At 66.6% G+C, this 115343-nt stretch carries 109 protein-coding genes (2 of these 109 cut by a window edge); 67 read left to right on the top strand and 42 right to left on the bottom strand.

Annotated elements, in window-relative coordinates; translation table 11 throughout:
• A protein-coding gene (locus OHB26_RS02035; protein ID WP_330182530.1) for a PucR family transcriptional regulator crosses the window boundary here: on the bottom strand, positions 1-505 show its beginning. Its footprint begins 1013 nt before the window's first position; the window shows 505 of its 1518 coding nt (coding positions 1-505); its start codon is at positions 503-505; its stop codon lies off the left edge, out of view.
• Positions 506-616: 111 nt separating this feature from the next.
• Here OHB26_RS02035 and OHB26_RS02030 point away from each other — a divergent pair, with 111 nt between their 5' ends.
• Positions 617-1717 (top strand): CobW family GTP-binding protein, encoded by a 1101-nt coding sequence (locus tag OHB26_RS02030; RefSeq protein ID WP_330182529.1) that lies wholly within the window; start codon positions 617-619, stop codon positions 1715-1717.
• Positions 1718-1723: 6 nt separating this feature from the next.
• Here OHB26_RS02030 and OHB26_RS02025 read toward each other — a convergent pair whose 3' ends face one another.
• The 3 genes from OHB26_RS02025 to OHB26_RS02015 form a co-directional block, all read right to left on the bottom strand.
• Positions 1724-2152, bottom strand: a complete 429-nt coding sequence (locus tag OHB26_RS02025) for a molybdenum cofactor biosynthesis protein MoaE (protein WP_330182528.1) — start codon at positions 2150-2152, stop codon at positions 1724-1726.
• On the bottom strand, positions 2145-3182 hold the full coding sequence (moaCB, locus tag OHB26_RS02020; protein WP_330182527.1) for a bifunctional molybdenum cofactor biosynthesis protein MoaC/MoaB: 1038 nt from the start codon (positions 3180-3182) through the stop codon (positions 2145-2147). Before moaCB ends, OHB26_RS02025 begins: the two co-directional genes overlap by 8 nt.
• Positions 3183-3269: 87 nt before the next feature.
• Positions 3270-4475, bottom strand: coding sequence for a molybdopterin molybdotransferase MoeA (locus OHB26_RS02015; protein ID WP_330182526.1), 1206 nt, complete (start codon positions 4473-4475; stop codon positions 3270-3272).
• An 85-nt stretch (positions 4476-4560) separates the two neighbouring features.
• On the opposite strand from OHB26_RS02015, the gene moaA reads away from it, so the two are divergent.
• Complete coding sequence (gene moaA / locus OHB26_RS02010; protein ID WP_330182525.1) at positions 4561-5619, top strand: GTP 3',8-cyclase MoaA; 1059 nt, start codon at positions 4561-4563, stop codon at positions 5617-5619.
• A complete protein-coding gene (locus OHB26_RS02005; RefSeq protein WP_330182524.1) occupies positions 5612-5854 on the top strand; it encodes a MoaD/ThiS family protein in 243 nt (80 codons plus the stop codon). Before moaA ends, OHB26_RS02005 begins: the two co-directional genes overlap by 8 nt.
• A gap of 404 nt (positions 5855-6258) precedes the next feature.
• Here OHB26_RS02005 and nadE read toward each other — a convergent pair whose 3' ends face one another.
• Both nadE and OHB26_RS01995 read right to left on the bottom strand, forming a co-directional pair.
• Positions 6259-7098, bottom strand: coding sequence for an ammonia-dependent NAD(+) synthetase (nadE, locus tag OHB26_RS02000; protein ID WP_330182523.1), 840 nt, complete (start codon positions 7096-7098; stop codon positions 6259-6261).
• A 4-nt stretch (positions 7099-7102) separates the two neighbouring features.
• Complete coding sequence (locus OHB26_RS01995; RefSeq protein ID WP_330185464.1) at positions 7103-7750, bottom strand: TetR/AcrR family transcriptional regulator; 648 nt, start codon at positions 7748-7750, stop codon at positions 7103-7105.
• A gap of 155 nt (positions 7751-7905) precedes the next feature.
• On the opposite strand from OHB26_RS01995, the gene OHB26_RS01990 reads away from it, so the two are divergent.
• From OHB26_RS01990 to nrdE, 5 genes are all read left to right on the top strand, one after another.
• On the top strand, positions 7906-8478 hold the full coding sequence (locus OHB26_RS01990; protein ID WP_330182522.1) for an NADPH-dependent FMN reductase: 573 nt from the start codon (positions 7906-7908) through the stop codon (positions 8476-8478).
• A gap of 289 nt (positions 8479-8767) precedes the next feature.
• The gene (locus OHB26_RS01985; RefSeq protein ID WP_330182521.1) at positions 8768-9658 is read left to right on the top strand and encodes a G1 family glutamic endopeptidase; all 891 of its coding nucleotides are present in this window, start codon (positions 8768-8770) and stop codon (positions 9656-9658) included.
• A 449-nt stretch (positions 9659-10107) separates the two neighbouring features.
• Positions 10108-10347 (top strand): redoxin NrdH, encoded by a 240-nt coding sequence (locus OHB26_RS01980; protein WP_330182520.1) that lies wholly within the window; start codon positions 10108-10110, stop codon positions 10345-10347.
• Positions 10348-10419: 72 nt separating this feature from the next.
• The gene (gene nrdI / locus OHB26_RS01975) at positions 10420-10890 is read left to right on the top strand and encodes a class Ib ribonucleoside-diphosphate reductase assembly flavoprotein NrdI (RefSeq protein WP_330182519.1); all 471 of its coding nucleotides are present in this window, start codon (positions 10420-10422) and stop codon (positions 10888-10890) included.
• Between the two features lie 56 nt (positions 10891-10946).
• The gene (gene nrdE / locus OHB26_RS01970; protein WP_330185463.1) at positions 10947-13028 is read left to right on the top strand and encodes a class 1b ribonucleoside-diphosphate reductase subunit alpha; all 2082 of its coding nucleotides are present in this window, start codon (positions 10947-10949) and stop codon (positions 13026-13028) included.
• Positions 13029-13423: 395 nt separating this feature from the next.
• Here the strand turns inward: nrdE and OHB26_RS01965 are convergent, their stop codons facing one another.
• Positions 13424-13906 (bottom strand): hypothetical protein, encoded by a 483-nt coding sequence (locus tag OHB26_RS01965; protein WP_330182518.1) that lies wholly within the window; start codon positions 13904-13906, stop codon positions 13424-13426.
• A 535-nt stretch (positions 13907-14441) separates the two neighbouring features.
• On the opposite strand from OHB26_RS01965, the gene OHB26_RS01960 reads away from it, so the two are divergent.
• On the top strand, positions 14442-15506 hold the full coding sequence (locus tag OHB26_RS01960) for an alpha/beta hydrolase (protein ID WP_330182517.1): 1065 nt from the start codon (positions 14442-14444) through the stop codon (positions 15504-15506).
• Here the strand turns inward: OHB26_RS01960 and OHB26_RS01955 are convergent.
• On the bottom strand, positions 15480-15707 hold the full coding sequence (locus tag OHB26_RS01955; RefSeq protein WP_330182516.1) for a hypothetical protein: 228 nt from the start codon (positions 15705-15707) through the stop codon (positions 15480-15482). The two genes, OHB26_RS01960 and OHB26_RS01955, sit on opposite strands and share 27 nt — an antisense overlap.
• A gap of 301 nt (positions 15708-16008) precedes the next feature.
• Between OHB26_RS01955 and OHB26_RS01950 the strand changes: the two genes are divergently transcribed.
• Positions 16009-17235, top strand: a complete 1227-nt coding sequence (locus tag OHB26_RS01950; RefSeq protein ID WP_330182515.1) for a lipase family protein — start codon at positions 16009-16011, stop codon at positions 17233-17235.
• Position 17236: 1 nt separating this feature from the next.
• Here OHB26_RS01950 and OHB26_RS01945 read toward each other — a convergent pair whose 3' ends face one another.
• Both OHB26_RS01945 and OHB26_RS01940 read right to left on the bottom strand, forming a co-directional pair.
• The gene (locus OHB26_RS01945; protein WP_330182514.1) at positions 17237-18511 is read right to left on the bottom strand and encodes a PucR family transcriptional regulator; all 1275 of its coding nucleotides are present in this window, start codon (positions 18509-18511) and stop codon (positions 17237-17239) included.
• A gap of 167 nt (positions 18512-18678) precedes the next feature.
• Entirely contained in the window at positions 18679-19332 is a 654-nt protein-coding gene (locus OHB26_RS01940; RefSeq protein ID WP_330182513.1) for a histidine phosphatase family protein, read from the bottom strand.
• A gap of 569 nt (positions 19333-19901) precedes the next feature.
• Between OHB26_RS01940 and mgtE the strand changes: the two genes are divergently transcribed.
• Together mgtE and nrdF are read left to right on the top strand one after the other, a co-directional pair.
• Positions 19902-21335, top strand: a complete 1434-nt coding sequence (gene mgtE / locus OHB26_RS01935) for a magnesium transporter (RefSeq protein WP_330182512.1) — start codon at positions 19902-19904, stop codon at positions 21333-21335.
• Between the two features lie 116 nt (positions 21336-21451).
• Positions 21452-22423, top strand: coding sequence for a class 1b ribonucleoside-diphosphate reductase subunit beta (gene nrdF, locus OHB26_RS01930; protein WP_330182511.1), 972 nt, complete (start codon positions 21452-21454; stop codon positions 22421-22423).
• 211 nt (positions 22424-22634) lie between these two features.
• Here the strand turns inward: nrdF and OHB26_RS01925 are convergent, their stop codons facing one another.
• Complete coding sequence (locus OHB26_RS01925) at positions 22635-23741, bottom strand: ABC transporter substrate-binding protein (RefSeq protein WP_330182510.1); 1107 nt, start codon at positions 23739-23741, stop codon at positions 22635-22637.
• A 187-nt stretch (positions 23742-23928) separates the two neighbouring features.
• On the opposite strand from OHB26_RS01925, the gene ctaD reads away from it, so the two are divergent.
• The 8 genes from ctaD (at position 23929) to OHB26_RS01885 (ending at position 31395) form a co-directional block, all read left to right on the top strand.
• Positions 23929-25668 (top strand): aa3-type cytochrome oxidase subunit I, encoded by a 1740-nt coding sequence (gene ctaD, locus OHB26_RS01920; protein WP_330182509.1) that lies wholly within the window; start codon positions 23929-23931, stop codon positions 25666-25668.
• Between the two features lie 92 nt (positions 25669-25760).
• Positions 25761-26708, top strand: coding sequence for an NAD(P)H-dependent flavin oxidoreductase (locus OHB26_RS01915; protein ID WP_330185462.1), 948 nt, complete (start codon positions 25761-25763; stop codon positions 26706-26708).
• Positions 26709-26816: 108 nt separating this feature from the next.
• Positions 26817-28139, top strand: coding sequence for a phosphoserine phosphatase SerB (gene serB / locus OHB26_RS01910; protein WP_330182508.1), 1323 nt, complete (start codon positions 26817-26819; stop codon positions 28137-28139).
• Positions 28140-28234: 95 nt separating this feature from the next.
• Positions 28235-28687, top strand: coding sequence for a protease inhibitor I42 family protein (locus OHB26_RS01905; protein ID WP_330182507.1), 453 nt, complete (start codon positions 28235-28237; stop codon positions 28685-28687).
• Between the two features lie 77 nt (positions 28688-28764).
• The gene (locus OHB26_RS01900; protein WP_330182506.1) at positions 28765-29514 is read left to right on the top strand and encodes a peptidyl-tRNA hydrolase; all 750 of its coding nucleotides are present in this window, start codon (positions 28765-28767) and stop codon (positions 29512-29514) included.
• 150 nt (positions 29515-29664) lie between these two features.
• Positions 29665-29928, top strand: a complete 264-nt coding sequence (locus OHB26_RS01895; protein WP_330182505.1) for a hypothetical protein — start codon at positions 29665-29667, stop codon at positions 29926-29928.
• Positions 29929-29953: 25 nt separating this feature from the next.
• Positions 29954-30787: an ABC transporter ATP-binding protein gene (locus tag OHB26_RS01890; protein ID WP_330182504.1), complete on the top strand. Its 834-nt coding sequence runs from the start codon at positions 29954-29956 to the stop codon at positions 30785-30787.
• A 155-nt stretch (positions 30788-30942) separates the two neighbouring features.
• Positions 30943-31395 carry a MoaF-related domain-containing protein gene (locus tag OHB26_RS01885; RefSeq protein WP_330182503.1) on the top strand — a complete coding sequence of 151 codons (453 nt, stop codon included), beginning with the start codon at positions 30943-30945 and terminating at the stop codon, positions 31393-31395.
• A 1-nt stretch (position 31396) separates the two neighbouring features.
• Here OHB26_RS01885 and OHB26_RS01880 read toward each other — a convergent pair whose 3' ends face one another.
• A complete protein-coding gene (locus OHB26_RS01880; protein WP_330182502.1) occupies positions 31397-32269 on the bottom strand; it encodes a LysR family transcriptional regulator in 873 nt (290 codons plus the stop codon).
• Positions 32270-32559: 290 nt separating this feature from the next.
• On the opposite strand from OHB26_RS01880, the gene OHB26_RS01875 reads away from it, so the two are divergent.
• From OHB26_RS01875 to OHB26_RS01855, 5 genes are all read left to right on the top strand, one after another.
• Complete coding sequence (locus OHB26_RS01875; RefSeq protein ID WP_330182501.1) at positions 32560-33804, top strand: MFS transporter; 1245 nt, start codon at positions 32560-32562, stop codon at positions 33802-33804.
• A gap of 79 nt (positions 33805-33883) precedes the next feature.
• Positions 33884-34654 carry an NUDIX hydrolase gene (locus OHB26_RS01870; RefSeq protein ID WP_330185461.1) on the top strand — a complete coding sequence of 257 codons (771 nt, stop codon included), beginning with the start codon at positions 33884-33886 and terminating at the stop codon, positions 34652-34654.
• 45 nt (positions 34655-34699) lie between these two features.
• On the top strand, positions 34700-35467 hold the full coding sequence (locus OHB26_RS01865; RefSeq protein WP_330182500.1) for an enoyl-CoA hydratase-related protein: 768 nt from the start codon (positions 34700-34702) through the stop codon (positions 35465-35467).
• A gap of 48 nt (positions 35468-35515) precedes the next feature.
• On the top strand, positions 35516-36493 hold the full coding sequence (locus OHB26_RS01860; RefSeq protein WP_330182499.1) for a class I SAM-dependent methyltransferase: 978 nt from the start codon (positions 35516-35518) through the stop codon (positions 36491-36493).
• Between the two features lie 23 nt (positions 36494-36516).
• Positions 36517-37767 carry a class I SAM-dependent methyltransferase gene (locus tag OHB26_RS01855; RefSeq protein ID WP_330182498.1) on the top strand — a complete coding sequence of 417 codons (1251 nt, stop codon included), beginning with the start codon at positions 36517-36519 and terminating at the stop codon, positions 37765-37767.
• Here the strand turns inward: OHB26_RS01855 and OHB26_RS01850 are convergent, their stop codons facing one another.
• Positions 37768-38754 (bottom strand): SMP-30/gluconolactonase/LRE family protein, encoded by a 987-nt coding sequence (locus OHB26_RS01850; RefSeq protein ID WP_330182497.1) that lies wholly within the window; start codon positions 38752-38754, stop codon positions 37768-37770. It lies immediately after the preceding gene.
• Between the two features lie 120 nt (positions 38755-38874).
• Between OHB26_RS01850 and OHB26_RS01845 the strand changes: the two genes are divergently transcribed.
• A complete protein-coding gene (locus OHB26_RS01845; RefSeq protein ID WP_442942836.1) occupies positions 38875-39327 on the top strand; it encodes a MarR family winged helix-turn-helix transcriptional regulator in 453 nt (150 codons plus the stop codon).
• Between the two features lie 106 nt (positions 39328-39433).
• Here the strand turns inward: OHB26_RS01845 and OHB26_RS01840 are convergent, their stop codons facing one another.
• From OHB26_RS01840 to OHB26_RS01830, 3 genes are all read right to left on the bottom strand, one after another.
• Complete coding sequence (locus OHB26_RS01840; protein WP_442942835.1) at positions 39434-40804, bottom strand: outer membrane protein assembly factor BamB family protein; 1371 nt, start codon at positions 40802-40804, stop codon at positions 39434-39436.
• Positions 40805-40941: 137 nt separating this feature from the next.
• Positions 40942-41583, bottom strand: a complete 642-nt coding sequence (locus tag OHB26_RS01835; RefSeq protein ID WP_330182496.1) for a response regulator transcription factor — start codon at positions 41581-41583, stop codon at positions 40942-40944.
• Complete coding sequence (locus OHB26_RS01830; RefSeq protein ID WP_330182495.1) at positions 41580-43082, bottom strand: sensor histidine kinase; 1503 nt, start codon at positions 43080-43082, stop codon at positions 41580-41582. Before OHB26_RS01830 ends, OHB26_RS01835 begins: the two co-directional genes overlap by 4 nt.
• A 144-nt stretch (positions 43083-43226) precedes the next feature.
• Here OHB26_RS01830 and OHB26_RS01825 point away from each other — a divergent pair, with 144 nt between their 5' ends.
• The 4 genes from OHB26_RS01825 (at position 43227) to OHB26_RS01810 (ending at position 46616) form a co-directional block, all read left to right on the top strand.
• Positions 43227-44753, top strand: coding sequence for a multicopper oxidase family protein (locus OHB26_RS01825; protein WP_330182494.1), 1527 nt, complete (start codon positions 43227-43229; stop codon positions 44751-44753).
• Between the two features lie 128 nt (positions 44754-44881).
• A complete protein-coding gene (locus OHB26_RS01820; protein WP_067569758.1) occupies positions 44882-45628 on the top strand; it encodes an acyltransferase in 747 nt (248 codons plus the stop codon).
• Complete coding sequence (locus OHB26_RS01815) at positions 45625-46167, top strand: DUF1697 domain-containing protein (protein WP_330182493.1); 543 nt, start codon at positions 45625-45627, stop codon at positions 46165-46167. Before OHB26_RS01820 ends, OHB26_RS01815 begins: the two co-directional genes overlap by 4 nt.
• A gap of 122 nt (positions 46168-46289) precedes the next feature.
• On the top strand, positions 46290-46616 hold the full coding sequence (locus OHB26_RS01810; RefSeq protein ID WP_330182492.1) for a cupin domain-containing protein: 327 nt from the start codon (positions 46290-46292) through the stop codon (positions 46614-46616).
• Between the two features lie 4 nt (positions 46617-46620).
• On the opposite strand, the gene OHB26_RS01805 is transcribed toward OHB26_RS01810, so the two are convergent.
• A complete protein-coding gene (locus OHB26_RS01805; RefSeq protein ID WP_330182491.1) occupies positions 46621-46938 on the bottom strand; it encodes a hypothetical protein in 318 nt (105 codons plus the stop codon).
• A gap of 42 nt (positions 46939-46980) precedes the next feature.
• Between OHB26_RS01805 and OHB26_RS01800 the strand changes: the two genes are divergently transcribed.
• Together OHB26_RS01800 and OHB26_RS01795 are read left to right on the top strand one after the other, a co-directional pair.
• Positions 46981-47220, top strand: coding sequence for an AbrB/MazE/SpoVT family DNA-binding domain-containing protein (locus tag OHB26_RS01800; RefSeq protein ID WP_330182490.1), 240 nt, complete (start codon positions 46981-46983; stop codon positions 47218-47220).
• On the top strand, positions 47213-47644 hold the full coding sequence (locus OHB26_RS01795) for a type II toxin-antitoxin system VapC family toxin (protein ID WP_330182489.1): 432 nt from the start codon (positions 47213-47215) through the stop codon (positions 47642-47644). The genes OHB26_RS01800 and OHB26_RS01795 overlap by 8 nt, the downstream gene beginning before the upstream one ends.
• A gap of 35 nt (positions 47645-47679) precedes the next feature.
• Here OHB26_RS01795 and OHB26_RS01790 read toward each other — a convergent pair whose 3' ends face one another.
• From OHB26_RS01790 to OHB26_RS01780, 3 genes are read right to left on the bottom strand one after another with little or no spacing between them, the layout of a single operon-like run.
• Positions 47680-48942, bottom strand: coding sequence for a glycosyltransferase family 4 protein (locus tag OHB26_RS01790; RefSeq protein WP_330182488.1), 1263 nt, complete (start codon positions 48940-48942; stop codon positions 47680-47682).
• Positions 48939-50570 (bottom strand): glycoside hydrolase family 57 protein, encoded by a 1632-nt coding sequence (locus OHB26_RS01785; protein ID WP_330182487.1) that lies wholly within the window; start codon positions 50568-50570, stop codon positions 48939-48941. Before OHB26_RS01785 ends, OHB26_RS01790 begins: the two co-directional genes overlap by 4 nt.
• Entirely contained in the window at positions 50567-51349 is a 783-nt protein-coding gene (locus OHB26_RS01780) for a class I SAM-dependent methyltransferase (protein WP_330182486.1), read from the bottom strand. The genes OHB26_RS01785 and OHB26_RS01780 overlap by 4 nt, the downstream gene beginning before the upstream one ends.
• Before the next feature lie 191 nt (positions 51350-51540).
• Here OHB26_RS01780 and OHB26_RS01775 point away from each other — a divergent pair, with 191 nt between their 5' ends.
• The 3 genes from OHB26_RS01775 (at position 51541) to OHB26_RS01765 (ending at position 53921) form a co-directional block, all read left to right on the top strand.
• Positions 51541-52326 carry an electron transfer flavoprotein subunit beta/FixA family protein gene (locus tag OHB26_RS01775; protein ID WP_330182485.1) on the top strand — a complete coding sequence of 262 codons (786 nt, stop codon included), beginning with the start codon at positions 51541-51543 and terminating at the stop codon, positions 52324-52326.
• Positions 52327-52363: 37 nt separating this feature from the next.
• A complete protein-coding gene (locus OHB26_RS01770) occupies positions 52364-53323 on the top strand; it encodes an electron transfer flavoprotein subunit alpha/FixB family protein (RefSeq protein WP_330182484.1) in 960 nt (319 codons plus the stop codon).
• Positions 53324-53468: 145 nt separating this feature from the next.
• Positions 53469-53921, top strand: a complete 453-nt coding sequence (locus tag OHB26_RS01765; RefSeq protein ID WP_330182483.1) for a hypothetical protein — start codon at positions 53469-53471, stop codon at positions 53919-53921.
• Positions 53922-53931: 10 nt separating this feature from the next.
• Here the strand turns inward: OHB26_RS01765 and OHB26_RS01760 are convergent, their stop codons facing one another.
• Positions 53932-54489, bottom strand: a complete 558-nt coding sequence (locus tag OHB26_RS01760; RefSeq protein ID WP_330182482.1) for a GyrI-like domain-containing protein — start codon at positions 54487-54489, stop codon at positions 53932-53934.
• 67 nt (positions 54490-54556) lie between these two features.
• Here OHB26_RS01760 and OHB26_RS01755 point away from each other — a divergent pair, with 67 nt between their 5' ends.
• The gene (locus tag OHB26_RS01755; RefSeq protein ID WP_330182481.1) at positions 54557-55498 is read left to right on the top strand and encodes an aminoglycoside phosphotransferase family protein; all 942 of its coding nucleotides are present in this window, start codon (positions 54557-54559) and stop codon (positions 55496-55498) included.
• On the opposite strand, the gene OHB26_RS01750 is transcribed toward OHB26_RS01755, so the two are convergent.
• The 3 genes from OHB26_RS01750 to OHB26_RS01740 all read right to left on the bottom strand — a co-directional run bounded on the left by OHB26_RS01750 (position 55495) and on the right by OHB26_RS01740 (position 57505).
• Positions 55495-55905, bottom strand: coding sequence for a DUF1707 domain-containing protein (locus tag OHB26_RS01750; RefSeq protein WP_330182480.1), 411 nt, complete (start codon positions 55903-55905; stop codon positions 55495-55497). The genes OHB26_RS01755 and OHB26_RS01750 overlap by 4 nt on opposite strands.
• A gap of 37 nt (positions 55906-55942) precedes the next feature.
• Positions 55943-56569 carry a hypothetical protein gene (locus tag OHB26_RS01745; protein ID WP_330182479.1) on the bottom strand — a complete coding sequence of 209 codons (627 nt, stop codon included), beginning with the start codon at positions 56567-56569 and terminating at the stop codon, positions 55943-55945.
• A gap of 78 nt (positions 56570-56647) precedes the next feature.
• Complete coding sequence (locus tag OHB26_RS01740; RefSeq protein WP_330185458.1) at positions 56648-57505, bottom strand: LysR family transcriptional regulator; 858 nt, start codon at positions 57503-57505, stop codon at positions 56648-56650.
• 113 nt (positions 57506-57618) lie between these two features.
• On the opposite strand from OHB26_RS01740, the gene OHB26_RS01735 reads away from it, so the two are divergent.
• The 8 genes from OHB26_RS01735 to OHB26_RS01700 all read left to right on the top strand — a co-directional run bounded on the left by OHB26_RS01735 (position 57619) and on the right by OHB26_RS01700 (position 66108).
• On the top strand, positions 57619-58911 hold the full coding sequence (locus OHB26_RS01735; RefSeq protein WP_330182478.1) for an NAD(P)/FAD-dependent oxidoreductase: 1293 nt from the start codon (positions 57619-57621) through the stop codon (positions 58909-58911).
• Between the two features lie 113 nt (positions 58912-59024).
• Positions 59025-60593 carry a TY-Chap domain-containing protein gene (locus OHB26_RS01730; protein WP_330182477.1) on the top strand — a complete coding sequence of 523 codons (1569 nt, stop codon included), beginning with the start codon at positions 59025-59027 and terminating at the stop codon, positions 60591-60593.
• A 9-nt stretch (positions 60594-60602) separates the two neighbouring features.
• On the top strand, positions 60603-60743 hold the full coding sequence (locus OHB26_RS01725) for a hypothetical protein (protein ID WP_330182476.1): 141 nt from the start codon (positions 60603-60605) through the stop codon (positions 60741-60743).
• Positions 60744-60854: 111 nt separating this feature from the next.
• Complete coding sequence (locus OHB26_RS01720) at positions 60855-61541, top strand: SDR family NAD(P)-dependent oxidoreductase (protein ID WP_330182475.1); 687 nt, start codon at positions 60855-60857, stop codon at positions 61539-61541.
• Entirely contained in the window at positions 61538-62581 is a 1044-nt protein-coding gene (locus tag OHB26_RS01715; protein ID WP_330182474.1) for an S-adenosylmethionine:tRNA ribosyltransferase-isomerase, read from the top strand. Before OHB26_RS01720 ends, OHB26_RS01715 begins: the two co-directional genes overlap by 4 nt.
• A 300-nt stretch (positions 62582-62881) precedes the next feature.
• Positions 62882-63727, top strand: a complete 846-nt coding sequence (locus tag OHB26_RS01710) for a GNAT family N-acetyltransferase (protein WP_330182473.1) — start codon at positions 62882-62884, stop codon at positions 63725-63727.
• Between the two features lie 6 nt (positions 63728-63733).
• Positions 63734-64726, top strand: coding sequence for a lysophospholipid acyltransferase family protein (locus tag OHB26_RS01705; RefSeq protein WP_330182472.1), 993 nt, complete (start codon positions 63734-63736; stop codon positions 64724-64726).
• 341 nt (positions 64727-65067) lie between these two features.
• Positions 65068-66108, top strand: coding sequence for an AraC family transcriptional regulator (locus tag OHB26_RS01700; RefSeq protein WP_330182471.1), 1041 nt, complete (start codon positions 65068-65070; stop codon positions 66106-66108).
• Positions 66109-66183: 75 nt separating this feature from the next.
• Here OHB26_RS01700 and OHB26_RS01695 read toward each other — a convergent pair whose 3' ends face one another.
• Positions 66184-66687, bottom strand: coding sequence for a MarR family winged helix-turn-helix transcriptional regulator (locus OHB26_RS01695; RefSeq protein WP_330182470.1), 504 nt, complete (start codon positions 66685-66687; stop codon positions 66184-66186).
• A 174-nt stretch (positions 66688-66861) separates the two neighbouring features.
• Here OHB26_RS01695 and OHB26_RS01690 point away from each other — a divergent pair, with 174 nt between their 5' ends.
• Positions 66862-72330: an ATP-binding protein gene (locus OHB26_RS01690; RefSeq protein WP_330182469.1), complete on the top strand. Its 5469-nt coding sequence runs from the start codon at positions 66862-66864 to the stop codon at positions 72328-72330.
• On the top strand, positions 72330-72662 hold the full coding sequence (locus OHB26_RS01685) for a hypothetical protein (RefSeq protein ID WP_330182468.1): 333 nt from the start codon (positions 72330-72332) through the stop codon (positions 72660-72662). Before OHB26_RS01690 ends, OHB26_RS01685 begins: the two co-directional genes overlap by 1 nt.
• 266 nt (positions 72663-72928) lie before the next feature.
• Here OHB26_RS01685 and OHB26_RS01680 read toward each other — a convergent pair whose 3' ends face one another.
• Entirely contained in the window at positions 72929-76465 is a 3537-nt protein-coding gene (locus OHB26_RS01680; protein WP_330182467.1) for a BTAD domain-containing putative transcriptional regulator, read from the bottom strand.
• A 327-nt stretch (positions 76466-76792) separates the two neighbouring features.
• On the opposite strand from OHB26_RS01680, the gene OHB26_RS01675 reads away from it, so the two are divergent.
• The 4 genes from OHB26_RS01675 to OHB26_RS01660 all read left to right on the top strand — a co-directional run bounded on the left by OHB26_RS01675 (position 76793) and on the right by OHB26_RS01660 (position 81511).
• The gene (locus tag OHB26_RS01675; protein WP_330182466.1) at positions 76793-78013 is read left to right on the top strand and encodes a cysteine desulfurase family protein; all 1221 of its coding nucleotides are present in this window, start codon (positions 76793-76795) and stop codon (positions 78011-78013) included.
• A complete protein-coding gene (mnmA, locus tag OHB26_RS01670) occupies positions 78014-79138 on the top strand; it encodes a tRNA 2-thiouridine(34) synthase MnmA (RefSeq protein ID WP_330182465.1) in 1125 nt (374 codons plus the stop codon).
• A 316-nt stretch (positions 79139-79454) separates the two neighbouring features.
• Positions 79455-80501 (top strand): methionine synthase, encoded by a 1047-nt coding sequence (locus tag OHB26_RS01665; protein WP_330182464.1) that lies wholly within the window; start codon positions 79455-79457, stop codon positions 80499-80501.
• 170 nt (positions 80502-80671) lie between these two features.
• Positions 80672-81511 (top strand): SAM-dependent methyltransferase, encoded by an 840-nt coding sequence (locus tag OHB26_RS01660; RefSeq protein WP_330182463.1) that lies wholly within the window; start codon positions 80672-80674, stop codon positions 81509-81511.
• Positions 81512-81515: 4 nt separating this feature from the next.
• Here OHB26_RS01660 and OHB26_RS01655 read toward each other — a convergent pair whose 3' ends face one another.
• Both OHB26_RS01655 and OHB26_RS01650 read right to left on the bottom strand, forming a co-directional pair.
• A complete protein-coding gene (locus tag OHB26_RS01655; RefSeq protein ID WP_442942832.1) occupies positions 81516-81887 on the bottom strand; it encodes a hypothetical protein in 372 nt (123 codons plus the stop codon).
• Positions 81888-81953: 66 nt separating this feature from the next.
• On the bottom strand, positions 81954-83207 hold the full coding sequence (locus OHB26_RS01650; protein WP_330182462.1) for an AAA family ATPase: 1254 nt from the start codon (positions 83205-83207) through the stop codon (positions 81954-81956).
• Between the two features lie 582 nt (positions 83208-83789).
• Between OHB26_RS01650 and ligA the strand changes: the two genes are divergently transcribed.
• Both ligA and OHB26_RS01640 read left to right on the top strand, forming a co-directional pair.
• Positions 83790-85877 (top strand): NAD-dependent DNA ligase LigA, encoded by a 2088-nt coding sequence (ligA, locus tag OHB26_RS01645; RefSeq protein ID WP_330185456.1) that lies wholly within the window; start codon positions 83790-83792, stop codon positions 85875-85877.
• A 105-nt stretch (positions 85878-85982) separates the two neighbouring features.
• Positions 85983-86480 carry a GNAT family N-acetyltransferase gene (locus OHB26_RS01640; RefSeq protein WP_330182461.1) on the top strand — a complete coding sequence of 166 codons (498 nt, stop codon included), beginning with the start codon at positions 85983-85985 and terminating at the stop codon, positions 86478-86480.
• A 277-nt stretch (positions 86481-86757) separates the two neighbouring features.
• On the opposite strand, the gene OHB26_RS01635 is transcribed toward OHB26_RS01640, so the two are convergent.
• Complete coding sequence (locus tag OHB26_RS01635) at positions 86758-87162, bottom strand: hypothetical protein (RefSeq protein WP_330182460.1); 405 nt, start codon at positions 87160-87162, stop codon at positions 86758-86760.
• A gap of 94 nt (positions 87163-87256) precedes the next feature.
• Positions 87257-87907, bottom strand: coding sequence for an amino acid-binding protein (locus OHB26_RS01630; RefSeq protein WP_330182459.1), 651 nt, complete (start codon positions 87905-87907; stop codon positions 87257-87259).
• Between the two features lie 280 nt (positions 87908-88187).
• On the opposite strand from OHB26_RS01630, the gene gatC reads away from it, so the two are divergent.
• Both gatC and gatA read left to right on the top strand, forming a co-directional pair.
• Positions 88188-88487, top strand: coding sequence for an Asp-tRNA(Asn)/Glu-tRNA(Gln) amidotransferase subunit GatC (gatC, locus tag OHB26_RS01625; RefSeq protein WP_067569734.1), 300 nt, complete (start codon positions 88188-88190; stop codon positions 88485-88487).
• On the top strand, positions 88484-89953 hold the full coding sequence (gene gatA / locus OHB26_RS01620) for an Asp-tRNA(Asn)/Glu-tRNA(Gln) amidotransferase subunit GatA (protein WP_330182458.1): 1470 nt from the start codon (positions 88484-88486) through the stop codon (positions 89951-89953). Before gatC ends, gatA begins: the two co-directional genes overlap by 4 nt.
• Positions 89954-90038: 85 nt before the next feature.
• Here gatA and OHB26_RS01615 read toward each other — a convergent pair whose 3' ends face one another.
• Complete coding sequence (locus tag OHB26_RS01615; protein ID WP_330182457.1) at positions 90039-91466, bottom strand: alpha/beta-hydrolase family protein; 1428 nt, start codon at positions 91464-91466, stop codon at positions 90039-90041.
• The gene (locus OHB26_RS01610) at positions 91463-92263 is read right to left on the bottom strand and encodes a hypothetical protein (protein ID WP_330182456.1); all 801 of its coding nucleotides are present in this window, start codon (positions 92261-92263) and stop codon (positions 91463-91465) included. The genes OHB26_RS01615 and OHB26_RS01610 overlap by 4 nt, the downstream gene beginning before the upstream one ends.
• Before the next feature lie 166 nt (positions 92264-92429).
• On the opposite strand from OHB26_RS01610, the gene OHB26_RS01605 reads away from it, so the two are divergent.
• From OHB26_RS01605 to OHB26_RS01585, 5 genes are all read left to right on the top strand, one after another.
• Positions 92430-93641 (top strand): sensor histidine kinase, encoded by a 1212-nt coding sequence (locus OHB26_RS01605; protein ID WP_330182455.1) that lies wholly within the window; start codon positions 92430-92432, stop codon positions 93639-93641.
• 130 nt (positions 93642-93771) lie between these two features.
• A complete protein-coding gene (locus tag OHB26_RS01600; RefSeq protein WP_067569741.1) occupies positions 93772-94431 on the top strand; it encodes a response regulator in 660 nt (219 codons plus the stop codon).
• A gap of 73 nt (positions 94432-94504) precedes the next feature.
• Entirely contained in the window at positions 94505-96856 is a 2352-nt protein-coding gene (locus tag OHB26_RS01595) for a serine/threonine-protein kinase (protein ID WP_330182454.1), read from the top strand.
• Positions 96857-97079: 223 nt separating this feature from the next.
• Complete coding sequence (locus OHB26_RS01590; RefSeq protein WP_330182453.1) at positions 97080-97961, top strand: helix-turn-helix domain-containing protein; 882 nt, start codon at positions 97080-97082, stop codon at positions 97959-97961.
• Positions 97958-98170 carry a DUF397 domain-containing protein gene (locus OHB26_RS01585; protein ID WP_330182452.1) on the top strand — a complete coding sequence of 71 codons (213 nt, stop codon included), beginning with the start codon at positions 97958-97960 and terminating at the stop codon, positions 98168-98170. Before OHB26_RS01590 ends, OHB26_RS01585 begins: the two co-directional genes overlap by 4 nt.
• A 132-nt stretch (positions 98171-98302) precedes the next feature.
• Here the strand turns inward: OHB26_RS01585 and OHB26_RS01580 are convergent, their stop codons facing one another.
• The 6 genes from OHB26_RS01580 to OHB26_RS01555 form a co-directional block, all read right to left on the bottom strand.
• Complete coding sequence (locus tag OHB26_RS01580; RefSeq protein WP_330182451.1) at positions 98303-99334, bottom strand: ATP-dependent 6-phosphofructokinase; 1032 nt, start codon at positions 99332-99334, stop codon at positions 98303-98305.
• Between the two features lie 69 nt (positions 99335-99403).
• Positions 99404-100282 carry a hypothetical protein gene (locus OHB26_RS01575; RefSeq protein ID WP_330182450.1) on the bottom strand — a complete coding sequence of 293 codons (879 nt, stop codon included), beginning with the start codon at positions 100280-100282 and terminating at the stop codon, positions 99404-99406.
• A 111-nt stretch (positions 100283-100393) separates the two neighbouring features.
• On the bottom strand, positions 100394-101218 hold the full coding sequence (locus OHB26_RS01570) for a hypothetical protein (protein ID WP_330182449.1): 825 nt from the start codon (positions 101216-101218) through the stop codon (positions 100394-100396).
• 121 nt (positions 101219-101339) lie between these two features.
• The gene (locus OHB26_RS01565) at positions 101340-103190 is read right to left on the bottom strand and encodes a serine/threonine-protein kinase (protein ID WP_330182448.1); all 1851 of its coding nucleotides are present in this window, start codon (positions 103188-103190) and stop codon (positions 101340-101342) included.
• Positions 103191-103240: 50 nt separating this feature from the next.
• Positions 103241-103933 (bottom strand): response regulator transcription factor, encoded by a 693-nt coding sequence (locus OHB26_RS01560; protein ID WP_330182447.1) that lies wholly within the window; start codon positions 103931-103933, stop codon positions 103241-103243.
• Positions 103914-105296: a sensor histidine kinase gene (locus tag OHB26_RS01555; protein WP_330182446.1), complete on the bottom strand. Its 1383-nt coding sequence runs from the start codon at positions 105294-105296 to the stop codon at positions 103914-103916. The genes OHB26_RS01560 and OHB26_RS01555 overlap by 20 nt, the downstream gene beginning before the upstream one ends.
• Positions 105297-105493: 197 nt before the next feature.
• On the opposite strand from OHB26_RS01555, the gene OHB26_RS01550 reads away from it, so the two are divergent.
• The 3 genes from OHB26_RS01550 to OHB26_RS01540 are packed head-to-tail and all read left to right on the top strand — an operon-like array spanning position 105494 to position 109142.
• Entirely contained in the window at positions 105494-105823 is a 330-nt protein-coding gene (locus tag OHB26_RS01550) for a hypothetical protein (protein ID WP_330182445.1), read from the top strand.
• Positions 105824-105879: 56 nt separating this feature from the next.
• Positions 105880-106650 (top strand): ABC transporter ATP-binding protein, encoded by a 771-nt coding sequence (locus OHB26_RS01545; RefSeq protein WP_330182444.1) that lies wholly within the window; start codon positions 105880-105882, stop codon positions 106648-106650.
• Positions 106647-109142 (top strand): ABC transporter permease, encoded by a 2496-nt coding sequence (locus OHB26_RS01540; protein WP_330182443.1) that lies wholly within the window; start codon positions 106647-106649, stop codon positions 109140-109142. Before OHB26_RS01545 ends, OHB26_RS01540 begins: the two co-directional genes overlap by 4 nt.
• Before the next feature lie 51 nt (positions 109143-109193).
• Here OHB26_RS01540 and OHB26_RS01535 read toward each other — a convergent pair whose 3' ends face one another.
• Positions 109194-109745 carry a Uma2 family endonuclease gene (locus OHB26_RS01535; protein WP_330182442.1) on the bottom strand — a complete coding sequence of 184 codons (552 nt, stop codon included), beginning with the start codon at positions 109743-109745 and terminating at the stop codon, positions 109194-109196.
• 130 nt (positions 109746-109875) lie between these two features.
• Between OHB26_RS01535 and gatB the strand changes: the two genes are divergently transcribed.
• Both gatB and OHB26_RS01525 read left to right on the top strand, forming a co-directional pair.
• Positions 109876-111390, top strand: a complete 1515-nt coding sequence (gene gatB / locus OHB26_RS01530) for an Asp-tRNA(Asn)/Glu-tRNA(Gln) amidotransferase subunit GatB (RefSeq protein ID WP_330182441.1) — start codon at positions 109876-109878, stop codon at positions 111388-111390.
• Positions 111391-111503: 113 nt separating this feature from the next.
• The gene (locus OHB26_RS01525) at positions 111504-111944 is read left to right on the top strand and encodes an SUKH-3 domain-containing protein (RefSeq protein WP_330182440.1); all 441 of its coding nucleotides are present in this window, start codon (positions 111504-111506) and stop codon (positions 111942-111944) included.
• 38 nt (positions 111945-111982) lie between these two features.
• Here OHB26_RS01525 and OHB26_RS01520 read toward each other — a convergent pair whose 3' ends face one another.
• Both OHB26_RS01520 and OHB26_RS01515 read right to left on the bottom strand, forming a co-directional pair.
• Entirely contained in the window at positions 111983-112243 is a 261-nt protein-coding gene (locus tag OHB26_RS01520; RefSeq protein ID WP_330182439.1) for a hypothetical protein, read from the bottom strand.
• A 44-nt stretch (positions 112244-112287) separates the two neighbouring features.
• Entirely contained in the window at positions 112288-112488 is a 201-nt protein-coding gene (locus tag OHB26_RS01515) for a hypothetical protein (RefSeq protein ID WP_330182438.1), read from the bottom strand.
• Positions 112489-112670: 182 nt separating this feature from the next.
• Between OHB26_RS01515 and OHB26_RS01510 the strand changes: the two genes are divergently transcribed.
• The 3 genes from OHB26_RS01510 to OHB26_RS01500 all read left to right on the top strand — a co-directional run bounded on the left by OHB26_RS01510 (position 112671) and on the right by OHB26_RS01500 (position 114740).
• On the top strand, positions 112671-113585 hold the full coding sequence (locus OHB26_RS01510) for a helix-turn-helix domain-containing protein (protein WP_330182437.1): 915 nt from the start codon (positions 112671-112673) through the stop codon (positions 113583-113585).
• Between the two features lie 17 nt (positions 113586-113602).
• Positions 113603-113764: a DUF397 domain-containing protein gene (locus tag OHB26_RS01505; RefSeq protein WP_330185455.1), complete on the top strand. Its 162-nt coding sequence runs from the start codon at positions 113603-113605 to the stop codon at positions 113762-113764.
• A gap of 619 nt (positions 113765-114383) precedes the next feature.
• On the top strand, positions 114384-114740 hold the full coding sequence (locus OHB26_RS01500; RefSeq protein WP_330182436.1) for a hypothetical protein: 357 nt from the start codon (positions 114384-114386) through the stop codon (positions 114738-114740).
• Positions 114741-114940: 200 nt separating this feature from the next.
• On the opposite strand, the gene OHB26_RS01495 is transcribed toward OHB26_RS01500, so the two are convergent.
• Positions 114941-115343, bottom strand: partial view of a PQQ-dependent sugar dehydrogenase gene (locus OHB26_RS01495; protein ID WP_330182435.1) — the 3' portion only. 746 nt of this gene lie beyond the right edge of the window; the window shows 403 of its 1149 coding nt (coding positions 747-1149); its start codon lies beyond the right edge, outside the window; its stop codon occupies positions 114941-114943.

Here is a 115343-nt window from a genome sequence, read left to right as displayed (position 1 = left end):
ACACCAGCCAGGCCGAAATCTCCTGCTCCAGCGCTATCTCCGCGATCAGGTCGCCGACACTGCTGCCGTCCGCCACGGCCGCTAACAACCGGCGCTGCCGATCCACTCGGGATTGCACACGCCGCCACCGCAATTCGGCCGCCTGATCGGCCAGGTATTCGATGATCCGGCTGAAGGGCACGCTCTGCGGCGCGGAGAGCAGTGGTAGTCCGTGTCGCTCGCACGCGGCCACGACATCCTCGGGCACATGCCCGTGCAACGCCTGTCCCGCGACCACCCCGGCGATTCCGGCCTCGGCCAGCATCCCGACATAGCGGTCCGAATCCTCGGCGTGTTGCCGCCACACCAATCCGGTGCAGACCAGCGCGCCCGCCGTCACAAAGGGCCGCGGGTCCGGCATATCGGTCGCGCATACCCGCGCCACCGGTCGCTTCAGCTCCGCCGTATCCCCGTGCAGCAGTCGCATCCGCAGTTGCGGCGCGTCCAGTATGTCCCGCACCAGCACGGCGCACCTCCCGTGATCGGCCCCGAATGTCGTCACGCTAGAACGCCGGTATTTCCGCCCCGTTTCATCCATGCTGCGTCCGACTCACACCCCTGTCGTAGGGTGGACCGAATGAGTCGGCGCATCCCAGTACTGATCGTGGCCGGATTCCTGGGTGCCGGGAAAACCACCCTGCTCAACCGGCTGCTGCGCAATCGCGACCTCCGGATCGGCGTGGTGGTCAATGACTTCGGCGCGGTGAATATCGATGCCATGCTGGTGGCCGGTCAGGTCGATGCCATGGTCTCGCTCGGCAACGGCTGTGTCTGCTGTGCCGTGGACGTCACCGAACTCGATGATCTCTTCGACCGTCTGGCGCATCCCAAACAGCGCATCGACGTGATCGTCGTCGAGGCCAGCGGCCTGGCCGAACCGCGCAATCTGATCCGCATGGTCACCGGTAGCGACAATCCCCGTATTCGCTACGGCGGGCTCATCGAACTCGTCGATGCCGAACACTTCACCGAATCCCGTGCCCAGCACCCCGAACTCGCCACGCATCTGCGCATGGCCGACATGATCGTGCTGAACAAGGCCGACCGGGTCACCCCGCAGGCACTGGAGGGGCTCCGTACCGAAATCACCGATCTGGTCGGCCAGGTCCCCGTCTACGCCACCAGCCGGGGCCGGATAGACCCCGCGCTGCTGTTCGACCTGCCCGCCCGCGATCCGGCCGAACTCCGTGTCGGTCGACAACTCAGCTTCGACGAACTGCTGCTCGAAGCCTCCGCCGAGGATGAGCAGCACGATTGCTCAGGCGGCCATGCGGGTCATACCTGCGGGGATCACCACGATCACCGGCATCTGCACGACGCCTACGAAAGCGTCTCCTTCACCAGCCCCACCGACCTGAACCCGCGCGAGGTCATCGCCGTTCTGGAGGACCCGCCGCCCGGCCTCTTCCGAGCCAAGGGGTTTCTGGCCTTCGCGGTACCGGAGGACTCCCGAAAGTTCGTCCTGCACATGGTCGGCAGGCACATAACGATCGAACCCACCACGTGGTCCCGCAATGAACCCCGCACCAGCACCCTGGTCCTCATCGGCCCGGGCCTGGATCCCGACCACATCACCAAGCGTCTCGAATCCACCATCCATACCGATCCCGCACCGCTGGACTCGAATTCGCTGCTCCCCGTCTGGCGCTACGTGACCCCCACCGAGTCCACCGCCTAGGGCGGCTCAGCCGCAGGCGTTCACCCATTCGGAGAGACCGTCGGTGAAGAGCTGCCGCTTCCAGATGGGGACTTCGTGTTTGATGCGGTCCACCAGGGTGGCGCAGGTGCTGAAGGCCTCGGCGCGGTGCGGTGCGGCCACCGCCACCGCGATGGCCAACTCGCCGATGGCCAGCGGGCCGATACGGTGGATGGCGGCCACGGGCAGGCCGGAGGATTCGGTGATCTCGGTGCAGATCTGGCGCAGGAAGCGTCCGGCCTCGGGATGGGCGGAGTACTCCAGGGCCGAGACCGGTTGCCCGCCATCGTGATTGCGGACGGTGCCGGTGAAGACGACCACCGCGCCGTGTTCGGGACCGGTGACCGCCTTCTCGACCTCGGTGGGGTCCAAGGGCTGATCGCTGATGTAGGCGAGGAGTTCGACGGCGTCACTCATGGCTGCCTCCTCCGGCCACCTGGGCCAGCAGATGTTCGAGAAGTTCGTCCAGGACCGCGATTCCGTCCTTCACACCACCGGGGGAGCCGGGCAGGTTGACGATCACCGTGCGCCCGGAGAGTCCGGCCACACCGCGGCTGAGGGCGGCGAGCGGGAATTTGGCGGTACCGCGCTGGCGAATGGATTCGGCCACACCGGGCAGTTCCCGATCCAGGACGGCGAGCGTCGCCTCCGGGGTGGCGTCGGTGGGGGAGGCCCCGGTGCCGCCGGTGCTGATCACCAGCGCCGGTTCGGCCGCCAGCGCCTCGGACAATCCGAAGGCGATATCGGCATCCGCGTACACCAGTGGGCCGCGCACCGAGAAACCCTGTTCACCAAGCCATTTCGCGAGGACCGGGCCGGTGGTGTCCACCCGGGTGCCCGCGGCGGCGCCGGTGGAGGCGACCAGCACCACGGCAGTGCGGCCGGTGCCGAAGGGGGGTGCCGGGGTGCGATCGGATGTGGCGGCGTCCGGCTGCCGCGAATGCTGCCGATGCGCGTCACGATCCGCGTCGACTTCGTCCTCGCGGACCCAATGCCCGTGCTTGCCACCGTCTTTGGTCAGCAGTCGCACCACGTGCAGCGCGGCTCCGGGGTCGACGGCCTTGATCATGTCGTGCAGCGTGAGCCCGGCGACGGCCACCGCGGTGAGCGCCTCCATCTCGACACCGGTGGGCCCCTTGGTCTTGGCCACGGCCTCGATGGTGATGGTGGTATCGGTGAACCCGAAGCTGACATTCACCGAGGACAGCGCCAGCTGATGACAGAGCGGAATGAGCTCGGAGGTCTTCTTCGCGCCATTGATGCCGGCGAGCCGGGCGGTGGTCAGCACATCGGCCTTGGGCATATCGTCGGCGCGCACCAGGCGGATCACCTCGGCGGTGGTGTGCAGTTCGCCCGCGGCGACCGCGACCCGCGCCGTATCGGCCTTGGCGCTCACATCGACCATGCGCGCCCGGCCCTCCCGGTCGACATGGGACAACTCACTCATACCCCAAGCCTCGCACAGCCACCTGCCTCGCGACACCGGCGGGCAGCACAGTTCCCGCCGCGCCGAAGCGAGTTCGTTCGGGTGGATCTACAGGGGCCAGGTGCGGACCACGGTTCCGGCGGGCACCTCGGTGTCGGCGGGCGGGATATCGATGAGCACATCGGCCTGGGCCATGGTGGCGATCAGATGCGACCCCTGACCCGCGAGCGGTTCGACCCCCTCGGGGGTGAGCTTGCCGCGCAGCAGTTGCCGCTTGCCCGCGGGGGAGTGCAGCGCCGCCAGCAGCGGCAGCTCCGTGCTCGCGATCGCGGGCAGAGCGGAGAGTTCACGCAGTATCGGCCGCGCGAACATATCGAACGACACCATGGTGCTGACCGGGTTACCCGGAAAGTTCAGGATGGGCGTCCCATCGACCACGGTGATGCCCTGCGGCCCACCGGGTTGCATTGCGACATGGCCGAATTCACCGCCGAGGGTGGAGAGCGTCTCCTTCACCACCTCGAAATCGCCCATCGAGACCCCGCCGGAGGTGAAGACCACATCGGCCGCGGTGACGGCCTCGTCGAGGCGGCTGCGGAACTCCCGGTGATCATCGGTCGAGTGCGCGATCGAGACCACCTCGGCCCCGTTCTCGGTGAGCGCGGCGGCCAGCGCCAACCCATTGGAGTTGTAGATCTGTCCGGGCAGCAACCGCGATCCGGCCGGTACCAGCTCGTCCCCGGTGGTGATGACCGCTGCCCGCACCCGCCGGTACACCGGCAGCTCCGGCAGTCCGACCGCCGCCAGCGCCGCGATATGGCGAGGCTTGAGCAATGTCCCCGCGGCCGCCAGCAACTGTCCGGTGCGCACATCGGTTCCGGCCTCGCGCACGAAATCGCCTGCGGTCCGGCTCTTTTCGATGGTGACGGACTCCCCGTCCGAATGTGTGTGCTCGACCGGAACCACGCAGTCCGCGCCCGCCGGAATCGGCGCTCCCGTCATGACTTTCACCGCGCCGCCCGCGGGCAATGTCGCGGCCCCGGTATTTCCGGCCGCGACCACCCCGCTCAACGGCAGTGTCACCGGCACGATCGCCACCGACTCCGCGCGCACCGCGTACCCGTCCATGGAGGAGTTCCGGAAGACCGGCAGATCCAGGGGGGAGTACACATCGGCGCTCAGCCGCCGCCCCAGCGCCCGGTCCATCGGCACCGCCTCGGTCTCGCGTGCGGCCAGCGGTCGCAGCAGATCCTCGATGCGTTGCCGGTGGTCGTCGACGGAACGGGCCGGGGCCAGTGCGTGCCGGGAACTCATGTCGGTGAGCATATCCGCGAGCCTGTCCGGGGCAACCCCGCTCGCCACTCCGCCGGGGGGTTGCGCGGCCGGACATAATGGTCGCATGACCGTGGTCGCTATGGGGATGCCCGCAGTACGAACCGGGCAGCCTTCCCTCGATGGCCGCCCGGACACTCCATTGCTGGTGGATCGCTTCGGCCGCACCGCGCGTGACCTGCGGGTATCCATTACCGAGAAGTGTTCGCTGCGCTGCACATACTGCATGCCGGAGGAGGGCCTACCGGCCATTCCGGCCGATGAACTGCTCACCGCCGCCGAGATAGTCCGGCTGGTCACGCTGGCCGTTCAGGAGCTCGGCGTGCACGAGGTGCGCTTCACCGGCGGTGAACCGCTCATGCGCCGTGACCTGGAGAAAATCATCGCGGGCTGCCGGGCCGAGCTACCCGATGTGCCACTGGCCATGACGACCAACGGTGTGGGCCTCGAGCATCGCGCGAGCAAGCTCGCGGCAGCCGGGCTGAATCGCATCAATGTCTCCCTGGACACCGTCGATCGGGAGGGCTTCGCCAAGCTCACCCGGCGCGATCGCCTCGACTCGGTCTTCGCCGGAATCCGCGCGGCCCGCGCGGCCGGGCTGACCCCGATCAAGGTCAATGCCGTACTCATGCGCGAAACCCTGGCGGGCGCGGCCGATCTGCTGCGCTGGTGTATCGACGAGGGCTGTGAACTCCGCTTCATCGAGGAGATGCCGCTCGATGCCGATCACGAGTGGGCGCGCGCGAATATGATCACCGCCGCCGAGCTGCTCGAGGTGCTGGGCACGCGGTTCACCCTCACCGAGTTCGGTCGCGACGATCCCTCGGCCCCGGCCGAACGCTGGCAGGTGGACGGCGGTCCGGCCACGGTCGGCATCATCGCCTCGGTGACCCGCAGCTTCTGTTCGGACTGCGATCGCACCCGGCTCACCGCGGATGGTCGCCTGCGCTCCTGCCTGTTCAGCGATCAGGAGTACGACATTCGCGCGGCCCTGCGGTCGCACGCCTCGGACACCGAGATCGCTACGCTGTGGCGCGGCGCCATGTGGAACAAATCCCCCGGGCACGGCATCGATGCCGCCGGGTTCGTCCCGCCCGCACGAACGATGGGAGCGATCGGTGGTTGAGGTTCGCTATTTCGCCGCGATAGCCGATGCGGTCGGCAAGCCGAGCGAACGGCTGGATCTGCCGTCCGGTGCGACCATCGGCGATCTGCGCAGCACGCTCGAGCGGACCTACGGCCCGAAGCTGGAGCCGATGCTCAAGGTCTGCGCGTACCTCATCGGCGATGAGCTCACCCGCGACGCCACCACGGTGCTGACTCCCCGCGTCGACGTGCTCCCCCCGTTTGCCGGGGGCTGAGTTCCACGCCCGCTGATCATAAACAGGTCACTTGATCAGCAAAAAGAGCAGAATTTTTGGTAACGACTTATTCGCTATCCCGATATTCGGACTGTCCAGTCCCTCTGATCGGGAGGTGTCGCCATGACGCGACTGTTGCCCGCTCTACTGCTCGGCGCTTTTCTGCTCGCCGCAGCCGCCCTGGCCAGTGGCAGCACAGTCACATCTCTGCACTGCTCGTCCCGCCTCTCCGAAACTTCAGCGCACGGCTCAGCGCCGTTCGGACTTCTCCACGCGTAGACGCGTCAGGCGCGACACCTACTTCGGTCGTACCCGACGAGTTACCCCGATCTCGCGAAATCAGTTGTCACGGCTCCTGAAAGCGCCCGCCGCACTCGCGTGCGGCGGGCGCGAGATTAGGCGTCTTATTTCCACCAGGTGTCGAGTGGGGTCACCGGAACCGTGCGCTTGTGGCGGGTGTTCCGGAAGATCGTCTCCACTCGTTCGGCCACCTCGGGTGTGACGTTCTTGCCCTCGAGGTAGTCGTCGATCTCGGCGTACCTGAGCCCCAGCGCCTCCTCGTCCGGCAGGGAGGGGCGGTCATCCTCCAGGTCGGCGGTCGGGACCTTCTGCCAGGTGCTCGGCGGTGCGCCGAGTTCCTGGAGCAGGGCCGCGCCTTGACGTTTGGTGAGACCGGTCAGTGGTGTGAGGTCCACCGCGCCGTCACCGAACTTGGTGAAGAAGCCCGTGACGGCCTCCGCGGCATGGTCGGTGCCGACGACCAGCAGATTGAGCTGTCCGGCGATCGCGTACTGCAACACCATGCGCTCGCGCGCCTTGATATTGCCGCGCACGAAATCGCGCAGCCGGGTGGCGCCGCCGAGCAATTCGTCTATGCCGTAGGCGGACTCCTCCGCGGCCGCGTCGGCACTGGGCTTGACGTTCACCGTGACGGATCGGTCGGGCTTGATGAAGCGCAATGCGATCTGCGCGTCCGCCTCATCGAACTGCTTGCCGTACGGCAGTCGCACCGCGACGAAGTCGGCATCGCGGCCCTCCTCCCGCAACTCCTCCGCGGCGAGCTGGCACAGGCGTCCGGTCAGGGTCGAATCCTGGCCGCCACTGATGCCGAGTACGAAGCCCTTCGCGGGGGTTGAGCGTAGATAGTCCTTGAGGAAGTCGATGCGCCGCCGCACTTCGGTTTTCGGTTCGATGTCCGGCAGTACGCCGAGTTCGGCGATGATCGCTTCGCGCAGGTCTCCCATGCGCTCACTGTACTGCGCGGTCGCCGTCCGAGTGCCGTGTGGCGGGGGCCGGAACGATTCGGCGCACCAGGGCTTCCCAGTTGTCGCCGATCTGGTCGACGGTGAAGCCGAGCCGTCGAATCTGATGCAGCACCAGCGCCGCTTCCAGCGGGGCCAGCAGGGTGTCGGCGAGCAGGGCTGTCTCGCCCTGAATTCCGGAGTCGCGCAACAGGATCGACACATGCGCCTTGGACACGTTATAGGGCGCGCCGTCATAGCGCCGGGAGTTGTCGGTGGCCGCGCGCATCACATCACCCATGATTTCGGTGTACGACAGGCGGGCTCGGCCGTAGGCCACCAGTCGCTCCAGCGCGGGTGCGCCCGGCCCCAGTGGTGGCGGCCCGAACATGTACGCCGCCTGTAGGTTTCGATCCGATTCGTCCAGCAGCGCGTACATGAGTCCGGCGCGATTGCCGAAGCGACGGAAGACCGTGCCCTTGCCGACGCCGGCCTGTTTGGCGAGCGCGTCCATGGTGAGCGCGTCCGCGCCGCCGATGCGCACCAGTTCGGCTGCCGCGTCCAGCAACAGCTTTCGATTGCGGGCGGCGTCGGCGCGTTCGGCGGGTTCACTGTCGATGACCGGTAGTGCGGGTCCGACGCCGGGGGTGCCGATGGATACCGCGCCGATGGGTATTGCAGCGCCCGTTTCGGGTGCTTTGCCCGCTGTCACAGTGGACCCCTTCTCAGCCGGGATGAAAGTGGACCGTGGTCCGGTTGAATGCTACCGTAAGCGCCGCCAAGCGCCAGAGAGCATCAGGAGTTAACGCCATGACGATCAAGATTCTCGCCATTTCCGGTGGACTGCGGGCCGCGTCCACCAATAGCGCGCTGCTGCGGGCCGCTCGGCAACTCGCCCCCGAGGGCGTCGAGATCGAGATCTACGAAGGTATTCGGGACCTGCCGTTCTTCGATGAGGATCTGGAGGGTGATGTGCCCGCCGCCGTCACCGAGCTGCGCGAGAGGATTCGCGACGCCGACGGCGTGCTGATCGCCAGCCCCGAGTACAACTACAGCATCCCGGGTGCGCTGAAGAACCTGCTGGACTGGGCTTCTCGCCCCTACGGCCAGTCCTTCCTGACCGATAAGCCGGTCGCCATCATGGGTGCCTCGGGCTCGCAGTTCGGTACCGTCCGCGCCCAGAACCATCTGCGCGATGTCTTCCACTGGCTCGACTCCAAGGTCGTCACCAAGCCCGAGGTGCACGTCGGCGCGAACTACACCCGCTTCGACGAGCAGGGCAATCTGACCGATGAGACCAGCCGCGGTCTGGTCGCCGGTCTGATCGCCGCGCTCGTGGTGCAGGTTCGGAAGAGCCGCGAGACGGTCGGCGCCTCCGCCTGATTCACGGTCCCGCGCAAGGCCCCGGCAGACCGCCGGGGCTTTCCGCCTTCCCTGATCGGAAGTCGGTGCCGCAGGTCACAGCCCTGTCGAGATCACCAGCTACGAGGGCCTCGCCGATATCCCTTCTACAACGAGGATCTCGATGTAGCGGGTGAGGTCAGGCCGATGCCTGAACCTTCTGGGAAACGGATAGCAACCTCCAGCGGTAGCCGCTGAATCCAGTGCGAGGACACCACTTTTCAGTCGTGGCCTCGCGCAGTTCGGTCCGCTTCTGGACTAGCTTCAGCGTATGAAGCTAATGAGCGGCAACTCGGTCTGGGGTCGATGCTTCCTGACCGCCGCACTGGCCGTCTCCGCCACCGCGGCCGTGGTCACCGCGACCGATGCCACCGCCGAAGCCAATGTCCGCCTGTATCTGGGCAATTGGGCCGGATACGTGGTCAAGGGTGATTTTCGGGAGGTCAGCGCCACCTGGACGCAGCCCGAGATCTCCTGCCTCAATGAGGGCACACTGCAGCGGATCGTGCCGTGGGTCGGATTGAACGGCGCGACCGACTTCAATGGTCAGGTGGCGCTGCCGCTCATGCAGACCGGTGTCGAATCCCTGTGCGCGAGTGATGCCGCCTTCTACGCGGCGCTGCCGGGACTGCAATTCGAGAATCTCGCGGCGGGCCTGTCCTATGCGGATCCGCGGCTCGCGGGGCTGATCATGCACGCCGGTGATCGCGTGGGCAATGCCGTCAGCGGTGCCATGGACGGTGTCTGTGCCGCGGGCATTCTCGGCGGAATGTGTACTCCCGAAAAGGATGTCGGCGCGTGGTGGGAGGGCTACCCGGAGCCTCCGGTCAGTTATGACGATGTCGAGGTGCGTCCGGGCGACACCATGCACTCGACGGTCGGCTGGGATGGTCACCGGTACGTCATGACGCTGGAGAACCGCACCCGCGATTGGACGCGCACCACGACGCAGCCCTCCGACGCGCCCGCGCGCACCGCCGAGATCGTGGTGGAGGGTCACCTCGATGCCGCGCTGCCGGGTTTCGCGCCGCTGACCTTCACCGAGATCCGGATCGACGGCAAACCGCTGTCGGCCTATGACGCACAGAGTTACGGCATCGCCGCTACCAACCGGTTGCTGGCGCCGGGTCCGGTCGAGGGCTCCGGCTTCACCATCGGCTGAGTGCGCGACACGCCGGGGCGCTCGAGTTTTTCGGGAGCGTTCGAGGTTCGCGGGCCCCGCGATCGAACCGTGAAACCGCACTTCGCTCGAGGCCCGTGTGACTCGCGGGAAGCCTGTTGATCAGCGTGAACAGCAGGTTTGCCAGAAGTGTGCTGAATGCCGAAATTGTGATCTGTGCCTCAGTCGTGTCGAGTTGCGAATCGAGCGTCCTGGCACTTCGTTCATCCTAATTTCATCTTTGTGGTTCGCAACATGTCGTGTTGGATGAATCTGTCGGCCACTAGGTGTAGTGTCTTGGGAGCTGGAAGGGCGTGTGGCGAGACCCTCGAAGGGAGCCACGCGACCAGGGATTTCGGTCCCGCGTCCAGGGGTTTGCGCACTTACTACATGGTTCTTGTTTTCAGCCGTGCACTGCATCGGATCTAAGGCAAGGAGAAGGGGAGATACCAATGACCATCACCGTTTACACCAAGCCCGCTTGTGTGCAGTGCAACGCCACGTACCGTGCCCTCGACAAGGCCGGCGTCGCGTACGACGTCATCGATATCTCCGAGAATCCGGAGGCCCGCGACTACGTGATGGCGCTGGGTTACCTCCAGGCTCCCGTCGTCGTCGCCGGTGACGATCACTGGTCCGGCTTCCGTCCGGATCGCATCAAGGCGCTCGCCGAGTCCGTCGCCGTCGCCTAACGGCCACGGCCGGCGGGCCCGGATCGCCGATTGATCGGCAGCTCCCGCGGGCTTCGGACGAGAGGAGTCGATATGACCGAGTTGTCCACGCGGACAGCGAATCTGGTCTACTTCTCCAGCGCATCGGAGAACACGCACCGCTTCGTGGAACGGCTGGGAATTCCCGCCGTTCGCATTCCGCTTCACACCGCCGACTCACTGCGCGTCGACGAACCCTATGTGCTGATCGTCCCCACCTACGGTGGCGGTCGGCATGTGCTGGGCGGTGAGCGATCCGACAAGGAGTTCGTCCCCCGTCAGGTGGCCAAATTCCTCAACGATCCGCATAACCGCGCCCTGCTGCGTGGCGTCATCGCAGCGGGCAATACGAACTTCGGCGATACGTACTGCTTTGCGGGCGAAGTGATTTCGCGCAAAACCGGAGTGCCGTACCTGTATCGCTTCGAACTCATGGGAACTGCTGAGGACGTCGAGCGCGTCCGAGAGGGATTGGAATCGTTTTGGCAACGACAACCGCACCGGTCGGAAAGACAGCCCGCGTAGAACGCACCGTGAGCGGTGAGTCCACCGCGGGACTGGACTACCACGCGTTGAACGCGATGTTGAACCTGTACGGCCCCAACGGCGAGATCCAGTTCGACAAGGACCGCGAGGCGGCGCACCAGTACTTCCTCCAGCACGTCAACCAGAACACCGTCTTCTTCCACAACCTGCGGGAGAAGCTCGACTACCTCGTCAAGGAAAACTATTACGAGACAGAGGTTCTCGACCAGTACAGCTTCGACTTCACCAAGAAGCTGTTCAAGCAGGCGTACGGCAAGAAGTTCCGTTTCCCGACCTTCCTCGGCGCGTTCAAGTACTACACCTCGTACACCCTCAAGACCTTCGACGGTCAGCGCTATCTGGAGCGCTTCGAGGATCGTGTCTGCATGGTGGCGCTGACTCTGGCCGCCGGTAACGAGACCCTGGCGCAGGAGCTGGTCGAGGAGATCATGGACGGGCGTTTCCAGCCCGCCACCCCGACCTTCCTGAACTCGGGCAAGAAGCAGCGCGGTGAGCCGGTCTCCTGCTTCCTGCTGCGCATCGAGGACAATATGGAGTCCATCGGGCGCTCCATCAACTCCGCGCTGCAGCTGTCCAAGCGCGGCGGCGGTGTCGCCCTGCTGCTCAGCAATATTCGTGAGACCGGTGCGCCGATCAAGAAGATCGAGAACCAGTCCTCGGGTGTCATTCCGATCATGAAGTTGCTGGAGGACTCGTTCTCCTACGCGAACCAGCTGGGTGCGCGCCAGGGTGCGGGCGCGGTCTACCTGCAGGCGCATCACCCGGATATCTACCGCTTCCTGGACACCAAGCGCGAGAACGCGGATGAGAAGATCCGCATCAAGACGCTGTCCCTGGGCGTGGTCATCCCGGACATCACGTTCGAGCTGGCGAAGAAGAACGAGGACATGTACCTGTTCTCGCCGTACGACGTGGAGCGCATCTACGGCGTGCCGTTCGCCGATATCAATATCACCGAGAAGTACTACGAGATGGTCGACGACAAGCGAATTCGCAAGTCCAAGATCAAGGCTCGCGAGTTCTTCCAGACCATCGCCGAGCTGCAGTTCGAGTCGGGCTATCCGTACATCATGTACGAGGACACCGTGAACCGGGCGAACCCGATCAAGGGCAAGATCACCCATTCGAACCTGTGCTCGGAGATCCTGCAGGTCTCCACGCCGTCGCTGTACAACGACGATCTGTCCTACTCCAAGGTGGGCAAGGACATTTCGTGCAACCTGGGTTCGCTGAACATCGCCAAGACGATGGATTCGCCGGATCTGGCCAAGACGGTGGAGACCTCGATTCGCGCGCTCACCGCGGTGTCGGATCAGACGCATATCACCTCGGTGCCCTCGATCGAGCAGGGCAACAACGAGTCGCACGCCATCGGCCTGGGCCAGATGAACCTGCACGGTTACCTGGCTCGTGAGCGCGTGCACTACGGCTCCGAAGAGGGCGTCGATTTCACCAACATCTACTTCTATACGATCGCCTACCACGCGGTCCGGGCCTCGAATCTGATCGCCAAGGAGCGCGGCCGGGCGTTCGGCGGTTTCGCCGAGTCCAAGTACGCCAGCGGTGAGTACTTCGACAAGTACACCGAGCAGGCGTGGGAGCCCGCGACCCAGCGGGTGCGCGAGATCTTCGCCGAGGCGGGCGTGCACATCCCCACCCAGGAGGATTGGCGCGAGCTGAAGGCGTCGGTCATGGAGCACGGTATCTACAACCAGAACCTGCAGGCCGTCCCCCCGACCGGTTCCATCTCCTACATCAACCACTCCACCAGCTCGATTCACCCGATCGCCTCGAAGATCGAGATCCGTAAGGAAGGCAAGATCGGCCGCGTCTACTACCCGGCCCCCTACCTGACCAACGACAATCTCGACTACTTCCAGGATGCCTACGACATCGGCTACGAGAAGGTCATCGACACCTACGCCGCCGCCACCCAGCATGTGGACCAGGGCCTGTCGCTGACGCTGTTCTTCAAGGACAGCGCCACCACCCGCGATGTCAACCGCGCCCAGATCTACGCCTGGCGCAAGGGCATCAAAACCCTCTACTACATCCGCATCCGCCAAATGGCCTTGGAGGGAACCGAAGTCGAGGGCTGCGTAAGCTGCATGCTCTGACCCGTTGAACCACGAAGGGCGCTCCCGGTGAAAACCGCGAGCGCCCTTCGCTTTTCAACCATCTACTCGGTCTGTTTCGGATGACCGCTACTGGCGCGAACGATCCAGACGATTCGTTTGTCGGGATCTGGGCAATACCAGATCCGCCCCCCGAGGTGACCTCGTACTGCCATTGTTCGAGCGTATTCCCGCCCAAGACTCGGTGGGCGAGCACACTGTTGAGTCTGTGCTGTCGGTGCGGGTTCTCGGGAGCTATGGGGCGCTCGGTCAGCACTATCCACGCTTCCCAGGTATTCGATCGGGCGCTCCGACACAGATCCTCCCACCCCCTGGCGGCCTCCGAGGTCGCGAAACGGGCTTCCCAAGCGCCAGGGCGGCCCGGTGGCGCGACGCGGTCACCTCTCTTCGCAGCCATCGGCACCTTCCCCCACGGGTTCTGGCACCGGACCGAAGTCGCCGTCCAGAGGTCGGGTGAGTTCTTCGGTGAGCGCGGGATCCGCGAGAATGGCTGCGGTGCTGCGCCATTCGACTATGGTCTGTGCGAGTACGGACCACTCACCAAGCTCCGCCGATGCCTGGAATGCCCTGGCGAAGTCCCTGACGAATTCGGCCTGCGCACGCGGAGGCATCACATCGACCCACGGGAATTCGTCCAGCAGAGCGCTGACCGCGATCTCATGCGGCAGATGCGAAAGTACATTCCGCAGCGCGCGGGCGGCGGTGATCGAACCCTCGGACTGGGCATTCGCGCTGTCCTCGCGAATCAGCAGCAAGGGTGCGCCATCGCGCCGCCGAACTCGCACGGTTCCCTGGTCGGCTAGTTGTGCGACCTGCTTGGGATCACGCTGTAGCTCGCTCCACTGCACTTCGGTAACCACGGTGCACCCCTGTTGGTTCTCGGGCGTCGGCCCGCTGCCGGCCCGTGCGCATCGATCATACAGCTGACTTCTGAATTTTTTCAGAAGTCTGTGAGCTTGATGATCGGCTGGGCGAAAAGCCTGGTGGGCGACTGCCTTCGCGCCGTCGCCCACGGTGACGACGGGATGGCATGGAATGCACTGTGGCTCGCACCGGTGTGGATTCGATCGCATTGTGAGGTCTCCAGAACCTGGCTCGCACCGATGCGCTCGGGCTCTCGCGGTGGATACGCTCGCCTCGGTCACGGCATCGGACATAAGGTGCTGCGCGGCCGGTTCCGTGATCGAAAACCACATCGGGACAAGAGTTTTGGAGGTGAGTCGGGTCCTTTCCTGCCCCCGTGAAAAGGACCAACTGCGCAAATCCAATCGGAGTACCGGCGCGGCGCGTGCCGCGTTCGCCGGATATCCACCCGTCGAGTGGCACACCTCGCAGCCGCTCGGCGGGTTTCCGCGATCAGCTTTCGGGCATGCGGGGGCAGTGAGGAGAGCCGCGATGCCGGAAGGATCGATCGGAATGCGCAAGAGCTGTACGGGCGTGGCGCTGCGGCGCATGGGGGCCGGGGTGGCCGTCGCGCTGACCCTGGCGGTCGGGCTGCCGGGCGTCGCGGACGACCGGACCCCGGCACCGGCACCGGCACCGATTGCGCTGCAGTCCAGCGTGATTCGGGTGGAGCCGATCGGTCCGCGCTGGGACCGTGTCTATGTCGACTCCGCGGCCATGGGCCGCCCGGTCGCGGTGGATGTGTTGCACGGCACCGGCGCGGGTCCGCGCCCCACCCTCTATCTACTGGATGGCGTTGACGCCGAACAGGTTTCGGATTGGCTCAACAAGGGCAATGCCGCCGAGTTCTTCGCCGACAAACCGGTCGACGTGGTGCTGCCGTCCGGTGGCACCGGCAGTATGTACAGCGATTGGCAACGCCCCGATGCCGTACTGGGCTGGAATCGCTGGGAAACCTTCCTGACCTCGGAGTTGCCCGGTGCTATCGAGCCCTATCTGAATTCGAACGGCCGTCGCGCCGTCGCGGGCGTCTCCATGGGCGCGCAGGGCGCGATGATGCTGGCGCATCGGCATCCGGGCTTCTACAAGGCGGTCGCGGGTATGAGTGGCTGCTACTCCACGGTCGACGACACCGGCGCGGCGGTCACCACGCTCACCGTGGCCTCGCGCGGTGGGAATGTGGTCAATCTGTGGGGTCCGCCGGGTACCCGGGATTGGCGCACACACGACAGCACGCTGGGTGCGGAAGCGTTGCGCGGTACGGTGATTCACCTCTCGGCCGCCTCCGGTATCCCGAATGTGCCGGATCTGACGCAGGTGGCCCGGGCCGCCGATCCGGTGACCGCGCTGCGCGAGGCGGGCGGCGGTATCGCCCTGGAGGCGGGTGCTCGCCTGTGCACCGAGCAGTTCGCGAAACACCTGAGCGACTTGGGCATTCCCGCCACCGTCAGCTACGAGGACACCGGTATCCACGGTTGGGCGGATTTCACCGCCCAACTCGCACCGGCCTGGCAGACCCTGGCGACCGCGCTAGTGCCGCAGTCCGTTCCGAGGTAGTCGCCGCAGCCCCGCGCGAATGCGACCGTCCACGGTGACAATGAGTCCGGCCCGAACCGCGGCGGCCGTGAATCGGGTGGCTTCGGCCCAGGTGGCGGCGTATTCCATGGCGAGTTCGGCGCCGTCGTCGGGCCCGCCGAGGTAGACGGTGACCCGGTGGGTGAGCGCCTCGCCGGAGCTGTCGTAGACCGGCTTGCTCACGGGGCTGAATGTGCTCTCGGTACTGGTCATCTGCGGTACTTCCCATCCGATGGTTCCTGCTACCGACCGTAAGTGGAACCTGTTGTATGGGAGAACGCTTCGATCGAGCACTTGGAAGGTTCACAAGTGCGCCACGACTCCGCTTGTCATATGTCGGAACTGGAATGCCCGGTGCTCACAATAGGTTTCGAGTGGCTTTGTGACCTGTCGGAAGGTTTTCCCGGCACTCGCTTTTCGGCCCGATTCCGCTCTACGCTGCCCGGGAGATCCTGGGGTACAGCCGGAGAGAGGAAGACACCGGATGAGGATTCGACTACACACCCGCGCGCATCGAATACGCCTGCGCGCAACGGTATTGACGGCGGCCGCATTGGCCGTCGCCCCGGCGGTATCCGCCGCCGGACCCGTCTACCCGATCGCGGACCCGGACCCGTTCTACGCCGCCCCCGCAGATGTGGGCGATCATCAACCCGGTGACGTGCTGGCCGTGCGGCCCATGCCCGCGCTGGCCGCGTTTCCGGATACCGACATCACCCTGGTGGAGTTCCGGTCCACCAACTCGACCGGTCAGCCGATCGCGGCCACCACCACGGTGCTGTCACCGCGCAATCGGCGCGCCGACGCGCCGCTGCTGTCACTGCAGCAGATCATCAACGGTCTGGGCGCGCAGTGCGCGGTCTCGCGTGTGCTCTACACCGACGACCCGAATCTGATGGTGCGCGAGGCCCCCGCCTGGAATGTGGTCCTGAAACGCGGCTGGAGTCTGGCGCTCCCCGATCACCTCGGCCCCCACTTCGCCTATGGCGCAGCCAAACTCGGCGGTCAGATCACCCTCGACGGTATTCGCGCGGCCCAGCGCGTATCCGAGTTGAAGGTGCAGCACAGTCCCGTCGCCATGGCCGGCTACTCCGGCGGTGGTATGGCGACCGCGTGGGCGGCGGCCCTGGCGCCGACCTACGCCCCCGAACTGCATCTGGCGGGCGCGGCCATGGGTGGAGTGCCGATGAACCTGGTATCGATGCTGGAGGGGATGGGTTTGGGCAGCCATCCGGCCTTCGGCCTGGCCATGGCGGCGGGTCTGGGGTTGGAGCGTGAGTACCCGGACCGCTTCCCGCTCAGCTCGCAACTCAATGACCGCGGCCTGGCCATTCGCGACAAGCTCGCCAACAGCTGCACCAACGATATTCTCGCCGCCGGCGCCGGTGTGGGCGCGATGGATGTCGCCAAGACCACCGTGATGACGCAGGATCCGCAGGCCCGCGCGGTGCTGGAGGAGAACAGTCTGCAGATGTACCGGGGTGTGCCGAATATTCCTGTGTTCGAATGGCATTCGCCGATAGACGGGCTCATACCGATCGATGCGGTGGTGGACACCATGCACCGCTACTGCGCGGCCGGTGTGCCGGTGTGGTCGGAGCAGGAGCCGGTGCCCGATCATCTGACCGCGGCGGTGCTCGGCCTGCCGGCCGCGCTGTCCTGGCTGGACGCGCGGCTCAATGGCGCACCGGTGGTGAGCAATTGCGGGTAGTTCAGCCCGCCTGATAGGTGCGGGCGACCAATGCGGACCGCAGGTACCACAGACCTGCGGCCTGCGTCGGATCGAAGCCCGTCAACTGTCCGATCCGCTTGAGCCGGTAGTCCACGGTATTGGTGTGTACGTGCAGGATTCGTGCCGTGCGCTGCCGATTCAGGTTGTTGCTGATGTGCGTGCGCAGCGTCTCGAGCAATTCGGGATGCAGGTCCAGGGGATCGAGCAGTGAGCCGAGGTGATCGCGTCCCGGTCCCGGCCGGGTGAGCTGATACTCGAGCGCGAGTTCGTCGAAGCGGAAGAGTCCGCGGGTCAGACGCAGTCGGTGCACGATGTCCAAGAGTTCATGCGCCTGATCGGCCGCATCCGGAATCCCCTGTGCCGGAGCGTAGATCATGGTCGCGGCGATCGGCACCCGCGCCGCCCGGGACAGCCGTTCGATCAGTTCGTCGAGTTGATCGTCGGCGAGCGCGTTGCCCGGGACCAGGATGGTCCCGCCGTCCACGCTCAGCAGTGACAGCACCTTGGCGGTGTATCCGGTGGCGAGTTCGGCCTGTAGTCGGCGTAGTTTGCGCCGGGCCACCACCGCACCCTCCACCATGGGGGAGTGCTCCTCCGGATGCTCCGGAATCGACACCGCGAGAACGTAATACGATTCGGCGATCTCGATACCGCATTCACGCGCCATGGTGGAGGTGCTGTGTCCACCGAGCAGTGCGGAGGTGAGGGTGTGCACCGCGGTGTGATGTTCGCTCACCACCGATCGCAGCTCGCGCACGTATGCCAGCGAGACCGCGCAGGTCATCCGGTCCAGCAGCTCCACCACCATGGCGGCGCCGCCCACGATGTTGTCCATATCCGCGGCCGCGATCACCAGTTCGGCGGCCCCGTCCGGACTGTCCTGTCGCAGATGCCGGGACATGGCATTGGCCATCACCAGATCGGATCCGATCTTGAATCCCTCGTGGATGGCGTGGTGGATGGTGTCGATGGGGATGCCCTCGCGCGCCCATTGCGCGGCGGCCTCCTCGAGTCGTTTGGTCTTCTCCGGCAGATCCTTTCCATCCAGCATGCCCACGGCCAATTCCAGGCACATGCGGGTGATGGCGGTGACATCGCCGTGAATGGCGTCGCCCGGCAATGTTCCGCACGGTGCCACGGTCTCCACGAAGTGTCCGACCATATGTCGGGCCAGCGGTCCGATGTCCTGTAGTGGTGAGGACATCGGGGTGCCGGAGATGATCAATCCGGCGCGGGCCGGAATATCGACGGCCATCGGCGCTCCTTCCACCCACCGGGGGCAGGCCCTCCGGTAACGAAACGCTAACGCACGATGGGCCGGAGAGGGGAAAGTTGGCCACTAGCTGTGATCCGACGCAATCGTGCCCCCGAGATTCGGTGACATCTCACAAATTGTGTCCGTGGCACCCGCACACCGATGCGCTAGCCCAGATGCGCCGTCTCGTTGTACCCGGCGGGTATCAGCCCCGTATCCGAGCGTTCCCAGCGACTGATCGACCCATTGCGAATCTTCCCCCGTTCGATCTCCAGAATGGCCGCCTCATCCAGCCCCTCCAGCACATACCGCGTCATCACCACGACAATGTCATGCGCGAACGCCAGCACGTGCCCGTCCAATTCGTCCAGCAGCGCGCGCAACCGCAACGCCACATCGACCCACGACTCACCCCCCGGTGGCCGATAGTAGAACCGCCCCAACCTCTCCCGCAGCGCGAACTCCTCCGGGTACCGCCGCCGCCACCCCAAGTCCGTGAGCCCGTGCAGATTCCCGATCTCCCGATCCCGCAACCGCTCATCGATCCGCACCCGAGGCGACCCCACCGCCCCCAATGCGATTGCGGCGGTTTCGCGCGCCCGCGAGTACGGCGAACACCACACCGTCCACGCCCGCTCCGGTTGCCCGGCCAGCCAGGTACCGACCGCCGCGGCCTGTGCTCGCCCCAGATCGGTCAGCGGCACATCGGGATCCCTTGTCCCGCTGCCGAATAACTCCGAGCCGTCGAGTTCCGCCCGTGCCGAAGCCGCATTGGTCGCGCTCTCCCCGTGCCGGATCATGGTCAGTGATTCCAGTGCCACGGTCGTAGCGTACGAGCTGTCGGTATATGCCGACGGGTGTCCCGGCGGTTCACTTCACGACTGAGTTGCTGATCATCCTCGATGCCGAACCACGCACGGAGCCGGAGAGTCAGGCCAACTCGGAAGGGCGCCCAACGCGTCCGGAACCCGATTAACTCGAAGTGATCGGAGAATTATCCGGTTCGTTTCCGGTCCCCCGTCTCTCGCACGGAATAGCAGACGGGGTCGAGGGCGTTCCACCGCTGCGTTGAGTACGGTGTGTTGCTACACCGCCCGGGCGGGTCCGGCCCCCTGCCTGTATCCTGCACGGGGACGCTTTTGTGTCGTAGGCGGGGGAAATTCCTCGCTGCGGCAGGTAGAGCCCGCGAGCCGCGGGTGAATTTATCGGTGCACGACGGCTTCGAGGAGGTGGGTCGCATGCGTAGCGAGCCCCCTAGTCGAAGGCCGCGCGGCGCCACCCCCTCGTACTGCCGGTAGTTCGCTGCGGCGACGGGGTCGGTGCCTCGCGGTGTGACCTGGTGTTTCCATCCGTTCACCCCTGACTCGCCACTCGGCTGAGGTGTTCCGCCATGACGCAGACCGATCTGCCCGTCGTTCCGACGCTGCCCACTGTTCTCACGCTGCCCGCCGCGGGCGATGCCGCACTCGCCACCGATCGCGATTCTGTTCGCGCACAGGGTGGTTCGCTGCGCGATATCGTCGACTGCCATCATCTGGCCGCGACCCTGGAGTGGCTGGACAATCATCCGCCGCATGTCATCGCCGATGAACTCGCGCGGATGGACGCCGTCGAGGCGGGTATGGCTTTCCGTCTGCTGGACAAGGATCGCGCCCTGGATGTGTTCGAGGAGCTCGAGCCCGTCGATCAGCAGCAGATCCTGACCGGTCTGCGTGATCAGAGCTTCCGCGATCTGGTCGAGGAGATGGATCCCGACGATCGCGCCCGTATGCTGCGCGAGGCCCCGGCCAAGGTCGCCAAGAAGGTGCTGGCGGGTCTGAGTCAGGAGGAGCGTCGTATGACGGCGCTGCTGCTGGGCTATCCGGAGGGTTCGGTCGGCTTCTATATGACGCCGGAAGTTGTCGCGCTGCCGCGTAATCTACCGGTCTCGGCCGCCCTGCAGACGGTGCGCGCCAAGGGCGCGAACGCCGAAACCGTCTACACCCTGCCCGTGGTGGACGCGGGCCGCCGCCTCATCGGTGTGGTCGAACTGCGCGAGCTCGTACTCAGTTCGCCGGACTCCATGATCGCGGATCTCGTTGTCTCCGAACCGGTTTTCGCCCGTGCCACCGATTCGGCGGAGAAGGCGGCCCGGCTCATGCAGGGCGCGAACCTGATCAACCTGCCGGTGGTGGACAGCGAGAACCGCTTGGTCGGTCTGCTGACCATCGATGACGCCATCGAGGTCATCGAGGCCGCCGACTCCGAGGATGTGGCGCGCCAGGCCGGTACCACGCCGTGGGCCGGTCACTATATGGCCGCCGGGGTCTTCCAGTTGGCCCGCTACCGCGCCCTGTGGCTGATGCTGCTGCTGGTCGCGGCAACGCTCACGGTCACCGTGACCGATCTGTTCGAGGGCACCCTCGAGCAGGCCGCCCATCTGGCGCTGTTCATTCCGCTGCTCATCGGCGCGGGTGGCAACGCGGGTGCGCAGGCGGCGACAACCTGCGTGCGCGCGCTGGCCGTGGGCGAGGTGCGAGTCTCGGATCTGTTCAAGGTCATCTGGCGAGAATGCCGAGTGGGTTTGGTGCTCGGCTGCATGCTCGCGGTGGCCGGTATGATCATCGCCGGATTCTTCGTGGGCGCGAAGATCGGTCTGGTGGTTGGTATTACGCTGATCATCATCTGCGGTTGGGCGGCCACCATCGGCGGCACCATGCCGCTGCTGGCCAAGAAGCTGCGCATCGATCCCGCGGTGATCTCGGCCCCAATGGTGACGACGCTGGTCGACGCGACCGGACTCGTGATCTATTTCATGACAGCGAAATTGGTTCTCGGCATCTGATCAGCAGACGGTTGAAGACACAAGGTCTTGTGCTGCGCGATGGGACCTTCCCCCAGTAGTAGTGTTCAAGCCACGAGGATGGGTGAGCTGAGAGGATGACCGTGGACCACACGACCATGCGTGTAACTAAGGTGATTGATCGGGTATCGGCGATCAACTGGAACCGCGTAATCGATGACAAGGACGCGGAGGTCTGGGATCGGCTCACCGGCAACTTCTGGTTGCCTGAGAAGGTACCCGTTTCCAATGACATTCCGTCGTGGGCCACGCTGACTCCCAGCGAAAAGCAGCTGACCATGCGGGTCTTCACCGGTCTCACTCTGCTGGACACCATCCAGGGCACGGTCGGCGCGGTCAGCCTGATTCCGGATGCGCTGACCCCGCACGAAGAAGCGGTGTACACCAATATCGCGTTCATGGAGTCGGTGCACGCCAAGAGCTACAGCCAGATCTTCTCCACGTTGTGCTCCTCCAAGGAGATCGACGAAGCCTTCCGCTGGTCCGAGGAGAATCGGAACCTGCAGCGCAAGGCCGAGATCGTGCTCGAGTACTACAACGGCGAGAATCCGCTCAAGCGCAAGGTGGCCTCCACCCTGCTGGAGTCCTTCCTGTTCTACTCCGGCTTCTATCTGCCGATGCACTGGTCCTCGCGGGCCAAGCTCACCAATACCGCCGACATGATCCGCCTGATCATTCGCGATGAGGCCGTGCACGGCTACTACATCGGCTACAAGTTCCAGAAGGGTCTGGAGCTGGTCTCGCAGGCCGAGCGCGATGAGCTCAAGTCGTACACCTTCGAGCTGCTGTTCGAGCTGTACGAGAACGAGGTCGAGTACACCCAGGATCTGTACGACGAGGTCGGTCTCACCGAGGACGTCAAGAAGTTCCTGCGCTACAACGCCAACAAGGCGCTGATGAACCTCGGCTACGAGGGCCTGTTCCCCAAGGACGAGTGCGATGTGAACCCGGCGATCCTGTCGGCCCTGTCACCCAACGCCGATGAGAATCACGACTTCTTCTCCGGCTCGGGTTCTAGCTACGTCATCGGCAAGGCCGTCAATACCGAAGACGAAGACTGGGAGTTCTAGCCGTCCCGCCTCTCCGCGACTTCGGCGCCCGGCTGAGAGCCGTATTACGTTGACGACGCGGGGTGGCGTTCTGGTGCGGCACCGATTTCGGGCGTACCCCGGGAGTTACCCCGAACTCGCGAAATCAGTTGTCGCGTACCATATTTAAGAGCGAAGCCCGGCGATCCTATCCAGGATGCCGGGCTCTCGTATGTTGTGGTTGCGCCGAAACTCAATCCGTCACATAGGCATTGAGGGACTTGCGCAGATCGTCCAGGAGGGCGCGGGCGGCGGTGACGCCCGATCCATGCCAGATGCTGTCCTCCACAACGAATTCCCGGCGATCGCTGACCGCGCTGAGCGACTTCCAGTCATCGCCGTGCATCACCGATTCGGCGTACTTCTGACCGTCCTTGCCGTCGAACATCAGATAGATGATGTCGCCCTCGACCTTGTCGCGATCGGCCTCGGCGCCCAGGCTCGCGATATCGAAGGAGTCACCGCGCTGGGACTGCGGCCGCTGCACCCCGGCATCGGCGAGTACGAGCCCCGCGAAGCTGTTGTTGCCCTGCACCTGGACCGCCTTGGGATCGAAGCGCAGCACCGACGCCTGAGACAGGCTGGCGGCCACGGATTTTCCGGTATCGCGGGCCGCGGTGCGGTAATCGTCCAGGGCCTTGGCGGCGGCGGTCTTGCGATCCAGCGCCGCGCCGTAACCGGTGAACTCGGCCTGCCAGCCGTTATCCGAACCGGTCAGCACGGTCGGGGCGATCCCCTTCAGCGCGTCGTACATCGCGCGGTCACTCGCGGCCCCGAGAATCAGATCCGGTTTCAGCTCCGCCACCTTCGCCGGATCCGGACTGCCGACCATACCGACGCCCGGCACCTCGGAGATGCCCGTGCCCAGGTAGGCGGGTTGCGCGGTGGGTCCGGAAACCGTTGCCGCACCGACCACCCGCTCCCACAGCCCCAGCGCGCAGACCGCGTCCAGTGCGGCGGTGGACAGCACCACAACGCGTTTGGGATCGGCGGGCACCTCACTGGTTCCCGCGGCATGGGTGACGGTGATCGTCCCCGAGCTCGCGTCCGGCGCACTGGGCAGCGGGCACGCGGTCCGGGTATCGCGCTCCAGACCCACCACACCGGCCCCGGCGATATTGGTGGTGGTGCGGACGATCGAGCTCATGGCATCGTCCGTGCCCTTGCTACACCCCGCGAGTAGACCCGCCGGTAGCACCGCGGCAGCGGCCAGAACAGCGCCCCAGGTGCGCAAACGGCGCACGGGGGCGGTGGTGGAGGCGAACGTGATTCGGGTGGAAGCGGACTCGCGCACCGGCATGGCTGGCAGCGTACATCCGGCGACCGCGAGGCCCAATTACGACACAGAGTAGGACCAGCCCGCGAGCCCTGTGGGAGCACGGTTTACGATCCTTGAAGCGCTAGGCCCCCGTCGTTCGTCATGCGCCGAACCGGACGCCGGAACCACCGCGTGCGAACGACAAGAAGGCACCTGTTCAGGAGGATTTGTGACTGCCGTAGAGCCACAGCCAGTCCGTCAAGTGGAGGCGGCTCGGCCATACCCGCAACGAGTGGGTCCGAAGGGTTCGTTCATCTACAAGATGGTCACCACGACGGACCCGAAGGTTCTCGGCGTCATGTACTTGGTGACCGCCATGTCCTTCTTCCTCGTCGGCGGCCTGATGGCCCTGCTGATGCGTGCCGAGCTCGCGCGACCGGGCATGCAGTTCCTGTCGCCGGAACAGTTCAACCAGCTGTTCACCATGCACGGCACCATCATGCTGCTGTTCTACGCGACCGCGATCGTGTTCGGCTTCGCCAACATCATCCTGCCGCTGCAGATCGGCGCGCCCGACGTGGCGTTCCCGCGTCTGAACGCGTTCAGCTACTGGCTGTACCTGTTCGGCGGCACCATGGCGACCGCCGGTTTCATCACCCCGGGTGGTGCGGCCGACTTCGGCTGGACCGCCTACACCCCGCTGTCGGATATCGTCCACTCCCCGGGCGTCGGCGCCGACCTGTGGATCCTGGGCCTGGCCGTCTCCGGTCTGGGCACCATCCTCGGTGGCGTCAACATGCTCACCACCGTGGTCTGCCTGCGCTGCCCCGGTATGACCATGTTCCGCATGCCGATCTTCACCTGGAATATCGCCGTCACCAGTGTGCTTGTGCTGCTTGCCTTCCCGCTGCTGACCGCGGCGCTGTTCGGCCTGGCGTACGACCGGCACCTGGGTGGGCACATCTATGACCCGGCCAATGGCGGCGCACTGCTCTACCAGCACTTGTTCTGGTACTTCGGTCACCCCGAGGTGTACATCATCGCGCTGCCGTTCTTCGGCATCGTCTCGGAGATCTTCCCGGTCTTCAGCCGGAAGCCGATCTTCGGTTACACCACCCTGGTGTACGCGACGCTCGGTATCGCCGCGCTGTCCATCGCCGTGTGGGCGCACCACATGTACGCCACCGGCGCCGTGCTGCTGCCGTACTTCTCGTTCATGACCTTCCTCATCGCGGTTCCGACCGGTGTGAAGTTCTTCAACTGGATCGGCACCATGTGGCGGGGTCAGCTGACCTTCGAAACGCCCATGCTGTGGTCCATCGGCTTCCTGGTGACCTTCCTCTTCGGTGGTCTGTCGGGTGTCATCCTGGCCGCCCCGCCGATCGACTTCCACGTCTCCGATACCTACTTCGTGGTGGCGCACTTCCACTACGTGCTGTTCGGCACCATCGTGTTCGCGACCTTCGCGGGTATCTACTTCTGGTTCCCGAAGATGACCGGTCGCATGATGGACGAGCGCCTGGGCAAGTGGCACTTCTGGGCGACGTTCGTCGGCTTCCACACCACGTTCCTGGTGCAGCACTGGCTGGGTAACGAGGGTATGCCGCGTCGCTACGCCGACTACCTGCCGACCGACGGCTTCACCACCCTGAACACCATCTCCACGATCGGCGCCTTCATCCTGGGTTCGTCGATGCTGCCGTTCGTGTGGAACGTCTTCAAGTCCTACCGCTACGGCGAGGTCGTCACGGTCGATGATCCGTGGGGCTACGGCAATTCGCTGGAGTGGGCCACCTCCTGCCCGCCGCCGCGGCACAACTTCTACGAGCTGCCGCGTATCCGCTCCGAGCGCCCCGCGTTCGAGCTGCACTACCCGCACATGGTCGAGCGCATGCGCGCCGAGGCCCATGTCGGCTGGGGCACCAAGTCCCACCAGGTGCACGAGCTGACGGACAGCGTGTCCAAGTAGTTTCACAACGCAGTACCCACCGCGGCGGTCGTCCTCAGGACGACCGCCGCGGTCGTTTTCGGTAGAAATATGGAGTGACCGAAAGGAATCCGATGCCGGAGCCCGAACTGTCCACTGCCTGGTCGCGAGCATTCGGGTTGTCGCTGCCGGTGGTCAACGCGCCCATGGGTGGGGTCGCGGGCGGTCGGCTCGCGGCGGCGGTGACGCGTGCGGGTGGGCTCGGAATGATCGGTATGGGCAGTGCCGGATCGGTCGCCGCGCTCGAGCGTGAGCTGCCACACCTGGACGGGGTGCCGGGGCCGTTCGGAATCGGCTTGGTGGACTGGGTGATTCGCGCCGAACCGGGGCTGCTGCCCGCCGCCATCGCGGCGCGGCCCGCCCTGATCTCGGTGAGTTTCGGGACGGATATGTCCTGGGTGCCCGAGTTGCACGAGGCCGGGATTCTCGCGGCGACACAGGTTTTCACCCTCGACGACGCACATCGCGCGCAGGACGCCGGAGTCGATGTGCTGGTCGCGCGGGGTTCGGAGGGCGGGGGCCACGGTGCGGTGGAGGTGCCGACGCTGCCTTTGCTGGAGTCGATCGTGGCCGATGTCCCGGTTCCGGTGCTCGCCGCGGGCGGTATCGCGACCGCCCAGGATCTCGCCGTGGCCCTGGCGGCCGGGGCGAGCGGGGTGTGGCTGGGCACGTGCCTGGCCGCCTGCGCGGAGTCGATGCTCTCGGATCGGGATCGCGGGGCAATGCTGGCCGCGACCGCCGAGGACACCCTCGCCACCAGGGTCTTCGATGTGGCCATGGAATTGCCGTGGCCCGCCCGGTTCCCCGCCCGGGTGCTGCGCAATGCCTTCACCGACCGCTGGTCCGATCGCATCGAGGACCTCCCCGAGGAGGCTCGTACGGCCCTGCGCGCAGGCCGCGCCGCCCACGATCCGGACATCGTCCCGATCGATGCCGGTATCTGCGTCGGCGCGGTGACCGAGGTCCGCCCGGTCGCCCAAGTGCTCGACGACCTCTGCTCGGGTGCGGCGAACTTGCTGTGACGCCGATGACGGCGGGCGGCGCGACCATCACGGCCCCCGCCTGACAGAATGATGTGCGCCGCCGCGCGCTGGGGCGGGGAGATTGTTCGCGAGATATAGGAGTTTCGATTGAGCACAAGCGCGGGGAGGCGGAGCGCTGAGACGACGGTTCTGGTCACTGTTACCGGACCTGACAAGCCGGGCGTGACATCGGTGCTACTCGCGGCGCTCTCCAATAACGCCGTCAGTCTGCTCGATGTCGAGCAGGTCGTGATCCGCGGCCGCCTCACCCTGGGCGTGCTGGTCTCCTGTCCCTGTGATCCCGAGGCGCTGCAGGATCAGCTCGAGGACGCCATGGCCAGCGTCGGCATGAATGTCGATGTGGAGATCGGCGCGAACTCCGTCGCCGGTGCTCGCCTGTCCACCCACGCGGTCGTGGTGCTGGGCTCCCCGGTCACCGCGCGCGCCTTCAGCGCCATTTCGCGCAAGCTCGCCGAGCAGCGCGTCAATATCGACTCCATTCGCGGAATCGCCGATTACCCGGTGACCGGTCTGGAGCTCATGGTCACCGTGCCCTCCTCGGACGCGGACACCGTGTCCAACGGCGTCACCCGCGAGCCCTCCGTGGTTACGCAGGCTTCCGCCTCCGGGCTTGACGCGGGTGACGCGGAGACCACCCTGCGCACCATGCTGGCCGTGGTGGCCGCCAAGGAGAGCGTGGATATCGCCGTCGAGCGCGCGGGTCTGGCCCGGCGCTCCAAGCGGCTCATCGTGTTCGATGTGGACTCGACCCTGATCCAGGGCGAGGTCATCGAGATGCTGGCCGCGCACGCCGGTGTCGAGGACGAGGTCCGCGCCGTCACCGAGGCCGCCATGCGCGGTGAGATCGATTTCGCCGAATCGCTGCGCCAGCGCGTGGCCACCCTCGAGGGCTTGGACGCCACTGTCATCGACGAGGTGGCCGATAAGATCGAACTGACCCCGGGCGCGCGCACCACTATTCGCACCTTGCGCCGCATGGGTTTCCGCTGCGGTGTGGTCTCCGGCGGTTTCCGTCAGGTGATCGAACCGCTCGCGCACGAGCTGGAATTGGATTTCGTACAGGCCAATACGCTCGAGATCGTCGACGGTAAGCTCACCGGCCGCGTGGTCGGCGAGATCGTGGACCGCGCCGCCAAGGCCGTCATGCTGCGCCGTTTCGCCGCGGAGTCCGGGGTGGCCATGGAGCAGACCGTCGCGGTCGGCGACGGCGCGAATGACATCGACATGCTCAATGCCGCCGGGCTCGGTATCGCCTTCAATGCCAAGCCCGCTCTGCGCGAGGTGGCCGATGCCGCACTCTCGCACCCCTTCCTGGATGCTGTGCTGTTCATTCTCGGCGTCACCCGGGATGAGGTCGAGGCCGCCGATGCCCGCGACGGCGGCGTGCGCCGGGTACCGCTGCCGCGCTGAGGAAACCGGGAAACGCGTTGGGCCGCCTGCACGATCGGCGGCCCTCCCGTCGGTAGCGTGATCGAATAATTCGGCCACGACGATGGGAGCTGTCCGTGCGGGTGCGCACATCACTGGCGGTAGTAATGCTCGGGCTGGCCTTGACCGCCTGCGGCGATAACGACAACCCGAATGAAGTGCGGCCCACCACGACCTCCTCCGCCGCCCATCAGGCGCCCGAACCGGTGGTCGCGGGCCGGGATCAGAACGGCACCGATATCGCGCTTACCGTCGGCCAGGGTCTGACGGTTCGCCTGGCCGCCAACCCCAGCACCGGATATATGTGGCAGCTGGCGCAATTGGATCAGAACATGCTCGGGCAGGACGGCGGCACGGAGTACGAGCAGGACCCCAGTCCGGACGGCATGGTCGGTGTCGGTGGCGTCTCCATCTGGAAGTTCACCGCGAAGTCCACCGGCGCGACCCGGTTGGTCCTGGAGTATCTGCGCCCCTGGGAGCAGGGCGTCGATCCGACCGAGCGCTTCACGCTGAACTTGAACGTTACGTAATCGGGGCCGGGCCAGGGCTTTTCGGAGTGTGGCTAACCTGGCTCGGAGTTGTCGTGTTGAACAGGAGTGTGGTGCCGGTGTCCAGTGTCGAGTCCACGATTGATGCCGGGTTCGTGGCCCGGCATGCCGAACTCGCACTCGGTTACGGCGGTGGTGGTGATCCGGCGGATCCGGCGCTGGTGCAGGCCATGCAGATGGTGTTGCACATCCCCAAGGTCGATCCGCCGCGCCGGAGCGCACTGCTGGCCGCGGCCGCGTCCGCGGTGGTGCGGCTCTGCTTCGACGAGCGGGTCGGCCCGGACGGTGAGTGGCAGGAGCGCTACCTCACCTGGAAGCGTTCGCGAATCCGCAAGGTGGCCAGGCGCGCTCGCGGTGCGCAATGGCTCGCCGCCCAGGAGGTGGACGGTGTGACCGTCGAATGCGAGGGCGCGCAGGCCCGGGCCCTGGTGCCCGGCGCGGTCGGAGAAATCGACCCGCGCATCAAGCGCCTGCAAATCGGCGGCACCGAATTGGAGGCCGATGAACCGAATTCGATCACGTCCGGGTATCCCACGCTATGGATCGATTCGGAATTGGGTATGACTGTGGGCAAGGCCGCCGCGCAGGTCGGGCATGCGAGCATGCTGCTGGCCGGTGCCATGCCGGTGCAGCAGGCATATGCCTGGGCCGCGCGCGGTTTCCGATGCAACGTAGCCGAGGCCGGTCCCGAGCACTGGGTTCAGCTACAGCGCCGGGTGGCCGAGGGGAGCGCGACCGCGGTCCGCGACGCCGGATTCACCGAGGTGGCCCCGGGGTCGATGACGGTGATCGCGGTGCCGGATAACTGAATCGGCGGATGCTGGGCGATGTCCAGGCTGAGCTTGTCCAGAACGTGAACCGCTCGGTCGGCACCGTGGCCTATGTGCGCGAGGGTATCGACTTCACCGAACTGCAGGAGAATGATCGGTGCACGAGTTTCCCCAGGAGGAAACACGATTATGACGACACTGCTGGTTGTTCTCATCGTATGGGTGGTGCTCTCGATCCCGGTGGCACTGCTCCTGGCACGTATGTTCCGATCCACGGGCGGCGACGCGCGCGGCCGCGGCGGGGCGCATCCGCGCCACGACGGTCACACGCGCAGCCCGGAGGAGCCCGAGCTATCCCGGCTATACCCCGAAATCGACCGCCGCACCGGTGAATTCACCTCCGAATTCGGCGCGGGAGAGGATGACACGCATCGAGTTTTCCCACCACGTTGACGAACGTCCAGGGCGGTGGGCCAAGATGGACCCCGTGCCGCAACCGGATCCCGATCTGCTCATCGACTTCAACGATGTCACCGTCCGACGCTCGGGCCATACGCTCGTCGGACCGGTCACCTGGCAGGTGGAACTCGACGAACGCTGGGTAGTGCTGGGCCCCAATGGCGCCGGCAAGACATCACTGCTGCGCATGGCCGCGGCGGAGATGTATCCCACGTCGGGTGCCGCCAATCTGCTGGGGGAGACCCTCGGCAAAGTGGATGTCAATGAGTTGAAACCGCGGATCGGTCTCTCCTCGGCTGCCGTCGCCGGACGGGTACCGGTGGATGAGAAGGTCTCGGATCTGGTGGTCTCCGCCGGTTATGCGGTGATGGGCCGCTGGCGTGAGCGCTATGACGCGATGGATACCGATCGCGCCGTGGACATTCTGGAAAGCCTGGGGGCTGAACATCTCTCCGATCGCGCCTACGGGACGCTGTCGGAGGGGGAGCGCAAACGCGTGCTCATCGCCCGCGCGCTCATGACCGATCCGGAGTTGCTGCTGCTCGACGAGCCCGCCGCCGGCCTCGATCTGGGTGGGCGCGAAGAGTTGGTGGAGCGGCTCGGCGATCTCGCCGCCGATCCGGACGCGCCCGCGACCGTCCTGGTCACCCATCATGTGGAGGAGATTCCGCCCGGGTTCACGCACGGCATGCTGCTCAATGAGGGCAGTGTGGTGGCACAGGGTCTGCTCACCGATGTGCTGACCGCCGAGAGTCTGAGTGAGGCGTTCCGGCAGTCGATCGCGCTGGACAAGATCGACGGTCGCTATTTCGCGCGCCGGGCACAGCGTTTCGGACGCCATCGCAATCGCTGAATCTTTTTGCGGCGCGCTGCCATTGCATCGTTTGTCCATTACGGGCAAACTATCGGCAATATCTCCAGTTTCAGCGTTGAGCTGGTATGCCGATGCAATCGCCGATATTTCGCCATTCTCTGGTGAACTCTCGGCGCGGGTGGAGGGAGCAGGGTTTGGGCCGCACACTCGGTATCGTCGCCCTCATGGCGGTGTCCCTGGCCGTCGCGGCCTGCGCCGCCGATCCCGCGCCGCCGCATAATCTTTCACCCTCGGAGTCGGCCGAGGGAATGGCGCCCGCCGCCATTCCCGCCGAATTGGTCGGCAAAACAGTGCAACTCACCTATGACAGCGGGTCCGGTGGGACCGCGACCTTCGGTGGCGACGGCCGCACCCTCACCTTTGTGGCGGCCGACAGCGGTCGCAAGACCAGCTCGCCGGTCATGGTGGAATCCATCGAATCCGGCATTTTCCTGGTGACCTGGACCGATGACGCCACCGATTCGGTGATCAGCCAGGTGCAGGACTATCGCACCGGCAAGGTGCGGGGCACCTGGTCGCGGCGCACCGCGCCCGATGCGGCGTTCACCATCGAAACCCGCAGCGGGTCAGTGCACTTGACCGATTGAACTATTCGCGACGGCAGCGACAGAGCGCGTCGATGACCGTGCGCGCCGCATTCGACGGGGTACGCCGCGCATCATGCGCGACCGACAGATGCCAGGGGATCGGTGAGCCCGCGCGTTCGGCGCGCACGATCGAATCCGAGACCGCGGCCGCCGAGCGCGGCAGCAGCAGTACGCCGAAATCCTTGGCGGCCAACTCCATGGCGAATATCTGATCGGCCACTTCGATCACACTGCGCCGTCCGGGAAACAATGCGTCCGCGACACCGCGAATACCCCAGCCCGGCGCGAAATCGATGAACCGCACGCCTTCCAGATCGGCAGCCTCGAATGGTCGGCCCGCCAGCGGATTTCCGGGCGCGGTGCACAGTACGATGCTCTCCGAACTGATCGGATACAGCGTGAGTCCGGGAATCTGCTCGCTCATTCCGGCCACCAGCGCTATCTCCAGACTCCCGTCCCGCAGTCCGGCGATATTGCCGCGCACCCCCGAAATGTTCTGCCGCATTTGCAGAGTCACCTCCGGATACCGCACATGCAGGTCGGCGATAATGCTCGCCATATCGAGGGTGTGGATATTCATGAAATTGCCGACCACCACCTCACCGCGCACCTGACCGCGTGACCGATCGATGCCGTCGGTGATCTCCAGCCGGGCCCGCAGCATGGTGCGCGCCGGGGCCACCGCGGCCCGCCCCGCATCGGTGAGTTCGAGCCCGCGCGGGGTGCGATCGAACAGCCGCGCCCCGAGTTCATGTTCGAGCTTGGCCACGCTGGTCGATACCGCCGACTGCACCAGGTTCAGACTGCGCGCCGCCGCGGTGAACGAGCGGTGCTCCTGACAGGCCAGAAAGCATTCGATCTGCCGAATCTCCACCGGCCCAGCCTATCGATTTCATAGATGGGCACATCAAAACTCATCGCTTCCATTGATCCACCGCGGCCCGGAGCATGAGAAGCGTGACAACTTCGCGCTCACAAGCAAGCCCCGCCGACACGGCACCCGGCCCTGTCCTCCCCGTGACGCCCAGTTCCGTCGTCCCAGCGGCACCTGGCCCCGCCACCTCGGAGGCACCCGCCCCCGTCGTCCCGGCGCGTTTTTGGCCGGGATCCACACCTTCGGAGCATGGGCCGACGGCGGTGGATCCCGGCCACAAACATGCCGGGATGACGGAGAGGACGGACAGGACGCAGGAGGCGGAGGAGCCGCAGGGGGCGGGCGGGTCCGCTGAAATTCGGCTGACCCGTCTCACCGTGCTGGTGTTCGCGGTCGCGGCGGGTTCGTCCGCCGCCTGCCTCTATTACCTCCAGCCGCTGCTGCATCAGGTCGCGGGGGATCTGCGGGTCTCGACGGTGACCGCGGCGCTGCTGGTCAGTGCCGCGCAGGTGGGGTATCTCAGCGGTATGGCGCTGCTGGTGCCGCTCGGGGATTTCCTGGAGCGGCGGCGCATGGTGCCGGGACTGCTCGCCCTGTCGGTGCTGGCGCTGGGGCTCTCCGCCGCCGCGCCGAATCTGCCGTTCCTGCTGCTGGGTGTGTTCGCCACCGGGATCACCGCGTCGGCGGCGCAGGTGGTGGTGCCGTGGTCCTCCGCGCTGGCCGATCCGCATAAGCGCGGTGAGATCGTCGGCACCGTCATGAGTGGGCTGCTGCTGGGAATCCTGTTGTCCCGCGTGCTTTCCGGGGCGATCGCCGAATTCGCCGGATGGCGCGGGGTGCTGCTGGTCGCCGCCGGCATTCAGCTCGTCATGTCGGTGAGCGTGTACCTGCTCGCGCCCGCGACCGGCCGGGCCGCGACCGAGGAGAGCTATCCCGAGGTGCTGATCTCGGTGCTGGCGCTGATTCGTCGGCATGCGGTGCTGCGCCAGCGGATGGCGCTGGGATTCCTTGCCATGGCGTGCTTTTCGGGCATGTGGACCGGATTGGCGTTTCTGCTCGCGGGTTCCGGTTCGAGCTCGTACCACTACTCCGAGTTCGTCATCGGCCTGTTCGGTCTCGCCGGTGTGGCCGGAGCGCTGGGCGCGCCGATCGTGGGACGGCTGGCCGATCAGGGCAGGCTGCGCATGGTCACCACGCTGGTGTGGTTGACGGTGCTGGCCGGATGGGGACTACTGGCCTGGGGCGGCGGCAATGTGTGGGTGCTGGTCATTGCCCTGCTGGTCTTCGACTTCGGCGTTCAGGGCATCCAATTGTCCAATCAGAGCGCCATTTACGCGCTCGATCCGGCCGCGCGCAGCAGGCTCACCACCGCGTACATGGTCACCTACTTCCTCGGCGGGGTGGCCGGTTCGGTGACGGCGGGTTCGGCGTATCAGGCCGGGGGATGGGGTCTGATCTGCGGAATCGGCGTCGGGGTGACACTGCTTGCGCTGGCTCTCTGGGCGATGTTCGCCAGACGCCCTAGCAACCGTTAGGGTGCGAAAGGTGAGTGAGACCGTTGCCCAGCCCGACGCCCAGCCCACCAATGCGCCCATCAAGGACGCCTCCACGGTGATGCTGGTGCGTGACGGAGCGCGCGGGCCCGAGGTGTTCCTACAGCGCCGGGTCGTCGGCATGGCGTTCGCCGCCGGTATGACGGTCTTCCCCGGCGGCGGTGTGGACCGCTCCGACGCCGCGGTCACCCTGGAGTGGGCCGGACCCGAACCCGCCTGGTGGGCAGAGCGATTCGGCACCGATCCGGGCCGCGCTCAAGCCCTGGTCTGCGCCGCGGTCCGGGAGACCTTCGAGGAGTGCGGCGTCCTGCTCGCGGGCCCCACCGTCGATTCGGTCGTCTCCGATACCTCGGTCTACGCCCAGGCGCGCGGTCAGCTGGAGCGCCGGGAGCTCTCCTTCGCCGAATTCCTGACCCGCGAGAATCTGGTGCTGCGCGCGGATCTGCTGCGGCCCTGGGACAACTGGATCACCCCCGAGGTCGAGCCGCGCCGCTACGACACCCGCTTCTTCGTCGCCGTCCTGCCCGAGGGGCAGCTCGCCGACGGCGCCACCACCGAGGCCGAGGTGGTCACCTGGTGCACCCCCGACGAGGCCATCGACCGCTGGCAGCAGGGCCTGGACGTATTGCTCCCGCCGACCTGGACCCAGCTGGACGCATTGCGCGAATTCGCCTCCACGGCGGCGATTCTCGAAGCCATCCGCACCATCGATCCGATCATGCCGATCTACGACCCGAACGGTAAGCCCGCCCTGGCGTTCCCGCAGGCCGACCGCTACTTCGCGCTGCTCCCGGAGAATGCTCGCCTGCGTGGGTCGCAGCGGCCGGAGTAGTGCCGACCGCATTGTCGGGATATCGCTCCCAGTAGGGTGACCGCTGTGGCCGAATTCGTGACCGTGGACCGGGGTGTGGCGGAGGGCGTTGCCGTTCTCCGAATCGCGCGCCCGCCGATGAATCTGATCGATCTCCAGGTGGCTCTCGAGGTGGCGGCCGCCGCCGATGAGATCGCGTCGGATCCGGGGATCTCCGCCGTGGTCGTCTACGGGGATGAGCGGGTGTTCTCCGCCGGTGACGAGATGGCCGAGTTGGCGCGGTTCACCCCCGAGCAGGCGCAGGCCGTGGTCACCGATTTCCAGGCCGCGCTGAGCTGCCTGGCGCGCGTGCCGCAGCCGACGGTCGCGGCCATCAGCGGGTACGCGCTGGGCGCGGGATTGGAACTCGCTCTAGGCGCGGATCGCCGCATTATCGGCGATAACGTGAAGCTGGGTCTGCCGCAGATCAAGGCCGGGCTCATCCCGCTGGCGGGCATTCGCCGCCTGAGTCTGCTCATCGGACCGTCCGCCGCGAAGGATCTGGTGTACAGCGGCCGCTTCGTCGATGCGAAGGAAGCCGCCGCGATCGGCCTGGTCGACGAGGTTGTCGCCCCCGATGACGTCTTCGAATCGGCCGTGCGCTGGGCGCGGCAGTTCACCGGCGGTCCGGCCCTGGCGCTCGCCGCGGCCAAGCGCGTCTTCGAAGCGGGTACGCACGGCCATGATCGCGCCCGCACCGAATGGTCCGCGCTCTTCGGCACCGAAGATCAGCAGGTTGGAACGCGTTCTTATTTGGCCGATGGTCCAGGTGCGGCCTCGTTCACAGCCCGTTAGCCGGGCCGATAACCGGCCCCACCGGGGTATTCATTAGGCTGCCCTGTTATGACCGTTCGTCCTGAAGACCCCGCGCCGAACCCGCACGCCACCGAGGCGGAGGTCCAGGCCGCGTACTCCGACAACAAGCTCGCGCAGGTGCTCTACCACGATTGGGAAGCGGAGACCTACGACGACAAATGGTCCATCTCCTATGACGAGCGTTGTATCGAATACGCGCGCGGCCGCTTCGACGCGGTGGTGCCCGATGCGCGGCTGCCGTACGAGCGGGCTCTCGAACTCGGTTGCGGCACCGGCTTCTTCCTGCTGAACCTGATGCAGGGCGGTGTCGCCAAGCGTGGTTCGGTCACCGACCTGTCCCCGGGCATGGTCAAGGTCGCCACCCGCAACGGCCAGAACCTGGGCCTGGACGTGGACGGCCGGGTCGCCGACGCCGAGACCATCCCGTACGAGGACGACACCTTCGATCTGGTCTGCGGACACGCTGTGCTGCACCACATTCCGGATGTGGAGCTGGCGCTCAAGGAGTGCCTGCGCGTACTCAAGCCGGGCGGGCGTTTCGTCTTCGCCGGTGAGCCGACCACCATCGGCAATATCTACGCGCGCCGCCTCGGCCAGGCGACCTGGAAGGTCACCACCGAGGTCACCAAACTGCCGTTCCTCAAGGATTGGCGTCGCCCGCAGGAAGAGCTGGACGAGTCCTCGCGCGCGGCCGCCCTCGAGGCCGTCGTCGATCTGCACACCTTCGATCCGTCGGATCTCGAGGCCATGGCCCGCAGCGCCGGTGCGGTCGAAGTGCAGGCCAAGACCGAAGAGTTCGCCGCCGCCCTGTGGGGTTGGCCGGTCCGCACCTTCGAGGCCGCCGTTCCCGCCGAGAAGCTGACCGTCGGCTACCGCATGGCGCAGTACCGCGCGTGGCTGGGCTTCAGCTGGCTGGACGAGAAGGTCATGCGCCATATCGTGCCCCGCCAGTTCTTCTACAACGCCATGATCACCGGCGTGAAGCCCGGCGTCTCGGCCAAGTAGTACGACGAGTAGATCGAATCCGAGTGGGCTACGCCTTCTCTCGCGATGACATCGCCTATCTGGGCAGCGCGGCCGGTGCGGCCGCGCTGCCCGAGGTCGACGCCCTCGCCCTGACCCCGGCGTCCCTGCTGCGCGATCTGGACCAGCTCCGCCGCACCCACGGCGACCACACCGCCGCCCTGGTGGAGACCGTCCGCCTGCGCCGCCGCGCCACCGCCAAACTCTCCGATGCCCGGGAGTGGCTCTTCACCGACGACGCCCTGCAACAGGCCACGCCGACCGCGGTCGCCCGCCACCGCGCCGAACGCCTGAAGGGCCGCACCGTCCACGACGTAACCTGTTCCATCGGAGCCGAACTCGCCGAATTGGCCAAGGAGTGCCCGGTCGTCATCGGCAGTGACCTGGACGACGTTCGGCTGGCGATAGCCGCGCACAACTTGGGTGTGCGCGGTCTGGATGCGCGTGAATTCGACACCGCCGCAGCGGATCCGGCCGGTGCCTCGAAATCCACTTCGCCCGGTCGGCCGAGTAGCGCGGGAAATGTATTGCTGGCCAAGGCCGATGCGTTGCGACCGTGCAGCACCGCCGAGGTGGTGATCGCCGATCCGGCCCGTCGTGCGGACGGCCGCCGCACCCACGATCCGGCGAAGTTGCAACCTCCGCTGCCGGACCTGCTTGCGGCGTACGCGGGCCGCGATCTGGCCGTGAAGTGCGCCCCCGGACTGGATTTCGACAAACTCGCCTGGGTGGGGGAGATCGAGGTCGCCTCCCTCGACGGCGCGGTCCGCGAAGCCTGCCTGTGGTCACCGGGTTTGGCCGAACGTGGCGTAACTCGCCGCGCCACAGTACTTTCCAGCACCCGCCCGCCGGAAGTCCTCACCGACGCGATGCCCGACGATATCCCCGACCGAGAGCCCGGCGAGTGGATCATCGACCCGGACGGTGCGGTCGTCCGCGCGGGCCTGGTCCGCCACTACGCCGCCGAACACGGCCTGTGGCAACTGGATCCCCGTATCGCCTACCTGACCGGCGATACCGTCCCCGCGGGCATGCGTGGCTTCCGCATCCTCGACCGCATGGAATTCCGCGAGAAGCCCCTACGTGCCGAACTGCACCGCCGCGACTGCGGCCCCCTCGAAATCCTCACCCGCGGTGTGGATCTCGATCCGGACGCGCTGCGGGCCAAGCTCAAACCCCGTGGTAAGCAGCCGTTCTCACTGGTCATCACTCGTATTGGAAAGACTGCCACGGTCTTCCTCTGCGCCACTCCCTGATCAGATACCGTCGATCGCGGCGACGGTGAAGGGCGCGGGGGTGCCCGCGCCCATCGGGCCGCCACGATCGAATTGCGAGACCACCACCAACGCGCGGTCGCCGATATGGGCGATGGTGGTCGGAATGGCAAGTGCGGCATCGGTTATGCGTTGTTGCTGTTCGACCGTCGCGCCGTCGTCGGTCACCCTCCAGCGGCTCACCGTATTGTCCTTGTTCTGCACCACCCACAGGGTGTCGCCGCGCATTTCGAGGCCGTCGCCGTTGATCATGGTGCCGCCGTGCCGGGTCACCTTGCTCACCGTGCGCTGTGCGTCGAGAGCGACGCGGTACAGGTCGCCGGTGGGCATATCCACGACCAGGAGGTAGCGGCCCGACGGGTCGGCCACGATGCCGTTCAGGAGTGGGATCGACTGGGGTGCGGGATCTTTCGTGAGGTTGGTGAAGAATGGCAGTTCGGCGCGGCCGCCGTGGGCGATGGCCGCGGTCAACTCGTCGGGGGTGACCCGGTAGAGGATCGGGCGCACGCTGTCGGTGAGGTAGACACTGCCGTCGGGGGTGATGGCCAGGTCGTTGAGGAATGGTTTGTCTGCCTGCGGTACGTCGAAGCGGGCGATGAGGGCGCGAGTTCCGGTGTCGTACACCGCGACTCCGGTGCTGTGGTCGATGACCCAGAGTCGTCCTGCGGTGTCGACGCGCAGGCCGTTGGCGGTGTGCCGGCCATCGGTGCCGGAGGGCAGGAAGACCTCGGCTTTGCTGTGGTCCTTCGCCGCCCGATAGATCGCGCCATTGGTGAACGATCCGACGTAGATGTCGCCGTTGTGCGAATCCACCGCTATGCCCTCGGGATACGCCTTCGCATCGGGGAGTTCGTAGGCAGTGCTGATCTGTGGCGTCGCGGCGGGTGTGGCCGCCTCCTGGCTGTTGGTGCAGGCGGTGAGCGCCAGCATTGCCGCGGCTGCGGGCAGTGCGAGGCGGAGCCGGGTCATACGAGGCATGGGCGGGCCTTTCGGTGCCGATCGATAGGGGTAGCACCGTAGTGCGCACACGAACATAGATTAGAGTTCTAATGCTCGTCAATGTTCGAATGATCGATAGGGTCGACTACCATGCATGCTGTGACGTCGATGCCCGCCGAGGAGCGCCTGGGTTCCTATATCAAGCGCGCCGAACAGGCCCTCATGGGCGCGAAGAATCCCGCGCTCAAACCCTCCGGCGTCACCGTTCCCCAGTACGCGGCCCTGTTCGTGTTGCAGGACAGTCCCGGCATCTCCGCCGCCGCCCTCGCCCGCCGATGCGGGGTCACCCCGCCCACCATGAATACGGTCCTGGCCAATCTCAAGGATCTCGGGCTCATCGAACGCACCCCGCACACCTGGCATAAGAACATCCTCGAGACCAGGCTCACCGAAGCGGGTGAGAAGACCCTCCGAGACGCGGACAAACGCGCGGTCCGAGTGGAGCGCGCGCTTGCCGATGAATTCACCGCCGCCGAGCGAAAGACGTTGGCGGAGTTGCTCGAACGGGCGACTGCCCGGCTCGAGGCAACCCGGCCCGAATAGCGCTCAGGGCAGGAGTCCACGCACCAGCGCCACGGCCGCGTCGAGTTCGCAGCGGTTCCGGTGGCGGCCACGCGCGGGGTTCGGGTCGCGCGAATGAGGGTGCGGGCTACTTCTTCTCGGGTTTGAAGACGAAGAGTTCGCCGATGCGGGTGGCCACCACGACCTCGCCCTTGGCGCCGACGGTGGTGCCCACGGTGGAGCCCTCCGCGCCGGGGAGTTCATGGGAGTCGACGGTGGCGCCGGAGCGGGTGTCGAAGGTGACCAGGGTGAGGTTGTCGCCGATCGGGGCGACCGTGTAACCGGTACCGCCCGCGGTCTGGACGGGACGGCCGCGCAGCGCGAGATCCTTGCGCTCCCAGGCGATTTCGGGTGCATCGCCCTTATCGCGCAGCGCCATCAGATGCCCGTCGTCACCGGCCGGAATGATCAGGCCGTCGGCCACCGAGACCGCGCCACGGGCCGGAAAGCCCAGATCATAAACCCATTTGGTGTGTCCGTTCGAGGTATCCACGGCCATCAAATGATCGGTGTTGTCACCGATGTACAGCGTGGAACCATCGGCGGACAGGGTCGGGCTGGTGGCGCTGCCGTCCGCGAGAATCTTCGCGTCCCACTCCTTGCGGATCTCCTTGCCGTCGTAGGTGAGCGCCACCAGCTCGGCCTTGCTCTCACCCGGCTGCCAGATCGTGGCGTAGAACCGGCCCGACTTCTCGTCCACCGCCGACACATTCGCGACCGGGCACTGCGGGCCGCCGGTCGAGCAGTCCTCCAAACCGGTGAAGTCCGGTGGGCGCGGCAGATCCGGGAACTTCAGGAAGTCCGGTTCACCGAGCAACTGGAAGGTGGAGACCTTCCGATCGCCGGTCTGACGGCTGAGCACATCCACCTGACCCAGCTGGGTCACCGACAGCACATTGCCGTCCCCGGTGAACTGCACCGAAATCGGCACGCCCGCCGCCGGCGTCCGCCAGCGCGGCTGGCCGAGCGCATTGAGCGAATTGATCCCGCCGTCATCGCCGACATAGATATTGGTGGCGCCGTCCACGGCCATACCGCCCGCAATGGCGCTGATACCTATGGGATTACAGAAGCGCTTACGCCCCGTCGGCATGAGATACGAGAAGATATTGCAGGAGTCGTTGCGTGTGGTGACCACGATCTGACCGTCCGGCCCGACCAGCGCGGGCTCGGCGAGCGGTCCGCCCACCGGCCGCGACCAGCTCAGCGATAACTCCCGCGAACCGGTGACCGGACTGGTCGCGCTATTGCGGGCATCGTGGAAGACCAGCGGCCACCCCTGCCCGGATCCGACCTTGATGTCGTCGACAGTCGTACTGCCGCAGGCGCTCAGCGTCAGTACTCCGGCGGCCGCCACTGCGAGGGCCCGCGTCCCGGTTCGTAGCCAGTTCGGCGCGAAGCCATTCGAATCGCGCGGTCCCTGCTGGTCACGTCCGGTCTGCCGCCTGCCGCTTCGCACCTGCTGGTGTCCCTTCTGCCAGTACGGAGTCACTGAAATGCCGTGGGGGCTGAGGCAGCGCGATGCTCGGGCTGATCCAGCCGCAGCACAGCCTACTTCGCCGTCCTCGGCGCGAACCGATACCCCGTGCCGAGCCGCTATCGCGGTGCGGTTCGGTGCGCGTAGACGGCGAGCCGGACGCGATTGTCGCGGCCGGTCTTCTCCATCAGGTTGGCGATATGGGTTTTCACGGTGGTGACGCCGAGATGCAGGCGGTCGGCGATCTCCTGATTGCCGAAGCCTTCGCCGACCAGGGTCAGCACCTGCTGTTCGCGGGCGGTGAGATCCGTTGGCGCGATCTCGCTTTCGACGGCGTCGCGGGTGGTGACCACGCGATCGACGAGACGGCGCAGCAGCGGCGGGGAGAACAGCATGTCGCCCTCGGCGGTGCGGCGGATGGCGGCCAGCAGATCGGCGGGCTCGGTGTCCTTGACCAGATAACCGGTCGCGCCCGCCGCCAGTGCGGGGAAGAGGTGATCGTCGTCATCGAAGGTGGTGAGCACGAGGATGTTCGCGTGCGAACCGGATCGCACGATCGATTCGGTGGCGGCGACACCGTCCAAACCAGGCATGCGCAGATCCATCAGAATCAGATCGGGCGCGAGTTCGGCGGTGAGGCGGATCGCCTCCACCCCATTGGCGGCCTCACCCACCACCTCGAGATCGTCCGTGGATTCGATGAGCATGCGCAGGCCCGCTCGCACCAGCCGCTGATCATCGACCAGCAATACCGAGATCACGCGTTCTCCCCGTTCGTCTCCGGCAGCCACGCCACCACCTCCCAGTCCGCGCCATCGGCCCCGGCGACGACCCGTCCGCCCGCGAGTTCGACACGTTCACGCATACCGACAATGCCGTGCGCGCCAAGCGAGTTCGCACCAGTCGCGGAGGTCTCACCGTGCCGTGACACCCGCAGCCCGCTCCGTACCCGCACCACGATTCCGGTCCGGCCATCCGGTGCGATATCGAATGATCCGGCGTACCCGTCGGCGGTCGCATCCGCACGCTTGTCCGCGGCAGTGTCGCGACGCGCGCCCAGTGGATCATCCGCATCCGCCACGGTGATGGTGAGCCGCACCGGTACCGCCGGTTCCGCGTGTTTCATGACATTGGTGAACGACTCCTGGACCAGACGGAGCAGGGTGAGACGGCCGATGGCGTCCAAACCGTCCACCCTCGTGCGGATTTCGGTTTCGACGGCGAATCCGGCCGCGCGCACTCGTTCGGCGGCGGCGTCGATTTCCGTGCGCACCGCCGCCGAATCCACCAGGGCGACTTCACCCAATGCCGGATCGCGCAAAGCGGTGAGCAGCCGGCGAATATCGGCCAGGGCATCCGAGGCGGTGCCGTGCACATCGTCGAGGACCGCGTGCACGCGCGGATCGGCATCGGCCACCACATGTCTCGTGATACCGATGCGCAGCACGATCGACGCCATGTGATGCGCCACCAAATCGTGCAATTCGCGTGCGAGCGCACCTCTTTCCACGAGCCGGGTGCGCTGCTCCGCCTCGGCTCGCCGCTGCTCGGCGTCGGCGGCCCGCAGTCGCAGGCTGACCGCTAGTTCACGCTGCCCGCGCAGGTACAGCCCGAGCAGCACCGCCACTCCGACATACGCGCACACCTCCAGCACCGGCGTCGCACGCGAAACCGTCTGATCGTGGTAGCCCATGCGGCCCAGCACCACCGCCGCCGTCCATCCGGCGGTCGTGAGCAACACGGTCGAATTGCGGTGCGAGCGCCGGATCACATCGACGAGCGCGACCGCCCCCAGAAAGGGGACGAGCCCGGAGAGTCCCCACGCGGGAATCCGGAACATCGGAATCGCCAGGGCGGAAATGGCCAGGCAGGCCGTCACCGGCCAGCGCGCGCCCAGCACGAACACCACGCTGGCCGCCAGGGCGAGCAACCAGTAAACGCCCGGCACCCGGTACTGCCCGGGAAAAGTGCTCGCCGCCAGTAGCAGCGGCACCAGCGCCACCGGAAGGGCGCGCGCGAGTGCCGCCAGGCGCTGCCGATCCGGGGTCTCGATCACGCCTCCACCGTAGGCGACGAGCGCGTCCCGGACCGCGCCGACCGGACTCGGTGCGCGGGTATCGAGGCTGGTTACCGAGCTTCGGCGAGTGCTGTCGCCCGCGTCGTCCCCGGCAATGCCCTTGGCGCGATCCACACCGGTCGCGGCCGACCGGTTGTGATGGATTCCGGCCGAAAGCGCGCCGGGATGACGGGGCGACGCCATGCCGCACATCGGGCTAGCACGTTTGTCGAGTCGCCACAAGGTCCGCGGGGAGGAGTGCGGGCGGTGGATTACCGGCCCCGCGCAGGATCGAAAGCAATCGCCCGGCAATCGAAGCTGGAGGAGTTGTCTATCGAAGGAGCAGCTGTGGTCTCGAGGCGGGGCTTTCTCACCGGATTCGCGGTCGCATCGGTGGCGTTGACCGCCGGATGCGCGAGCGGCCGGTCCGGTATGCCGAGCGTGCGCGCCGGAGGCACCCGGCCGCTGCCGATCCCACCCCTGGCTCCCTCGACCGTCGACGCGGACGGGGTACGCCGCTTCACCCTCGAGGCCAAGGCTGGCACCACCGAAATACGCGCCGGGCAGACCACACCCAGCTGGGGCTACAACGGTTCGATTCTCGGCCCGACGCTGCGCGCCGCGCGCGGTGAGCAGGTGGCGTTCACCATTCACAACGCCCTGCCCGAACCCACCACGGTGCACTGGCACGGTATGCACGTCCCCGCCTCCTGTGACGGCGGTCCGCATCAGACCATTGCGCCCGGCGGTGTCTGGCAGCCCGCCTGGACGGTGGATCAGCCCGCCGCCACGCTCTGGTACCACCCGCATCCGCACGGCAGTACCGAAAAACATGTCTACCGTGGGCTTTCCGGCTTCTTCCTGGTGGACGATGCCGAATCGGACCGTCTGGAGCTGCCGAAAGAGTATGGGGTGGATGATATTCCGCTGGTCATCCAGGATCGCCGCCTCACCGTCGACGGTGCCCTGGACGAATCCGATCCCGGCGATATCGGGCTGCTGGGCAATGTCATCATCACCAATGGCATTGCGGGAGCACACCTGGACGTCCGGACCCGACGTGTCCGCCTGCGTATTTTGAACGGTTCCTCGGGTCGCCTCTACAACCTGGCCTTCGCCGATAACCGCGAGTTCCAGCTCATCGCCACCGACGGCGGTCTGCTCGCGGCCCCGGTTCCGTTGCGGCGCATACAGATCAGCCCCGGTGAGCGCGTTGAACTGGTCGTGGAGGTCGGCGGCGACCCCGTCACCCTGCGCTCCCTGCCGATCGAACAGCGCACCGGTATCAAGAATCCGGCGGCCTTCGGCTTCGACGATTCCTTCGACATTCTGCGCCTGCAACCCGCGCGGACCCTGAAAACCACTGCGCCCGTGCCGACCTCACTGGCAACGATCGCGGCCCTGGTCCCGCCCGGCACCCCCGCCGCCCGGAGTTTCGACCTGCGCTGGCACATGATCAACAACCAGCGCATGGATATGAACCGCATAGATATGACCATCCCCGTCGACACCACCGAGGTCTGGACCGTCCGCAACAGCGACGACTGGCCGCACAATTTCCACGTCCACGACGTCCAGTTCCAGATCACCGCCATCGACGGCCAGGCCCCACCGCCGGAACTCTCCGGTTGGAAGGACACCGTCTACACCACCCCCGGCCCCACCTACACCCTCGCCATGCGCTTCTCCGGCCATACCGACCCCACCTATCCGTACATGTACCACTGCCACCTGCTCCTGCACGAGGACCAGGGCATGATGGGCCAATTCCTGGTCCTGGCCCCCGGTCAGCAGCCCGCCCCGATGCGGATGGATATGCCCGGTATGGAGGGTATGGATATGCCTGGAATGGGGACGCACGGCGGGCACGGCTGACCTCGCGCCGGAAAACACCGCCTTCGCGTCCCCGCGTCGTCGAGCGCGAGACGCAAGTCATAAGGTGTGAGGCGAGATTGCCCGATCAGGGCGGCGGTACCGGCCCAGCGGAAAACAGGGAGCAGTTCGTGACGAGCATGTGGGGCGCGCCATTGAGTGCGCGTTGGCGCGGATCCCGTCGCCAGGATCCGGAGCAGGCGCGTTTCCTGACGGTGGCCTCGGCCAAATGGGTGCTCGCGAATCGCGCGTACACGCCCTGGTACCTGGTGCGCTACTACCGGCTGTGGAAGTTCAAGATGGCCAACCCGCATATCGTGCTGCGCGGCATGGTCTTCCTGGGCCGCAATGTCGAGGTGCACTGCACCCCCGATCTGGCTCGCCTGGAGATCGGCCGCTGGGTGCATATCGGTGACGGCAATGCCATCCGCTGCCATGAGGGTTCGCTGCGCATCGGCGACAAGGTGGTGTTCGGCAAGGACAATGTCGTCAACACCTACCTCGATATCGAAATCGGCGAATCCACCCTGGTCGCGGATTGGTGCTACATCTGCGATTTCGACCATGTCACCGATGACATCAATATGCCCATCAAGGATCAGGGCATTGTGAAGTCCCCGGTTCGTATCGGTCCGGACACCTGGATCGCCGCGAAGGTCACCGTGCTGCGCAGCACCCGCGTGGGCCGCGGGTGCGTCCTCGGCGCGCACGCCGTGGTGAAGGGCGATGTCCCCGACTACGGCATCGCGGTCGGCGCTCCGGCCCGAGTGGTGAAGAACCGCAAGGACGCCTGGGATGCCGCCGCCGAGGCACGCGCCGCGCATATGGCAGCCCTCGCCGATATCGAACGCAAGAAGAACGGCGTCACCGCGTCATGACCGGCTATGCCGCCTTCCTGCGCGGGATCATGCCCACGAACCCGAATATGAAGAACGAGAAACTCCGCGGAGTTTTCGAGAATCTCGGCTTCATGAAGGTGGCATCGCTGCTGTCCAGCGGGAATATCGTCTTCGAGAGCCCCGAAACCGATATTCCCGCACTGGAATCGCGCATCCAGCAGGCTTTGCGGGCCGAATTGGGTATCGGTGGCGGCACGATCATCCGCAGTGGAGCTCAACTTCAGGAGCTCGTCGACTCGGACCCCTTCCCCGGCCTGACCCATTGCCGCGAAACCTATTTGACGGTCACCTTCGTCAAGGACGTCCAGGCGGGTCCACCCGGAGCGCTCGATGAGACGACGGCGAAGGCGGTGCGCGTACTCGGCTACGACGAGCCCGCCGCGGCCGTGCTGTCGGTCATCGACAACACCGATCCCAGTACCACCAATTTCATGGCCTGGATCGAGAAGAGCTACGGCAAGGACATCACCACCCGTACCTTCCTCACCGTGCAGAAGACGCTGAAGAAGCTGGGCTGATCCCGATACGCTGTGGCGGTGAATATCGGTCTCCGCACGGCACTCGCCGGACTGGCCGCGCTCGCGCTGGCCGGTCCGTTCGCCGCCACCGCACACGTGACACCTCGGACGGTGTCACGGGAGTGATCCTGTCGCGCACCACAATTGGCGACACCGATTACATACTGCGTGAAATCACCATCGCCCCGGGCGGTTCCACGGGCTGGCATTACCACGACGGCACGCTGTATGCCGTGATCCGGCAGGGCCAGCCGTTCCACTACGACGCCAGCTGTGAACAGGACGGTTCGGGCGGGCCGAGCGCCTTTGTGGAGCCCGCCGGAATCGGGAATATCCATATCGAACGCAATCTGGGGACCGAACTGCAGATTCTGGAAGTGCTCTACGTATTGCCCACGGGCAGTCTGCTTTCCGAGGACGCGCCCAACCCCGGCTGTCCCTTCGAGTAGTCGTTCAGAGGGCGGCGTACACGGCCTCGACGAGACGATAGGCGCGGCGGTCCCGGGCGAGCCAATCGCGACGCAGGTTGGGGATGAAGGCGATGGCGAGGTCGTTCTCGATATCGCCGAGACCGATCGATCCGCCCGCGCCGGGATGGCCGAAGGCGGTGGCGCGGGCGGCTGCACTGGTGACAGCCCGGCTCTGGAGCCAGCCGCCTGGAGGCGTCTCCGGATCGTTGAACGAGCCGATGTGATTGCCGCCACTGACTCTCGATACGGCACTCTTTGAGTTCGAGCGAAGAAAGTCGATGCAGGTCGAGGCGAATCGCACTACGATCTAATAGATCCACTATCTATTAGATCGGGGCAAATCATGCGAGTGAATGCGAACGGTCAAGTGACGATTCCGGCTGACCTTCGGGCGAAGTACGGGCTACGTGAGGGCGTCGAGGTCGATGTCATCGACGACGGTGGAACACTACGGATCACTCCCCGTGACGGTGCGGACAGCCGAGGTAAGCAGCTCGTTCAACATCTGCGCCGCAGCCGGTTCACGAATCCGGCCGTGCGCGAGATGACTACCGACGAGATCATGGCATTGCTCCGTGATTGAACCCGTGACCGCCCTGCACCCGGCAACATTGGTTGATTCCTGCGTGTTGATCGATGTCCTCGACGCCGATCCGACCTGGGAATCTTGGTCTGCCGCAGCTCTCGCCGATGCCCTTGATCTCGGCCGATTGGTCATCAATCCGCTGATCTACTCCGAGGTCTCGGTGGGTTTCACAACCAAGGAGGAACTGCAGAGTGCGCTCCCGACCGACTTCATCGATCGGGAGCCATTGCCGTGGGACGCAGCATTTCTCGCGGCACGTGCCCATCTGCGGTACAAGCGCAACGGTGGTGACAAGCGATCACCATTGCCGGACTTCTACATCGGCGCGCATGCCGCGATCACCGGCTATCGCTTACTGACCAGAGATGCGCGCAGGTATCGCGCCTACTTCCCGACCCTGACGTTGATTGCGCCCGAATGATGCCGGACCTGGCGCGCCGATGTCGGTCCGTCGGTTCAGTACGGCTGGTTCGGATCCCGTTCCGGCAGTGGGCGTTCCACGATGACCGGGCGGCCCAGCGGGTTGCGGACGCCGCGCTTGGCGGACTGGTAGACCAGTGCGGTCTCCTGCGCCACCACATCCCAGGCGAAGTCGGCGGTGAGGCGTTCGCGGGCGGCCCAGGCGCGATCCTGTGCGGCGGCCGGATCGTCGAGCACGGTGCAGACCGCCTCGACAATGCCGTTCACGTCGGCGGGTTCGAAGGACGCGCCGGTGACACCGTCGGTCACCAGATCGCCGAGACCACCGGCGGTCGAGGTGACCAGCGGGGTGCCCGCGGCGGCGGCTTCCAGGGCCACGATGCCGAAGGGCTCGTAGCGACTGGGCAGCACGATCGCGTCGGCGCTGTGCAGCCAGCCGAGCAGATCCGTATGGTCAAGGCGGCCAACGAAATTCACGGCCCGCGCGACACGATGCGCGCGAGCGCGCTCACGCAGCCAATCGATCTGGGTGCCGATTCCGGCGACCGTCAGCGTCGCACCGGGATGCGCCTTGCGGATGCGCGGCAGCGCGGCGATCGCGTCCTGCACACCCTTCTCGTATTCGAGCCGGCCGACGTACAGCAGCCGCGGCGGTCCCGACAGCGGTGCCCGCTCGCGGAAGGTCCACGAACTCACATCGATGCCATTGCGAATCACCGTGACCGGCGTGCGCTCCGGGTTGTAGAGCCGCTCGACCTCGTCCTTCATCGACTCCGAACAGGTGATCAGCGCATCGGAGTCGTGCGCGAGCCACCATTCGACCGAATGCACCTGCTTGTTGACCCGGCCGGAGACCCAGCCGCTGTGCCGTCCGGCCTCGGTCGCGTGAATGGTCGAGACCAGCGGCACGTCGTAATGCTCGGCCAGCGTGATCGCCGGATGCGCGACCAGCCAGTCGTGCGCGTGCACCACATCGGGCGTCCAGCCCTCGCCGATACCCGGCTTGTTCAGCGCGATACCCGCGCGCACCATGGCGTGTCCCATGGCCAGGGTCCAGGCGAGCATGTCCTCGCCGAAGTCGAAGACCGGCGGGTCCTCGGCCACGGCCACCACCAGCACGCCGTCCTCGATGAAGGAGATGGTGGGGTGCGTGGTGGCGTCACTGCCCATGGGGCGGCGCGCCAGCACGACGACCTCGTGCCCGGCGGCGGCCAGCTCGGTGGCCAGGTGATGGACGTGGCGGCCCAGCCCACCGACAACGACGGGTGGGTACTCCCACGACACCATCAAGATCTTCATTGGGGTCCTTCTGTATCAACGCGGCGTCCGCGGGCCCCTACGTGGTTACGCAAGCTGCCTCCTTCGGGTCCGTCGCTCCCGCCGTCGCGGGGCGCGAGCCTGCGCGCATCGAGCGCCGGGAAGAATCCGTCGGCCGCGTACCATCCTGCCGCCAACTGCTGCGCTTTGGCGAGTTGTCCGGCGGCAACCGCCGCCGCGATCTCGCGCACGGCGTGGGCGTGTTCATGGGCTCGGTCACGTGCGTAGCCCGCCGCGGAATCCTTGGAGACCATGAACGCCCAGTCGCTGGAGACGGTCAGAATCGCCTCGCGCAGCAGCTGATCGGCGACCCGGTCGCGCAGCCCGCCGAAGGTGGATTCGCCGTCGCCCGAAGGGATTTCGACGCGCATCTTGTCCAGAGTGTCCAGCGTCAGGCGCACGATCTCGGCATTGAGATCGACCAGATCCTGGACCTGATCCCCGGCCCACACCCGCCAATCCTTGCCCGAACCCCAGGAGGAGTCGCTGAGCTGCACCGATTCCCCGACATAGCCATTGGCGCGGGCATCGGCGAGGGTGCCGACGGTGACGCCCGCCTCGGGCAGTGCGCGCAGCACCTGCTCCAGCCACTGCGGGCCCTCATGCCACCAGTGCCCGAAGAGTTCGGTGTCGAATGCGGCCACGACCAGGGCCGGACGGCCGATGCGCGCGGATTCGGAGATGAGGCGCTCGCGCACGGTCGCCACGAAATCGGCGACATCGTGCGCGACCGCCGCCGCGGCGAGCGCGGGATCGTAGGGGGCCTTGTCCGGACCGGAGACGGTCTTGCCCGTCACCCGGGACGGTTTGAGACCGGTCGCGTGATCATAGTGATGGAAATCACGGTACGCGGCATGGCCCGGATACCCCGATTTCGGGGACCAGACGCGATAGCTGACATGCAGATCGCGTCCGAACGCCAGCACATCCGAATCCCACACCGGGCGACCCAGGGTGGTGTCACCGCGCAGCGCCGGGCCGTCGACCATGAAGTGCGTCACACCGGCGGCGTCGTAGCCGCGCTCCATTCCGGGCGTGAATCCGCATTCGGGAGCCCAGATTCCGGTAGGCGTATGCCCCCAGCGCTGGCGGGCATCGGCCAGGCCCTCGCGCAGCTGATACGCGCGCAAGCGCTCGTCGAGCAGCGGCTGGAAGGGGTGCGCCAGCGGTCCGCCCAGCAATTCGATGGCTTCGGCATCGATGAGCTCACGCCACACCGGCGATGCGCCGTGCCGCCAGCGGGTCTCGAAATCCTCGAGGGATTCGTTCGCCAGCCGATGCTCGTGACCGCCCAGTGCGGTATTCCCGGCCATGGACGCCTCGTCGGCGCGCAGTCGCCAATTGCCCAGCCAGTGGTGCATGGCGGACAGGCTGTGCGGATCGTCCAACTGTGCCGCCAGCACCGGTGTGATGCCCAGGCTCAGCAGATGTGAACGCCCCTCCGCGGCAAGGGTTCTCAGCACCTTGGCGACGGGAAGGTAGGAGGCCGCCCAGGACTGGTACAGCCACTCCTCGCCGACCGGCCAGCGCCCGTGATGGGCCAGCCACGGCAGATGCGAATGCAGGACCAGCGTGAACTGGCCCGGCACCGGAGTTGTCCTGTCGCTCACGGCTTCACCGCGATGGCCACCAGATCCAGGCTGGCATCGATATCGGCCGCCGAATCGGCGAGCAGTTCGAAGTCGTCGGTGCGCACCGCGGCCACATCGGCGGCGAGGTCGGCGGGCCACGGCTCGCCCGCGATGGCGCGGGCGATCTGCGCGTCGATGATCGACCCGCCCCACTTCTCGTCGAGGGCGACGAGTGCGGCACCGTGGAATACGCCCGCCATCAGTTCGACCTGGAAACCGGCCTCGACGCAGAGTTCGGTCAGCTCGGCGGCATTGAGTTCACGGGTGTGGAACGGGTTGAGCGGGGTGTCCCGGCCCGGTGAGAAGGTGATCCGGTTGGGCGTGCTGATCAGCAGTTTTCCACCGGGCTTGAGCACCCGCAGGCATTCCCGAATGAACTGCGACTGATCCCAAAGATGTTCGATGACTTGGAAATTCACCACGACATCGACCGACTCGTCCGCCAGCGGCAGATCGGCGAGATTGCCCTGCACCATCTCCACGGCCGGGTACTTGGCGCGCACATGCGCGACCGCGCTGTCGTCGTAGTCGAGCCCGGTCACCTTGGCGGCGACCCCGGCGATCATGTTGGCGCCGTAGCCTTCTCCGGATCCGGCCTCGAGCACGGTCTTGTCCGCGCAGTGCTCCAGCAGGCGGACGTAGGCGATTTCGTGCCGACGGAACCAGTAGTTCTCCTCGGCGATGCCGGGCACCGTCCGCTCACCGGTCAAAGGCAGGGGATCGGTGTGGTTTTCGGTGGGTATCACGGCCTCGCTCATTGGATCGACGTTAGCGGTTGCCCATATCACAGCGGCGACCGGATCGGCTGATGGAGAACATCACAGCCTAAGTTACCCACGGGTAACTTAACGTAGGGTAATCTCCAGCGCGAGCTACTTGTGGACGTACGGCCAGTCGATCGTGCGACCGCCACACCCGTGCCATCAGAACAGGAGGTCGACGAAGACCCATGCCCAACATCGTCGTACTGATCAAGCAGGTTCCTGACACCTGGTCCGAGCGCAAGCTGACCGATGGTGACTACACCCTCGACCGCGAGGCCGCCGACGCCATCCTCGACGAGATCAACGAGCGCGCTGTCGAAGAAGCGCTGCTGATCAAGGAGGCCCAGGGCGGCGAGGTCACCGTGCTGGCCATGGGCCCCGCCCGTGCCACCGAGGCCATCCGCAAGGCGCTTTCCATGGGCGCCGACAAGGCCATTCACATCAACGATGACGCGATCCACGGCTCCGACGCCGTGCAGACCGCCTACGTGCTGGCCGCGGCTCTCGGCCAGATCGAGGGCATCGAGCTCGTCATCGCCGGTAACGAGGCCACCGACGGCCGTTCGGGCGCCGTCCCGGCCATCATCGCCGAGTACCTGGGTCTGCCGCAGCTGACCCACCTGCGCAAGCTGGTTGTCGACGGCGAGCGCATCACCGGTGAGCGCGAGACCGACGAGGGCGTCTTCAAGCTCGAGGCCACCCTGCCGGCCATCGTCTCGGTCACCGAGAAGATCAACGAGCCGCGCTTCCCGTCCTTCAAGGGCATCATGGCCGCGAAGAAGAAGGAAGTTCAGACCTTCACGCTGGCCGATCTGGGCGTCGACCCGGAGACCGTCGGTGTTGCGAACGCCGGCACCCAGGTGACCGGTGTGACCCCGAAGCCGGCGCGCACGGCGGGCGAGAAGATCGTCGACGAGGGTGAGGGCGGCCAGCAGATCGCCACCTACCTGGTCGGTCAGAAGATCATCTAAAGCCCCCCGAGCCCAACGAACTTCAGGAGAAAGAATCATGGCAGAAGTACTTGTGCTCGTGGAGCACGCTGATGGTGCGCCCAAGAAGGTGACCACCGAACTCCTCACCGCCGCCCGCGGTCTGGGCACCCCGGCCGCGGTCGTCGTTGCCGCCCCCGGCACCGCCGACAAGCTGGCCGACGCGCTGGCCGCCGCCGGCGCCGAGAAGATCTACGTCGCGGAATCCGATGAGGCCGAAGGCTTCCTGGTGACCCCGAAGGTCGACGTGCTCGCCGGTCTGTCCGAGTCCGCCGCCCCGGCCGCGATCCTGGTCGCCGCCACCGCCGACGGCAAGGAGGTGTCGGGCCGCCTTGCCGCGCGCATCGGCTCCGGCCTGCTCGTCGACGTCATCGCGATCGATGCCGACGGCACCGCGCAGCACTCCATCTTCGGTGGCGCGTTCACCGTGGCCGCCAAGGCCACCGGCGATGTGCCGGTCATCTCGGTGCGCCCCGGCGCCGTCGAGGCGGCCCCGCAGGCCGGCGCCGGCGAGAAGGTCGTCGTCGAGGTTCCGGCTCAGGAAGAGGGCGTCACCAAGGTCGTCTCGAAGGAGCCGGTCGCCGGTGGCGATCGTCCCGAGCTGACCGAGGCCGCGATCGTGGTCTCCGGTGGCCGTGGCGTCGGCTCGGCCGACAACTTCGGCAAGGTCGTCGAGCCGCTGGCCGACGCCCTCGGTGCCGCCGTCGGCGCTTCGCGTGCCGCTGTCGACTCGGGCTACTACCCGGGTCAGTTCCAGGTCGGTCAGACCGGTAAGACGGTCTCCCCGCAGCTGTACATCGCCCTGGGCATCTCCGGCGCGATCCAGCACCGCGCGGGCATGCAGACCTCGAAGACCATCGTCGCTGTCAACAAGGACGAGGAAGCCCCCATCTTCGAGATCAGCGACTACGGCATCGTCGGCGACCTGTTCAACGTCGCCCCGCAGCTGACCGAGGCGGTCAAGGCCCACAAGGGTTAAGAGTCTCGCGCTGAGCGCAATACGATCGGTCCCCGGCTTTTCGAGCCGGGGGCCGATTGGCATTTCCGGCCCGACCCGCTGCTGCGGAACGATGCCCGGCATGTGAAGATCGTCAGGCTTGTCGAGGTTCGCGAGGTGTGGTGCCGTGGGGCGACGTGGAAGAGAAGACCCGTCCGACGGGCGTGCCGACTCCGGGAACGCCGATGCTCAGGGAGTTTTCGGACTGCCGGATATAGTCGCCGCCTTCCACTTCGATCTGGCCGAATGGCTGGGATCGGATGCGCTGCCCAAGGTGTTCGACCGGATCTCCGGGGCGCTGGACGAGGCGTTCACCTCGGTGGTGACCACCGGGCACGCGGTGGATCGGGAGACGTTGTTGGCCGGATTGTGGTCGGCGCGTAATGCCCAGCCGGGGTTGGCGATCGAGGTCTCCGAGGTCCGGGAGATCGCGCGCAGTGGCAATCTCATCGTGCTGCGCTTCGTCGCCGAGAACGTCATGGGCGAAACGACCACGCGCAGAACGGTTACCGCCGTGCTGGTCACCGATGGGCGCATCTACCAGTGGCGGACGGTGCACGAAACCTTGGTTCCGGCCTGACCATGAGCGGTCAGGTCAAGCGCCGGACCGGGTGGCGGAGAATGGTTTTCATGGTTGCCTCGGCGGATTTGCGCGGGTCGGAGAGGTAGATCTCGTGGTGGCGGCCGTTCATGGTCAAGCCTTCGGACCGCATGAAAGCGTCCATGCGCGAGAGAGTTTCGGGTTCGGTCGAGTACGGGCCGACGTGCAGCGCCTGGATCGATTCGCCCTCGGTGAGTTCTTCGAAGGTCGCCCCGGTGACCATATCCGCGGTGATGAACTCCGGTAGCCGGATCATCATCTTCCAATGCCACTGCTCGCGCGCAACCGTGAGCGGCGGCGCATCGGACTCCACCCACCACAGGCCCTCCAGTTTGGCGACGACGAAATCCTGATCGGCGGCCTTGGCCAGTTTTTTCGCACCGTAGGCGGCGCGGTACAGGGTGGCGACGGCCTCGGTATACGCCCTGCCCAGGGGTGCGCCGGAGCCGGTGACGGTGGCGTAGCAGTGGGTGCCGAAGGTGCGCAGGACCGGATCGGCGGGTGCGGTGTAGTAGTTCCTGTCGGTCTTGGCCAGGTCCAGTTTCATACTTCGAGGATCGGGTCTCCCCTTGCCGGAGAGTCAAGGCGCGCCGGGAATCTGGCAGGCTGGACCGATGTCGATCGCACCGCCACCCGAGGTCGCCGAGAATATCGCCGAGATCTTCGCCGAGCGCGGTAGGCAGTGGCTGGCGGATCTGCCCGCACTGGTCGCCGCGCGGTGCGCGGCTTGGGGACTGGAGATCATCGGCGAACCGTTCGGCGGCGGCACGCACTCCTATGTCGCTCCGGTGCGCCGGGCGGACGGATCCGTCGCGGTCTTGAAGATCCCGGTGATCGATCCCGAGAACCTCGGTGAGGCCGCGGGCCTGTTCTGCTACCGGGGTGAGGGGGCGGTCCGGCTGTACGAGTTCGATTCCGGCAGTAACTCTTTGCTGCTCGAATGGGCGCGACCCGGAACTCCACTGCTGTTCCAGCCGGGTTTCCCGAGTCTGGAGGGTCGACCGGAGAACATCGACCGGGTTGAACAGGCATGCGCCCTGTATCGGCGACTGCGGCGCGAGCCGGCAGGCGTGCCAGCGGATTTCCCGGCGCTCCCGGAGGCGGCGGGCATGGTCGCGGAGTGGATGGAGATGTTCAGTGCCCCGAAACCCGATATCGCACAGGTGATTCCGGCCTTGCTACGAGATCGGGCCGTCGAATGGTGTGAGCGCCTGGCCGTTCCGGACGGCCCGCTGCTGGTGGTCAACCGCGATACCCATCTCGGCAATATCGTTGCCGCCGAACGGGAACCGTGGCTGCTCATCGATCCCAAAGCGTACCTGGGCGAGGCCGCCTTCGACGCGGGCTTCCTGGTGATGATCCAGGTCCAGGGCGATCCGTCCCCCGAACACGCTGTGGCAGTGCTGGATCGAACGGCTACGGCGCTCGGGGTTTCGATGGAGCGGGCCCGAGGCTGGGCCTTCATGCGCTCGATGGAGGAGATTGTCTGGGCGGTCGAAGACGATGAGCCCGAAGACCTCCGCCTACATCTGGCGGTAGCCCACGCCCTGGCCTAACCCCGCTGGCCGTCCTTGTTGACCAGGTACCCCACCGTGCTCGGAATGAACAGTGCCAACCCCCACGGCACCGCCACCCAGAACGGCCAGAAATACCCCATCCCCGTTGCCAGCCAGATCAATACGCACAGAATGTTCACGAACACCCACGGCGTCCACATGATCTTCACCCACGTCGGAAACATCCCGGGTTCGACAGCCACCTTCGGCCCCGACCGAGAGCTCCGCACCGCGGGCAGATCAGCCAGAACCGGCGTCAACTCCCCGTAGGTCCGCGCAGCGTAAACCTGCTGCACCCGCTCATCGAACTCGTGCAGATTGATCCGCCCGTCATCCATCGCCACCCGCAGTTTGGTGACAATCTGCTCGCGATCAGCATCCGAGGCCCGCATATTCTCCTGGCTCACGGTCTCAGCCTAAGTCGATCGCACCCGGCCTGTCGGCTCAATAGCGCCGCACCTCATCGACATTCACGGCGAATTCGGTCTCCGGGATGCTGTGGAACAGATATCCCGTGGTCCCCTCGGGCGGAAAGCTCACACCGTAGCGCGGGTCGTAGACCAGATGATCACGCCCGCAGTAGGAGAGCGACTCCCAGAGGGCGAATCGCCGCGCGCCCCGCTCGCGCCCGCGCATCTTCTCCGAATCGGCCGCCGTCGCCGCCGCATCGAGTCTGCGGGTGATGAATTGGATTGCCGGTACCGTGATCAGAACGATGATCAGCGGCGCGATGAGCACATAGAGGATGAAGCTGAAGAATCCGTGAGCCAGCAGCCCCGCGCCGAGCGCGGCCACGGCGAATGGAATCGCGAACGCGGCGAGGATCAACCACACGCTGCGCTTGTCGCGGGTCGGATCGGCGTATCGCGGTTCGAGAAATACCACCGCGCCCAGCGCGTCGGTGAGCGAATTACCTTGGACGATTTGCTGGTTCATCGAGCCGCGCAGCGGACCGTGATGGCCGTGCAGCCTGATCTGGCCGACGAAGGTGGTGCGCCGCACCTCGTTCTGCATGATCGCGCGAATGCCGCGGACCTGGTCGAGCATTCCGCAGCGCGGACACGGATTCATGACTCCCCCTACCTCCGAACCACTTTCACCATGGCTCGACATGATCGAACCAAAGATAGTCGGCGGCGTCGTGCGAATTCACGCGCAGTGCAGGGCTGCGAGCAGGGTGGTGAGGATGGGGGAGGGGCGGAGGTCGCTGCGGATTACGGCGGAGACCGGGACTCGGAGGGGGTGGCCGGTGAGGCGGAGGGTGGCTATGCCTTCGGTGTGGCTGTCGGCGTAGAGGATGGTCCAGGCGTCGGGGCGGTTGATGAGCTCCATGGTGGCGGTGTGGTCGGGTGGGATGGGTGGGCCGTAGGCGGGGCCGGTGGGGAGATCGGCGAAGGCGGAGCGGACGACATTGTGTAACAGCACTTGGTCGTGTTCGCCGGGGAGTAATAGCGGATAGGCGCTGAGCATGGCGAGCGTCACATCTGTGCGACCGGCGAGGGGGTGGGCGGTGGAGGTGGCTATGACGAGGTCTTCCACCCAGAGTTTTTCCACGGTCAAACCGGGCTGGTCCACGCTGCCTCGGATGAGAGCGAGATCACAATCGCCGTCGGCTACGGCTTGAATGCGCTGGCGGAAGGGTTTGATGACGAATTCGATCTCCGCGCCCGGATGCGCCTCGCGTGCTCCGGCGATGGCGGAGAGCGATCTTGTTGCGAAGCTCATATTGGCGGCGAGGCGAATTCGTGGGCCGGAGGCGCGTACAGCTGCGCGAATGGCGGATTCCAGGCTCAGCATTTGCTTTGCAAGAGGAAGTAGCCGAGTGGTCGCGTCGGTGGGTACGACCGATCTTGTGGACCGTTCGAAAAGGGGTACCCCGAGGTCCCTTTCCAGCCGCGCGATCTGGTGGCTGATGGCCGACTGCGAGATGAAGCAGCGGGTCGCCGCCCGGCTGAAGCTGAGCTCCTCGCAGACGGCGACGAAGTAGGCCAGCTGTCGCAGCTCCACGGCAGTTCTCCAATTCATGATCAATGTAGATAAGAGTCATATTGATTATGCGCCCTGACCCCTGGAACATCCGCGTTCCGAATCACGGTTAGTCATGAGAGAAGGAGGCTGTCATGTCGTACGTGGGTGCGGGTGTCGAGACCGTTGAGGTTGTCATTGTCGGATCGGGCTTCGGTGGGCTTGCCGCCGCCAAGCAGCTCAATAAGTCGGGAGTTCCGTACGTTCTGATTTCGAGTACCCCCGAACACCTCTTCCAGCCGCTGCTCTACCAAGTTGCGACGGGTGTGCTGGCCTCCGATGAGATCGCCCCGCCCATCAAGAACATCCTCAAGCATCACAAGAACGGCGAGACCCGTATCGGCAAGGTCACCGCCATCGACGCCCCGAACGCGATCCTCACCTACGAAACCGCCGAGGGCACCCGGCAGATCCGCTACGGCTCGCTCATCGCCGCCACCGGCGCCAGCCAGTCCTATTTCGGCCGTGACGATTTCGCCGACAAGACCTACTCGCTCAAGACCATCGACGATGCCAAGGCGCTGCGCGCGCAGATCGATCGCGTCTTCACCGAGGCCAAGACCGCCGATCCCGAGACCCGCCGCCGCCTGCTCAGCTTCGTGGTGGTCGGCGCGGGCGCGACCGGTGTCGAGGTCGCGGGCCAGCTCAAGGAACTCGCGAAAAGGTACTACCACACCGATGATTCGGTGATCCTGGTCGAAGGCGCGGGCGTGGTGCTGCCCCCGTTCGGCGGCGGACTGTCGGAGTACGCGAAGGGCTCGCTCAGCAAGAGCGGCGTCGAGGTGCTGGTCGACACCTTCGTCACCGATATCGACGAGGGCAAGGTGACCGTCAAGAGCAAGGACGGGGTGGAGCGCGGCATCGCCGCCGAGACCGTGGTGTGGTCGGCGGGCGTACAGGTGGGCGGCTTCGCCGAGCTGCTGGCCGAGGCCACCGGCTGTGAAACCGACCGTGCCGGAAGACTGCTGATCAATCCGGACTGCACCGTCGGCGCGCACGCCGATATCTACGCCATCGGCGATATGACCTCGCTCAAGGGCTACCCGGGTCAGTCGCCGGTCGCCATGCAGGAGGGCCGCCACGTCGCGGACATCATCCGCGGTAAGAAGCAGGCCGCCACCGAGTTCACCTACTGGGACAAGGGCAGCATGGCGGTGATCAGCCGCTTCAGCGCCGTCACCAAGATCAATGACAAGATCAAGTTCAGCGGCACCATCGCCTGGTTCACCTGGCTCGCGGTGCACCTGTTCTACCTGGTCGGGTTCCGCAACCGCTTCGCCGCGGTCTTCTCCTGGCTGGTCGCCTTCATCGGCACCGGTCGCCCCGGTTTCAGCGAGGTCGAAAAGGCCCCGGTGGCACAGGCTTTGGAACCGCCCCGCGCGGCCTGAGCCTGCCGCCGAAATGAGCCGCCCGGTAGTCCCCACCGGGCGGCTCTCTTATGCCCGGAACCTGTCGGACACCCGTTGTATGGTGCGAGTATTCGATGGGAGGGAGTAGTCGGGTGGGGAGCGGAACTTTCGAGGATCGGGGACCGGCGGGGGCGGGATCGCCGGAATCCGAGGTATGGGAATGGTTTTCGGCGGCGCTGGGGTGGACGCTGTTCAATCTGCCAGTGGACAGCTTCCTGCTGCTCAGTGCCCGCGGTGAGCTGTCGGCCCAGTTCGTCCGGGGTAGTGACTACCTGTACTGCGAGGTGGTCGCCGATGCCGGGGAGCGGGCGGCGGACGCGGCCTCCGCGCGGTTGCGCGCGCTCGGCTGGGACACCCCCGATCCGGATGCGCCCTGTAACTGGCGCCGCGAGCTGCTATGGCCCGCACGGTTTTCCGACTACGAGCTGGTCGCCGCCGCCGTGATCGCGGTGATGCGCGAGATCCAGGAATTATGGCTGCCATTGGAATTGACCGCGGAGACCTGGACCGAGGGCACCGAGGAGCGCGCGGATCTGGGGCTGCTCAGTCTCGGGAACTACGCGCTGGAGGAGCTGCGTGCCGCCGCACCGTCGGTGCTCGCCGATTTCGCCCGGGCGAATCGCAAACTGCTGGAGATGGATAGGGCGGTGGCCAAGAGCAGCAATGAGATTCGAACGATCCTCGGACTCGACTATTTGCGCGGTCGGAACGCGGAGATTCTCACCGGAGCAGATGCGTCCTGGCCGGTACGTGATCGGACCGTGGATTTCATCGGCCGCCTCGGTGAAAACCATCTGCTGGTGGTGGATGTGATTCTCGATGTCGAGGATTTGAGCAGCAGCTTGGACTTTCATTGTGTCGACGGGCGACGGGTGCAGCGTGGCACCGAGCCGTTCGTACGCGCCATGGTGCGCACCGACCCGGATCTGCCCGTGGCGTCGGCCGAGGATGAGGTCCGCATCGACTACCGGCTGATGGTGATGGACACCGATCAGAACATTCGCATCGTCGAGGCCGGCGCGTTGGACCAGCGACCCGATTCCCAGGTGCGGCAAGCGCCTTCGCGCCCCAGACCCGCCGCCGATCGGCTCGCGGATGTGTACCCACTGTTGAAACCGTCGAACTGGCCGGACGCGGCGCAGGCCCCGCACTTCACGCTCGGCTCGGAGCAGCAGCGTGTTGTCATCGCGTACGCGCACAATCTGCCCGACAGATACGAGGTGATCCTCGACGATCACCCCGAGGCGACCGATGAGCGATTGTCGGAACGCGCCCTGGCCAATCTCGCTGCGCTGCATTACGAATGGCAGTTCACCGAGCTGCAATGGTTGCGGGTCGCCACCTGCTCCGGTCATACCTTCTCCGCGGAGAAGCTGCTCGATCCCGCCGCTCTGCGGCAGGCGCATCGACTACTCGGCACCCAGGAGATCATCGTCTCGGTGCCGCGGCGCACCATCCTGTACGCGTTCCCGCGCAGCACCCTCGACACCATGGAGTCGACACAGCAGATGCTGCGCCTGGTCTCGCGCACCTTCGCCGATGATACGTACGGCAATGCCCCGATCAGCACGCTGCTGTTCGTGGTGCGCGACGGTAAGCCGGTGGGATTGGTTGATCCGGACGACCAAGCCTCCAGCCGCAGGCGGTATCGGGCGCGCTAACCTGCGCATATGGCTGTTCCTACAACACGTTTGCTGGTGCTGGCGGTGGTGCGCATGCTTGCGCCGGTGCACGGGTTCGACGTCCGGCGTGAATTGCTGTCCTGGCATGCGGACGACTGGGCGAAACCGTGGCGCTCGCCCTGCTCCTGATGGTGATCGGCGCGCGCAGCTTCGCCCGCGAAAACGCCTGACCTGTCGTTGTGGTTTGCCGTCGGTGAAATTCCTTGACCTGAAGTGAGGTTCAGGTTTCACGATGGCGTTATGTCGGAAAACAAGAGAGCCCTGATCACCGGGGCATCGGCGGGCTTCGGTCGTGCGGTCGCGCACGCCCTCGCCGAGCGAGATTGGCAATTGATCATCACCGCCCGCGGCGCGCGGGAATTGGCGAAGGTGCGGGCGGTGACCGGCGCGGTGGCGGTGACCGGCGATATCGCCGATCCCGCGCACCACGAGCAACTGGCCCGGGCCATTGGATCCGAGCCCCTGGATCTGGTGCTCAACAATGCCAGCGCGCTCGGGCCGAGCCCGTTGCCGCCGCTGGAGAAGTATCCGATCGAAGAGCTCGTCGCGGTCCTCGACACCAATGTGATCGCGCCCCTGGAGGTGCTGCAGCTGACGCTGCCGCTGCTGCGGGCCGCCGGCGGTGCGGTGGTGAATATCAGCTCCGATGCCGCGGTCGGCGCGTATCCCGGCTGGGGTGGATACGGGGCGTCCAAGGCGGCGCTGGATCAGCTCACGGCCGTGCTCGGCGCGGAGCATCCGGAGCTGCGGATCTACAGTTTCGATCCGGGCGATATGCGTACGGCCATGCATCAGGCGGCGTTCCCGGGCGAGGACATCTCCGACCGGCCGGAGCCGGAAACCGTTGTCCCCGCGCTGCTCCACCTGCTCGATACGAGACCGCCGAGCGGCCGGTATGTGGCCTCGGAACTGCCGGTGGCGTCATGACGGTGGAACTGGCGGTGGAGTTCACGCTGCCGGAGGAATTGACCGCGACCAGTCCGCCGGAAGCGCGCGGGCTCGCCCGGGACGAAGTTCGCCTGCTGGTCAGCGATGCGGGCGCGTTGACGCACGCGCGCTTTCGCGAACTGCCGGATTTCCTGCGGCCCGGAGACCTTGTCGTGGTGAACAATTCGGCCATGGTCAAGGCCGCCGTCACCGCCCGGTACGGCGATGATGCCGCGGTCCTGCACTTCTCGACGCGTCTGGACGATGGCGGCTGGGTGGTCGAACTACGCGACCCGAGTGGTACACCCTGGGCCGGCGTGCCGCTGGAAGCCGGTGTCGGCGTGCTGATTCCGGGTGGTCACCGTGCGAGACTGCGCCGACCGTGGTTCCCGGGCGCACAGCGCCTGTGGATCGCCGATATCGATACCGACGTCCCCGCACTGCTGACCCGGTACGGCCGTCCGATCACGTATTCCTATGTCACCGAACGCTGGTCGCCGGAGTACTACCGCACCGTTTTCGGCCGCGAACCCGGCAGCGCCGAAATGCCGAGCGCGGGACGGCCTTTCACCGACGCATTGATCACCGATCTGGTGGCGCGCGGTATCGGCCTGGCCGCGATCACCCTGCACACCGGGGTTTCCTCGCCCGAGACCGGGGAGCCGCCCAGCCCGGAACGCTTCGTGGTCCCCGCGCTCACCGCCGAACTCGTGAATCTCACGCACGCCCTCGGCGGGCGGGTGGTGGCGGTGGGCACGACGGTCACCCGCGCCCTCGAATCCGCCGTCGGCGCAGACGGGTTGGTGCACGCCGCGGCGGGCTGGACGGACCTGGTACTGGGTTGCGCGCATCCGGCGCGGGTGGTCGACGGGCTCATAACCGGCTGGCACGCGCCCGGGGCCTCGCATCTACATCTGCTGGACGCGGTCGCCGGATCGGAGGTGGTGCGGCGCGCCTACCGGGCCGCGCTGGACTCCGGTTACCTCTGGCACGAATTCGGCGATACCGCTCTGCTGTTCGCCGCCCGAACCGGGCGCTGACCGACTCATCGCCGCCGCCGGAGCAGGCTTCGACCGCCCGCGCCGATGCCGCGAACCCCGGCGCTGACACCCCGTACGCGAAGGCGTAGAGTCCCCTTCTCCAGCCGTCGCGAAGCATGCGCCGCGAGGGCTCGGGCGAGGGTTGTACCCAGTCGGGATACGAGCGTTTGTCCTGGTAGGGAACTTTCGGAGGCGCTCGGATGAACGCCGGGTGTGGTCTGCGTCGCGTTCACCGGACTGGCATCGAGAGGCCATCCGGAGGTTGCTCCGATGCGGTTTGCGACTGGCTTGATCAACCGTATGACCACCAAGGCAGCGTCGACTTCCAGCCTGCTCCCACGCGAGTCATATACAGCTCCGGAGCCGCCGCGCACCACCGGCCGTTCCCAGTACTCCCTGGTCGTCTCCTCCGATGCCGAGCATCGGGAAGCGGCGCAGCGGCTGCGGTATCAGGTCTTCGCCGCCGAACCGGGTTTCACCATTCCGGACAACGGCACCGGCCTGGATGCCGATCGTTTCGATGAGCACTGCGACCATCTGCTGGTCCGCGATGAGCTCACCGAACAGTTCGTCGGCTGCTACCGCATGCTGCCGCCGGATAAGGTGACCGCCGCTGGCGGCTACTACACCGCGACCGAATTCGATTTGGCCGCACTGGATCCCACCGGCAACCGGATCGTCGAGATGGGTCGCGCCTGTGTGGTGCCGGACCATCGCAACGGTTCGGTGCTGACGCTCATGTGGGCGGGCATCCTGCACTACATTCAGCTCACCGGATACGACTGGATCATGGGCTGTGTCTCGGTGCCCATGCGGCAGACTCCGCAGGACGCGCCCGGGGTGAATGTGCGCGGCGTACGCGACCTGCTCATGAAAAAGCATGCGCTGCAAGCCGATCGGCACGTGCGCCCGTTCAACCCGGTCGTCGTGCAGGGCCGGACCCTGGACGAGCTGGAGCCCCCGGCCCGCCCCAAGCTGCCGCCGCTGCTGAGCGGTTATCTGCGCCTGGGCGCGGAGATCTGCGGCGAACCCGCCCACGATCCCGCGTTCGCCGTTGCCGATTTCGTCGCCCTGTTGGGCCTGGAGACCATCAACACTCGCTACCTGGAGCGCCTGCAGGGCGCGGTGGCCACTCTCGAGCGGTGATGAATCATGATGCCCGCCTTCCTTTCCCCCGGTTCCGGTGCGCTGGAGTGTCCTCCGGCCCCCGCCTCCGCCCACGCCTGGATGCCGTCGAGCCCGTGCGGGCCCGAATGCGTCGAAACCGAGCCTGAGGCCGGTCGCCTCCGCTTCGCCGCCCGCCTCGCGGGTATCGGTGCGGTGGCGGTCTCCTTCCCGGTCGCCTATCTGGCCACGCCGCGCCGCTACCGCGCCGGGCTGCAAACCCGGTACGCCCGAGCCCTGCTGTCCTGCTGCGGAATTCGGGTCCGCGTCGTGGACCGGCGAGCGGAAGATGCCGCGGATTCCACTGCGGTGCGGGCGAACGCGGCAGCGGGACCACAGGGTCTGCTGGTGGTGGCCGGGCATATCGGCTGGACCGATATCATCGCGCTCTCGGCCGTGCGGCCGACAGCCTTCGTGGCACGCGCGGATATGGTCGACTGGCCGGTACTCGGCGATATCGCCCGCCGCGTCCGGGTCATCCCCATCGACCGCGAACGCCTGCGCGAACTCCCCGGCGTGGTGAACCGCATTGCCGAACGCCTCGCCTCCGGTGAGCGCATCGGCCTCTTCCCCGAGGGCACCACGTGGTGCGGTCGCGCCCACGGCCGCCTGCGTCCGGCGCTCTTCCAGGCGGCCATCGATACCGGAACCCCCGTTCAGCCCATCCGCCTGCGCTACCTGGATCGGCACGGCGAGGTCTGCGCCATCCCGGGTTTCGTCGGCGTCGACACCATGGCGGACTCCTTCCGCCGCGTGCTGCGCTCCAAAGGCGTAGTGGCCGAACTGGTCCTGCAACCCCTGGAGCAGCCCGGCACCGACCGCCGAGATCTCGCTCGCCGTTGTGAGCAGGCCATTCGCGGCGATGCCGTGGACCGCGCCTTCGCCGATATCGTCGGCCGCGACGAACCGGGTTCGGACCGTACCGAACTCACCGTCCAGGCTCCCGAACACCGTCACCCCAAGCTCCCCGCCCGGGTCTGACAGCACGCTCGTAATGCACGGGTGCGGCCGCTCTCGTCATCCCGGGGCGGCCTTCCTCGTCATCCTGGGGTGTGGCCTTCCTTGTCATCCCGGCGCGCTTCTGGCCGGAATCCGCTGAAAGCGGCTGGAGTGCAGCAGATGTGGATCCCGGCCAAAAACATGCCGGGATGACGGGGGTGGTTATGCCGGGATGATGGGGGCTCTGTCCATCACGCGATTGCATTGTCCGCGTGTGCCGGGTGCGGTCGAGGTGGGGCGAAGTTCTGTCACTGCGTGCCGTTCCGCTGTTCAACCCGCACGTTTCGCATAATCGTGAGCCGGATGTTTGCGAAGATGGCGGCATGTCTGAAGCGCCCGGGCGTCTTCGCGCCATTCACAATGCCGCTCTGTTGGTCGAATTCGGTGCGCAGCGCGGACTCGACGCCGAGGATCTGCTGGCGGGGACGAGGATCGCGCCGGAGGATCTCGGCGATTCGGAGGTGATGATCACCTGCGAGCAGGAGTACACGCTGATGCGGAATCTGCTCACCGGGTGTGAGGACGAACCCGGGCTGGGTTTGCTGGCGGGCATGCTGTGCCATCCGACGAGTTTGGGGATCTGGGGTTTCGCGCTGAGTACCTCCTCGACGCTGCGGCAGGCGCTCGAGATCGGTGTGCGCTACCTGGACCTGTCATTCGCGGCGGGGGAGATGCGGCTGGAAACCCGGGGCCCGAATGTGGTGATCATTCGCGATGATTCGGCGCTGCCGCGCGAACTGCGCCGCTTCACCCTGGAGCGGGATATGGTCGCCATCGGTATTGTGCAACAGGATCTACTGCCTATGCGGTTGCCCGCGATCCGACTGGAGCTGGCTCTGCCCGCGCATCCGATGTACGAGGCGGTCTCGACGCTGCTCGGGGTCTCGGAATTGGATTTCGATGCCGAGCGATCGGCGCTCACGCTCCCGGCGTCGGCCTTGGAAATGCCGCTACCGCAGGCGAATCCGGCCAGTATGCGAATGTTCGAGGAGCAGTGCGCCGAGGTGGTGCAGCGGCGGCGCAATCGGTTCGGAGTCAGTGAGCAGGTGCGGGAGTTATTGATTCACCGCCACGGGCTGGCCGAACAATCCGATATCGCGGCGGATCTGAATATCAGTGTGCGCACGCTGCGGCGGCGGCTCGCCGCGGAGGGCACCACCTTTCGGGAACTCAGCTCCGAGACCATCGGACTGCTCGCCGAAGAGTTGCTCAGCACCGGTCTGACCGTGGAGAGTGTGGCCGATCGCCTCGGCTACGCCAGCGTCTCGGCATTCGGCACGGCCTTCCGCACCTGGCGCGGGCAGACCCCCGGGCAGTACGCCCGGGCTCACCGGCTGCTCACTCCCATGCGCGGAATGCGCTGAGCCGCACGGTGATCAGCGGACCGGACGGGTAGCGACGGGGCGGGCCCGCACAGTCGACGGCGGGCGGGTAGCCGGTCATCTGATTACCCCTCGATTCTGCTCGTAGTCGTGCAGCACGTCGGTCAGCCGGGTCATGGCCCGGCGTCCGGCGCGCAGTTCGTCACGTTCGGTGGGGGTGAGCCGGTCGAGCGCGTAGGCGACCACTTCGATGCGGTGCCTGCGGCTTTCGTCGGCGAGCCGCCGCGCGTCCGGGGTGAGGGACAGGCGCGTGGCGCGCCGATCGGCCGGATCGGGTTCGCGCACCAGCAGTCCCGCCTTCACCGATTCGGTGACGAGGGTGGAGACGCTGTTGGCGGCCGAGCCGAGTTCGGCCGCCGCCTCCTTGACCGATATACCGGGTCTGCGCCCCACCAGTCGCAGGAATTCGGTCTGCGCGCCGGAGAGCGCGGATTCGTCGAAGGAGCGCCCGGCGAGTCGGCCGACCTGTCGGCGCAACCGTCCCATGGAGCTGAAGAGCAGGGCGAACAGTTCGCTGTGCGCCTCGTTCCGGTCCGCCATTTGTGCCTGTCCATCGCGCATATCTCCCAGAATGGCTCTGTCTCAGAGGTATTTCTCTGTGAAATTCTTTGGAACTACGGACCGGTAACCCCCACACGCTGTGGCTCCATGACGTGGGAGAGCGCACACTGGGCGAAAACCGGGAGTCCATTCCCTCGCCCGACCGGGCCAATGCCTTGGAAAGGAGTCGGCGAGTTGTTCAGCCGCATCGCCATCGTGAACCGCGGAGAGGCCGCCATGCGCCTCATCCATGCCGTACGAGACCTGGCCGCGGAGACCGCGCTGCCGATTGAAACCATCGCCCTGCACACCGATGTCGACCGCAATTCGACATTCGTGCGCGAGGCCGATGTCACCTATGACCTCGGCCCCGCATCCGCGCGCCCCTACCTGGATCTCAAGCTGCTCGAGAAGGCCCTGATCGAGACCAAGGCCGACGCCGCCTGGGTCGGTTGGGGTTTCGTCGCGGAGGATCCGGCCTTCGCCGAACTGTGTGAGCAGATCGGGGTCACCTTCATCGGGCCCAGCCCGGACGCCATGCGCAAACTCGGCGACAAGATCGGCGCCAAGCTGATCGCCGAGGAGGTCGGCGTGCCGGTCGCGCCGTGGAGCCGGGGCGCGGTGGAGACCCTGGAGGCGGCCACCATCGCCGCCGCCGAGATCGGTTATCCGCTCATGCTCAAGGCCACCGCGGGCGGTGGCGGGCGCGGTATCCGCGTGGTCACCAATGAGGCCGAGCTTGTCGATGCCTATGAACGCACCAGCCAGGAGGCCGCGCGTGCCTTCGGTAGCGGTGTGGTCTTCCTGGAGCGCCTCGTCACCGGTGCGCGCCACGTCGAAGTACAGGTGATCGCCGACGGTCAGGGCACCGCGTGGGCGCTGGGTGTGCGCGACTGCTCGGTGCAGCGCCGCAATCAGAAGGTCATCGAGGAGTCGGCGTCACCGGTGCTGAGCGCCGAGCAGACCGCCGAACTCAAGGCTTCCGCCGAGCGGCTGGCCATCGCGGTCGAGTACCGCGGTGCGGCCACCGTCGAATTCCTGTACCACCCGGGCGATCAGCTCTTCGCCTTCCTCGAGGTGAATACCCGCCTGCAGGTGGAGCATCCGATCACCGAATCCACCACCGGCTTCGATCTGGTGCGCGCGCAGCTGCACGTGGCCTCCGGTGGCCGGCTCGAGGGGGAACCGCCCGCCGAGCGCGGGCACGCCATCGAGGCGCGCCTCAACGCCGAGGATCCCGATCGCGATTTCGCACCCGCCCCGGGTCGTATCGCGCGCCTGGATCTTCCGGCCGGACCGGGTATCCGCGTCGATACCGGTGTCAGCGAGGGCGACACCATCCCCGCCGACTTCGACTCCATGATCGCCAAGATCATCGCCTACGGCCGCGACCGCAATGAGGCCCTGGCCCGCCTGCGTCGCGCGGTGGCGCAGACCCGCGTGGTCATCGAGGGCGGCGCCACCAACAAGAGCTTCGTCCTGGATCTGCTGATCCAGCCCGAGGTCATCGATGCCAGCGCCGATACCGGCTGGATCGACCGCGTGCGCGGTGAGGGCCGTCTGGTCTCGCACGCGCACTCCAGCATCGCCCTGGCCGCGGCCGCCATCGACGCCTATGAGGAAGAGGAGGGGGTCGAGCGCCAGCGCCTGATCTCCACCGCCTCGGGTGGTCGTCCGCAGGTGCAGCACGAGAGCGGTCGCCCGCGCGATCTGAAGCTGCGCGGTGTCGGCTACCGGGTGCGGGTCGCGCGGATCGGCGCGCATCGCTTCCGGGTCGGCATCGAGGCGGGCGGCGAAATCCGCACCGCCGATGTGGATTTGGAGCGTTTCGATCAGCACACCGGGCAGATCGTGGTCAATGACACCCGGTACCGCCTGACCACCGGCACGCACGGACCCGTGCACCTGGTCGATGTCGACGGTGTGACGCATCGGATCAGCCGGGACGAGGGCGGCGTCGTGCGCTCGCCCGCCCCCGCGCTGGTGGTCGCCACCCCGCTGCAGGTCGGCGATGAGGTCGAGGCGGGCGCGCCCGTGCTCGTACTCGAGTCCATGAAGATGGAGACGGTGCTGCGGGCCCCGTTCCGCGCTCGCCTCAAGGAGTGCGCGGTCTCGGTCGGCACTCAGGTCGAGACCGGTGCGCCGCTGCTGCGCCTGGAGCCGCTCGCCTCCGATGACGATGCGGCCGAGGATGATTCGGCCACCGGCGCGGCCGTACTGGATCTGCCCGTGGAGACCGCCGCGGTGCGCCCGCACGAGCGCATCGGCCGTCGCCTGCAGGATCTGCGCGGACTGCTGCTCGGCTTCGATGTCGATCCGCTCGATGAGAAGCGGGTGGTGGACGACTACCTCGTCCTGCGCCGCGCGGCCGTGGCGGATTACCGTCGCCCGCTCGCCGAAGAGCTGGCGCTGGTCGATGTCTTCGCCGATCTCGCCGAGCTCAGCCACAATCGCTCCTGGGACGAGGAGGGCGAGCAGAGCCACGTTCACAGCGCCCGCGAGTACTTCCACACCTATCTGCAGAGCTTCGATGTGGAGCGCGCCGGACTGCCCGAGACCTATCAGGCCAAGCTCTCCAAGGCGCTCGGACACTACGGCGTCACCGAACTCGATCGCACGCCCGACCTCGAGGCCGCGGTCTTCCGCATCTTCCTGGCGCAGCAGCGACCGTCGGACACCGTCACCATCGTTACGACGCTCTTGCGCGAATGGCTGCGGGAGCCGGTGCCGGACAGGGCACTTCGTGAGCCGGTCGGCCTGGCGCTGGAGCGCCTGGTGGCCGCGACGCAGGTGCGCTTCCCGGTGATCGCGGACCTGGCCCGCGGTGTGGTGTACGCCTGGTACGCCCAGCCGCTGCTGCGCCGCAACCGGGCCCGCGTGTACACCAATGTGCGAAAGAACCTGCGGCACTTGGATCTGCACCCGGATTCGGCCGATCGCGCCGAGCGCATCTCCGATATGGTGCGCAGCACCGAACCGCTGGTGCGCCTGCTCGGTCAGCGCCTGGTGCGCGGATACGCCGACAACACAGCGGTGCTGGAGGTTCTCACCCGCCGGTACTACGGCAACAAGGGTCTGGTCGACGTCCGCACCCAGGAGACCGAGGGCTGCTCCTTCGTCGTCGCCGAACGTCGTGGCCTGACGCTGGTTTCGGCCGCGGCCAGCTTCGACACCCTGCCCACCGTGCTGCGCGGTCTCGGCGCCGTCGCCAAGGGCGCCGCCTCGCTCGAGGTCGACATCTACCTCGGCTGGGAGAAGCAGCCCGAGGACTTCGACGCCATGGCCGCGGCCCTGCAGGAGGTGCTCAACGCCCAGCCGCTGCCCAATCACGTGCATCGCATCACCTGCACGGTGGCGGGCAGCGGTGGCGCGGTCATGCACCACCACTTCACCTTCCGGCCCTCGGCCACCGGCATGGTCGAGGAGCGGTTGATCCGCGGCCTGCACCCGTACATCGCGCAGCGCATGCAGATGAAGCGGCTGCACAAGTTCGACCTCACCCGACTGCCGTCCTCGGACGACGAAGAGGTGTACCTGTTCCGGTGCGTGGCCAAGGAGAACCCCTCCGACGAGCGGCTCATCGCCTTCGCCCAGGTCCGGGACCTCGCGGCGCTGCGTGACCACGACGGCCGACTGCTCTCGCTGCCGACCGCCGAGATCACCATCGCCACCTGCCTGGACTCGATTCGCCGGGCCCAGTCGCAGCGGCCCTCGGCCAAGCGCCTGCACACCAACCGCATCGTCATGTACATCTGGCCGCCGGTCGAGCTGACCCGGGCCGAGCTGGAGACCATCATCGCGGCGCGCGTGCAACCGGCAACCGCCGGAACGGGTTTGGAGGAGATCCTGCTCATCGCGCGCCAGCGTGATGCCGCCACCGGTGAGCTGGTCAAGATCGCGGTGCGGATCGCGTTCGATGCCGCCGGCGGTACCGAGGTCAGCTTCGTCGAGCGCTCGGACGAGCCGGTCGAGCCGCTGGACTCCTACCGGCAGAAGGTGTTGCGCGCGGCCAGCCGCAATACCGTGTACCCGTACGAATTGACCGAGCAGCTCGGTGATTTCGCCGAATACGATCTCGATGCCGCGCATGCGCTGGTGCCGGTCGACCGGGCCAAGGGCCGCAATAGCGCGGCCATCGTCGCCGGTGTGGTGAGCACACCGACCACCCAGTACCCCGAGGGCGTCAAGCGCGTGGTGCTGCTCGGTGATCCGACGAAATCGCTTGGCGCACTGTCGGAGCCGGAGTGCCGCCGGGTGATCGCGGCGCTGGATCTGGCCGAGCAGATGCGGGTGCCGCTGGAGTGGTACGCCCTCTCCTCGGGTGCGCGCATCTCCATGGAGTCGGGCACCGAGAATATGGACTGGGTGGCGGCCGCGCTCAAGCGGATCGTCGAGTTCACCCAGGACGGCGGCGAGATCAATATCGTCGTCGCGGGCATCAATGTCGGTGCGCAGCCGTACTGGAACGCCGAGGCGACCATGCTCATGCACACCAAGGGCATCCTGGTCATGACCCCGGATTCGGCGATGGTGCTCACCGGTAAGCAGGCCCTCGATTTCTCCGGTGGCGTCTCGGCCGAGGACAACTTCGGTATCGGCGGCTACGACCGCGTCATGGGACCCAATGGTCAGGCGCAGTACTGGGCTCCCAACCTGACCGCCGCGCGCGGTGTGCTCATGGCGCACTACGACCACACCTATATCGCGCCCGGTGAGCAGACCCCGCGTCGTTCGCAGACCAGCGATCCCATCGATCGCGATGTGTCGGACTTCCCGCACACCGCGGCGAACAGCGATTTCAAGACCGTCGGGGAGATCTTCTCGGTGGCCGCGAATCCGGATCGCAAGAAGCCCTTCGATATTCGCTCGGTGATGAAGGCGCTCTCGGATCAGGACCATCCGGTGCTGGAGCGCTGGGCGGGTATGGCCGATGCCGAGACCGCTGTGGTGCATGACGCGCACCTCGGTGGAATCCCGGTGTGCCTGTTGGGTATCGAGTCCCAGAGTGTGCCGCGTCGTGGCTTCCCGGCCACCGACGGACCCGACACCTACACCGCCGGAACGCTTTTCCCGCAGTCGTCGAAGAAGGCGGCGCGAGCGATCAACGCGGCCAGCGGAAATCGTCCGCTGGTGGTGCTGGCGAACCTGTCGGGCTTCGACGGTTCACCGGAGTCGATGCGCAAGCTGCAGCTCGAGTACGGCGCCGAGATCGGCCGTGCCATCGTGAATTTCCAAGGCCCCATCGTGTTCTGCGTGATCTCGCGGTACCACGGCGGCGCGTTCGTGGTGTTCTCGAAGGCGCTGAATCCGAATATGACCGTGCTCGCTCTGGAGGGTTCGGTCGCCTCGGTGCTCGGTGGCGCTCCGGCCGCCGCGGTGGTCTTCGCGGGTGAGGTCAATGCCCGTACCGCCGCCGACGCGCGCGTCCGGGAACTGCAGGAGCGGGCCGCCAACGCCCCCGGCGCCGATCGTGCCGCGCTCACCGCCGAGGTCGACGAGATCCGCTCGTCGGTCCGCGCGGAGAAGCTCGGTGAGGTCGCGGCGGAGTTCGACCGCGTGCACAATATCCAGCGCGCTGTCGAGGTCGGTTCGGTGGATGCCATCATCCGCGCCGCCGATCTGCGCCCGGCCATTATCAAGGCCATCGAGGCACGCCTGGGCTGATGGAAGCCGACCCGCGCGACCAAACCCGGATCGAGCGGGTCTCCGCCAGAATCGCCGATCTGGGCGACTGGCGGAATCTTCCGCCACTGTTGTGGACCCTCGGTGAGGAGCCGGCCGACGAATTCGGCATCGGCATCCTCACCGAGGTGGTCGGCACCATCCCCGCCGGCGAAGACCCCCTCACCGCCGAACTCCTCACCCTGGAGTGGGCAGACGCCCTCCAGCTTCCCGAACGGCCCGCCATCGCGGGCCGCCGCGAATTCGCCCGGGACTGCGAACTATCGGACAACATGCCGGTGGATCGCATCCGCATCTGGTGCGATTCCGTCTGAACGACCCCTCAACGCACCGCTGACCCGTGCGTTTCGAGATCGTTCAGCAGCCTTTGAGTCGTCGGGGCCGCTCTCCTCATCGGTGCTCAGCACGAGCACCGTTGAGGGGAAACCCGAAGGACTGAAAGGGTGCTGTGACGCACGACTACATCATCGTGGGCGCCGGTGCCGGCTCGCCGACTCAGCGACGCAGGACAGCGAGTGCTGCTGCTCGAGGCCGGACCCGCCGACACCAACCCCGCCATTCACGACCCGATCCGGTTGACTCACTGACGGCGGCCGCCAACCGAATCCCGGTGCGGGCGGTGGGTTTCTACGCTACCGATGACGAGCGTGCCGGCCTCGCCGTCGAATCCCTCATCAGCGCGGCCGGATTCGATCCGGTCCGGGTGGGCGGGATCGAATCCGCCATTCGTATCGAGGTCTTCGGCGACCTGCACGAGTTCGGTGGTCTGGGGCATCCCGTCGACCGTGCCGAAGCTGAAGCCGTTCTCCGGCAGCAGGTCTGAACCACCGGTGAGCGCGGCGTCGATCTCGGCGAGTTCGAGAGCGGCGCCGATCAGCTCGGCCAGCGCGCGAGCCTCATGAAGTAGCGCTCGCGCACGCTCACCGTCCGTGCGGAGCAGTCGAGCCAGATCGATCAGCGCCGGAATCAGCTCGACCGGGCTGTCCTGGGTGCGCAATACCGCCGCGGCCCGGTCCAGCAGTGCTGCCGACGGACCACCGGGCGCCGCCAAAGCCTGTGCGCGCATTGCCCTTCCGATGGTCACCGGCGTATTCCAGCGCTGCGCCAGCTCCAGCTCATCGTCCGCGAGTTCCCGGGCCCGCTCCCGATCACCCATGCGCACCAGTTCCATCGCCGCTGAGCTGCGCCAGGCGATATGCGCCGGATTGGCGATGCCCACCGCGCCGACCCGCCGCCCGCACTCCAGGAAATGGCCTACGGCTTCCCGGGATTCGCCGCGGGCGGCGCACAGCAGGCCGCGAATATGAATGGCGACGGTCCATTCCCAGGTTGAGGGGTTGGCATTGGCGGTACGGCGATCCAGCCAGTGTTCGGCCTCGTCGAGTCGGCCGAGGCCGATCAGCGCGTGCGCGTACTGGGCGGCGAGAGTCGCCGGTGGCACCACGAACCTGTCGTCGATATCGCCCAGTACGGGTCCCAGTTCTGTCAATACGTCCTGGTACGCGCCGGCCCGCAGCATGACTTCCGAACGCAGGATGACACGGTAGGTGTCGATGGCGCCGAAATGCTGATCCGCGCGCTGTTCGGTGAGATTCAGCGCGGCGGGCAGATCGCCCTGCCACATTCGCAGATGCGCCAGTAATCCGATGAGGCGGCAGGGCAGCATCTCCTCCGAATGCTCGGGCGCGAGCCGTCGCACCGCGGTGCGGGCATCGATCCGGACGCCGAAGGCATCGGCCCAGGTGAGGGTCGCCGAGGAGATCAGATCGTGCTGCGGCAGGGAACGCAGCCCGGCCACCAGACCCCGCCAGGTGGGGGCGGACAGCCCGGCGATCATCCACATCGACGCGCGAATCTCGTCCGCCGAAGCGCGATCTCGCGGTTCGGTAGCGGCGATGACGGCATCGAGTAGACGCATGGCCGTGGTCGCCTCGTGGCGCGTCGCCATGGTCCAGGCCAGCGGGACGGCCGCGGTCGGCGCGGCCGCGTGCTCGCGTTGACCGCGCAGCGCCTCATCCAGATGTGCCCGCGCCGCGGCGGGATTGGTCCACAGCTCCAATTGCCCGAGCCGGACCAGCAGGTCATCCCGCTGTTCGGGTGTGCAGATGCGCAGCGCCAATTCCAGCCAGCGCACGGCCTCGGCGATAACGCAGGCGCGCAGGCATTCCTCGGCGGCGTCGACGAGTACCACGGTCCACCGGGCATAGCCGGAACCGCACAGGTCACGCAGATAGCGGGCCACATGTCGGGCCGGATGGCCGGTGCTGCGCTCATGTTCGGCGGCCGCTGTGCGGAACCGCGCGGACTCGTCACGACTGCTGAGCCAGTGAATGGTGTTGGCGATCAACGGATGTCGCACACTCGGCGGGTCCGCGGCGGCGAGAATGCCCGCATCCGTGAGCAATTCGCAGCGATGCCGCACCTCACTGGGCGGCTGGTCGCAGGCCGCCGCGAGGGTCTCGAGGCTCGGCTCCAGACCCTGGAGCGCGGCCAGGGCGCGCATCATCCGCGATCCCCGGGCCGAAAACCCTTGCAGGAGACGCTTGGTCGCACGCGAATAGCGGCCGTCGAGCAGGCGCTCCGGTACCCGGGTGCGGTCGGCGCGTTCGGCCATATCCGTGACAACCGCGTCGACGAGCAGGGGTATCTCGGCGGCGGCGCGCTCGATCTCCGCGGCCAGCTCCGGCGGGCAGGGCAAGCCGGTGCGTTGCTCGTACAGATCGGCGATGGCGGCCAGGCTCACCCGCTGTAGCCGCAGTACCCGTGCCGCCAGTGGTTCCAGGCGGCTGTGCAGGTCCACGACGCGCCGATCCCAGAAGCCGCCGTCGAGCGCGACGACAATGAGTACCCGCGCGGTGCGCAGTGCGGGGATGACGGCGGCCAGTACCCGGGCCGAGCGCTCATCCATCCGGGTCGCTTCGTCGACCAGCACCAGTGTCGGCAGGTCCGCCGATCGATGCGCCAGCGCGGCGCGCAGTCGAGCGATAAGGGTCTTCTCGGTGGTTTCGTCCACCGCTGCCGCGTCGTCCACCGCTGCGGGGCCGTCGAGCCGGGTCAGCAGTTCCTTCGCCAGATCCGCGTGATCGGCGGTGAGCTCGATCCGCAGCGCGCCCGGATAGCGCCGTGCGACCTCGTCGAGCAGTACGGTCTTGCCGTACCCCGGGCGACCCGTGATCACCACCAGCCCGCCCACACCGGCGGCCGCGCCGCGCTCCAGTTCGTCGATGGCCGCGAACTCCCGATCACGATCCACGAGTTGTGTCGCGCGGGAATCGCTTTCGGCGACAGTGGTATTCGCGGGCTGCGGCGGAGCGGTCTCGATGGCCCGCGGCCGCGGTGCGGAATCCGACTCCCAGCCCGCGAGGATGCGGTCCTGTAGTCCGCGCAGCTCCGCACCGGGTTCGACACCGAGTTCGTCGACCAGCAGCCGCCGGGTATCGCGGTAGACGGCCAGCGCCTCCGAGCGCCGCCCCCGATCGGCGAGGGCGCGCATCAGCATGGCGCGCAGCCGCTCTCGCAGCGGATGCTCACTCACGAGCGATCGCAAGGTATCGATCGCCTCGTCGGCGCGGCCCCACATGACCGTCAGCTCCAGGCTGTCCTCGAGGATCGCGAGCCGTCGCTCCGCCAGCGCGGTCCGTTGCTGCTCCGCCCACGGGCCGGGGATACCCGCCAGCGGTTCGCCCGAGCAGAGGGCGAGCGCCTCGGCGTACAACCGCGCGGCGCCCTCCCCGTCGTTCGCGCGCCGGGCTCGCGTCGCCGCGGCCACCAGTTGGTCCAGGACGCCGATATCGATCTGATCGTCATCGATGCGCAACTGATAACCGCCGTGCCCGGACAGCAGCACACTCGGCGGCGTACGGGGTGGTCGAGCGGGCTCCAGGATCCGGCGCAATGCCGAGATGTGGGTCTGAATCACCGCATTGCCGCTGGCGGGTGGCGCATCCTCGTACAGCGCGTCCAATAGTGCCGCTGCCGAAACCCATTGCCGCCGGCGCATGGCCAGTACCGCGAGTACCCCTCGACGCTGCGGCGGTCCCAACGGCCGAACCTGTCCGTCCAGCCGCGCCTCCACCCCGTCCAGCAGGATCAGGTGTAGCGCGCTCGCCCGATCCATCGACCTCTCCACGCCCATCGAATTCCGCGCACCCACGGCAACCAATGGGTTATCACGACAATCGAGCGGTAACTTTACCGGCCACAGGCGCCGGAAGGTCGTCGACCCCGAGGGCGCCGGGGCCACGTGGCGGCCCTCACAAACGGCCCGGCACCGGTGGCGCAACCGGCGTTCCGGGGATCCCGGGCGGAGACCAACTTCCCCGGACAGAGCTCGGGGAATATCGGGCGGCGATCGATCGGTTGCGCACAGCGTGTGCGAAATCGTGGGCGGCGGGGGTATACCGCAGGATTACGCAGGTCAACGATGGGTTAGGCTCTATCAGTCATGAAGTCGGCTTTCCCGGGTCCGGTCGGTGCCCAGACGGTCTACCTCGATCACGCGGCCACTACACCCATGTTTCCCGTCGCTGTCGAGGCGATGACGGCTGTGCTGGGGTCGGGCGGTAATGCCTCCTCACTGCATGGTTCGGGGCGGGCCGCGCGACGGTTGCTCGAGGAATCGCGTGAATCGATCGCGGCGGGGTTGGGGGCGCGGCCCTCGGAGGTGATCTTCACCTCCGGTGGGACCGAGAGCGACAATCTGGCGGTCAAGGGGATCTACTGGGCTCGGCGCGATGCCGATCCCGGGCGCACTCGGATTCTGGTCAGCTCGGTGGAGCATCACGCGGTGCTCGATACCGTGGAGTGGCTGGAGCAGCACGAGGGCGCGCGGATCACCTGGCTGGAGGCGGACGCCGAGGGCGTCGTCTCGGCACGGACCCTGCGCGAGGCGCTGGCCGCGCATGCCGATGACACCGCGCTGGTGAGTGTCATGTGGGCCAATAACGAGGTCGGGACCATCCAGCCGATTCTCGAATTGGCCGCGGTGGCACAGGAGTTCGATGTGCCCATGCACTCCGATGCGGTGCAGGCGGGTGCGCAGCTGCCCATCGACTTCGGCCGGAGCGGTTTGGCCGCGGCCAGTTTCGCCGGTCATAAGGTCGGCGGACCGCACGGGGTCGGCGTACTGCTGCTCGGGCGTCAGGTCGCCGCGGTGCCGCTGTTCCACGGCGGCGGGCATGAGCGCGATCTGCGGTCGGGGACCTCGGATGTGGCGGGTGCGGCCGGATTGGCCGCCGCCGTTCGCGAGACCGTCGACGGAATGGCGCTGCGCACAATGGAACTCACCCGGTTGCGGGATCGGCTCATCAACGGCGTGCTCGCCGAGGTGCCCGAGGCCATCCTGAACGGGCCCACCGGCGACCGGCGACTACCCGGCAACGCCCACTTCACGTTCCCGGGCTGTGAGGGCGATTCACTGCTCATGCTGCTCGATGCCGCGGGAATCGAATGTTCGACCGGATCGGCCTGCAATGCCGGTGTCGCCGGACCCTCCCATGTGCTGCTGGCCATGGGTGTGGAGCCGCGGCAGGCGCGCGGGTCGCTGCGATTCACCTTGGGACACAACTCGACCGACGCCGATATCGACGCTCTGCTGGCCGCGCTGCCGCAGGTCGTGGACCGGGCGAAGGCGGCCGGACTGGCCGGCGCGAAAGGAGGCTTCTAGATGCGAGTACTTGCCGCGATGAGTGGTGGCGTCGATTCCGCGGTGGCCGCCGCGCGCGCCGTCGAGGCCGGACACGAAGTGGTCGGGGTGCACCTGGCGCTGTCGGCGAATCCGGGCACGCTGCGCACCGGATCGCGCGGCTGCTGCTCCAAGGAGGACGCGGGTGATGCCCGGCGCGCCGCCGATGTGCTCGGAATCCCGTTCTACGTCTGGGATTTCGCGGACCGCTTCAAGGAAGACGTGATCGACGATTTCGTCGCCGCGTACGCCGCCGGTGAAACCCCGAACCCGTGCCTGCGCTGCAATGAGAAGATCAAGTTCTCCGCGCTCGCCGATCGTGCCGTCGCGCTCGGCTTCGACGCCGTGGTGACCGGGCATTACGCCCGCCTGGAGGACGGTGTGCTGCGCCGCGCGGTCGACGAGGACAAGGATCAGTCGTATGTGCTCGCGGTGCTCACCGCCGAGCAGCTCGCGCGCGCCATGTTCCCGGTCGGCGACACCCCGAAGCCGCTGATTCGGGAGGAGGCCGCCGAGCGCGGTCTCGCCGTGGCGAACAAGCCCGACAGCCACGACATCTGCTTCATCCCCTCCGGTGATACCCAGGCGTTCCTGGGCGCGAAGATCGGTATCCGCCCGGGTGCGCTGCTCGATGCCGATGGCACCAAGCTCGGCGATCACAAGGGTGTGCACGAGTTCACCATCGGTCAGCGCAAGGGCCTGGGCCTGCCCGGTCCGGCCGCGGACGGTAAGCCGCGCTATGTCACCGATATCGATCCGGACTCCGGCACCGTGCGCGTCGGCTCCGCCAAGGATCTCGAGGTGTGGACGGTCCTGGCCGACCGTGCCATCTGGACCTCCGGCGAAACCCCCGCCGGGCCGATCGAATGTGTGGCGCAGGTGCGCGCGCACGGCGGCACCGCCCCCGCGGTCGCGCAGGCCGATGGCGCGGGCCTGGTGGTCCGCCTGCGCGAACCGCTGACCGGCGTCGCCCGCGGCCAGGCCGTGGTGCTCTACCGCCCGGACGCAGCGGCCGGCGATCAGGTCATCGGCAGTGGCACCATCTCCGGTACCGAGCGCGAACCCCATTCGTACGCAACCGAACTGGTGTCGGACACCGCTCAGTGACACCACCCTCGCAGCGGCGGGGCGAGTTGGGCGGCGCGGGACTGCTTCCGGTTGTCCGGGGTGGTGTCGGCCGGATTCCACTGATGCCCGCTGGGGTGTGGATCCCGGCCGAAAGCGTGCCGGGATGGCGGGGTGTCGTGTGGCTGGATGACGAGGGCGCGGAGGGTCGGGGCGGCTCGGTTCGCAAGGATCGGTCGGCATCGTGATCCCGCCGATCCTGCCGGTGGTACCGTGCGCCGATCCAGGGCCTCGGCCTGAACTGGTGTGACTTGCCGGGCAATTGAATCTGTAGGGCCGAGTGATGCGGGGTGCGTGGATGAGTGAGATCGAGAGCGGTTCGGGAGTATTACCGGGCGGCATTGCCACCGGTGTCGGGTCGTGGCCGGGTACCGATGTGCGCGAGGCCGCGTCCACCATCGTGGGGGAGCTGGGGCAGCTGCCGCATCTCGTGGAGTTGCCGGGACGTGGGGTCGGCGCGGACATGGTCGGGCGGGTTTCGGCGCTGCTGGTGGATATGCGGTTCGACAGCACCACGCGTGGATATCGGCTGGCCGTGCGCCCGGGTGCGGTGTCCCGGCGTGCGCACGACCTGTTGCGGGCGGATCTGGACGCACTCGAAGAAGCCTGGGAGACAGCGGGTTTCGCGGGTACCGGGCGGACGGTCAAGGTGCAGGTTACCGGGCCGCTGACCTTGGCCGCCGAGGTGGAGTTGCCGCTCGGGCATCGGGTGCTGACCGATTCCGGTGCGGTGCGTGATCTTTCGGAGTCGCTCGCCGAGGGGGTGGCCGCGCACGCCGCCGAGGTCGCTAAGCGTTTGGGTGCGAATGTGCTGGTGCAGTTCGACGAACCGCTGCTCACCGATGTGCTCGACGGCACCATGCGCGGGGTCAGCGTGCTGAACACCGTGCGCGCCTTGCCGGAACCGGAGGCGCTGCACATTCTCGATACGGTGCTCGACGCCCAGTCGGGGCCCGTGCTGGTGCACACCTGCGCGGCCAAGCCCGCACTGGGCTTTCTGCGCCGAAGTGGTGCCGCCGCAATCGGATTCGATATGGCACGGATCGGCGTCAGGGATCTGGACCGGATCGGGGAAATCCTCGATGACGGTCGGCATCTGGTGCTCGGATTGGTGCCGACCAGTGCGCCCGACAAGCCCGTCACCTGGCGTGAGATCGCCGAACCCGGTGTGCGCCTGATCGATCGGCTCGGCTTCTCGCGCCGACTGCTGGCCGAGCAGATCCTGGTCTCGCCCGCATGTGGACTGGCGGGCGCATCGCTGGACTGGGCTCGCAAGGCACTGGGCCTGGCGGCGGAGACCGCGCGCGTCTATGCCGATGAACCGGAGTCGATCGCCTTCGATTGAGCGGCAAGGACTTTCACCTGGGCGGGGCTGGTCCGTACCAGTCGCCGGACCGAGAGTGCCGACGTGCGTGCAGATGTAATGCTGCGCTGTCGCATGCGGCGGTCTAGCGTCGACGGTGGCCCGTACGTTTTCTGCGGGCTGTCGGCCGAATTGCGGAGTGGGAGTTAGTCATGACCGAAGCAGCAGCGCCGGTGCCGATCGCCGGGGTAGCCATGACCGCGATCGGGATCGCCGTGGTGCGCGTGCGCGAGACCGAGCGGGACGATCGTTTGTACAGCGATCCGTTCGCGCACTTGTTCGTCGACGCGGCCATGCCGAGTTTCGGTGCGCGCTGGGATGAGCTGTCGCCCTTGCTCGACATGTTCTACGAGGCCCGCACGGTGGCCGTGCGATTGGTCGACGATCATGTGGAAGCGGCTGTGCGCGAGGGGGTTCGCCAGATCGTCATCCTCGGTGCCGGGCTGGATACGCGGGCATTCCGGATGGATCTGCCGGCGGACACCCGCTTCTTCGAACTGGATCTGCCGGAGACCTTCGCGTTCAAGGAGCCGGTGTTGACCCGCGGCGGCGTGACGCCGCGCTACGAAAGGCGGGTGCTGCCGGTCGATCTGCGGGGAGACTGGGCGGAAGCGCTACTGGCACAGGGATTCCGGGCCGATGAGCCGACGCTCTGGGTGGATGAGGGCGTACTCGGATATCTGCTGCGCCCCGATGCCCGGCAGGTCCTTGCCACGCTCACCGAATTGTCCGCGCCGCGAAGCCGTTTCGATATCGGTAACTTCGCCGTCGACCCGAACAGCGGCGCCTACCTGGTGCTGCGGCGGCTGGTCTCCGGTGCCGACGAGGTCCCGCGCGAGGTGGCCGGTCTGGGCTCGGATATCGAGCAGTGGTTGCACGAGCACGGCTGGGACACCACCTTCCAGACCTGGGCCGAACAGGCCGCGTCTGTCGGGCGCCCGGACACCAACGGCGGTCCGGAGACCGGGAATATCGTCGCGATACGACGCTGAGGCGTCAGTTGCCGGGATCGCGCTGCTGCCGTGATCCGAAGTACGGCCGCACCCCGGGATGCGCGAGCTGCCAGTGGTCCGGCTTACCGGCCGGATAGGTCACCGGAATCTGATCGCCGATCGACGGCCACTGATTCACATCCCAGGCGAACCGTCCGTACACCTCGTGCGCCACCACCGTCGGCCCGGAGATGCTGCCGCTGAGCGTCACGTACTGCTCACCGGTGGCATCGGGTCGCGGGCTCACCCCGGTCAGGTGCAGCATTCCGGATTCCGGCGCGACCATCGGCGCGGCGCCCCGGCTGCCTCGGAACCTCATAATGGCCGCGACCAGCGCGCCACCGATCACCAGAACGAATATCAGCTGCAGGAGCATGGGCTCCACTCTAGGCGCGTGTGCCAGTCGTCGCCGCTGTACGGTTGCTGAAGAATTGCTTTGAAATCAGTGCGGCTGCAACTCCGAGGTCCCGGAATTGGTGCGGCGCACGCCCCACACCGTGGTCCGCTTGGACTGTGAACGGCCGTTACCCCGGTCGATCAGCATGCGATCGGCGGTGGTGAAGACCAATTGCGCACCGTGCGTATTGGTTTCGGGATTCTGGAACAGCTGGATGAGACTGTCCGCGGTCTCCGGTGTCAGGTGCGCGTCGATATCGTCGACCGTGAGCACGCCGCCGGTGTCCAGGGCATCGAGCATGGGTGGGAGCAGGCGCAACATGGCCAGGGTGGCACTGGATTCATCGGTGATGTCGAAGGCCGTATCGATGCCCTCGTGCACCAGGCCCAGGCCGACACCGCGGCGGGTGACCATGCGCGAGTACAGCGCATCCCGCGCGCCGAACAGATTGGAGAGTTCGCGCTGCAGCAGGGTCACGGTGATGCCGTGTTCGAGGAACAGCTCCTCGGCATAGCCGGTCGAGACCGTACAGGACTCGATTTCCTTTGTGGTGCTGGCGATATCGTTGTCGAGGTCGCGTAGGTAGTCGCCGTACATGGGGTCGTCGCCGGGCAGCAGCAGATCGGTGATGCCGAGGTCCGCCGAGCGCAGCAGGGTCAGCAGCCGCACCGCGTGATCGGTGGAGCGCGAGATGTGACTGCCCACCCGATGCGCGATATCGGCCGGATCGGGTTGTCCGCACTGGACCTCCAGCAGCGACTGGAACCAGCGGTAGGCCGGTACCAGGGGTTCGGCGTACAACTGTCCGGACAGGCTCAGCAGCAGGGCATTCGGACGTACCAGCGGCACCACCGCGCCCAGCCCGTAGCGCGCCGCCTCGAACATGGGCCCGATGCGGATATCGTCGCCCTGCCGTTCGAAGACGATGCGCTTGCGATTGTGCGGGTGCGAATGCAGCCATTCGGCGCTCACATCGGCGTTGTCGAGCCGGAAGCCGTAGGTGTACGGGCAGCCCTCGGCGACGAACTGGGCGATGAATTCCGAAGGGCGGTCCGCCAATCCGAGGTGCGGGGTGCGCACCGGTCCGGAGAACGGGTCCCAGCCGGTGACGGAGTTGAGCACCGCGTCCCGCATCCGGTCCAGGGCGTCGACCAGACTCGTCTTTCCGGTCGCGGCCGCGCCGTAGACGGCGGTGACGGGCGCGGCGACCGGGCCGTTGCCGCGGGTGAGCCGCAACTCCTGCGGCTCGGCGAGGGATCGGTGGTTCGCCACCTGAAAACTGCGCAACACCCTGGTCATCCTGCCGGTCGGCGGGCGTTAAAGCGACTCGCCCGTATCGGACATGTGCGGCGGGAACGGAATTCATTCGCGGGCGGCCACATACACGCAGGTGGATGCGGTTTCACGGCCTCGGGACCGGTGCGATTCCGCCCGAACCAGCCGGGCGTGAGCTATTCGGCTGCCAGCGTGGCGAATTCGTCGATCAACGGGCTGTGCCGAGTCGCATCCCAGGCCATGCTCACCCGGTCGTCGGCGATATCGGCGACCGGAATGTAGGTGGTACCCGGCGGCCCGAAAGTTCTTCGAGCTCAGGTACTTGGGCGCGCTGACGGCGGTGCGCGCGGCCGCATCGCAGCTCCGGCCGGACGGCTCCATCACCCGCACCGCCGGCGCCGCGAGCCGCGCCCGTGCCGGGCTCGAGTGCGCGAAATCGACCGCTTCGGCAATGTCCATACTTGCTGCGACCCGTCCCGGCGCGACGGTGTTCCGCGCCACGTGGCAATCGGCGGAGAATCCGTGCCAGACCGGCTCGACGTGCGGGAATGTCGTACGAAGGTGTCGGTGCGAGGCGCTAATGTGCCTGTTGTGAGCGAATCGGGCATGGAGATCAGCGCGGCGAGCGCGGAGCGGATCACCCCCGCGAGTGGGGACGAGCGGGTCGAGTGGGCGCGGCTGGCGGAGCAGGTGCGCGACCACCAATTCCGGTACTACGTGCGGGACGCGCCCATCATCACCGACGGTGAATTCGACGAGCTGTTCCAGCAACTGGTCGCCCTGGAGGAGGCGCATCCGGATCTACGCGCCCCCGACTCCCCGACCCAGTTGGTCGGCGGCGGATTCACCACCGAGTTCGCACCGGTCGATCACCTGGAGCGGATGTACTCACTGGACAATGTCTTCAACTTCGACGAGATGCGGGCGTGGATCACCCGCGTCGAGGTCGAGACCGGGGCCGATACGCACTTCGTCTGCGAGGTCAAGATCGATGGCGTCGCGTTGAACCTGGTCTACGAGGACGGCAAACTGGTGCGCGGCGCGACTCGCGGCGACGGCACCACCGGCGAGAACGTCACGCTCAATGCCCGCACCATCGACGATATTCCGCACGAGCTGATCGGCACCGACGAATTCCCGGTGCCCAAACTCCTCGAGGTGCGCGGTGAGGCGTATATGACCCTCGCCGATTTCGAGCGCCTCAACGCCACCATTGTCGCGGAAGGTAAAGAGCCGTACGCGAATCCGCGCAATACCGCCGCGGGCTCACTGCGGCAGAAGGATCCGGCCGTCACCGCCCGGCGGCGGCTGCGGATGATCTGCCACGGCTTCGGCCGCACCGACGGCTTCAGCGCCGGATCGCAGCATGAGGCGTATCGCGCGCTGGCGGCCTGGGGGCTGCCGGTCTCCGCGCATACCGTTCGGGTGCGGGGTATCGAGCCGGTATTGGATCGCATCGCCTACTGGGGTGAGCATCGGCACGATATCGAGCACGAGATCGACGGCCAGGTGATCAAGGTCGACGATTTCGCACTGCAACGCCGGCTCGGCGCGACCTCGCGCGCCCCGCGCTGGGCCATCGCCTACAAGTACCCGCCGGAGGAGGCCACCACCAAACTCCTCGATATCCAGGTGAATGTCGGTCGTACCGGCCGGGTTACGCCGTTCGCGGTCATGCAGCCGGTCACCGTGGCGGGCTCCACCGTGGCCATGGCGACCCTGCACAATGCCGCCGAGGTGGTGCGCAAGGGCGTGCTCATCGGCGATACCGTCACCATCCGCAAGGCCGGTGATGTGATTCCCGAGGTGCTCGGCCCGCTGGTGGACGCGCGCACCGGCGCCGAGCGCGCGTTCGTCATGCCGACGCACTGCCCCGAATGCGGTACCGAATTGGCTCCGGCCAAGGAGGGTGACGCCGATATCCGCTGCCCGAATCAGCAGCACTGCCCGGCGCAGTTGCGGGAGCGGGTATTCCACGTCGCCGGGCGCGGTGCGTTCGATATCGAGGCGCTGGGTTACGAGGCAGCCATCGATCTGCTCAAGTCCGGGGCCATCGAGGATGAGGGTGACCTGTTCGCCCTCGATGAGGACAAACTGCTCACCACAGCACTTTTCACGAATAAGAGCGGCACGCTGTCGCAGAACGGCAAGCGGCTGCTGCAGAATCTGGAGTCCGCCAAGGATCGCCCACTGTGGCGAGTCCTGGTGGCCCTGTCCATCCGGCACGTAGGTCCGACGGCCGCAAGGGCTTTGGCGTCCGCACTGGGGAGTATGGACAAGATCCAGAAAGCCACCGACGAGGAGCTGGCCGCGGTCGATGGCGTCGGCCCGACCATTGTCGTCGCGCTACAGGAGTGGTTCACGGTGCCGTGGCATCTCGACATCGTGGACAAGTGGCGGGCCGCGGGCGTCCGGATGGCGGATGAGCGCGACGAATCCATCGAGCGCAATCTCGAGGGCCTGTCCATCGTGGTCACCGGATCGCTACAGGACTTCACCCGCGACGGGGCCAAGGAGGCCATTCTGGTTCGCGGTGGCAAAGCGGCCAGTTCGGTCTCCAAGAAGACCGCCTTCGTGGTGATCGGTGATTCCCCCGGCTCCAAGGCGGACAAGGCCGAGGAACTCGGCGTGCGGATCCTCGACGAGGATGCCTTCAAACGCCTCCTCGAGGGCGGCCCCGACGCGGTGGCGTAATCGATCGGGAACCGGTGGCGGCATGGGACGGAATTTCGCGCCACCGGTTCCTGATGGTCGACTGTTCAATTGTGTTGGGGGCGTGGGAGTGAGGATGGAGTGGTGATGGGTGACTCGGCCGTGGTGATCAGGGATGTGGAGACCGAAGAGTACGCGGCAGTCGGCGCGCTGACCGTCGAGGTGTATGTGGGGGAGGGGCATGTGAACCCCGAAAGTCCCTATGTCGCGGAGCTCGCCGATACCGGCACCCGCGCAGCGAGCGCGGAGATCCTGGTGGCGGTGCACGACGGCGGGGTCGTCGGATCGGTGACGGTGGCGCGGCCGGGTACCCCGTTCGCCGATATCGCGCGGGATGGTGAGCTGGAATTCCGCATGCTGGTGGTGGGCAAGCAGGGTCGCGGGCTCGGTGTCGGTACCGCATTGGTGCGCAAGGTCATCGAGATCGCGCGGGCGGAGGGCTGGCAGGCGGTCGTATTGACCACCATGCCGACCATGCGAGACGCCCGGCGGCTCTATGACCGATTGGGATTCGTCCATGCGCCGGAACGGGATTGGAAGACGATGGCGGGCACGCCGCTGACAGTGATGCGCCTCCCGGTGTGAGCCCACCCTCGTCATCCCGGCGCGTTCTTGGCCGGGATCCACACCATCAGCTGATCCGCCGTTTCCGCGGATCCCGGCCAGAGGCATGCCGGGATGACGAGGATGCGCCGCCTCGGCGGGCCAGGTGAGGTTGCCGTCTATACAGAGACCGGCGGTGCGCCAGGTGGGTTCCGCGCCCCGCGCGTTTCGGCCTCGGCCACTCCAGCGCCGAAAGGTATTGCAGCGGTGGTCAATACGGCAACGGTCCGGGCGGCCCGGCGGGATGCGGTCCTGGCGGTCAGCACCAGCTCGCCTGGGCGCGGCAGACGGTCCAGCTGCCATCCGGATTCTCATTGGTGTTCCAGGTGGTGGGGTTGTCGTCACCGGGCATAGTGCGCTGGGGTTCGGTCGGGGTGGCCCGCATTTCGCGCAGATACTGCTGATGCTGGTTCCGCAGTAGGGGATTGGAATCGGTGTGGTGATAGCCGTTCGGATCGATGGCGTGCATCCCGGTGCCGCCCATATGCGGCGGTGCGGAACGGCCCGGGGCCGACGGAGTGTTGTCGCGGGCGCCGTCTTCGCGCGAAAGTGATTCGGCCGCAGCGGTTCCGGCGGTGATGGTGGCGGCTGCGGTGGCGCCGATCACCTGTGCCACGGTGAGGGATACGCGGCGCAGGGTCGAGGTGGATCGGTGGTACTGCATGGCGTCATTGCCTCTCAGTAGATCATCTACGTACTTGCACCGTAGATGATCTACTGAGCTGAATAGTAGACAGAACCTGAGAACCCTCGAAGAACTAGCCGAGCACGGTGGCGATTATTCCGGCCAGATATCCGAGTCGAGCGACCTCGGAAGGTCGGAAATCGGGTCCGCCCGGACGGCCCAGCAGTAGCGCCTTGCCGGTATTGCCCAGCGGTGCCGCGGCCAGTTTGGTGTCCATATCGCGCCACAGCTCCGGCACCCAATCGCCCTCGCCGTCGAGCGCGGCGGGCTTCTCGAGCGGCATCCACGGCGCCTCGGCCGCCTGCGTGGACGGCGCGCTCTGGCTGCCGACCACCCGGTACGCGCCCTGCGGGCCCATATCGATGACCGTGCTCCAGCCCACCCGCAGCACCCGGGGGACGCCGTCGACCAATACCTGCAACCGGTCGTCGCGTGCGTTGGCGACCTGATCGATGAGCTCGAGCTCGCGATGCGTGTCCAGCATGCCCGAGTACGGGCGGAGCGAATCCACCTGTACGTCGTGCAGCGACTCCGCCGCCGTGATGAGTGTGTCCGGAAGAGCGCCCGACGGTACCTCGACCACTATGTCGTCGATCGCGAAACCGTCACCGCGTTCGACGACATCCAGCGAGAGGATATCGGCGCCCACGGAACCCAGCGCGAGTGCGAGCGAACCGAGACTGCCTGGACGATCCGGAAGTTGCACGCGAAGCAGGTATGACACGTGCCTTCCTTTCGATTCCTGTGCGACCAGTGAAACTTTGGGACGGGTACCCGGGTCCCGCAATATTTACACCCTCGGCTCATGGTTATCGAATCGAAGCGAGGGGTGTGATCCGGGCCACTTACCGGTCGGTCACGTAATTGATGCGGAATTCTCCAACCACGGTATCGCGGGACGTGATTCGCCGCCGGGAGACACCTGTGACCGGCGCTCCGACACGCCCCGCTAGGCTGTCCGGAGTCGAATCACCACGCTCGAACCAGCCGAAAGGGGTCCCGCGGTGCCCGCCATCTCCAGGGACGAGGTCGCACATCTCGCCCGGTTGTCCCGGCTCGCTTTGACCGATGACGAACTCGATCTGTACGCCGGTCAGTTGGATTCCATCCTGACCCACGTCGCGCAGATTTCCGAGGTCGCCGCGGCCGATGTCCCCGCCACCGCTTCCCCGAACCCCGCGACCAATGTGACGCGCCCGGATGTGGAGCAGCCCTGCCTTACTCCGGAGGAGGCGCTTTCGGGCGCACCCGCCGTCGAGGAGCAGCGGTTCCTGGTTCCGCAGATTCTGGGAGAGGGCGAATGACAGACCTGACGAAGCTGAGCGCGTCCGCGCTGGCCGAGAAGATCCATGCCCGCGAGGTCTCCTCGGTCGAGGTGACCGAGGCGCATATCGCGCGCATCGCCGAGGTCGACGGTGAGATCAACGCCTTCCTGCACGTCGCCGGTGAGCAGGCGCTGCTGACCGCCGCCGAGGTCGATCGCGAGATCGCCGCGGGTAAGACCGCCTCGGCGCTGGCGGGTGTTCCGTTGGCGCTCAAGGACGTTTTCACCACCACCGATATGCCGACCACCTGCGGGTCGAAAATTCTCGAGGGCTGGACCGCGCCGTACGACGCGACCGTCACCGCACGACTGCGCGCGGCCGGCATCCCGATTCTCGGCAAGACCAATATGGACGAGTTCGCCATGGGCTCCTCCACCGAGAACTCCGCGTACGGGCCGACCCGAAACCCGTGGGATACCACCAGGATTCCGGGCGGCTCCGGCGGTGGCTCGGCGGCGGCGCTGGCCTCGTACCAGGCTCCCCTCGCGATCGGCACCGATACCGGTGGCTCGATCCGGCAGCCCGCCGCGGTCACCGCGACCGTCGGCACCAAGCCCACCTACGGCACCGTCTCCCGATACGGCCTGGTCGCGTGCGCGTCATCGCTGGATCAGGGTGGGCCGTGCGGGCGCACCGTGCTCGATACCGCGCTGCTGCACGAGGTCATCGCCGGGTACGACCCGCGCGACTCCACCTCGCGCAATGTGCCGGTGCCGCCGGTGGTCGCCGCCGCGCGCGAAGGCGCCAAGGGTGATCTGTCCGGTGTGAAGGTCGGTGTGGTCAAGGAGCTGCACTCGGACTCCTATCAGCCCGGTGTCATCTCCTCCTTCGACGCCGCGGTCGCGCAGCTGAAGGATCTGGGCGCCGAGGTGATCGAGGTGTCCTGCCCGAACTTCGAGTACGCGCTCGCGGCCTACTACCTCATCCTGCCGTCGGAGGTGTCGTCGAACCTGGCGCGCTTCGACTCCATGCGGTACGGCATGCGCGTCGGCGACGACGGTACGCACAGCGCGGATCAGGTCATGTCGCTCAGCCGGGCGGCCGGGTTCGGCCCGGAGGTCAAGCGGCGCATCATGATCGGCACCTACGCGCTGTCGTCGGGCTACTACGAGGCCTACTACGGTCAGGCGCTCAAGGTGCGCACGCTCATCGCGCGCGACTTCGACAAGGCGTACGAGTCGGTGGACGTGCTGGTCTCGCCGACCAGTCCGTTCACGCCGTGGAAGCTGGGCGAGAAGGTCAACGACCCACTGGCCATGTATCTTTCGGACCTGTGCACGCTGCCCACCAACCTGGCCGGGCACTGCGGTATGTCGGTGCCGTCCGGGCTGAGCGCGGACGACGGGCTGCCCGTCGGCCTGCAGATCATGGCCCCGGCGCTGGCCGACGACCGGCTGTACCGGGTCGGCGCGGCCTATGAGGCGGCCCGCGGCGATATCGCCTGACGGCTCTGATCGCGTAGTGCGGTAAGCGAATTCGGCTCCCGGCTGACAATGTCAGCCGGGAGCCTTCGTGTGCCGGTACCGCTGTTCAGCAGGTGCCCAGCGCGGTGCCCTGATCGACGCCGTAGCGGTGGCCGTGACCGGAGGGCGCGTCCAAGGCGCCGAGCAGGTCGAGGCTGGTCTGCAGGAAGCTCACCACCGGAAGCCACCGGGGGACAGGGGCATCCGGGCGGGTGCCGGTGAGATTCGGGGGACTCCACAGCAGCGACGGTGACCAGTGCACCACCGGGTCGGAGGCATTCGCGAGCACCGTCGCGCCGGCGCGATGCACGTCGTTCGCCGGAGGTCCCGCCCAGAGCGCCGCGCAGGTGCGGCGGTCCTGGTCGGCGTCATCGGCGAAGATGGCGTTGCCGCCCAGTGCCCCGAGGCTCTGGCCGTAGAGGTACAGCTTCGGCCTGTGCGGGAGTGTCGAAACGCGTTGCTCCACAGCGGTGAAGAGGGCTCGCGCCGACTCCTCGGCGGCGCTGCGGCCGAAGACGAAGGTGGCCCAGCTGGGTGCGTTCGAATACTGCAATCCGACCAGGGCGACATCGCCGTCGAAGCGTCGATCCAGGCCGGCGGCGGCCTCACCGTCGATCCAGCCCGATCCGGTGGGGACGGTCACCACCAGGTTCGCGCGCTGTAATCCACCGGAGCGCTCCAACTCCTGAATCGCCAGTGCCACACGGGCGTTCACATCCGGTGCCGAGTTCAACCCGATGTAGACCCGCACGCCCTGTGCGGGTTGGCCCGCCACGAATTTGCGGCCCTGCGCGCCCAGTGAGGACCAACTGGCCGCCGATACCGGACTCCCCGACCGGCCCGGCGAAACCGGCTGCTGCAGAGTGGGATCCACGTAGGCGTTCGCGGCCGCGTACGACTCCTTGCGCCAATCCACCACGGTGGGCACCAGCACGGCCTGCGTCGCGACTGCGATCATGGCCAGCAGCAGCGCACTCCGCAGCCGCCCGAGTCGCCGCACCACCCGGCGAATTCCGAGGCATCCGCAGATAACCGCTCCGACGATCAGCGCCGTCCACACGCCCCACAGCAACCAGTACGCGGGCCCCACCTGAGCTACACCCATGGCCCCTCGCAGCCGGTTCTGCCAATGCTCGGCCTGTGCCACCGCGACCGCCACCGCGGGGACAGCCAGCGCGAGTACCGGAACCCGCGATCGTCTCCGGATCGACCCGTCGCCGAATCCCATCCGGCGCAGAGCGATACGCCCCAGCCCCACCACTCCGAGCCCGAGGAGAACCAGCAACGCCGTCAGAATCGCCTGTGCCGTAGGAGTTCGCGGCAGCAATCCCGGGGCCAGCGATGCCAGCACTCCGAACAGCACCCCGAGCGTGGTCCCGACCCGCGGCGCGCGTATCCGCAGGCGTGCGCCGATGGATCGATTCGCCCGCGAATCATGCACTGCCGCACCGGGAGAGTTCGTCGTCGTGGGTCTGGCCCGATCGATGATGCTCACAGCGCCACCGCCCGTGGGGTAGTGATCCGAACGTCGGACAGGGAGCGCAGTGCGCGTGCTCGCCGGGCGAAGAAGCCTGCGGTGGCGGCGAATACGGCGGCCGGCAGGCCGAAGGCGGCGTAGCGCACGATCGGCGAGGGCGAGCCGTCGAAGGCGGCCTCGTGCACCGGAACGCCGTAGTCCTGGCGAATGGAGTTCAAATCCACGAAGGTGGCGGCGACCCCGGCCATGAACTCGCAACCCGCCCGATCCAGCGCATCGCCGCGGGCGAGGCAGGAGGCGTGCATGCGCTCATCCAGCGCCGCATCCACCGCCTGCCGAGCCCACGGCCCCAGCGCCTGCCCGTGGCTGTCGGCATAGCGGAGCATGTCGTACCCGAGATCATGTGCCTTGCAAGCGATATCGAACTCGCGTGGGAGTGGAACCGGAGAAGAGCAGTCCCCGCCGGGATTCACCAGCATGCCCGCCTCCACCACCGGCCGATATCCGGCCTCGGTGACGAAATCCTCCGCAATAGCGTTCGGATCCGGATGCGCGGCAGTGGATTCCAGGATTCCGACCCGTGCGGCGGCATTCTCCGAGATCACCGGCGGTGCCGCGGATGCTCCGGCGGACGGTGCGAAGGCGACCGCGACGGAGAACAGTACGGTCGCCGCACCGGCGAGCATTGCGGAGCGGCGCACCGGACCGGCGGCTTCGGAGCGGGGGAGTCGGCCGGGGCGGCGCTGCGGGATGGAGCTGACTGCGGGCTGCGGTTCCGGGGTCGGAGTGCCCGGGTGGGACGGGAACGCTCTCATGGGGACGACGTTAGGAATTGGGCCCTGACCGGGGCTTCACGCTGCGGGGGTGTTCCGGGATGGGCGGGGTGGGGGAGCCCGGGGCGCGGCCCGTACCGGGGTAGGGGGTGCAAGATCGATCGAGGGTATGAGGTGTGCGGCCCGCGCGACCTCTACCGTCGATGGCATGGTCGGTACTTTGGCGAAGCGGGCACTCTCGGCGAGAGCGCGGCAGTGGTTCGACGGCATCACGGTGCTGGTCGCACTCATATTCATCGCGGTGGCGTGGCCGACCCTGCATCTCACCCATGCGGTACCGGCGGCCGCGCAGCCCTTCATCGCGGGGTTCGCGGCGTTCCCCATCCTGCTGGTGCGGGTGAATCCGGCGCTGGGATGGGCGGTTTCGGCCGGATCGGCGCTGCTCATCTCGCTGGCGGTACCGCATACACCCGGTAACACGCTGCCCTTCCAGGTCGTGCACATACTGTCGCTGTTCGCGCTGGTGTTCGCGGTGGCGGTGCGCGCGCCCATTCAGATCGTCGGGGTGGCGTGGGTGGCGACCTCGCTGCTGATGGCCACCACCATGGCGCAGACCGGGGACAGTTTCGCCGAAGCCGGACTCGGCTGGCCGATAGCCATTACCGGGCTGGTCGTACTCGGACTCCTGGTGCGCTGGGTGGTGGTCTCCCGCCAGCAGCTGCTCAAGCAGGAGGAGGAGACCGAGCTGGAGCGGGCGCGGCGCGCGATCCTGGAGGAGAAGGCGCGCATCGCCCGCGATCTGCACGATGTGGTCGCACATCACATGTCGATGGTGGTGGTGCAGGCGCAGACCGCGCCGTATCGCATCGACGGCCTGTCCGCCGAGGCCAAGGAGGAGTTCGAATCCATCGGCTCGGGTGCACGCTCGGCGCTCAACGAGATTCGCGGGCTGCTGGGGGTGCTGCGCAGTGACGGGCAGCTGCCCGAGCATGCCCCGCAACCCACCGCGACCGATGTGCTCGGCCTGCTCGAGGGCGCTCGCCGCGCGGGCGTACCACTCACCTGGACCATCGACGGGAATCTGGACGCGGTGCCGGAGACGACCGGCCTCGCGCTGTACCGCATCGTGCAGGAATCCCTCGCCAATGCCTCGCGGCATGCGCCCGGCGCGCCGGTGTGGGTGCGCATTGCCAGTGCCGCCGCGCTGAATCTGTCTGTCGCCAATGACCGTCCGCTCGGTCCGGCGCACACCGATCATGTCGGTGGCAGCGGGATCGCGGGGATGCAGTCCCGTGCGGCCTCGGTCGGCGGCAATCTCACCGCCGCGCCCCGCCCCGACGGTGGCTTCGAGGTCCGTGCCGAATTGCCGCTGACGCTCGGCGCGGACGCCATGCACGCCACGCTCGGCTCCGGGATCTGATCCGATGCCCGTGCCCTCGGTTGTCATAACCGAGGGGCATTTCCGCGTGTTGGGGTGCGAAGGTGATGCGACCGAGGCTCTCGTGTGGTTGACGTGGCAAACTCGGTTGGGTGCGTGAGGTGGTGGGACTGTGGCGATAACGGTGTTGATCGCCGACGATCAGGCGATGGTGCGAGCCGGATTCGGCGCGCTGCTCGCGGCGCAACCGGATATCAGCGTGGTGGGTGACGCGCCCGACGGCAAAACCGCTGTGGCGGAGGCGAAACGGCTCCGCCCGGATGTGGTGCTCATGGATGTGCGCATGCCCGAGATGAATGGTCTGGACGCGGCGCGGGCGATTCTCTCCGCCGGGTTCGATCCGCCGGTGCGGGTGCTCATGCTCACCACCTTCGATATCGACGACTACGTGTACGAGGCGCTCGGGATCGGGGCCAGCGGCTTCCTGCTCAAGGACGCGCCCGCCGAGGAGTTGGTGCGCGCGGTGCGCGTGGTCGCCGCCGGTGACGCGCTACTCGCGCCGACCGTCACGCGCAGGCTCATCGCCGATGTGACCAAGCGGCGCAACAGGCGTGCGCCCGCACCCGCGCTGGGGGTGCTCACCCCGCGCGAACGCGAGGTGCTGGAGCTGGTCGCGCGCGGGCTCTCCAATGCCGAGATCGCCGACAATCTCTTCGTGGCGGAGCAGACCGTGAAGACCCATGTCTCCAAGGTTTTCGCCAAACTGAATCTGCGGGATCGCGCGCAGGCGGTGGTGCTGGCCTATGAGTCCGGCCTGGTGACGCCGGGCTGAAATCCAGCCGGTCGGCCAGCGTTTCGCGCTGTAAGCTCCAGGACTCGTACGTCACCGGAAGGGGGTCGTCGCGGTGTTGAACAACGGTGACGTGTTCGCCGGTTTCACCATTGAGCGACTGCTCGGACAGGGCGGGATGGGATCGGTGTATCTCGCCCGCCATCCCCGGCTGGGGCGGCTCACCGCGCTCAAGCTGTTGAATCGGGAACTCTTCGCCGACAGGGAGATTCGCGCGCGTTTCGAACGTGAGGCGGATCTGGTCGCACAGCTCGATCACCCCAATATCGTCGAGGTGTACGACCGCGGCAGCGAGGATGAGCAGCTGTGGATCTCCATGCAGTACATCGACGGTGTCGATGCCGCCGGAGTGAACGTCACCCAACTCCCGCCCGAACGCGCCGTCCAGATCATCGAGGGCGTGGCCGAGGCCCTGGACTACGCGCATACCCGCGGCGTCCTGCACCGGGATGTGAAGCCCGCCAACATTATTCTGGCCCGCGCCGTCGCCGGTCACGGTGAACGCGTCTTTCTCACCGATTTCGGTATCGCCCGCCTGCGCGAGGACTCCACCCATCTCACCCAGCGCGGTATGTTCACCGCCACCCTGGCGTACGCCTCGCCGGAACAGATGACCGGCGCCCATCTGGACCACACCACCGACCAGTACTCGCTGGCCTGTGCCCTGTACTGGCTGCTTATTGGCGCGGGTCCGTACGACTCTCCCCACCCCGCCGAACTCATTCGCGGTCACCTCCAACTCCTCCCGCCGCCGGTGAGCCTGCGCCGCCCGGGACTCACCCAAGCCATGGACGCCGTCCTCACCAAGGCCATGGCCAAACGCCCGGTGGATCGCTTCCCCTCCTGCGCCGACTTCGCCAAAGCCGCCCGCCGAGCCCTCACCTCGGGCCCCGTCCCCTACCCCGCCGCCGCGCCGTACACCGTCGCCCCACCCACCTACGGCGCCCCGCCCGCGGCCGCCTACCCCGCCGCGCCACCGGCCTATCCGCCGCAGGCGCCGAACTACCCGCCCGGCCAACCGGCCCCCGCTCCGGGTTACGCACCGGCCCAGCAGGCGCCCGGTGGCGCATCGGTTCCGGCTCCGGGCTATTCGCCTGCCCAGCCGGGTGCGGCCGCGCCGATGCCATCGCCCGGCTTCCCGGCCGCCCCGCAGGGCTATCCCGCCGCCCCGCCCAATTATCCGGCTCCCCAACAGCACCCGGCCGCACAACAACCGGGGCAGATGCCTCCGGGCCCGGCGGCCTCGGGATACGTAGGCGCGCCGCAGTCTCCGAACGCGCCGCAGCCGATCCCGGCACCGCCCGCCGGATCGCCCGCCCCGGCGAACCCTGAAGCGCCACTGGACGATTCCGCCTACCGCCCAACCGATTCGTTCCCCACCCGCCGAGTCCCGTCGGGCACCTCCGAGGGGAATCCCGCCGACCCCACCTCCACGGACTCCGGCACGCCGGGTGATGAGCAATCACCCCCTCCGCCAGCCCCACCCGCGATTTCGGAAGAGCCCTCGGGGGATGCGCCACGCCAACTGACCGCGCTGCCGCACGAACCAGACGCCGACGAGAACGCGTCCCGGCAAACCGACTCCTTCCCGACCCATCGGGCGCCTGCCGAGGATATGGCAGCTGATTCCACTGCCGGGGAAGAGGATTCGGCGCCATCTGGGACCGGCCCCGCAGCAGCCTCGGCTGTCGAAGCGCCATCGAAACGGCGCAAGCGGAAGGCCTCGCGTAAATCGGAGGCGATGAACCCTGCCGTCGCTCCCGAGAACGAAGCGCCGGACAATGACGCGCCGCCACCGGCTACAGCGGAGCAGACTCCGCCGCCGGTGGCCGCGTCCGATCCGATAGCGCAGGACGACTCGGCCGCGCGGGCCGACACCGAATCCGCCCGGATCGCCGGAGCATCCGATAGCGCGCCCTCGGAGGACGGCGACGCGGCAGAGCCTCGTGCCGAAGCGGGCTATCCCGGTGCGGGGCTTCGCAATCCGGAGTCCGGCGCGTTCGTTCCCTCGGCGGAGCCCGGTGCCGCGAGTCCTGCGAAACGCGGTGCCGACAGTGTGTGGTCGCGCGAGGGCTCGAAACCCCGGGAAGCCGATGACGAACCGTCCCCCACGGCTCAGGCCGCCGAGACCCCTTCCGCCGCCGCCCAACCGCCCATCGAGCCCCAACCCGGTGCGGCTCAGACCGCCGCAGCACCACCCGTCGGCGCGATACCGGTAGGGCCGCATCCCGGCGGTCCGCCACCCGGCCAGTTCGGCCCGGCCGGATATCCGGTCAATTCGCCTCCATCACAGCAGATTCCGGCGGGAGTCGGGCGCTCACAGGTCACCGCCCTGGTGGTGCTCGGCCTGGCCGTGCTGGCCCTGCTGTTGATGCTCGCCCTCGTGGTGGTGCAGGTGGCGGGCTGAGGATCGCCGCGAAGTTATGGTGCGCCCGGCTCGGGGACGAGTGGGTCCGAAATCAGGGCTCCGGCTCTCGCCGGGCGCGAGTCAAGTTCAGCATCGGCGGGTGCGGGCGGGCAATGTAATTCGGGTGTCGCGGGAAAGTTTCCGAAACCTCCAGGTCGCCATTCATTGTGCGTGGGAGCATCGTTCACAGTGACCGAAAACCGCCTTCGCGGGGGGAGACTCGATGTCCGAGCATGGTTCTACGCTGCCGCGCCGCCAACTGGGGCGATACCTGCGCGAGGGGCGAATGCAATGCAATATGACCATTGCCGAGGCGGCCTCGATGATGGAGTGGAGCGAGTCGAAACTACAGCGTTTGGAGACCGGTAACGCGGAAAAGATTCGCGTACTGGACATTCGGGAGTTATGCCGCATCTATGACTTCGATGACGAGTTCAGCACCGCCGTGGTGGGGCTGGCACAACAGGCCAGTGTCAAGTCCTGGTGGCATGAGTACGACGATCTCATTCCCGAGGGTTTCAATGTGTATGTCGGACTGGAGGCCTCGGCCCGCGGCCTCATTTCCTATCAACCCGATCTGGTCCCCGGACTGCTGCAGACCACCGACTACGCCCGCGTCCTGATCAGTGATTACTGGCCGGATGCTGCGCGCGATGAGATCGACCGCAGAGTCCAGTTGAAGATCCGCCGACAGTCCCTTTTGACCAGAAAACGCAGCCCCGCGACCTTCGACGTAATCGTCCACGAAACGGCATTACACCGGGTCGTAGGCAGTCCGAGGATCATGTCCGCACAACTGCGACGCGTCGCGGACATGTCGACACTCCCGACGATCGCTGTGCGTGTACTACCCTTCTCCGCGGGCGTCCCTATCGGGCATACCGTGGGGCCGTTCGTGATTCTGGATTTCGGCCGGGACAGCGGAAATCGACCGGTCGAACCCACCGTGGTGTACCTGGAGAATTTCCTCGGCGACCTCTACCTGGAGAAGCAGGCCTCGGTCGACCGATATCGCCAGGCGTACCAGGCTCTCCAGCACTCGGCGCTGGACGAGACCAGCAGTAGGGATCTCTTGCGCAAGGCAGCGAAGGAGTACGCGACGTGACCGTCGAACCGACCGCCAGGTGGTTCAAGAGCGCCCGCAGTACCGGGGCGAAGGAGTGCGTGGAGATCGCATTCCTGGAAAAGGGTGTGGGAGTACGCGATAGCAAGCATCCGGCCGGGCCCGAATTGTTTTTCGGCCCGGCCGAATGGGACAGGTTCACCTCCGCGGTACAGCAGGGGCGTTTCAATTTGTCGGATGGTACCGACTGATTTCGCAGGGGTTCGGGGTAACTCCCCGGGTACGCCCAAAATCGGTGTCACACCCCACCGCTGCTACGCGTCCCCAACGGTCAACGGCACCCAGCCGTGCGCCAAAGACGCGGAGAGGCGGTACTGCACACCTCACCCGAAGAATGCGGCGGCCTCGCGGTAGCGGTCCTGCGGAACGAGTTTGAGCTGCTTGGTCGCCTCGGCCAATGGCACCAGATCGATTTCGGTGCCGTGCAGCGCCACCATTTGCCCGAAATTACCGGCGTGCACGGCTTCCGCGGCGTGCACGCCGAAACGGGTCGCCAGTACGCGGTCGTACGGGGTCGGCGTGCCACCGCGCTGCACATGCCCCAGCACGGTCACCCGGACCTCCTTACCGATGCGCCGCTCGATCTCCGGCGCGAGCTGCTGCGCCACCCCGGTGAATCGCACATGCCCGAATTCGTCGATACCGCCGTCGCGCAGCGAGAAGGAGTCCGGAGCGGGCTTGGCGCCCTCGGCGACCACGCAGATGAAGTGCGAATCCCCGCGCTGGAAGCGCCGTTTCACCATGGCGCAGACCTCGTCCACATCGAACGGCACCTCGGGGACCAGTGTCAGATGCGCCCCGGAGGCCATACCGGAGTTGATGGCGATCCAGCCCGCGTGCCGCCCCATCACCTCGACCAGCATGACGCGCTGATGCGATTCCGCGGTGGTGTGCAGCCGGTCGATGGCCTCGGTGGCCACGGCGATGGCGGTGTCATGCCCGAAAGTGGTATCGGTGCAGTCGATATCGTTGTCGATGGTCTTGGGCACGCCGACCACCGGCACGCCCTCCTCGGCGAGCCAGCTGGCCGCGGTGAGCGTGCCCTCGCCGCCGATCGGGATCAGCGCGTCGATGCCATTGTCGTCCAGGGTCTGTTTGATGCGCGGCAGTCCGGCGCGCAGCACATCCGGATTGGTGCGTGCGGTGCCCAGGATGGTGCCGCCCTTGGTGAGCAGCCGGTCGGTGCGGTCGTTGTTGAGGATTTGGATCTTGCGATCCTCGAGTAGCCCGCGCCACCCGTCCTGGAAGCCGACGATCGCGTCGCCCCAGCGGCCGTTCGCAGTGCGAACGACGGCTCGGATGACCGCGTTCAGTCCAGGGCAGTCTCCGCCTCCGGTCAAGACTCCGATGCGCATGCGCCCTATCTTGCCCCGAGTCGAGGTCGCCGTGGGGCGCGCCCCCGTGAACAGCTGGTCAAGAGTTGCTCAGCAGGCGCCGCCGCGCAATTCGCCCAGGTGTTTCTCGATCAGATCGGAGATCTTGGTGAGAATGGTGGTGCCTTCGTCGAAGGAGCCCGAAGTGGGCTGTGCGGCAATCGCGATGGCCACGTCTCCACCCTCGACCGGTAGTACTCCGAACTGCCGGACCAGGTAGTTGCCGCTCGGATCCGGTCCCCAGCCGCCCTTGAACTGCGCACCGGTGAGGGTGCCCAGCCCCCAGCGCTGGCCGTAGGCGATCTTGCCCATCAGCGAGGTGACCGAATCCGCCTGCGGCAGACAGGGCAGATGCGCCGCGAAGATCAATTGATCGGCGATGCTCCACTCGGCCTGGCCGAAGGCCGAGTACTCCGCGCGCGCCCGCTGCGCCGGCACTTTGGTGTCATTGTCCCCACCCTCGCGCAGTACGCCCTGTACGGCCTGTGCGGCCGCAACCGGCGTGCCCAGGGACTGCCAGAGCGTATCGGCGGCGGAGTTGTCGGAGTTGGTGATCGCCGAGGTGGCGGCGCTGGTGTAGCCGGGATTCGCGCGTAGTGCCGCCAGTGCCAGCGGCACCTTGATGGACGACCAGGCGGGGCCGCCACTCCAATTACCCAGTGCCACCACACGATCGCTGCCCACCGGCATGATCGCCAGCGCCACTTCGCCTTTCAGCGTCGGCTGTAGCTCATGCTCGAATTCCCATGCGAGCGTTCCCGGCATGGTCGCGGTGAGCGTCTGCGCGGGTGCCGCCGGACCGGCCGCCGCGGTGGTGGCGTCGGGTACGAGCACCGGCTTGCTGGTGCATCCGGTCGTCACCAGCAGTGCTGCCGCACAACAGCTCGCGATTCCAGCGATGCGTCTGCGCAGCGAATACGGTGCGTCCACCCGGTACCTCCATCGTCTCCGGTGAGTCCCTGTTTCCTAGCGGACTCACCGGTATGCGTCAATCTCGAAGGATTGCGATGCGGCTCGGGGGATTACGATCGGTGCGGCTCGCTAGTGCGAGCAGAGCCCACCGTGTAGGTCCGGCAGGTGATCGCCGAGCAGCAGCGCCATCTTGTCCATCATGTCGGTGGCGTCTTCGAAAGTGCCGGAGGTCGGTTCGGCCGCGAGCGCGACCGCGACCGGTCCGGCCAGGGTCGGAATCAGGCCGAACTGACGCACGGTGTAGTCGCCGGTATCGTCGTCCGGTCCCCAGCCGCCCTTGAACTCCGCGCCGATCAACCGGCCCAGGCCCCAGCTCTGGCTCGGGGTGATCTCACTCATCAGGGAGACAACCGAATTCGCGCGTGGCAGGCACGGCAGTTTCGAGGCGAAGCGCACCTGATCGGCGAGTGACCAGTCGGTCGCGCCGAAGGCCAGCAGATCATCCGAGCCGAGGGTGGCGAGCCGGGTGTGCCGGGCCGCCACATCGGTGATGGTGTCCCCGGCCTCGCGCAGGATCGCCTCGACCGCCGCGGCGGCCTGTGAGCCATTGCCGAGGGAGGTCCAAAGCGATTGCGCCGCATTATTATCGGAGAAGGTGATGGCGGCCTCGGCGAGATCGCGCAACCCGTCCGGATCGCGGCGCATGGCGGCCAGCGCGATCGGTACCTTGATGGTGGACCAGGCGATACCTGTGGTCCAGTTGCCCAGTACTGTCATATCGCCGCCGCCGACCGGCATGACCGCGAGTCCTACGCGGCCGTCCAGTCCGGATTGCAGGTCGGCGAAATCCGCTGCGAACGTAATGGATTTCGGCAGGCCGAACAGATCGGGCAGATCCGGCGCGATCATCGACATGGTCGGCGCGCCGTCTGCCACATCGGCAGGCCCGGTCACTACGGGAGCCTCCGGGACCGGGGTATCCGCGGAGCTCACATGCATCGCGCACGCCGAGATCGCCAACAGGGTCGCGAAAGACAAACACCGAGCAATGGCCTTACGACAGGCCGGAATTGGGTCAGTAGACATACACCACCGCGTTCTCGCCACCGATGCAGGTGACCAATTTGCCTGTCGCCGTGCAGTTCATCGTGTATGCCCGGTTTGTTACCGGGCTTACCACCACCACACTACTTGCCGTTCCCGGTTTTCCCGTAGTCGCGTCGGCATACGACCGGCGTACCTCCTCCGCGAAAGGGCAACTGGTAACGGCGGATCCGGTCGCCGAACCGGTGTAGCCGTTGAGCGCCGGGTACACCAGCTGGCACGGCGAGGCGCCCGCCGGTAGCTGGACCGTGGTCTGTGCCGGGGTACTGGTCACCGGATTCCTCGGCTGCGACAACGGCACGGTGAAGCTCGGATTGTCCTGCGCCACGGTCACACTCGGTGCTTCGTTGCGGGAGCGATCCAGGACTTGCCAGCCCACCGCACCGGCGATGGCCGCGATGGCGACCACCAGCACGCCGATCGAGATCGGCACCGCCACGGATCCGCGCCGTGAACGCCGGTGCGGGGGCCGCGGCTCCGGATCGATGCGCGGATGCTCCGAGGTCGGGTACAGCGACGGATCGGGCGTTGGCGCATATGGGAAATCCTGCTGCTGCGCATGCCCCCATACCTGCTGGCGACTCTGATCCTGTGCGCTCTGCGGCAGCGGGCTGTAGTGGAAGTCGCTGACCCGCACCACGGTCGGATCGGTCGGCACGATGATCGGCAGATCCGAGGTGCCGGGGCCCTCGGCGGGCTCCTCGCGCGGGAACGAGCCGGTGACATAGGCCCGGAGCTGACCGGTATTCGGTTGCACCACTGTCGGATCCGAGCTCTGCACGGGCATGACGGTGGTGGGCGCACCCGGCGGCACCGGACGTCCGGGCAGCGGTGTACCCGAGGGCGGCATACCGGGCGGTTGGATCACGGGCTGCGGCATTCCGGGCGGCATCGGACCCGACGCCGCGGGTGCGAGTGTCCCCGGCGCGGCAGGCGGTACGGTCCGGCCCGGCTGCAGGAACTCCGTCGGCGCCGCACCCACCGGCCCGCCCGCCAGGGCAGTCCGTGCGGCCCTGGCGAACTCGCCCGCCGTCAGGTACCGGCTGTTGGGATCCTTGGCCAGCGCACGCCCCACCACCGCGTCCAGCGCGGGCGGAATCCCGGCGCGCTGCAGACTCGGCTGCGGCGCGGGATCGGACAGGTGCGCACGCACCAGCACGCTCATATTCTGCGCGGGGAAGGGTCGATTGCCCGTAAGGCATTCGTGCAGAACACATCCCAGCGAGTACAGATCCGCGCGTCCGGTCACCGGACCGGAGTCGTCGAACCGCTCGGGGGCCATGTACGCGTACGAGCCGACGGCCGTACCCGCCATGGTGATGGTGGTGTCGCCCTCCGCGCGCGCGATACCGAAATCCGCCAGATATGCGAAATCCGCATCAGTCACGAGAATATTGGCGGGTTTCACATCCCGGTGAACGAGACCCGAGTAGTGCGCGGCATCGAGCGCCGCGGCGATCTGCTCGATGATCCCGACCGCGCGCAGCGGCGACATCGGCCCCTGCGCGTCCAGCAGACTGCGCAGATCCTGCCCGCGCACCAGCCGCATATCGATATACAGCTGCTCGTCGATCTCACCCCAGTCGTGGATCGGGATGATGTGCGGTTCGGCAAGGCGCGCCGCCGCCTGCGATTCGCGGCGGAAACGTTCCTGGTAGGAGGGGTCTTTCGCGAGTTCGACGGGTAGCAGTTTGAGCGCCACGACCCGATCCTTGGAGGTGTCGTAGGCCTCGTAGACCTCACCCATGCCGCCCCGGCCCAGCAGTGAGCGCAACTCGTACGGTCCGAACCTGCCGCCGGACCGCGAAGGCGGTGCATCCACCCCGTCAAACCTCCAACCTCATCAGGTGAGGATGCGAAGCTCTTCGCAGCTCACCCCTCGAGAGTGGATTCTCCCGGTGCGACTACACCATGGTCAAACGCGAACACGATCGCGGCCGCGCGATCACGTAACCCCAGCTTTCCGAAAATGTGTCCGACGTGGCTTTTCACCGTCACTTCGGAGATGCCGAGCGCGCTCGCTATCTCCGAGTTCAACCGGCCTTTGGCCATCAACTCGAGTACCTCGAGTTCGCGCACGGTGAGCTCGCCGAGGCGGCCGCCCGCCGGGGACGGGATTGGACGTGCCGACCGGTATGCGGTGAGTACGCGCGGTGTCACCGACGGATCCAGCCAGGAGCCGCCCTGCGCGACCGTGCGCACCGCGCGGATCAGATCCTCGGCGGGGGAGTCCTTGAGCAGGAAGCCCGCCGCGCCCGCGCGTAATGCGCCCGATAGCAATTGATCATCATCGAAGGTGGTGAGCATCAGCACCGGAGGCGCGTCGGCGCGGGTGCGCAGCGTGCGGGTCGCCTCGATACCGCCGATGCGCTTCATCCGCAGATCCATCAGCACCACATCGGGCCGGTTCGCGGCGATCGCGGCGGGCACCTCGTCACCGTCCGCGCACTCGCTGACCGCGAAACCGTCACGGCGGCGCAGGATTCGGCGCAGACCACCGCGCACCAGCTCCTGATCATCCACCACGAGTACGCCGATGAGCTGCTCATCCGGCTGCGATGTCACGCGCATCCTCCTGAATATCCTTGGCCACCATGGGATTCGGCCGGTCGTGTAGTTTGCGGGCCATCGATTGCAGCGCACCGCGCAGCGAGTCCTCGGCGCCGACCGCCATACAGGTCAGCTGACCGGACATCGGAATGCGGGCCTGCACCCGCCAGCCGTCATCGTGCGGTCCGGCGCTCAGCGTGCCACCGAGCAGCGAAATGCGCTGGCGCATACCGGATATACCCATTCCGCGACCGGGCCGAGCGGCGGCCCCAGCGGGCAGGCTATTGCGGACATCCACCGTAATGTCCTTGCTGCACAGCATGATCCGAAGATCGGCGGGTGCGCCGGGTGCGTGTTTGGCGATATTGGCCAGGGATTCCTGACTGATCCGGTAGAGCGCCAGACCGACGCTCGCGGAGATATTCGACGGATCGCCCTCCAAGCCGAACTCCACCGCCATACCCGCCCGGACGAAATCCGCCACCAGATCCGCGATATCCTCCAACCCCGGCTCGGGGGACTGCGAGGTGGGGCGCTGATCCAGCAGGCCCACCGTACGGCGGATATCGGCCATGGCCTGGCGGCCCAGGCGCTCGGCATCGGTGAGCGCCTCGACCGCGTCGTCCACATCCCGATCGGTCTGCAGGGCGTGCCGGGCCGCGGTCACATGCAGCAGCGTGATGCTCAGCGAATGCGCGATCACATCGTGCACCTCGCGGGCGATCCGGCGGCGCTCCTCATCGGCGGCCGCGACCGCGCGAACCTCTTGATACTCCCGCTCCTGGTACAGGTAGCGGCGCTGAAAATTCAGCATCTGACCGGTCATCCAGCCGCAGGCCACCGCGAAGAACCAGATCGGCATGCCGATATCCAGATGGCCGATGGAGGAGAAGAACATCAGCTCCGCGATCATGGCCAGGGCCACCGGAATACTGGCGATCATCGGGGCCAGGGCCGCGATCTCCCCGGCCGCCGCGATCAGCACGAATGGTGAGGCATCGGTCGGCACCGGCTGGGACAGGAACAGTGCCTCGGCCGACATGGTCAGGGCCGCGATGAGCAGCGGTTTGGGCATGATTCCGAAGAAGGCGCAGAGTGGGCCGCTGCTGTAGGCCAGGGTCAGCGCCAGCAGCGGCAGCAGAATCGAATAACCGTGCACACAGCGCTGGATCACCGCGAGAACAGCGACCGCGAGCAGCACGATATCGATCAGGGCGACCATATTGGCCGGATAGCCGAACTGCTCGGCATTGCGCTGGAACTCGGCCACGGGATGCCGCGCGAACGCGCGGATCCGTCGTCCGCTCGCCCACGCCCAATCCTGAATATCCCGCAGCGCACGCCCGGCTACTCTGGGGGTGGCGTCGGTCACGTTCATTCTGCAAGGCTAATGGCCGAATCTGACGGCGTACATCGTTCGTAGGCAGGGGCTGCGCTCCTACCGGGGTAGGAGGCCAAGTCGCTGCCGCGGCACGACGACAGAAAACCCCCGCCTCCGTAGCGTCTGAACACAGACGGATCCGGCACCGAACCTGCCGGATCGCGAGGCAGCACCTTCAAGAGAGGTTGGGGGCCATGAGCTGGGCAGACCTGCATGCTCGCACCGACATCCTGCATACCGTCCTGGATCGGGCGGCGCGAAATCCCGCCGATACCAGGCTGTTCGACGATATTCCCGATCTCGACCGGCTCTTCGGCGGCCGAGACGGAATCCTGCTGGCGCTGCGGCACCGGTGGGAGAACCACCTGACCGTGAAGCTGGATCACGCACTGGCGGAAGGGAAATCGACGGTCGAGGTGTATCTCGAACTCGCCGCCGAACAACCCGCGCTGCGCGCCATCCTGGACACCTACGACACCGATCACCGCCACATCCGCCCGCACCCGCGGGCCATGGCCAGCTGAGCCGCACCGGGCGCGGCTCGCCGCACACCGCACGCTGATCTACGAGGGGAAGCATCATGCTGGAATTGACCGACGTCACCAAGGAATACCGCGTCGGTGGGCAGACCGTGCGCGCGCTGGACGGCATCAGCCTGCGCATCGAACCGGGGGAGTTCACCGCCATTATCGGCCCCTCCGGATCGGGCAAATCCACGCTGCTGCATCTGCTCGGAGCCCTCGACTCACCCGATACCGGGTCGATTCGATTCCGGGACAAGGAGATCGGCGACCTCGACGACGATCGGCAATCCGAATTCCGCAGGCATCAGGTCGGTTTCATCTTCCAGTTCTTCAATCTGCTTCCCACCCTGTCCGCCTGGGAGAATGTCGCCATACCGAAACTGCTGGACGGCACCGGATTACGCAAGGCCAAGCCACGGGCGCTGGAACTGCTCGATCTGGTCGGACTGGCCGATCGGGCTGAGCACCGGCCCGCCGAACTCTCCGGCGGACAGATGCAGCGCGTCGCCGTCGCGCGAGCGCTCATCATGGACCCGCCGCTGATCCTGGCCGATGAACCCACCGGCAACCTGGACTCCAAGACCGGAGCCTCGATTCTGCGGCTGCTCGGCGATATCACCCGCGAGGGCAATTCGGTGGTGATGGTGACCCACGATATGGGCGCGGTGAAGTACTGCGATCGCGTAATCACCCTGCGGGACGGGCTGATCGGCTCCACCGAGCGGGTGCGGCGCACCGATGACGGCGAGGTGCGCACCGTGCCCGAGACCGGTGCCGACCCGGCTCCCGTCGCGGACACCGACGGCGCCGGGGTGGTGCGCGCATGATCCGGGCGGTCTGGGATCGGCTGCGGCTGTTCAATATCGGCGAACTCTTCGCCCACCGCGGCCGCACCACCATGTCCATGGTCGTGATGGGAGTCTCGGCGGGGCTGCTGGTTTCGGTCTTCAGCATCTCCGGATCCATCACCGGATCGGTGGACCGGCTCACCCACAGCCTCGGCGGCAATGCCGCGCTGGAGATCAGCGGCATCACCGACGCGGGCTTCGATCAAGCACTGCTGCAACAGATTCGGGGCACCGCCGGGGTGGGGACGGCGGTGCCCATGCTGCGCGAATCCGTCGGCGCGGGCGCGAACAAGGCGCTGTTGATCGGCGCCGACGCCACCGTTTCCGCGCTCGGCAGTGACCTCGGCGGGCCGCTGCAAGATCAGGCGAGCAAGCTGCTGGCCGTATCCAACGGCGTCCTCGTCGGTTCGGCCATGGGGCATAAGGAGGGGGAGCGGATTCAACTCGGCTCCACCACCGCCACCGTGGCGGGCGTGATCGACGACGCCACGGCGAAGAAACTCAACAGCGGGCATATCGTCATCGCGCTACTGCCGGTCGCCCAGAAGATCGCCGACCGGGCCGGGCGATTGGATTCGGTACAGATCATTCCCGCCGCGAACACCGATGTGGACCAACTCCGTTCGACCCTCACCCAGGTGGTCGCCGGGCGCGCGGTGGTCGCCGATCCGGATCTGCGCACCGCACAGGCGGGCGGATCGGTTCAGCTGGTGCGATATTCGACCCTGGCCTCCTCGGCCTCGGCGCTCATCGTGTCCTCGTTCCTGATCTACAACGCCATGAGCATGGCTGTGGCGCAACGGCGTCCGACGCTGTCGCTACTGCGCGCCATCGGCGGCAAACGTGGCCCCATGGTGCTCGGACTGCTGGTCGAGGCCGCCATCCTCGGCCTGCTCGGCGGGCTGAGCGGATCGATCATCGGCATCTTCATGGGCCGCGCCGCCATCGACAAACTGCCCGCCGCCATCCTGCAATCGGTCGAGGCGCGCACCGAATACAGCGTGCCCGGCTACGCGATCCCGGTGGCCATCGCCGCCTGCGTGATCGCCAGCGTCGCCGCCGCGGCCATTGCCGCCCGGCAGGTGTACAAGGTCGCGCCCATCGAGGCGCTCGCCCCGGTCGGCAGTTCCACCGCCGATGCGGTGAACCCGCTGCTGAAGTGGGGTTCGCTGGTGCTCGGCCTGATCATGGTCGGCGGTGCGATCATCATCGCCGACGCCGATATCGGCCGCTACTCGCTGGCCGCCATCTCGCTGGCGATCACCGGCGCGGTGGTGCTGTGCTTCGCCGCGACCGGACCCATCGTGCGCGCTATCGCCGCCGTGGCAAGGCTTTTCGGCGCACCCGGCGCACTCGGCGCGACCACGCTGGAACGCGCGCCCCGCCGCGTATGGGCCACCGCCATGACCGTCATGATCGGCGTCTGCGCCACCGTCGCCATGGGCAACGCGTCCCGCAATATGGTCGACGCCGCGGCCGCCACCTTCGAAGGTCTGGGCCGCACAGACGTTTTCGTCAGCGCGACGGCCATGGAGCAGTTCCCCACCGGCCCCATCCTGCCCGCGGATCTGAAGGAGAAACTCGCCACCATCCCCGGTGTCGGCGGAAGTGGTTCGGCGCAAATGGCTTTCGCCACCCTCGGCCGCGGTCGCGTCATGCTGCAGGGCTATGAAGGCGGTGTGGCCCGCAGCTCCGCGCTCGACGGGACCTCGGAGCGAGACCTGGCCCGGATGGCGGCGGGCGAGGGCGTGGTCATCTCCCGGGATGTCGCCCGCTCCCTCGATGTCACCGAGGGTTCGGGCCTGGACCTCCCGACACCGACCGGCGTCCACCATGTCACTGTGCTGCGTGTGGTGCCCTACTTCTCGGCCATCGCCGGAATCGTGGTCCTGGATCTGAACATCCTGCGCCAGTGGTATCAGCGACCCGGCGAAACCATTATCGGCATCGACTTCGCGCCGGGCTCGGATCACACCGCGGTCCTCAACGCCATCCGCGCCGCCGTCCCCGCCGATTTCCATGTGGCCACCGGACAGGAGGCCGTGACCGCCATCTCCAGCAGCGTCCGCCAGGGCACCTCGATCAGCGCCGCCATTCTCTGGATAGTCGTGCTGGTGGCCACGGTCGCCCTGCTGAACACCCTGATGCTCTCGGTGCTGGAACGCCGCCGCGAACTCGGCGTGCTGCGGGCCATGGGCACCAGCCGCCGCTTCCTGCTGCGCACCGTGCTCACCGAAGCGGTGGGCATCGGATTGACCGGCGCGGCACTGGGTCTGGCCGTCGGCTCGGCCGTGCACTACCTGGCCACCGTCGCCCTGAGTCACGCGCTGTCCATCGACATCCACTACGAACCCGGTCCGCTGCTGGTGGTCTACGCCGTCGTGGCCCTGATCCTGGCCCTGCTGGGCTCTATCCCACCGGCCCTGCGGGCCGCCCGCCTCCCCATAGTCGAGGCCATCGCGATCGACTGAAATATGTTGACCGGCGCGGACTCTCGGACATGGAGCACGCGCCGGCCATTGTCAAGCCGGGTTCAGCAGATCCTCGACCGCGATGTCGGTATCGGCATAGGGCAGCGCGATGCGATCCCCGGAACGAAACTCCTGCCGGAAGCGGTATCCGGCGGATGTGGGCGCGGTGTGTTTGTAGATGACGCTCTGGGTGACAACCCAGTACTCCTGGTATCCGGCGCGACCGTACAGTCGCTCCTTGACTCCGAGATCCGCCATGACCGTCTCGTCCGAGACTTCGACCACCAACAGCACATCCGACGAGGCCCACATCGTCAGCCGGGTACCGACGGTGTCCACGGGTTCGGCAGTCTTGCGGCGTATCCAGCAGTCCGGGTCGGGTAGCGAATCGCAGGTCGGTAGGGTCGAGCCGGTCACGATCACATCCGGGTGGCGCAGCAGTTCGCCGACGCGGAATATGGTTTCGCCGTGCCAGTCACCCAGGACCACCGGCCAGACCTCCCCCTCCACCAATTCGACCCTGCGGTCGAAGGCCCCGGCTTCCCACGCCCGCATGAACGCGTCGCGGGTCCAGTGATAGTGCAGCGTGGCCTCCTCCGTCATGTCGACGACATTACCGCTGGCAGCGCACGGTGCATTGTCGAATTCGGCTGGCTGTGGACAACTCCCCGCCTGTGCATAGAGGTGGCCCTGGGGCACTGACCGGCTCGGGGTCTTACATAGGATGGTGGCCATGAGCGCAGCCACGGTCGACTTGATGGACTACACCGACGTCATCAGCCGGTACGAGCCGGTGCTGGGTATGGAGGTGCATGTCGAGCTGGGGACCGCGACGAAGATGTTCTGCGGCTGCCCCACCGAATTCGGCGCGGAGCCCAATACCCAGGTGTGCCCGGTGTGTTTGGGCCTGCCCGGATCGCTGCCGGTGGTGAACGAGAAGGCCGTGGAGTCGGCCATTCGGATCGGGCTGGCGCTGAACTGCTCGATCACCCCGTGGGGGCGGTTCGCGCGGAAGAACTACTTCTACCCGGACCAGCCGAAGAACTACCAGATCAGCCAGTACGACGAGCCCATCGCGACCAACGGATACCTGGACGTGGTGCTCGACGACGGGTCGATCTTCCGGGTCGAGATCGAGCGCGCCCATATGGAGGAGGACACCGGTAAGTCCACCCATATGGGCGGCGCCACCGGCCGCATCCACGGCGCCTCGCATTCGCTGCTGGACTACAACCGCGCGGGCGTACCGCTCATCGAGATCGTCACCAAGACCATCGAGGGCGCGGGCGAGCGGGCCCCCGAGGTCGCGCGCGCCTATGTGACCGCCCTGCGCGAGGTGCTCAAGTCCCTGGACGTCTCGGACGTGAAGATGGAGCAGGGCTCACTGCGCTGCGATGCCAATGTCTCGCTGATGCCCAAGGGCGCCAAGGAGTTCGGCACCCGCACCGAGACCAAGAACGTCAACTCGCTCAAGAGCGTCGAGGTCGCGGTGCGCTTCGAAATGCGCCGCCAGGCCGCGGTCCTGGCCTCCGGCGGCACCATCACCATGGAGACCCGGCACTTCCACGAGACCGACGGCACCACCTCGCCCGGACGGCCCAAGGAAACCGCCGAGGACTACCGCTACTTCCCCGAGCCGGACCTCGAGCCCGTCGCCCCCGACGCCGCCTGGGTCGAAGAGCTGCGCGGCACCATCCCCGAATACCCGTGGCTGCGCCGCGCCCGCATCCAGGCCGACTGGGGCCTGTCCGACGAGGTCTTCCGCGACCTGGTCAACGCCGGAGCCCTGGACCTGATCATCGCCACCGTCGACGCCGGCGCCTCGGTCGACGCCGCTCGTTCCTGGTGGGTCGCCTACCTGACCGAGAAGGCCAAGGAGCGCGAGGTCGCTCTCGAAGACCTGCCCATCACGCCGAAGCAGGTCGCCGAGGTCGCCGGACTGGTCGAGGCCAAAACCATCAACAACAAGATCGCCAAGCAGGTCGTCGACTTCGTCCTCGCCGGTGAAGGCGAACCCGCCGCGATCGTCGAGTCCAAGGGCCTCGGCATGGTCAGCGACGACTCCGCTTTGCAGGCCGAGGTCGACAAGGCACTGGAAGCCAACCCGGCCATCGCCGACAAGATCCGCTCCGGCAAGGTCCAGGCCGCCGGCAAGGTCGTCGGCGATGTCATGAAGGCCACCCGCGGCCAAGCCGACGCGGCGCGCGTGCGCGAGCTCGTGCTCGCCGCCTGTGGCGTCACGGAGTAACTATCCGAACGTGAATGGCGCACGGCACCTGCCGTGCGCCATCGCTATACGCAGCCGACGTTCGAATCAGGCACTGCCCCGGGCGCGCACCGTTTCCGGCGATGGAAATAGTTATGACACGGTTCACGGATGAGACCGAACGCGTCCTTCGTGCCTCGGGATGGCGGCCTGGCAGGCATGTCGATACCAGTTTCTGGCGAAAGAGGCTGGAATCCGGCGGGTTCAGGTGGAACACGGCGGCGGACCGATTTCTCGGGGAATTCGGGGGCCTGGCCGTCGACATCTCCGGCCCGGGAATCACTTCCGCCCGTGAACCTTTCGAGCTGGATCCCATTTTGGTCGAGGGCGAGGGCGACAGATTCGCCGAATGGGCCGAGGTCATCGGTGAGTCGATCGCGCCGCTGGGCGAACTCGACGGTGGACGCCATTTCCTCGGAATGTCCGAGTCGGGCGGTCTCTATCTGGTCGCCGACTGGCTCGCCTCGTTCGGCCGGGCCGCAGCGGCGCTCGAGTCCCTGATCCTCGGCATCTCACCCGCGCCCGTGGCGGAGTGAAGACTCAATTCTCGGTATTGAACTCTCGCACTTCATCTCTACTGTGATCGGTTCGATCGTGCTTGACCGACGACCTTGAAGTGTCGGGTAGGAAGGGGGATGACGTTCGAGGGTTCGGCGTATCGGTCTTTCTCGATGCCGATGATCCGCGTCGCGGCTTGTTGGCGGGGGCACACCGCGGCGTGGCAGTCCCGATGAAGGATCAATGCTTCCAGCGCTTCGGCCGCGTTCATTTCGATGTCGTCGTCGCGAACATCGCAGTCTTCCAATCGTTCCAATCGTGGACCGTAGAACTCCACGGGCCTACTCCTCGCTGCCGATCCTATGAATTCACTGATTCGGCTCACGGCTGTCGCCGGTGCCGACCGGTGACGCTGGCGGCATGCAATTCGAGCTTCGTACCGCCGCGAACGCGGACTGAAACAGGGCGCGGCGGCGAATCGTCGTATTTGCCGGTATTTTTGATGTCCTCAATGAGGGCTGCGACGACAATGACGAGTCCAGTCGCGAAGAGTGCGATCAAAACCCAAGCATCCCAAGGCATTTCGGCTCCCTGTGCTTTCGGCTGAATCCCCGGCGGCGGCCTACTTCGTCGTCGTTGCCAGGTGCTATGGGCTAAGTAGATCCCCTGTAATACGTGCTCGGGGCTCAGTTTATGAAATACGATGAGCGTGCAGCGCGCACGTGTGCGTGCTGCACTCCCAACCCGATAGTGAGGCTAAGAAGATGGCCGTATCGAGTAAAACGTCCGTTTCTCGAATGGATTTCGGGAATTTCATGGAACGGCTACGCAAGCGCGCAGGCAAGAACGCTACGGCTGCCGGTCTGCACCTCGGCGAGGTATCGCGATTCGTCATCGGGCGTTTGGAAGAGGGTGTGCCGACCAAGCTGACAACCCCTCAGGTGGAAAGCCTGCTGTGGTTCTATCGTGCCACCGACAACGAGCGGGAAGAGGCGTTGGCGCTTTGGGCTGATATCAAGCGCCAGGAGAAGGTCGCGAGGGCTGAAGGTGGTGTGGGAAAAGGCTTTTGGACTGAGTACACCGATCAGATAGCGCCCAACTTTTCGAAGTTCCTGAGGTTGGAGGAGCTTGCCAACCGGATGGTCGCCTACCATCCGGTGATCTTCCCCGGATTGCTCCAGGGTCCCGACTACAGGCGGTCAATCATCAAGATCGACAACCCGGAATTGTCGGCCGTCGACGTGGAGCGCCGGCTCGAGCTGACCGCGCTGCGTCAGAATCGTCTGGGCGAGAAGGGGTTTCGGGTCGAAGTATTGGTATCCGAAGCTGCCGTGCGTAATCAGGTTGGTCGTCCCGACATCATGGCCGCACAGCTCGAATGGCTCACTTCGTGGAGTGAGCACGAAAATGTGAGCCTTCGGCTGATCGAGTTCAAGGAGATCGCGCATCGAGGGCTCACGATTCAGCCGTTTACACGTCTCGAGTTCGCCCCCGGCCTGAGCGGACTCACCAAGCCGCCCGTGGTGTACGTCGAGGGGGCATTCAGCATCGGGTACCACGAACGGGACGACGTGATCGACAAATATGACACGGCGATCTCCACGATGCGGGGGGTAGCGTTGACGGAAGAGGGCACCAGGGAGCTCCTGGCACGAATGATGAAGGAGTACAAGGCGTGAGGAAACCGCCGATTGACATGTGGTACAAGTCGAGCTGGTCCGATGGGGGCAATGCCTGCGTGGAGGTCGTCCACGCTGACGATGCGGTCGGCGTTCGCGATTCGAAAAACCCTGGCGGACCAGAGCTTTTCTTCACCCCGGAGCAGTGGACCAGCTTCCTCCGCCTCGCGAGCCAGTAGCAAGACGACCAGCACCTCTGAGCCGAAAACGCCTCAGCCGGAGGTCGTTTCGTGCCGCAGGGCAGTCTCGTTCGGGCTGGTCCGTTCGTAGCCGGCCGTGACCGCAACACCCTCCGGCATTTGGTGCCGGACCGGGCGCCCAATCGTTCGTCACTTCACTGAATTCCCTGCACGACAACGGGACTGCGTCGTCCTCCAGTTCGGACTGCGTGAAGCCACCTGGCGGTGTCGGCGCGATCGGAGGTGTTACCTGCTCCGGGCCATCGCATCGGTAGGCAATGCTGTGTGCATATCTTCAACGCCCCGAAGTACGTCCCGTGCTCGATTAGCGTTTCGCACGCGGTGAGGTCGCGGCCCATCGCCCCACTGGGGCTCACGTTGGCATCGGCGAAACCTGACGTCACCGGCCAGCGCGTCCACCTTCCTCGGTGCGGCACCCGAACGCACTATTCTGCCGATGAGCGTGCTGCTTTGGTGGCGGGGATGGCGGGCGCAAAGTAGGTGCACCCTCCACCAGAAGCTTGAGTAGCGAGCCAGACTTGCCGTTAACGGCCAGAATGTGTCTGGGCCACAGCGCTTTAGCAAGTCCGGCAACAACAGATAGAACGCAGGTAGAACCATGGGAATCTGGTTTCGCGCTCCTAGATTGACTGAGTCCGAATCGGTCATTTGGAAGAAAGTCGCCAACCGCACACAATCAGCTAACCGAGCCGTCGGCGGCCGCCTCTACTTGACCGAGACTCGCCTGATATTCGAACCGGGTCACTTCGACGTGCTTACCGGAGGACGCCCCTGGTCAACGCCATTGCACGCGATCCATAGGATCGGGTCTCAGGACCGAGACGGAAGCCCGTTCAACGGCGGACTCCGCAATCGCCTGCGGCTAGACCTTGCCGACGGCTCCGTCGAACTGTTCGTCATCAACGACCTGGATGTGGCCATCGAGGTGCTGGAGCGAGCTACTGCCTCGGCGTGAATTCGGATGACAAGGACACACGCATGTAGAGGGCATGCACGCTCATGCCGCATGGCGCGCTGTTCGAAATGGCCACACGGCCTGCCCGAGAACCAACGGTCGGCGGTCGTTCGCGTAACGCTATGAGAGAAGAGGATGGCGCACGGCGAATGTGGCGTGCGCCATGGGTGTTCGTCGCTCGGATTACGTGCTGCGAGCGATTAATCCGGTCCCGAACCCTGACCGTTGGAGGGCGGCGGAATCCGTACGACGCGGTCGTCGTATTGGTTGGGCTGGCCGTCGGTTTTGTTCACCGTGGAGGACCAGATATTGCCGTCGCCGCCGATCGCCGCGCCGTCGAGGCGGCCGTATTTGTCCTGGGCGAACAGGGAGGGGGCGGCGGTGACCGCGTGGGTGTCCTTGTCGGCCTTGGCGATTGCCAGGGCCTTCTGGTTGGTCAGGGCGATGGCCACACCGTCGGTGGCGGCGGCGCAGTTGGCGACGCCCGGATGGTCGGGCCAGCTCCAGGCCTTGGTGGCCGCGCCGTCCGAGCCGATGCGCTGGAGGCGATCCTCGGTGGCGGTGCGGTCGGTGACCCAGATCGAATCCTGGTGATCCGAGCAG

Source organism: Nocardia sp. NBC_01503, assembly GCF_036327755.1.
Taxonomy (GTDB): Bacteria; Actinomycetota; Actinomycetes; order Mycobacteriales; family Mycobacteriaceae; genus Nocardia.
The sequence above is the reverse complement of the archived record's forward strand: the minus strand, read 5'-3'. Positions and strand labels throughout refer to the sequence as shown.

What these genes read in the sequence shown, in the direction of transcription:
- nadE (WP_330182523.1), bottom strand. Translation starts at nt 7,098, where the DNA reads ATGGGAGACCTGCGCGAAGCGATCATCGCCGAACTCGGCGTACTGCCG.
- OHB26_RS01535 (WP_330182442.1), bottom strand. Translation starts at nt 109,745, where the DNA reads ATGACGGAGGAGGCCACGCTGCACTATCACTGGACCCGCGACGCGTTC.
- OHB26_RS01610 (WP_330182456.1), bottom strand. Translation starts at nt 92,263, where the DNA reads ATGAGAGCGTTCCCGTCCCACCCGGGCACTCCGACCCCGGAACCGCAG.
- OHB26_RS01845 (WP_442942836.1), top strand. Translation starts at nt 38,875, where the DNA reads ATGCATGCTGTGACGTCGATGCCCGCCGAGGAGCGCCTGGGTTCCTAT.
- OHB26_RS01895 (WP_330182505.1), top strand. Translation starts at nt 29,665, where the DNA reads ATGACGACACTGCTGGTTGTTCTCATCGTATGGGTGGTGCTCTCGATC.
- OHB26_RS01710 (WP_330182473.1), top strand. Translation starts at nt 62,882, where the DNA reads ATGACCACCAAGGCAGCGTCGACTTCCAGCCTGCTCCCACGCGAGTCA.
- OHB26_RS01875 (WP_330182501.1), top strand. Translation starts at nt 32,560, where the DNA reads ATGACGGAGAGGACGGACAGGACGCAGGAGGCGGAGGAGCCGCAGGGG.
- OHB26_RS01545 (WP_330182444.1), top strand. Translation starts at nt 105,880, where the DNA reads ATGCTGGAATTGACCGACGTCACCAAGGAATACCGCGTCGGTGGGCAG.
- nrdE (WP_330185463.1), top strand. Translation starts at nt 10,947, where the DNA reads ATGTTGAACCTGTACGGCCCCAACGGCGAGATCCAGTTCGACAAGGAC.
- OHB26_RS01605 (WP_330182455.1), top strand. Translation starts at nt 92,430, where the DNA reads ATGGTCGGTACTTTGGCGAAGCGGGCACTCTCGGCGAGAGCGCGGCAG.
- ligA (WP_330185456.1), top strand. Translation starts at nt 83,790, where the DNA reads ATGGAGATCAGCGCGGCGAGCGCGGAGCGGATCACCCCCGCGAGTGGG.
- gatB (WP_330182441.1), top strand. Translation starts at nt 109,876, where the DNA reads ATGAGCGCAGCCACGGTCGACTTGATGGACTACACCGACGTCATCAGC.
- OHB26_RS01980 (WP_330182520.1), top strand. Translation starts at nt 10,108, where the DNA reads ATGACCATCACCGTTTACACCAAGCCCGCTTGTGTGCAGTGCAACGCC.
- OHB26_RS02030 (WP_330182529.1), top strand. Translation starts at nt 617, where the DNA reads ATGAGTCGGCGCATCCCAGTACTGATCGTGGCCGGATTCCTGGGTGCC.
- OHB26_RS01950 (WP_330182515.1), top strand. Translation starts at nt 16,009, where the DNA reads ATGAGGATTCGACTACACACCCGCGCGCATCGAATACGCCTGCGCGCA.
- OHB26_RS01695 (WP_330182470.1), bottom strand. Translation starts at nt 66,687, where the DNA reads ATGCGCGATGGACAGGCACAAATGGCGGACCGGAACGAGGCGCACAGC.
- OHB26_RS01985 (WP_330182521.1), top strand. Translation starts at nt 8,768, where the DNA reads ATGAAGCTAATGAGCGGCAACTCGGTCTGGGGTCGATGCTTCCTGACC.
- OHB26_RS01860 (WP_330182499.1), top strand. Translation starts at nt 35,516, where the DNA reads ATGACCGTTCGTCCTGAAGACCCCGCGCCGAACCCGCACGCCACCGAG.
- gatA (WP_330182458.1), top strand. Translation starts at nt 88,484, where the DNA reads ATGACAGACCTGACGAAGCTGAGCGCGTCCGCGCTGGCCGAGAAGATC.
- OHB26_RS01960 (WP_330182517.1), top strand. Translation starts at nt 14,442, where the DNA reads ATGCCGGAAGGATCGATCGGAATGCGCAAGAGCTGTACGGGCGTGGCG.
- OHB26_RS01915 (WP_330185462.1), top strand. Translation starts at nt 25,761, where the DNA reads ATGCCGGAGCCCGAACTGTCCACTGCCTGGTCGCGAGCATTCGGGTTG.
- OHB26_RS01830 (WP_330182495.1), bottom strand. Translation starts at nt 43,082, where the DNA reads ATGGCGTCGCCCCGTCATCCCGGCGCGCTTTCGGCCGGAATCCATCAC.
- OHB26_RS01680 (WP_330182467.1), bottom strand. Translation starts at nt 76,465, where the DNA reads ATGGATCGGGCGAGCGCGCTACACCTGATCCTGCTGGACGGGGTGGAG.
- OHB26_RS01780 (WP_330182486.1), bottom strand. Translation starts at nt 51,349, where the DNA reads ATGAGCGAGGCCGTGATACCCACCGAAAACCACACCGATCCCCTGCCT.
- OHB26_RS02025 (WP_330182528.1), bottom strand. Translation starts at nt 2,152, where the DNA reads ATGAGTGACGCCGTCGAACTCCTCGCCTACATCAGCGATCAGCCCTTG.
- OHB26_RS01890 (WP_330182504.1), top strand. Translation starts at nt 29,954, where the DNA reads ATGGACCCCGTGCCGCAACCGGATCCCGATCTGCTCATCGACTTCAAC.
- nrdF (WP_330182511.1), top strand. Translation starts at nt 21,452, where the DNA reads ATGCGTGTAACTAAGGTGATTGATCGGGTATCGGCGATCAACTGGAAC.
- OHB26_RS01990 (WP_330182522.1), top strand. Translation starts at nt 7,906, where the DNA reads ATGACGATCAAGATTCTCGCCATTTCCGGTGGACTGCGGGCCGCGTCC.
- OHB26_RS01685 (WP_330182468.1), top strand. Translation starts at nt 72,330, where the DNA reads ATGGAAGCCGACCCGCGCGACCAAACCCGGATCGAGCGGGTCTCCGCC.
- OHB26_RS01540 (WP_330182443.1), top strand. Translation starts at nt 106,647, where the DNA reads ATGATCCGGGCGGTCTGGGATCGGCTGCGGCTGTTCAATATCGGCGAA.
- OHB26_RS01815 (WP_330182493.1), top strand. Translation starts at nt 45,625, where the DNA reads ATGACCGGCTATGCCGCCTTCCTGCGCGGGATCATGCCCACGAACCCG.
- OHB26_RS01760 (WP_330182482.1), bottom strand. Translation starts at nt 54,489, where the DNA reads ATGAAACTGGACCTGGCCAAGACCGACAGGAACTACTACACCGCACCC.
- OHB26_RS01870 (WP_330185461.1), top strand. Translation starts at nt 33,884, where the DNA reads ATGCTGGTGCGTGACGGAGCGCGCGGGCCCGAGGTGTTCCTACAGCGC.
- moaA (WP_330182525.1), top strand. Translation starts at nt 4,561, where the DNA reads ATGACCGTGGTCGCTATGGGGATGCCCGCAGTACGAACCGGGCAGCCT.
- OHB26_RS01500 (WP_330182436.1), top strand. Translation starts at nt 114,384, where the DNA reads ATGGGAATCTGGTTTCGCGCTCCTAGATTGACTGAGTCCGAATCGGTC.
- OHB26_RS01755 (WP_330182481.1), top strand. Translation starts at nt 54,557, where the DNA reads ATGTCGATCGCACCGCCACCCGAGGTCGCCGAGAATATCGCCGAGATC.
- OHB26_RS01505 (WP_330185455.1), top strand. Translation starts at nt 113,603, where the DNA reads ATGTGGTACAAGTCGAGCTGGTCCGATGGGGGCAATGCCTGCGTGGAG.
- OHB26_RS01790 (WP_330182488.1), bottom strand. Translation starts at nt 48,942, where the DNA reads ATGAAGATCTTGATGGTGTCGTGGGAGTACCCACCCGTCGTTGTCGGT.
- OHB26_RS01800 (WP_330182490.1), top strand. Translation starts at nt 46,981, where the DNA reads ATGCGAGTGAATGCGAACGGTCAAGTGACGATTCCGGCTGACCTTCGG.
- OHB26_RS01745 (WP_330182479.1), bottom strand. Translation starts at nt 56,569, where the DNA reads ATGAATCCGTGTCCGCGCTGCGGAATGCTCGACCAGGTCCGCGGCATT.
- OHB26_RS01525 (WP_330182440.1), top strand. Translation starts at nt 111,504, where the DNA reads ATGACACGGTTCACGGATGAGACCGAACGCGTCCTTCGTGCCTCGGGA.
- OHB26_RS01715 (WP_330182474.1), top strand. Translation starts at nt 61,538, where the DNA reads ATGACGGTGGAACTGGCGGTGGAGTTCACGCTGCCGGAGGAATTGACC.
- OHB26_RS01550 (WP_330182445.1), top strand. Translation starts at nt 105,494, where the DNA reads ATGAGCTGGGCAGACCTGCATGCTCGCACCGACATCCTGCATACCGTC.
- OHB26_RS01945 (WP_330182514.1), bottom strand. Translation starts at nt 18,511, where the DNA reads ATGGCCGTCGATATTCCGGCCCGCGCCGGATTGATCATCTCCGGCACC.
- OHB26_RS01580 (WP_330182451.1), bottom strand. Translation starts at nt 99,334, where the DNA reads ATGCGCATCGGAGTCTTGACCGGAGGCGGAGACTGCCCTGGACTGAAC.
- mgtE (WP_330182512.1), top strand. Translation starts at nt 19,902, where the DNA reads ATGACGCAGACCGATCTGCCCGTCGTTCCGACGCTGCCCACTGTTCTC.
- OHB26_RS01660 (WP_330182463.1), top strand. Translation starts at nt 80,672, where the DNA reads ATGACCGAAGCAGCAGCGCCGGTGCCGATCGCCGGGGTAGCCATGACC.
- nrdI (WP_330182519.1), top strand. Translation starts at nt 10,420, where the DNA reads ATGACCGAGTTGTCCACGCGGACAGCGAATCTGGTCTACTTCTCCAGC.
- OHB26_RS01640 (WP_330182461.1), top strand. Translation starts at nt 85,983, where the DNA reads ATGGGTGACTCGGCCGTGGTGATCAGGGATGTGGAGACCGAAGAGTAC.
- OHB26_RS01850 (WP_330182497.1), bottom strand. Translation starts at nt 38,754, where the DNA reads ATGACCCGGCTCCGCCTCGCACTGCCCGCAGCCGCGGCAATGCTGGCG.
- OHB26_RS01515 (WP_330182438.1), bottom strand. Translation starts at nt 112,488, where the DNA reads ATGCCTTGGGATGCTTGGGTTTTGATCGCACTCTTCGCGACTGGACTC.
- moaCB (WP_330182527.1), bottom strand. Translation starts at nt 3,182, where the DNA reads ATGAGTGAGTTGTCCCATGTCGACCGGGAGGGCCGGGCGCGCATGGTC.
- OHB26_RS01650 (WP_330182462.1), bottom strand. Translation starts at nt 83,207, where the DNA reads ATGACCAGGGTGTTGCGCAGTTTTCAGGTGGCGAACCACCGATCCCTC.
- OHB26_RS01705 (WP_330182472.1), top strand. Translation starts at nt 63,734, where the DNA reads ATGATGCCCGCCTTCCTTTCCCCCGGTTCCGGTGCGCTGGAGTGTCCT.
- OHB26_RS01675 (WP_330182466.1), top strand. Translation starts at nt 76,793, where the DNA reads ATGAAGTCGGCTTTCCCGGGTCCGGTCGGTGCCCAGACGGTCTACCTC.
- OHB26_RS01700 (WP_330182471.1), top strand. Translation starts at nt 65,068, where the DNA reads ATGTCTGAAGCGCCCGGGCGTCTTCGCGCCATTCACAATGCCGCTCTG.
- OHB26_RS01720 (WP_330182475.1), top strand. Translation starts at nt 60,855, where the DNA reads ATGTCGGAAAACAAGAGAGCCCTGATCACCGGGGCATCGGCGGGCTTC.
- OHB26_RS01770 (WP_330182484.1), top strand. Translation starts at nt 52,364, where the DNA reads ATGGCAGAAGTACTTGTGCTCGTGGAGCACGCTGATGGTGCGCCCAAG.
- OHB26_RS01590 (WP_330182453.1), top strand. Translation starts at nt 97,080, where the DNA reads ATGTCCGAGCATGGTTCTACGCTGCCGCGCCGCCAACTGGGGCGATAC.
- OHB26_RS01775 (WP_330182485.1), top strand. Translation starts at nt 51,541, where the DNA reads ATGCCCAACATCGTCGTACTGATCAAGCAGGTTCCTGACACCTGGTCC.
- OHB26_RS01510 (WP_330182437.1), top strand. Translation starts at nt 112,671, where the DNA reads ATGGCCGTATCGAGTAAAACGTCCGTTTCTCGAATGGATTTCGGGAAT.
- OHB26_RS01555 (WP_330182446.1), bottom strand. Translation starts at nt 105,296, where the DNA reads ATGAACGTGACCGACGCCACCCCCAGAGTAGCCGGGCGTGCGCTGCGG.
- OHB26_RS01665 (WP_330182464.1), top strand. Translation starts at nt 79,455, where the DNA reads ATGAGTGAGATCGAGAGCGGTTCGGGAGTATTACCGGGCGGCATTGCC.
- OHB26_RS01725 (WP_330182476.1), top strand. Translation starts at nt 60,603, where the DNA reads ATGGCTGTTCCTACAACACGTTTGCTGGTGCTGGCGGTGGTGCGCATG.
- OHB26_RS01635 (WP_330182460.1), bottom strand. Translation starts at nt 87,162, where the DNA reads ATGCAGTACCACCGATCCACCTCGACCCTGCGCCGCGTATCCCTCACC.
- OHB26_RS01735 (WP_330182478.1), top strand. Translation starts at nt 57,619, where the DNA reads ATGTCGTACGTGGGTGCGGGTGTCGAGACCGTTGAGGTTGTCATTGTC.
- OHB26_RS01655 (WP_442942832.1), bottom strand. Translation starts at nt 81,887, where the DNA reads ATGCTCCTGCAGCTGATATTCGTTCTGGTGATCGGTGGCGCGCTGGTC.
- OHB26_RS01925 (WP_330182510.1), bottom strand. Translation starts at nt 23,741, where the DNA reads ATGCCGGTGCGCGAGTCCGCTTCCACCCGAATCACGTTCGCCTCCACC.
- mnmA (WP_330182465.1), top strand. Translation starts at nt 78,014, where the DNA reads ATGCGAGTACTTGCCGCGATGAGTGGTGGCGTCGATTCCGCGGTGGCC.
- OHB26_RS02015 (WP_330182526.1), bottom strand. Translation starts at nt 4,475, where the DNA reads ATGAGTTCCCGGCACGCACTGGCCCCGGCCCGTTCCGTCGACGACCAC.